This is a genomic window from Rhodococcus sp. APC 3903 (genome assembly GCF_030407755.1).
GTDB classification, from domain to species: domain Bacteria; phylum Actinomycetota; class Actinomycetes; order Mycobacteriales; family Mycobacteriaceae; genus Rhodococcus_F; species Rhodococcus_F erythropolis.
Genome location: NZ_JASDCV010000009.1, coordinates 171,495 through 262,889 on the forward strand (window position 1 = coordinate 171,495; position 91,395 = coordinate 262,889).

Here is a 91,395-nt window from a genome sequence, read left to right on the forward strand (position 1 = left end):
TCAGCTTGCTCGAGGACGGCGTCCCCGTTATCGGCGTCGTGAGCGCACCCGCCCTGAATCGGCGATGGTGGGCTGCAACAGGTTTGGGCGCACATACGTCCTTCGGGGACAGTGATGCGCGGGCGATCCAGGTATCCGCCGTCGATCGCAGCGAGTCAGCGAGCCTGAGCTTCTCGAGCCTCTCGGGGTGGAAGGACCGCGGAATTCGCGATCAGTTCGTCGAACTCACCGACCACGTATGGCGCGTGCGCGGTTACGGGGACTTCTTCTCCTACTGCCTAGTGGCCGAAGGCGCCGTCGACATTGCTGCCGAACCCGAGGTTTCCCTGTGGGATCTGGCAGCGCTCGACGTATTGGTCCGTGAGGCCGGCGGCGCGTTCACCGATCTGGACGGCGGCGCAGGTCCGCACGGCGGCAGCGCGGTCGCCACCAACGGACTGCTGCACGAAGACGTTCTGGCCCGCCTGCGGTAACCGCCCGGATACCAGAACATCCCACCCGCCGCAAGGGTCCGAGGGAGGAGTTCCGACAGGCCCGTCGGCAGGATTCGGCACGACATCTCGGCCCGTTGACTGGAAGTAGTTGATCACGCACTACTTCCAGGAGAACGATGAACCGGATTTCCAGGCGCACGATTCTGTTCGGTCTGGCCGCAGCGCCCCTCGGGCTCGCGGTGGGCTGCGGCGCCGACCCGGCAGCGAAGAGCGCCACGTTGGCGGTGGCCGGAACTTCGCGTCCGCTACCGATTCCGCCGCTTGCCGAATCCACCGTCGACGACGCAGGTGTTCGCCACTTCACACTTCGTGCCGGTGCCGGGACCACCGAGATCGTCGCGGGAAAACTCACCGACACTTGGGGTTTCAACGGATCCATTCTGGGGCCCACCGTCCGCGCCGAACGCGGAGAGTCTGTCGCATTCACGATCGAGAACACACTGGCAGAGGCCACGACCGTCCATTGGCACGGCATGCATCTGCCCGCAAGATACGACGGTGGCCCGCACCAGACCATCGAAGCCGGCGGACGCTGGGAACCGGCGTGGACGATCGGCCAGCCGGCGTCGACGCTGTGGTATCACCCACACCCGCACGGATCCACCGAACGGCACGTGCAGCGCGGTCTCGCCGGACTGTTCCTGATCGACGATGCCGACACGCGGGCGCTGGACATCCCCAAAACCTATGGTGTCGACGATGTTCCGCTGATAATCCAGGATCGTCGATTCCTCGCCGACGGCAGCTTCGACGAATCAGATCCGACCGACATCGGCCTGCTCGGCGACACGATCGTCACCAACGGCATCTCCGACGCCTACCTCGACGTCACCACCGGGGTCGTCCGGTTGCGCATCCTGAACGGCTCTTCCGGCCGTCTCTACAACCTGGGGTTCCCCGACGACCGCACGTTCGATCTGATTGCCACCGACGGCGGACTGCTCGAATCACCGATTGCGATCAAGCGGATTCAGCTCAGCCCCGGTGAACGAGCCGAGATCGTGGTTCGCGTCGACCCCGGTGCGACGACCACACTGGTGTCGTTCCCGATCGAGGACGGCGGTGGCGTGAGTTCCTCCGACGCCGAGAACTTCGGCATGAACGACCGCTTCGACATCATCGAACTGCGGGGGGTTGCCAGCCGCACGTCACGGTCGACTCTCCCGGCGCAGTTGGCCGTACTACCGCGTCTCGATCCGTCGAAGGCTAGCGTTTCCCGAACCTTCGATCTGCAGTGGTACATGATCAACGGGCAACGAATGGACATGAACCGCATCGACTTCGAGGCCGAGGTCGGCGCGACCGAGGTGTGGACGATCACCAACAAGGACAACTGGCCACACAATTTCCATGTCCACGACGTACAGTTCCAGATCCTCGACGTCGACGGTCGCACTCCCCCGCCGCACTTGCGCGGACTCAAGGACACCGTCTACACACCGCCGGGCAGCAGGGTTCGCGTCGCACTGCAGTGGTCCGAGTACACCGATCCCACGTTCCCGTACATGTTCCACTGCCACCTGCTGATGCACGAGGACCAAGGGATGATGGGCCAATTCCTCGTCCTCGAACCGGGACAGAAGGCGGCTCCGATGCAGATGGACATGCCGATGGACATACCGATGCCCGGTTCGCACTCCGGTCACTGAAAGTTCTGCAAGTAGTACACAGCGAGGCGAACCCGATTGTCGCAACCGGTCTTCGACATCAGGTTCGCCACGTGCGTCTTCACCGTGGTCACACCCAGATGCAGCGTGTCCGCGATCTCCTGATTGCTCTTCCCTTCTGCCACCAGTGCGAGGACCTGCGATTCGCGATCGGTCAGCGGAACCCTCTCTGTCACCGCAGTGTCTGCGACACCACCGATCACCGCGCGATCCACAACGCGGCGGAGAAGTTCCGGAGTGAACACCATCTCGCCCTCGGCGATCCGCCGAATGGCGCCGAGCAGCTCGGCGGGTTCGGTGTCCTTGACGAAGAACCCCGAAGCCCCCGCGGCGAGTGCGGGATACAGATGATCGTCGTCGTCGAAGGTGGTCAACACGAGAATGCGCGCTCGACGACCGGCCTTGACGATCTGCTGCGTGGCACCGATCCCGTCCAGCCCGGGCATTCTCAAGTCCATCAGAATCACGTCGGGGTCCAATTCGGCAGCGAGTGCCACCGCCTCGACGCCGTTCGACGCCTCACCGGCAACGGCCATGTCCTCGGCTGCCGCGCACAGCATCCGCAAACCGGCGCGCACCAGTCGCTGGTCGTCGACGATCAGCACGCTGATCACGAGACACCGCCCGAGACAACCAGTGGAATACTCACGTGCACTTCCCATTTCCCGTCACTGTTCGTGCCGGCGGTCATCTCGCCGCCGACCAACTCCGCGCGCTCCTGCATTCCCACCAGGCCATGACCTGCATTCCGGGGCGATCCCTCGACGTCGTTGACAACCCTGACATGGACCCGGTTGTCATCGCGACCGACCGAGACCGATACCAGCCCCTTTTTGTCGCCATGCTTCATGACGTTGGTCAGTGATTCCTGAATCACCCGCAACAGCGTCAGCCTGCCGATCGCATCGAGATCGGCTGCGCCTGACTCGGCATTCCCCTGCGTGTCGAAGACCGACTGCACCTCGAAACCCGCCGCACGCACACGATCTATCGCCGCCCCGATTTCCGCGTCGACGGCATCCGGCTCGACCAGAGCGACCTCACCGAGCGAAGGATCACGAAGTGCGACCAGAAGCCGACGGATATCGGCCAACGCATCCGACGCCGTCGCACGCACATCCGCGAGGACCTCACGCACGGCCTCATCCTGGGGCGCCAAGACATGTTGAGCCACGCCGATTCTCAGGACGATCGATGCCATGTGGTGTGCAACCAGGTCGTGCAGTTCGCGGGCGAGCGCACTGCGCTCCGCAGCGCGGGTCTGCGCAAGATTGTTCGCGGCCAATTCACGCTGCGAGCGCAGATACAGTCCGAGCAGCAGTGGCAACCCCACGTACGCAAGCACTTTCACAGCCGTGGTGACCGAGAAGAATGCTTCGTGAGATTCGAACCAGATCCCCGCGAGCACCGAACCGCACCATCCTGCTGCCGATACGGCAACCATTTCTCTGCGCTCGGCCCGCATCGTGACGTCGACGACGGCGACAGCCCCGAGATACGGAACAAGTTCGGACAGCCCCCAGGCGTCGGCGACGAACATCGGAACGGCGAGCGCCGAGATGGCCAGGGACGCGAAGACCGGCCATCGACGGCCGGCGACGAAGGCGAGCGCCGACAGCATCGACAGTATCCAGTAGGTGACGGGAACTCGATACTCCCCCGGATACGTGCTGGCGATCAACAGGCACGGGACCACCACCAACGGCGCGTAGCGCATATATCGCTGTATCCGATCTGGCACCTCTGTCCGGCTCACCCCTCGAGCCTATGACGCGCATCATTTCGCGGTTTCTCGACAACAGACCTTACTGATGAGTAAGATAAAAATCGTCCAACGCCCCAACACCGAGAAACAGCTGGTGATCATGACCAAGCAAGACAGTGTTGCCCCCGACAAGAGCGCTCAGCGCAGCGAATCGGGCGCGCAGCGCGGCGGCGCCAAGGGTGCGCCCCGCGACACGTCCGCCGTCGGCCTGAACCCGATCAAACGCGACGCCATGGGCGCAGCCATGCGTGTGCTTACCAAGATCACCGGTTCGGAACTGGCCGAGAAGTTCAATCTGCGTCAGACCATCGATCGCGTGACCTACGAGGGCACCAAGACGGGCTTCAAAACCCTGGGTGCCGCCACTCGAGGATTCCAGAAGGTTTCGGGCAACGGTGCACCCAAGCGCCTGCCCGACAACCCGAGCAAGAACGCCGACTACTTCGATCTCACCCCGGACGACGACCAGAAGATGATCGTCGAGACGGTGCGTGAGTTCGCGGCCGAAATCCTGCGTCCCGCGGCCTACGACGCCGACGGCGCAGCTCAGGCCCCCGCCGATCTCTCCAAGCGCGCGGCCGAGCTCGGTATCACGCTGATCAACGTTCCCGAAGAACTCGACGGAGCAGCCGCCGATCGCGGCGCAGTCACCAATTCTCTTGTTGCCGAGGCACTTGCGCACGGAGACATGGGACTTGCACTTCCGATCCTCGCACCGAGCGGTGTTGCAGTTGCACTGACGCAGTGGGGCACCGACGCGCAGCAGAAGACCTACCTTCCGGCCTTCACCGGCGAGCAGGTCCCCGGCGCAGCAGTGGTGGTCAACGAACCACGCGCACTGTTCGATCCGTTTGCCCTGCAGACCAAGGCAGTGCGCTCCCCCAGCGGCTACAAGCTCAACGGCGTCAAGAGCTTGGTGCCCGCCGCGGCTACGTCCGAACTCTTCGTCATCGCCGCGGAACTCGACGGCAAGCCGTCCTTCTTCATCGTCGAATCCGACACCAAGGGACTCGTCGTCGAAGCAGATCCCAGCATGGGTCTGCGCGCCGCCGGCCTGGGTCGCCTGATCCTCACCGACGTCGCTGTGTCGGAGTCCGCACTGCTCGGCGACGGTGACGCCGAGCAGCGTAAGGCCGAATACGCCGACGCGATTCGCCTGGCTCGCCTCGGTTGGGCGTCCATGGCCGTCGGCACCAGCCAGGCAGTTCTCGACTACGTGATTCCGTACGTCAACGAGCGCGAAGCGTTCGGCGAGCCGATCAGCCACCGCCAGGCGGTTGCCTTCATGGTCGCCAACATCGGCATCGAACTCGACGGACTGCGTCTGGTCACGCTTCGCGGCGCTTCACGCGCCGAGCAAGGCTTGTCCTTCGCTCGCGAATCCGCTCTGGCCCGGAAGCTGGCTTCCGAGAAGGGCATGCAGATCGGCCTCGACGGTGTACAACTCCTCGGTGGACACGGGTTCACCAAGGAACACCCGGTCGAGCGCTGGTACCGCGACCTCCGTGCCATCGGCGTTGCCGAGGGCATCGTCCTCATCTGACGCCGCTGAACTTCCAGGAGAACCACGATGATCAACCTCGAACTTCCCAAGAAGCTCAAAGCATCAGCGAACCAGGCACATCAGGTCGCGGCGCAGATCTTCCGACCCATTTCACGTAAGTACGATCTCGCTGAGCACGAGTACCCCGTCGAGCTCGACACCATGGCCGCCATGGTCGAAGGCCTCTCCGATTCCGGTGGAGACATCGGCGGTGCCAGCGGCGGACGGTCCGACGCGAGCGCCAAGGGTGGCAACGCCAACGGCGGCAACATGTCTGCGCTCCTCAACTCGCTCGAAACATCTTGGGGCGACGTCGGACTCATGCTCTCGATCCCCTACCAGGGGCTCGGCAACGCCGCGATCGCCGCAGTGTCCACCGACGAACAGCTCGAACGTTTCGGCAAGGTGTGGGCCTCGATGGCCATCACCGAACCGAGCTTCGGTTCCGACTCCGCCGCAGTGACCACCACCGCCGTTCTCGACGGCGACGAGTGGGTTCTCAACGGCGAGAAGATCTTCGTCACCGCCGGTGAGCGTTCGACGCACATCGTCGTGTGGGCGTCGGTCGACAAGTCGAAGGGCCGAGCGGCCATCAAGTCGTTCGTCGTTCCGCGTGACGCACCGGGCCTGAGCGTTGCTCGCCTCGAGCACAAGCTGGGCATCAAGGCCTCCGACACCGCAGTACTCCTGCTCCAGGATTGCCGCATTCCCGCGGACAACATCCTCGGCAGCCCGGAGGTCAACGTCGAGCAGGGCTTTGCCGGCGTCATGCAGACGTTCGACAACACCCGGCCCCTCGTTGCAGCCATGGCCGTCGGCGTCGGACGCGCGGCTCTCGAAGAACTGCGCGGCATCCTGACCGAAGCCGGTGTCGAGATCTCCTACGACACACCGGTCTACAACCAGCATGCAGCTGCAGCCGAGTTCATCCGTTTGGAAGCCGACTGGGAGGCCGCGTACCTGCTGTCTCTGCGCGCGGCGTGGATGGCGGACAACAAGAAGCCGAACTCGCTCGAAGCGTCCATGTCCAAGGCGAAGGCCGGCCGCACCGGCACCGACGTGACGCTCAAGGCAGTCGAGTTGGCCGGAACTTACGGCTACTCGCAGCGCCCGTTGCTCGAGAAGTGGGGCCGCGACTCGAAGATTCTCGACATCTTCGAGGGCACCCAGCAGATCCAGCAGCTGATCGTCGCACGCCGCCTGCTCGGAAAGTCGTCCGCCGAACTGAAGTGACGGTCGAACTGAAGTGACGGTCGCACAGACCCGATCCCGAAACACTCCGCCCCGCCACCTTTCGAGGTGGCGGGGCGGAGTGCTCGGTCGCCATCGTGAAACTTCACCACCGAAACCTGATTGCCCATTAGTGTGTAATCAGTCCTACAACGACGCTCGGAAGAGGTTCACGTATGCCCGGATTGGTCACCAAGGTCACTGACACCATCGGCGCGGCGGGGGTCATGTTCCGAGCCGGACTCGTCCCGTTCCCTCGCCTCGATCGCGGGCTCAAATCCATTGCAGCCGTGGACAAGTACGGACCCTTTGCCGGTCCGGTCCATGCACACGCCGAGAACGGCTACGACGCGGTGGCGATCATCGACGAGCGCGGACCCATCACCTATGCCGAGCTAGAGCGTCAGAGCAACGCGTTGGTCCGGGCGTGGCAGGCCGACGGCATCACGTCCGACTCCGTCATGGGTGCGATGTGCCGTAACCATCGAGGCTTGGTCCTGACCATGCTGGCGGCAGCGAAGAACGGAACGAAGCTCGTTCTCATGAACACGGGCTTCGCACGGCCCCAACTCGTGGACGTCGCAGCGCGTGAGAAGGTGGTCGCCTTCGTCTACGACGACGAGTTCGCTGACATCGCCGATGCCTTGCCGGACGACGTCGTCGTCTATCGTTCCTGGCCAGAGGGCACGGCCGCGGACGGTTCCACGGCAGCTACTCTCGACGAGGCCATCGCCGGACGCACCACGTCGTCGGTGCCGGCACCCGAGAAGAACGGTGGCTTCGTCCTCCTCACCAGCGGCACAACGGGAACTCCCAAGGGTGCGCCGCGTGGCCACACCTCCCCTCTCGCGTCGGCGCAGTTCCTCGACCGCGTGCCGTTGCGCCGCGGACAGACCATGATGATGGCGGCCCCTGCCTTCCACGGAACCGGCGTTTCGCAGTTCGCTCTCGCGTTGGCGCTCGGCCAGACCGTCGTCATGCATCGAGAGTTCGACCCGGAGAACACGATCAAACTTGTCGCACAATACAAGTGCGACAGTCTGGTCGTGGTCCCGACGATGCTCACTCGCATCATCGACCTCGGTCCCGACGTGCTGTCCAAGTACGACACGTCGAACCTGAAGATCATCTTCTCGGCAGGTTCGTCACTCTCACCCGATCTGTGCAAGCGAGTCACGGCCTCGTTCGGCTACGTCCTCTACAACCTGTACGGATCCACCGAGGTCGCGGTGGCAACAGTCGCGACTCCCGAGGATCTGACCATTGCGCCGGGAACCGCGGGCCGCGCGCCGGTGACCTGTCACGTCGAACTGTTCGACGAGAACAACAAGAAGATCACCACCCCACACACGATCGGCAGAATCTTCGTCGCCAGCGGGCTGAGCTTCGAGGGATACACCGACGGGCGTGACAAGGAACGTATCGACGGACTTCTCTCGACCGGCGACGTCGGACACTTCGACGCCAACGGCCTCCTCTTCGTCGACGGCCGCGACGACGACATGATCGTCTCCGGTGGCGAGAACGTCTACCCGCTCGAAGTCGAGAACCTGCTCGCCGATCGAGAGGACGTCTTGGAAGCGGCAGTCATCGGAGTCGAGGACGCCGACTTCGGGCACCGCCTGCGAGCGTTTATCGTCGTCGCCCACGGCGCCGACCAGAACTCCGACGAGCTGAAGGATCACGTCCGGTCGAATCTCGCGCGCTACAAGGTTCCCCGCGAGATCGTCTTCATCGACGAGCTTCCCCGCAACGCCACCGGAAAGCTGTTGCGCCGCGTCCTGATCGAGATGGAGATCAGCGAAGACTGAGCACAGTCACAAAGCGCTGAGCGTCCGGATCAATTCCGCCTCGTCGACGCGAGTTGAGTGCCCGTCGCGGAGCACGACCTCGCCCGCAACCAACACCGTGTCCACGATCTGACGACTGCCCGTCGTGAGAATGGACGCGCCCGGATCTCGCACCGGGAGGCAACCGAAGTCGCGTTCGAACCGAATCATGGTGAGGTCGGCGGGATCGCCCACGGAGATCCCGCCAGACCTGGCCGGCAGACCGAGTGCTGCGTTCGCACCGCCGGATGCGATGTCGATCATGGCTTCGAAGCCGAGCAGGTCGGCGCGGCCACGCGCGGCTCGCTGCACGTAGGCGCCGGTGCGCAGCGTCTCGAGCATGTCCTGAGTATCGTTGCTGGCTGCGCCGTCCACACCCAACCCCACCGCGATCCCCGCGTCGAGGAAACTCGGGACGGGCGCGATTCCGCTACCGAGGCGCATGTTGCTGACGGGGTTGTACGACACTCCGACGCCGCGCTCCGCCAGCACCTTCTGACCACGGTCGTCGAGTTCGACGCAGTGGACCGCCAGCACCCGGTCCCACAAGAACCCATGGGAATCGAGGTAGTCGACCGCGTTCATGCCCGCGTGTTCGGTACACATCGTGTTGTCGGTCTGCGTCTCGAGCAGGTGAATCGAGACCGTCAGGTCGCGAGCCTGCGCGAACGCACGCACTTCCGACATCCCGTCCGGGGTCAGCGAACGCGGGTTCGGTACCGCGACTGCCACGTCAATGCGGGAACCGCCGACGTCGCGCATCATCTGATCCGTATGTGCGAGAACATCTCCGAGTGGTTGCATGAGCCGCGGATCGAAGCCCCACTTCCTCGTCTTGTCCGCCCGGTCTGCGGTTCCGCGTCCCAGCACCGCACGAATCCCGGTGTCGTGCAACGCCCGGATCACAGCGTCGTGAACCTCGCTGGACGGGTGCGGCCACATGTGTTCGACCAGGGTCGTCGTACCGCTGCGCAATGCCTCCATCGAGGCTGCGACAGTGGCCGTGTATGCGCGCTCCGGCGTGATCTGAACCGACTCTTCTGCGACCGCGAGTAGCCATTCGAGAAGCGGTGTCCCTTCGGCGATCCCACGCATCAGTGACTGCTGAAGGTGCGTATGGGTGTTGACGAACCCAGGGATCAGATACGCCCCCGATCCGTCCACACTTCCAGGTGTGGCAGTGCCGGTCGACTTCTCGATCGATTCGACCACCCCATTCGAGACGACGACGTCGCGGCCGGTCAGCCATTGCCCGCCGCTGTACAACGTCACGTCCCGGATGATCGCGTCGGTCATGTTCTTGGGCGCGGTAGTCATCGCCAGTTCTCCTGAAAGTGTGTGACGGAACGGATACGGATCAACGCGCGAAGTTCGCGCGTACTCGCTGGTCGATGTAGTCCTCGGCAGTGATCGGCGGGTACTTGCCCGCCGGCCCCTCGATGGTCACGTCGCGGTTCGCCTGAGCGAAGAACGCGAGGCTGTAGCGGGCTCCCCGATAGTCGGTGACTCCGGGACTCTTGACTCGATGAAAATTCGACGGCAGGACGTCATCACTCCATCTCATCAGCATGTCGCCGATGTTGCAGGTGATCGCTTCCTCGGCCGGCACCACCGACGTCCATTCCTGGGTGTCCATCTCCTTGCCCGGGCACAGTTGCAACCCGCCCTGACCGTCACGCTGGAAAAGCAATGTCAGGCAATCGAAATCGGTGTGTGCTCCGGCACGCCACATCCCTTCGACATCTGCGTCGGCGGCAAGGGGGAAGTAGTGGAGTAGTCGCAGTGTGCTCTGGTAGGTGGCCACCGACGGGTCATGTGCCTTGGTGAAGAAGTCTCGTTCGAATCCCAGCTTCTCGGCGAAGCACGACAACAGGTCCATCGCAATGCCCCAGCACTTGGCTTCGAAGTCCAGGATCGTTTCGCGGAATCCGCCCAATTCGTCTGCAGTGGGCCACAGATCACCCATATGCGGGCGGGTCACCTGGTAGGACTCTTTCTGATCAGGTGTTCCGATGGAGGGACGCACTTGCGTCATGCTCTCCCAGCCGGAGTTGAAACCCTTCTTGAGCGGATACTGCGCTTTGACCTCAGTGGGCAGTGCAAAGAATCGCTCGGCCGCCGCGAAAGCCTCGCGGACCTGGTCCAGATCGATTCCGTGATTGACGATTTGGAAGAATCCGATGTCGGTCGCTGCCGACCACAACTCCTCGGCGATCTCGCTGCGCCGGTTCTCGAAATCCGAGAGATCGATTCTTCGGACCTCGCGGTCGGTGGTCTCCGTGCCCAGGCCACCCATGCGGGTCTCGCGGTTGAGTTCTGTCATGTCGTACGTCATTTGCTGTGAGCTCCTTCAGCGGATTCCGATGGACCGATCGGTGAATTTGTCGGTGTAGATCTCTTCTGCAGTCAATGACTGCGGTATCGCCGCACCCCCGGCGTTCAGGATGGGCTTCAGTTCTTCGACGGTGTGAGCGACTCGCGTCATGTCGAACGTGCCGACGGATCCGTCTGCCTCGTTCGCGATCAGGCCTTTCTCTTTCAGGAGCTGGGCACTGAACGCTGCTTCACCCTCGGTGTAGGGAGAGAACGACACGTCCTGCGAGACGACGTCGACAATGGCAGCATTCGCCGTATCCGGCGCAGTGATGTAGTCCGCGGTGGCCTGCTGAATGATCGGAACCAGCTTGCTCAAACACGGCGAGAGTGTCTCGACCTTGTCGGCACGAACGGAAACATTGGACGCGTAGATGTCGAAACCCGAATCTTTCAGCAGGTCATAGGAAACCGGCTTGTCCCACGCCGGCGTCTCCTTCTCGTACGTGTACGGTTCCGAATTCGCGAATCCTTGCTGAGCGATGGTCGGGTCACCGACAAATCGCGAGGGAGCTCCGTCGTAGCTCGTGTCGAGCTGAGACTGCTTCAGTAGTCCTTTCGCCACGAGCCACTGCGGAAAGAGTTGCTCCTTGGAAACGACGACACTCGCGTCGGACTTGCCGATATCGGCAACACTCGTCCAGTCCGGATGAGACTCTTTGTCCCACATGAGGATTGCCGGGCTGTATTTGAGCAATGGCGTGACGGCCACAACGGGCTGACTTGCCGCTGCCGCGATCACCTGATCCCCGTGCACCAAGCCGAGAGTGATGGAATCGTCGACGTACATCTGGGAGCTGACGGATTGGAACCCGATTGCCGGTCCCCCGGCCCGCAAGGTCAGGTCGACTCCGGTGTCCTTCCCTCCGGCGACAAGAGTCCCACTGACGGACTTGTCGTCGGTGTCGACCGAATAGCCGGGACCGAGCATCTCGAAGAGCGCTCCCATATCCGACTGTGGCTGCCATTGGAGTTGAACCACAACGTTTTCCGGACAGAGACCCGCAAGGTTCTGCGCCTCGGCAGCTGGTTCGAGAGATTCGGCTTTCGCCGTCTCAGCCTCACTGGAGCTGCACGCAGTCAATCCGATGGCTGCACACATGGCCAGTGCCGCGCCCGCCGCTCCCACACTTCTGCGATTGGAATGCACCTTGCGATTTGAATACACAGCGTCTCCTTCGTGAAAACAATTGGGATGTGGGCGAACCAAGAAGGGTGATCCGATGAGCACACTCTGCAGCACGTGGATTACATGCAATCGCCTCGTTGTTTCCATCAGGTAACGCGCGCCAGGATTCTCGCTTCACCTGCAATGTCACCTCACATTTACATTCAGCAATCTAAGCGACATACATGCAATTCAAGATAGTTCCTATATCTTGAAGAACTTTTGCATGCATTACCGAACCGGAGGCTCAGATGGAACTCGCGAACACGATGCAGGATGCCGACGCTCGCAAGCTCACCGCGCCGATGCAGATGGTCTTTTCCGATGTCGTCAAGAAGTTCGATACCGGCACTGTCGCGCTGGACGGCATCGATCTGGACGTGGAGCGAGGAGACTTCGTCGCCGTGGTCGGACCCTCAGGCTGTGGCAAGTCGACTTTGTTGCGCATGGCGGCCGGCCTCGAGCGACCGACCAGTGGTGCGGTTGCCCTCGACACCGAATCAGTTGGCTTCATCTTCCAGGAGCCGACTCTCCTCCCCTGGCGAACCGTGCAGGCCAACGTCGAATTATCGGCTGAACTCGGTGGCGGCGACAAAGCAGCGCGAAAGTTGCGCACCGACGAGGCAATCCGCGCAGTCGGCCTTGCGGACTTTGCGAAACAACTGCCCAATGCGTTGTCAGGCGGAATGAAGATGCGTGTCTCGTTGGCGCGTGCGCTCACCCTCGCACCCGCTGTGATGCTGCTCGACGAACCTTTTGGTGCGCTCGACGAGATGACACGACTGGAGATGCAGGTAGAGCTCCAGAGGCTCTACACCGACAAAGGGTTCACCTCGATGTTCATCACGCACTCGGTATCCGAGGCCGTGTACCTCGCAAACAAGGTGGTCGTCATGACCGCCAGGCCTGGACGAATACATTCGGTCGTGGACATCGATTTCCCGTACCCGCGTAGCCCGGAACTGCGCTACGACGCCCGATACACCGAACACGTCGCCGAGATCTCGGCCAGCCTCCATGGGAGCTCACGATGACCGAAGTCCTTGCAGTACAACAGGGCACCACCGTACGCAATACCGCCGTTCGTACTGATTCTGCGACCACGGCGCAAGCACAGGCACAGTCCGGACGGCCCTCTCGAATGAGAGCGCTCGGCACCTTCCTGCTCTATCCGCTGCTCTCACTTGCCGGCGCGGTCGCAGCGTGGTCGATCGTCAGCTACCTCGTTCTCTCCCCGGAACGTCGATTTCTCCTTCCGCCGCCGAGTCAAGTACTGACGAAGTCGCTACTCGACTGGAAACACCTCTCTCCCATGCTCGAAGCCCTCGCAGTGACGGCACAGGTTGCGCTGGTCGGCTTCGTCGTCGCGGTGGCAGTCGGCGTCGGAACCGGCGTGCTGATGAGCCAGGCCAAGTGGATCGAGCGGATCGTCTATCCATATGCCGTTGTGCTGCAGGTCATTCCCATCCTCGCCATCGTCCCCCTCATCGGGCTCTGGTTCGGCTACGGCATGACCGCGCGCACCCTGGTTTGCGTTCTCATCGCAGCCTTCCCGATCATCACCAACACACACTTCGGGTTGCAATCGGTCGATCGCGGACTGCACGAACTCTTCACCCTCGGCCGCGCCTCGCGTTGGGATCGACTGGTGAAACTCGAACTGCGAGCGGCAATGCCGGCCATTCTCACCGGCATCCGCACCGCCTCCGGCCTTGTTGTCGTCGGTGCCATCATCGGCGACATGTTCTTCGCCAAAGGACAACCCGGGATCGGGACCCTGCTCGACGTCTACCGAAGCCGCCTTCAGTCCGAGGATCTGATCGCCGCGATCGTGATCGCGTCGGTGTTCGGCGTCCTCGTCTTCTCTGCCTTTGGATTCCTCTCACGTGTGCTCGTCGGTAAGTGGCACACGTCCGGCCGCAAGGACTTTAAATGACCCACGAAATTCCCGCCTTCGAAATCCCTACGATCGATATCAGCCCGTACCTCACCGGCGAGGCATCGGCTGCAAACGCCACCAACAGCACTGCCTGTGCGGAAGTGGCAGCTCAACTCGATCGCGCGTGCCGGGAGGTCGGATTCATACAGATTGTCGGACACAGCATTCCACGATCGGCGACCGACGGACTGGCCGACGCTCTCGACGACTTCTTTGCTCTCCCACTGACGGTGAAAAACAACTATCGCCGTCCCTCGTCCGAGAACCGTGGCTACTCGCCACCGAAGTCGGAATCACTCAGCATGAGCCTGGGCGTCGCCGCTGCGAACCAGATGAACGATTTCTACGAAGCAATAGTCGTGGGCACAGAGGTGAGCGACTATCCGGGCGTCGACCTACCCGAGTCCAGCTACGCCGCCAACACTTGGCCTGAGGCCGCGCCCGGATTCCGACCGGCAATCGAAGAGTATTTCCGTCATGCCCAGGGCTTGGCACGAATCCTGATGTGCGCCTTTACCGACGCCCTCGGATTGCCGCCCGAGTACTTCGATTCGATGCTCGACCATTCGATCGACGCGATGAAGATGAACAACTACGCACTGCCTGAGGGCGAGATCCGCATCTCCGGCGACATGACGGGAATGGGCGCTCACACCGACTTCGGAATCTTGACCATCCTGTGGGCAGATCAAGTTCCGGGCCTTCAAGTTCTGAGTGCCGATGGCGTATGGCACGACGTCCAACCTGCCGACGGCGCACTCTTGATCAACCTCGGCGACGCAATGGCACGCTGGACGAACGACCGATGGCGCTCGACAGTGCACCGCGTCGACCCACCTATCGTCGATGGTCAGATCATCCGACGTCGCTCTGCCGCATTCTTTTTCGACGGAAACTACGACGCCGTCATCGAAGCACTGCCAGGGACTCTCGAACCGGGCGAGGTGGGATACCCGCCGATCACGATCGCCGAGAACATCGCGGCCAAAGTGGCCGGACTGAAAGGCGCGACGGCGCCCGACGTCGACAGTCGCAGCGCTGACCGGGTGCGCGCCGCCGGATAGCGCTCCCGGGTACCGTCGATATCGTGCAGGATCGAAGTGAGGACAAGATGACCACCACCGAACGAGCTTTGCTCACCGAGTCCGTGCACGAGACGCTTCGCGAACTGATCTTTTCGGGAGAGCTGGCGCCGGGGACACCACTGAGTGTTCCCGCGCTGGCGAGCAAGCTCAATGTCAGTCGAACGCCGGTCCGCGAGGCCGTGCAGCAGTTGATCTACGAGGGCATCGCGGTCCACACCCGAAATGCGGGTGCAAAAGTCGATTCGCTGGACGCAGAGTCTCTGCGCGCGGTCTTCGAGGTGCGTGAGGTACTCGACGGTCTCGCGGCGTTCAACGCGACGGCCAATGCCACGCATGAAACCGTGTCACAGCTGAACAAGATGGTGCAGGTGCAACGCGAACTTCTCGAGAGCCCGCCGGATCAGCGTCGCGATTCGACTCTGGACCTCGAGTTCCACACCTTGATTCGTGAGACTGCATGCAATCACCCGCTCAGTGAAGCCCTACATCGTCTCGACGGACAGTCACATCTCTACCGTTCGGACATGTGGAGCCTCGAGCTCAATCGGCGGATCGCCGTCACCGAGCACGCTCGTATAGTCGCGGCCATCGAATCGGGTGACGCCTTGGGAGCGAGAACTGCCGCGAGCGCGCACGTGGCCGGTCTACTCGTCCGAACAACCCGGACCTGAAGCTTTACCGAAATGACGGGAACAACGTGTCAGGCCAGGTGATGTCGCCGTCGTTCTCGTCCACGAACGTACCGACACAGTCGCGCCCCAAAGAGCTGATCGCTCCCGAGATGACCTCTGGATGCTCGAGCTCGGTGAGATGGTCTGCTCCGGTTCCGGCCCCGGCAACGCCATCGATGTACACCCGGCACTGGCCCCCGTCCAACCGACCGTCCGCCCACTCGCCTGAGCTCTGCACCACCGAATAGTAGGCAGATCCAGGAGTGTCCTCACCGGCATTGAGCTTGGTGAGAACTTCGGAGAACATGCAGGTGTCGTAACCGTCGGCAGGGCCTTGTACGCAGCCACCGGGGCTACCGTACTGCGGAGCACCGATGGCGACGAATGAATCCACTACTTCGGAGCCACCGAGGAACTTCGCGTAGTACCGGGAGCTCAGTCCACCCGCACTGTGCGCGATCACCCCGACGGAGTCAGCGCCGGCAGCGTAGGAGCGAATCGAATCGGCAATCAGCTCGGCGTCGGCCGCAATCATCTTGCCGGGTGCGTCGACGAAATGTGTCTCGTAGCCCGCAGCGCTCAGTGCCTCGTCGAGGGCGCGGTAGGTCGCCTGGTGCGTTTCTCCCGAGTTGTAGAGCTGCTGCCCTGGAACGATGAAGACCACGCGCTTCGCATCGGTGATCCGCCCACCGGCGGCAGCGCTTCCTGCCGAGAACGCCAGAGCGGTGGCCACCAGCGAAGTAGTCACCGCCATCGCCAAAAGAATCTTCGAGAGTCGCACGTCGCCACCCTACGACGGCTGCGCACAAAAAAGGACCGCCGCACTGGAATCCAGTGCGGCGGTCCTTTTTCTAGTAGCGGGGACAGGATTTGAACCTGCGACCTCTGGGTTATGAGCCCAGCGAGCTACCGAGCTGCTCCACCCCGCGATGCATTGACAAAGTTACACGAGCAGATGAACGGAACGCAAATCGCCTGCGCTGGAGCGAAATACACGCCTGAAAGTCGAAGAATCGGGTGACTGGGTTCACAAAATGCCCGTGAGCATCAACACATAACAAGCATGTAACGAACGTACCTCGAAACGGCATCGGAAAGGCTCTACCAGCACAAACGCCGAAAATCCTGGATGGGAGAAGACCAGGTGGTCCGGAAAATCGCGAATCGACCCTCGTTCAGCGCTCCCGTACGGTCGGTCCCGGCCCGAATCAACCGGGCGAACGCCGACCCGCCGCTGCTCCACTCTGCCCCGCGGGATCGGAACCCCCGAAACCTTCGAGGGGCAGAGACACGGAGAGACAAGCGCCCGGGAAAGTCAGCATCATCGCCGACCCGCAGGCCCGCCGATGTCAGCAAGCGCGGAGAGGATTTACCCCGACATGACGTACACCAGCATCAGCAAGCGTGCATTCGGCACATTGGCAGTAGCCGGCGCACTTGTCGCAGTGCCCCTCACCATGAGCACCGGCACCGCTTCCGCAGCCACCCACAACTGGGACGGCGTCGCACAGTGCGAGAGCGGTGGCGACTGGAACATCAACACCGGAAACGGCTACTACGGCGGCCTGCAGTTCTCGCAGAGCACCTGGACCGCCAACGGTGGCACCGGCTCGCCCGCCAACGCTTCCAAGGAAGAGCAGATCCGCGTCGCCGAGAACACCCTGCAGAGCCAGGGCCCCGGCGCATGGCCCGTCTGCGGCCAGCGTCTGACCGTCGCAAGCGAGCCGGCAGTCGAAGAGGCTCCCGCCGCAGCACCGGCTCCCGTCGCCGAGGCACCCGCAGTTGCTCCCGCCGTCGAAATCCCGGCCGAGCTCAAGCCCGCCGCACAGCAGGCTTACGACACCGCTCGTGACCTCGCCGGCCAGTACGGATTCGCCGCACAGTTCCAGCAGCTCTCCGATGCCAACGCACCGATCGTTGCAGCACTGCGCTGATTCAGCTCATACAGCTTCACCTGAGCACACAAGAAGGCCCACCATCCAATCGGATGGTGGGCCTTCTGCTGTTCATGAACTGACGCCGCTTACCTCGGCAGCGCCTGGTACGCGTCAACAGCCTTCTGCAGGCGGTCGAGCGCAGCACCGTAGCTGGTGAAGTCACCGCTCTGTTGCGCCGACTTCAATGCCGCCATTGCCGAATTGACCTCGGCCAGCGCCTTCGTGACGTCATCCGAAGAAGCCGGCGGGGCCGGTGCCGTCGGAGTTGTCGGCGTTTCCGGTTGCGCTCCGGTATCCGGATCGGGTGCCGGCTGGGTGACCGTCGCTGCCGAACCTGCGCCCGGCCAAATCTGACTGATCGCCTCGGAGACGGTCGGTGCATAGCCGATCCGAATGCCGTTGGTGTCGCTGAAGCTCACCAGTACACGCGCCAACTGAGGGAACGCGTTCTGCGAGTTTCGCTGCGAGTACAAAGGCTCGACATAGAGGATTCCACCCTCGGCAATCGGCAGAGTCAGCAAGTTTCCGTACTGAATCTTGTTCGACTGCTTGAGCAGTGACACTTCCGAAGCAACACGCGAATCCGACGTCATCGCAGACTGAGCCTGCTGTGGACCCTGAGTCTGCGTATCGGTCGGCAACTGCAGCACCGTGAACTTGCCGTAGTTCTCCTTGTCGTTCGCCACCGAGATGTAGGCCGACAGCAACTCACGACTGAACCCGACCATCGGACTGGTCAGACGGAAATCCGCCTTCGCGGTGTCCTTGTCGCCCACCAGCACGTAGTACGGCGGCTGGTTGGCCGACGTGTCGATCGTCGGATCACTCGGAACTGACCAGAACGCGTTGTTGGTGAAGAACTCACTCGGATCGTCGACGTGGTACTTCGCCAGCATCTCTCGCTGAACCTTGAACATGTCTTCCGGGTAGCGGAAGTGCGCCTGCAGGTCGTCCGAGATTTCGCTCTTCGGCTTCACCGTGTTCGGGAAGACACCCATCCACGCCTTCAGAACCGGATCCTGCTCGTCGACCTGGTACAGCGTGACCGTGCCGTCGTACGCATCGACCGTGGCCTTCACGGAGTTACGGATGTAGGAGAACTCCTGACGCGGAATGAGGCGCCCGGTCGTCTGGTCGATACTGTCCTCGACCAACCCGTCGAGCGAACTGCGCTGCGCGTACGGGTAGTCCTGGGCGGTGGTGTAGCCGTCGATGATCCACTGCATCTTGCCGTCGACCACTGCGGGGTAGGCAGCGCCGTCGGTCGTCAGCCAAGGCGCGACCTCCTCGACCCTTTCCTTCGGATCACGCTTGAAGATGATCTTCGAGTTCGAGCCGATTGCACTCGAGAACAAGATGTTGCGCTCGGTGTACTTCGCCGCGAATGCAAGACGGTTGAACCAGTTGCCGATCGAGACACCACCCGAACCGGTGTAGGTGTACTTCGAGGTGTCGGTGTCGTACTCACGAGGTCCCTCGCCGTCGACGGAACCGACGATCGAGTAATCGGCGTCCGACTGGCTGATCACCTCGCCGTAGTACGACCGGGGATTGTCCACCTTGAGGTTCTCGTTCTCGGGCGTGGTCGTCAGGTCGCTGACCGAGTAGATCGGGTAACCACCGGTGTTGTTCTGACTGTCGCCCTGCACGGCCGTGACTTCGTTCGCCTGGGCCGCAACGAAACCGTTGCCGTGCGTGTAGACCGTGTGCTTGTTGATCCAGTCCGTCTGGTTCCCGGAAAGGTTGTTCGGCGACAGCTCACGCGCTGCGACAACGAAGTCGCGCAACTGGCCGTCCTGTTCGTAGCGGTCGACGTTGAGCGTCTGCGGGAACCCGTAGAAGTTCTTGAGCTGACGCTGAGCGGTGAACGTCGGCGACAGGATCGTCGGATCCAGCAGTCGGGTGTTCGCGATCGTGGTCCGGTCGGCCGGAACGTCCTGGGGCTGCTTGGTGCCAACTCCCGGATAGTCGACGTAGTCGACGTTTTCTTCCGTGATCCCGTACGCCTGACGGGTCGCTTCGATGTTTCGTTCGATGTACGTGCTCTCCTTCTGCGCCGCATTGGGCTTGACGGAGAACTGCTCGACGATCATCGGGTAGACCGCCCCGACGAGCACCGACGAAAGAACCAGTAGAGCGACTGCCATGGCCGGTATCCGAAGATCCCGCGTGAAGATGGAGGCGAAGAACGCCAACGCGCAGATGACCGCGATGGACAACAGAATCAGCTTCGCCGGCAGAACCGCATTGATGTCGGTGAAGCCCGGACCTGTGAACGTCGGTTCCTTACGACTACTCGACATCAACGAGTACCGATCGAACCAGTACGCCACCGCCTTGAGGAGCACGAAGGTGCCGGCGATGACAGCCAGTTGAACACGTGCGGCAGTCGTGAATGTCCCAGCGCGCCCGGCCAACTTGATCCCACCGAAAACGTAGTGGGTGACCAGGTTTGCCACGAAGGCGAGCAGAATCGAGACGAACAACCAATTCAGAACGAAGCGGTAGAACGGCAGATCGAACGTGTAGAAGCCGACGTCCAAGTTGAACTGAGGATCGGTGATGCCGAACGGCTGACCGTTGAGGAACAACTGGATCGTGACCCAGTTGGCCTGCGCGATGAGACCGGAGAGAATGCCGATCGCGACCGGAATGATCACGCCGAACAGACGAAGTCGCGACATGACGGTCGTGCGGTAGCGCGCGATCGGATCGTTGGGTCCGGAGACCGGAACGAACACCGGACGTGCGCGGTACGCGAGAAGCATCGCGAGCCACACGATGGCTCCGACGACAATTCCGACCACGAGGAAGAGCACGAATCGCGTCAGCAGAACCTTGGTGAAGACACCGCGGTAGCCGACTTCTCCGAACCACAACCAGTCCGTGTACATGCCGATCAGTCGCGGCCCCACGAGCAGCAAGGCCGCCACTACGACAGCCACCACCAACAAGATTCGACTGCGTCTGGACAGAGAGGGTAAACCTGCGGGGGGCCGCATGCCCACGTGCCACGCTCCAAGATTTGGCGACGCCGTGGCGTCGCAACCGATTGCATCGATCACTGCGGCCACGCCCGAGTGGACTTGGCCGTTTCCGACCACTCTACGTAACAACGGTCACGGGTTGACAACACGGAGAGCAGGGAGCCGGACAGAAGGTGGGAGGATGAACGTGTGAGTGAAGAGAATATGAGCAGATCACCGAGTGCCCTCGCCCGGTGCGTTCATGAAGTTGTCGACCACATCGACGCCGAAGGCTGGGATCAACCGCCGAAGCTGTACGCGTTGGTGCCTACCGAAATGCTCGCCGCGGCCGAACCCGGACTGCTCGACCAACTCGCCGAGGGCGCCGAATACACACCGATCGAACAGGAATCGCTTCCCGAGGACATCATCGGCGGTTCACGGGCACTCGACGAGTTCCTGGCAACGACGCATTGGCCCGAGTCGGTGCAGGGTTGCATCCTGGTTCAGGAGATCGTCGTCCTGCCGCCCGAGGCGGAATCGGATCTCGATCACGCCACGGCGCCGGTATTGACCGATCAGCATGCTGCGGACGAGGTCGCGCGACTGACGGCCAACGCACATCCCGATCGACGCGAGGCTCGACTGTTCGTCGGCGTGCTCCGTGACGGTCCTTCGCTGTCGCTTCTGCAGATGCGTCCCGACGACGATGCGGATCCGTACGGCGACCTGGAACTGCTCACCTACGACGGTCTTGCACCTCACCTGGTTCACGCGTTGTACGCGACGCTCGACGAGGTCGAAGAAGACTGAAAGAAGAAGACTCACCGAGCCTGTCTTCGGCAAGGCAGGTTTCAGCAGCGGGGTGCGTCGCCGCCCGTGTTGAGGCTTTCGAGTGAGTCCACTGCGCCGGGCAGGTTGTCGACCTTGACGAGTCGAAGCCCGTCCGGCGCATTCTGTTTCGCCTCGTCACAGTTCTGGGCCGGCACGAGGAAGGTCTCAGCACCGGCTTCGGAGGCGGCGATCAACTTGTACCTGATACCGCCGATCGGACCGACCTCGCCGTCGGAGTCGATGGTGCCCGTTCCGGCCACGAACTTTCCGCCGTTGAGCTCCCCCGGAGTCAGCTTGTCCACCAAGGCCAGTGTGAACATCAGTCCGGCAGAAGGACCGCCGATGTCGGCAAGGTTGAACTGTACGGTGAAGGGAACGTCCGGGACCTCGTTGGGCGTGACGCCGAGGTAACCCGATTCGGGCTTGTTGGGCCGCGCCCCGACGGTGACCGGCACAACGGTCTCCACACCCTCGCGAATGACGGTGACGTCGATCGCGGTGCCGGGCGCGATCGCACCGACCGTGTCCTGAACGCCGGTGATGGTGGTTACCGGAGTGTCGCCGATCTTGACCAGGACGTCGCCCTCTTGCAGGGCACCCGCGGCAGGGCCGTCCGGGGTCACCTTCGAGACAGTGAGTGCCACCGGCTTGCCGAGAAAGTGCAGTGCAGCCAACTCGGCACTGTCCTCGGACTGCTGGAAGTCGGCGGTGTTGGCCTGCTGAATCTCTTCCTTCGACTTCTCGGGCGGATAGATCTCCGAGCGAGGGACGAGTCCGTTGCTGCCACTCGCCCACAGTCCGAACGCTTCGAAAATGTTGAGGCCGTCGCGAACCGACACCGTTGTCATGTTGAGGTTGCCGTCGGTGGGATCGATCTCGGTCCCCTGGATGTCGACGACGGGCTTGCCGTCGACGTCGCCGAGGGTGTTGAAGGTGGGGCCAGGACCGAGTGCGACATAAGGAACAGTGACCATTGTTCCGACGACTCCCAACACGACGATGGGTGCGAGTGCGGCCAAGAGCGTCACTATCCGTCGATTCACCTGATCCAGAGTAAAGCGCGAAGGCGCCGGAGCACCGATCGCACCGCCTGAGCGCCGTGCGTGTTCGCCGTCAGCGTGACTCGGAGGGCGACTCCGACCGCTCGAGCCTTGTACCGTTGAGGTATGAGCAATATGCCGTTCGGCTTCTCCAACTCCGACGACGATCCCGATCGCGACAAGAACGCGGCGGGTGGCAATCCGTTCGGGGGTGGTGACACGCCGTTCGGGTTCGGCGCGGGCGGTGAGGGATTCGATCCGGCTCAGCTCGGCCAGATGCTCACCCAGTTCGGTCAGATGCTGAGCGGGATGGGCTCGTCGATGGGCCAGGGCGGTACTTCCGGCCCGGTGAACTACGACATCGCCAAGAAGCTGGCACGCCAACAGATCGGATCGGTTACACCGATCACCGAGGGCAATGTCAAGGCGATCGCCGACGCCGCACATCTGGCCGAGATGTGGCTGGACGCCGCAACGACGCTTCCGGCCGGAGCGAGCCGCACTCTCGCCTGGACTCCGAACGACTGGCTCGACAACACGATCGACACGTGGAAGCGACTCTGTGATCCGGTGGCCGAGAAGGTGGCGGGCATGTGGGTCCAGGGACTTCCCGCCGAAGCACAGCAGATGGCGGGCCCGATGCTGGGCATGCTCGGCCAGATGGGTGGACTCGCGTTCGGCTCGCAATTGGGCCAGGCACTCGGCCAACTGTCCACCGAGGTGCTCTCCTCCACCGACATCGGCTTGCCCCTCGGACCAGAGGGCACCGCGGCCCTTCTCCCCGCTGCGGTTCAGGCGTTCAGCGAGGGTCTCGAACAGCCGCATCAGGAAGTTCTGGTGTTCCTCGCCGCGCGGGAAGCAGCTCATCAGCGCCTTTACAGTCACGTTCCGTGGCTGCGACAGCGTGTTCTCGCCACAGTCGAGGAATACGCCCGCGGGATCACGATGGACTTTTCGGCGATGGAAGAATTTGCCAAGGACCTCGACCCGTCCGCTCTCACCGATCCGAGCAAGCTCGAAGCACTGATGCAGCAGGGCACGTTCGAGCCGCAGAACACCCCGGAGCAGAAAGCCGCTCTCGAACGGCTCGAGACTCTGCTTGCGCTGGTCGAGGGTTGGGTGGAGACGGTCGTCACCGCCGCACTCGGCGAGCGACTGCCTGGTGTTGCCGCGATGAGCGAGACGTTGCGGCGTCGCCGTGCCACCGGCGGCCCCGCCGAACAGACCTTTGCGACGCTGGTCGGACTCGAACTTCGTCCTCGCAAGGTCCGTGAAGCGGCCGGGTTGTGGCAGAAGCTCACCGCGGAAGCCGGTATGGACACTCGTGACGGCGTCTGGTCACATCCCGACCTCATGCCCGATTCGAGCGATCTCGACGCACCGGACGGATTTGTCGCCCGGGTCCTCGGCGGCGGCGAAGCCGGCAATTTCGACGACCCGATCGCCCAGCTCGAAGCCGTCGAGGCAAAAGAGCGTGCGGCCGAGGCAGCGATGGACAAGACCCGCGAGGACGACGAAGAGAAGTAATTCCTTCTCGACACATTTTCGCAGTTCAGCCATGCTGACGTCCTGTGGATAACCGTCACTGACGCGGACTCGCCGGCGGCCCGCCGTGCCAGCATCGAACGATGACCGGTGACACGCAAGACGACACCACACAGAACAGCACTTCACAGCGATCCGCGGGACCCCGATGGGACCCGCGGATCGCTGTTCTGTCGCGCCCGGACGGTCGGCTGCAGCTGGGATGGACACCCGGACGTGCCGTCCTGCTGACGCTGCCTGTCGGGGTCGATGCGCGCGCGGTGAAGTCGATCCTCCGCAAAATGGACGGCTCCAGATCCCGCGCGACCATCCTGTGGGAAGCATCGACGCGCGGGATTTCGACGTCGGTGACGGAGAAGTTGCTCGAGCAACTCACCGATTCCGGATTCGTCCACACTGCCGCCAGGAGGATCGTGTCCGTCAGGATCCACGGTGTCGGTCCGCTCTCGGACGCCGTCGAGCGCGCCCTGGTCACCGGCGGGGTAAGCACGCGTCGCTCGCGCGGGTATCGCAACACCGACGTCGTGCGCACGTGGAACGAACAACTGGTGGTCCTGGCCGACGACGTTGTCACTGATCCTCGCCTGGTCAGCGATCTCGTTCGCTGCGGACTCCCCCACCTTTCCGTCCGCATCCGCGACGGCAACGGTGTGATCGGTCCTCTTGTCGTGCCGGGCCAGTCGAGTTGCCTGCGATGCGCCGACATCATCCGATCCGAACTCGACCCTCATTGGCTTCATCTGTCCGCGCAGCTACTCGGCAGCGCAGGCCACGCGGAATCGGCGATGATCCATGCAAGTGTCGCGCTGGCCCTGGCCGAGATCGACTCCGCATTATCCGAGACAACGGCGACGCATGCGGCGAGTCTGTCGTCGACGCTCGAGATCGCGCTCCGTCCGTATCGGATCACAACCAGGCGCTGGCCTCGGCAAATATCTTGCAGTTGCCAATACCTGGCACCTGTTTCGGGCAAAGGACGCCCCAGTCAGACATGATGGTGTGGTGTCCGAGATCCCACGCAAGAGTTCTGCCCGTACTGCCAAACTCGCGAGCATCCCCCTGGGGATGGCCGGTCGCGCCGCCATGGGCTTCGGACGCAAGCTCGCCGGCGGCGACAAAGGCGAGATCGACGCGCAGTTGAGCGCGAAGGCCGCCGAGCAACTGTTCGCGGTGCTGGGCGAACTCAAGGGCGGCGCGATGAAGCTGGGCCAAGCGCTCAGCGTCATGGAGGCGGCGATTCCGGAGGAATTCGCGGAGCCGTACCGCGAGTCGCTGAACAAGCTCCAAGCCGCCGCCCCGCCGCTGCCGACCAAGCAAGTACACAAGATGCTCGATCAGCAACTCGGAACCAAATGGCGCGACCGATTCCAGTCGTTCGACGACGAACCGACCGCGTCGGCAAGCATCGGGCAGGTTCACCGTGCGGTCTGGGCGGACGGCCGCGACGTGGCCGTGAAAGTTCAGTACCCCGGCGCCGACGAAGCTCTACGCGCCGACCTCAAGACCTTGGGCAGATTTGCCGGTCTCTTCGGTTCTGTCATGCCCGGTGTCGATGTGCGCCCCGTGATCGAGGAGTTCACCGCGCGCACCGAAGAAGAACTCGACTATCGGATCGAGGCGAACAATCAGCGAGCTTTTGCAAAAGAATTCGACGGCGATCCCCAATTCGTGATCCCGCACGTCGTGGCGAGCGCGCCGAAAGTGGTCGTGACCGAATGGATGACGGCAACCCCGTTGACCAGAATCATCGAAAGTGGAACGCCGGAGCAGCGCAATGCTGCCGGTGCACTACTCGCCGAATTCCACTTCGCGTCTCCGGCCCGTGTCGGCTTGCTCCACTGCGACCCGCACCCCGGCAATTTCATGCTTCTCGAGGACGGCCGACTCGGCGTCATCGACTTCGGTGCGGCTGCGCCGTTCCCGAACGGACTGCCACGGGTTCTCGGCACGATGGTGCGCTTGGCTGTCGAGGAACAATTCGACGAATTGACGGAGTTGTTGCGCGCCAACGGTTTCGTGATTCCCGGACGCACGGTGACCGACAAGGAGATCGCGGATTACCTGCGACCCTTCACCGACCCGATCCAGACCGAGTCATTTCACTTCACTCGGTCGTGGCTGCAAAAGGCCGCCGGAACCGCCACTGACTTCAACAGTGCGCAGTTCCGAACGGCCCGTGCACTCAACCTTCCGGCCGAGTATTTGATGATCTTCCGAGTTCTTCTCGGTTCGGTCGGCATATGCGCCCAGTTGGACGCATATGCCCCGTACATGGAAATCCTGACTCGTTGGTTGCCAGGGTTCGCGGAGCCGGTTCTGGATGACACCGGCTCCGCCGACTATGACACCGGCTCCGCCGAATAGGGCTCTCACGCGCACACGAGTTGCTTGCGTGGGCGCCCCCTCGGTCTCTTGCGCGCTATGACGGCCCCCTGATCGAGGATCTCGCCTCCCCACACCCCCCACGGCTCGGCGCGGTCGAGAGCCGCACTGAGACAACGGGAACGGATGGGGCACTGCGCGCACAGTGCCTTCGCCTGCTCGAGTTCGGCCGGAGCTTCGGCGAACCAGAGATCGGGGTTGGATGCCCGGCACGGCAGGTCGCGGCGGGTGGACGCGACCTCGATGAACGTGACTGCAGCCGAAGTGACGTCGGTGGAAGTTACTGCAGTGGTGGAGTTTTCGGATTCCACGCGGATTGTCTGGGCAGACAACTCGGTCTCCTAGTGCTCGGATGCGAAACTGTGTCGCACGATATGGGTTCGATGGGTGCGAACCTGAGCCGAGTCGGAAACCGGATAAAGAGGGGTATCCAACACAAAGGCCACGGTCCGCAGGGGCTGCGGGTCCGTGGCCGTAAGTGAACGGATGTGTCCTACCGAGAAATACCTCGATGGCTTAAGAACACGGACTCGACAGCTGCTTTCTTTGCTGCTGCTTGAGGGCGCAGGCGGAACGCATGCTGCGCCCATCCCGCTGCACGCGGCAGCATGGGGGCGGCAACAGCGAACTTTGCGCATGCGCACGCTTCATACGAGATCAAGTTCGTCATTTATTTGCCACCTCCATTTCGTGTCGGTCCGGATAGTTTCTGCGCACAGGTTGCCCCGTAACACTGAAAACCAGAGTAGAGAATCCGTCGAATCTGCACAACCTATTTTTGACCTGCGGTTATGTAACTCACCGTTGTCGATTCGGATGCATTTCAGATATCGAGTGTTGCCGCACGCAGTTCGCCGCGAATGACAGCTAGTACGTCTTCCCCGAAGTTGTCGAGTTTCTTCGGCCCGATTCCAGGGATCGAAACCAGTCCACGATTGTCTTGTGGTCGTTGTTCGGCAATAGCCATCAGTGTGTTGTCGCTGAAGACGACATAGGCCGGAACTTTGAGTTCTCGGGACTTGTCCAGCCGCCAGGCCTTGAGGTGCTCGAGCAATTCCAGGTCGACATTGGACGGGCATTTTTCGCAGCGCCCGAGCATTGTCGCCGACGTCCCGATCAACGGTTTGCCGCAGACGCGGCAGCGCGGACGCTTCTTGTTCCCCGACGACGGCGCGGCAACCCGCGAAGCCGGTGAGTCCTCGGGGATGAGCCCGTTGAGGAACCTCGACCGGCGACGGGACTTGCGTCCACCCTCATTGCGAGCCAATGCCCAAGACAGCTGCAGATGCTCGCGGGCGCGGGTAACACCCACGTACAGAAGCCGACGCTCCTCCTCCACCGCGACGTCGTCGGCGCCCGAATTGGCGTCGCCGAGAACGTGTTGGATCGGCAGGGTGCCGTCGTTGAGGCCGACCAGGAACACCGCATCCCATTCGAGCCCCTTGGCCGCGTGAAGCGAAGCCAACGTCACGCCCTGCACGGTCGGTGGGTGCCGCGCCTCGGCTCGGGCTGTGAGCTCCTGTAGCAGCCCGGTGAGCGACAGTTCGGGTTCGTGGACGAGTTGTTCTTCGGTCAGCGCCACGAGAGCCGAGAGCGACGCCCAGCGCTCGCGGGCCTGCGTGCCCGAAGGTTCTTCGTTGGTCAGACCGAGTGGCGCGAGTACAGCGCGAACCAGTGAAACCAGCGCTTCGCCGTTGTCTGCGCCTTCGGGAAGGTCGTCTCGTCCGGCGGCCTGACGCAGCGCCGCCACTGCCTGACGGACCTCGGTGCGGGTGAAGAAGCCCTCTCCACCACGCACCTGGAACGGAATGCCGAGCTTGGTGAGTGCCTGCTCGTGCGCCTCCGACTGAGCATTGATCCGATACAGAACAGCGATCTCGGCCGCTGGAGTGCCTGCCGCGATCAGCCGTTTGATCGCCCGCGCAACGCCGAGCGCTTCGGCAGGCTCGTCGTCGAACTCCATGAACTCCGGCTCAGGCCCCGGAGCGCGTTGCCCGATCAACTGAAGACGCGTCCCGGCGATCCGTCCGCGCGCTGCACCGATCACGCGGTTCGCCAACGACACGACCTCAGGGGTGGAGCGGTAGTCCCGTTCGAGCCGGACGACGGTCGCTTCGGGGAATTTCCGCGAGAAGTCCAACAGATAGTTCGGGGTGGCGCCGGTGAAGGAGTAGATGGTCTGATTCGCATCGCCCACCACGGTCAGGTCGTCGCGGTCGCCGAGCCAGGCGTCGAGCACACGCTGTTGCAGCGGGGTGACGTCCTGATACTCGTCGACCACGAAGCAGCGGTACCGCTCGCGGAACTCGTCGGCAACCGTCGAATGCTCTTCGAGCGCAGCCGCGGTGTGAAGTAGGAGATCGTCGAAATCGAGGAGCATGCCGTCCTGGCCACGTGCCTTCAGCTCTTCGTATGCCGCGTAGACCTGCGCAACCTTGGTGGCATCGACCGGCGCCTCGCGACGAATCTTGGCTATCGCGCGTGGGTAGTCCTCGGGCGCGATCAGTGAGGCCTTGGACCACTCGATTTCGCTGGCGAGGTCGCGCACGCTTTCCGTACTGGTGGACAACCCGACACGAGCGGCGGCACTGCTGACAACCGCGAACTTTCGATCGAGCAGACGCCACGGCGTGTCACCGATCACCTGCGGCCAGAAGTACTTGAGTTGACGAAGAGCGGCGGCGTGGAAGGTGCGAGCCTGTACCTGCGGCCCACTTCCACCAACCCCCAGCTCACGAAGCCGTCCACGCATTTCGCCGGCCGCTCGCGCTGTGAATGTCACGGCAAGCACCTGGCCGGCGGAGACATGACCGTCGGCAACCAGATGCGCGATCCGGCGGGTAATGGTGCGGGTTTTGCCTGTTCCAGCGCCCGCGAGGACACATACCGGGCCGCGTGGCGCGAGCACGGCGGCCGATTGTTCTGGATCCAGTCCGGTGTCCGCAGGCATGGGGACCATCATGGCAGGACGTTCCGACACGCCATTCGCCGCGCCCGACGGTATGTGGGCAAGAGAACACGGGCCGATACGGAACAACGCTCTCGGTCGTGGTGTTATATCGGCCGTGACTTCTACCGAAAATGCGCCTGCCCTGACCATCTACTCGACCACGTGGTGTGGCTACTGCCGCCGCCTCAAGACGCAGCTCAACGCGTCGGGGATCGAGTACACCGAGATCGACATCGAGAACGATCCGGCAGCAGCCGATTTCGTCGGCAGCGTCAACGGTGGAAATCACGTCGTTCCGACCGTGAAGTACGGCGACGGCAGCGTCGCGACCAACCCGTCGCTCAACCAGGTCAAGCAGGCCCTGGGTCTGTAGAGCCTTTCAGGCTGCTGTCTGACCCAGCTCTTATTTGACCCAGCTCTCGAGCATTCCGCGAGCGATGGAGATCGAGCCGGGCAGCAGCAGTGGCGCGTCCGCTTCCGAACCCCAGTCGCCGAGTTCGAGAGCGGCACGCACCTCGTCCTTCGTGAACCATGTGCCCTCGGCGATCTCGCCGTCCGCGAACAGAAGCGGAGCGGCGGGGTCGCCGATTGCGGCGAAGCCCAACATCACCGAGCGCGGGAACGGCCAAGGCTGGCTCCCGAGGTATCGAACGCTGTGCACGTCGATGCCGACTTCTTCCTTGATCTCGCGGACAACGCACGTTTCGAGTGACTCCCCGGCCTCGACGAATCCCGCGAGAATCGAGAAACGTCGCTGCGGCCAGGTCGGCTGACGAGCGAGTAGAACTCGATCGCCGCCGTCGTGCACCAGGCAGATGACCGCCGGATCCGTTCGGGGAAACTCCTCGTGGCCGGTGGACGTGGAAATGCGTGACCAGCCGGACATGGTGGGTTCACTCGGCGCGCCGTCGATAGCGCTGAATCCGGCACTGTCGTGCCAGTTGAGAATTGCGACGGCACCGGTCAACAAACCGGCGTCCGCGTCGTCGAGTGTTCCGCCGAGCATGCGCAACTCGGACAACGTGCCCGCCAGCAGCGACACCCGCACCGCCCAGACGTGGCGATTCTCCCGAATTCCCAGGAACACTGCACCGCGCACCGGCTCCGGACCCAGTTCGGTTGCCTCGGCGAAGACCAACTGACCTTCCGGCGAGACTTTGACCTGACCCCGTGAATTCACACGGAGGAGCAGCGCGTCCGCCCAACCCGTGGTCAGTGCGGCGGCATCCGACCGCAATTCCTCGGCGCGGCCGACGCTCGAGCGTGAGAGCAGCGGTGTTTCGGTCAGCTGGAAGTCGTTCACGCTCACGACATTACTGCGCGCACGAAGCTCGGCAGCACTCAGTTCGTGACGCGGCGGATGTAGAGCAGGCGATCGTTCTCCTCAACGGCGTCCACCTCGGGCGAACCGACGCGAACCAGACGGCCGTCGCGAACTACCCCGAGCACGATGTCGGAGAGATGACGCGGAGAGCCGCCGACCTCGTCACGTTCGACTGCGCGCTCGGCGATCGCGAATCCGGCTTCCGGGGTCAGAAGGTCTTCGATCATCTCCACGACAGTCGGCGTTGTGGTCGCGATGCCGAGGAGTCGACCTGCCGTCTCCGAGGACACGACCACCGAGTCTGCGCCGGACTGACGCAGAAGATGCGCGTTGTCGGCTTCACGGATGGCTGCGGCGATCTTGGCTTCCGGCGCGATTTCGCGGGCTGTCAGCGTCACGAGCACTGCGGTGTCGTCACGATTCGTGGCGACGATGATCGACGACGCATTCTGCGCACCTGCCAACCGGAGTACGTCCGATTTCGTCGCCGAACCGAACACCGTCACCAGGCCCTTACTCGCCGCGGAGTCGAGGACTGTCTGATCGGTATCGACGACCACGATCTCCGACGCCGGTACACCGTCACCGAGCATTGCTTCGATTGCCGTCCGCCCCTTGGTCCCGTATCCGACGACGACGGTGTGATTACGCACGTGCTGCCTCCAACGCTGAATTTTGAACGCCTGACGCGAACTCTCGGTCAGAGCTGAAAGTGTGGTTCCGACCAACACGATCAAGAAGAAGATTCGAAGTGGCGTGATCAACAGGACGTTGACCAGGCGCGCCGACGGAGTGAACGGAGTGATATCGCCGTAGCCGGTGGTCGAGAGCGAAACCGTCGCATAGTAGATGCAGTCGAGCAGCGACAGCTCGTTGTCCTGTGCGTCTCGGTATCCGGCGCGATCGATGTAGACGATCAACACGGCTGCGCCGAGAGCACCCAACGCGATGAGAACTCGCTTGTAGATGGCCCGCGCCGGACTTGTCTGTAGCTGGGGAATGCGCAGCACCCCGACAAGGGCGAAGTCAGGCTGATCGGTCAATGCTTCCGACCTGGTCAAACGCGCCCGGAGCTTACCGGCCATACATCGACTCTCTCACTCGAACTTACGAAATACCTACACGGACATCGGCAGGCAGCGTAACCCTCGAAGATCGACTTCGGAACTCGGGCGCCGAATAGCGCGCGGGTCGTGGCGCCGGTAGTGGCAAGAAGGTCCACCGTGAGGCAGGCTGGGCAAATGCCTTTCACCGGTTCGACGTCCACTCCCAGCCAAGCGGCCGCTCTTCGTTTGTCGGCCCTCCTTCTCGGCGCCGGCACCATGCATTTTGCAGCGCCCTCGTTCTTCGACAGCACCGTTCCCCGCCAGCTTCCCGGACAGGCCCGCACCTACACCCAGGTGTCCGGCGTCGCGGAACTGGCGATCGGCGCTGCCTTGGCCGTGCCGAAGACCCGCAAGCTCGGCGCGGGCCTTGCCGCCGCGCTCTTTGTTGCCGTGTTCCCCGCCAACATCCAGATGGCGATCGACTGGTGCCGAAGCCCGAAGACGTCCACACCGCAGAAGATCGGTTCGATCGCACGTCTCCCCCTGCAGGTCCCGCTGGTGACCGAAGCACTCAAGGCTCGTCGAAACGCAAGCTAATCTTGCGCGCCTGCCGTTCGGATGAGGCGAGCGAGAGCCTCACCGTCCGGCAGGTTCTCGGGTGCGATGGTGCGACCCGATCGAACGTAGTGAAACGCCGCCCTCACCTTGTCGGCCGGAAACTGTTCGTTGCGCCCCGCCGAACGAGCTCTGGCTGACATCAATTCGGCCCAGGCCACCCGATACGCGGCCAACTGCATCACAACAGCGTCCTCGTTGGCGGCCGACGGTTCGGCACCGGTCTTCCAGTCGATCACCGTCCATCCGCCGTCGGGATCGGCGAACACAGCGTCGATCCGACCTCGCAAAACCGTTCCGGCAATGGATGTTTCGAAAGGAACTTCCACTTCGATCGGGCTGCGATTGGCCCACGGGGACCGCAAGAACGCATCCTGAAGTTTCACCAGGTCGGTCTCGGGACCCGCGCCGGTATCCGCGGCGCCGGGTAGCTCGTCGAGATCCAACAGCCGAGTCGCACCGAACCTTCGCTCGATCCAGGCGTGAAAAGCGGTTCCGCGACGAGCCAACGGGTTGGGCGGATACGGCAACGGACGACGTAGGCGAGCCGCCAGTTCGTCCGGATCTGCCTTGAGGTCGACGAGCTGAGTCACCGAAAGCTGCGCCGGGAGAATCACTTCGGCCCGCGCGTTTGCGCGGGCCTCGCGCTCGGCCAGGAGAACGTCGACGTCCGAGGCCCAGTTCTCCGGATCGTCCTCCGGTTCTTCCGCCTCTTCGCTGTCTTGCGGCAGCGAAGCGAGTGCGGACAGGACGCTCGCGGCTCCGGCCTCGACGGCGCCGCGCCGCGCACCCAGCGGATCCGGCGGCCACTGCGCCGTACGGGGAGTGGCGGCCAACGGGTTCTCGGTATCGGGTTCCGGTGCCGGCGCCCATTCCTCCACGACGCCGATCGCACCGCGTGAGTCTTCCTCATCGGCATCGTTGTCGGCCGTGACCATCTGATGCAGCTCGTCCAGGAACTCCGAAGGCCCCTTCGGTTCCGCACCGGATTCCGCCCAGTGATGCGCCGAGATGAACAGCGCCCGTTCGGTTCTGGTCAGCGCGACGTAGAACAACCGCCGGTCCTCGTCCAGTCGACGGTTGGACAAGGCCTTCTTGTGCGCCGTTATCGCGTTCTCGAGGTCCTTGCGGTTGTACAGCTCCTCGAGGTCGAGCACCGGAACTCCGTCGGCCGAATCCGCGTCGACCGCCCGGTCACCACGCAACGACGGTGGCAGTTCGGCGAGCGCCCCGAGCCACGATCCGGACGCGGTGGACGAGGGGAACACCCCGCCGCTGACATGCGGGATCGCCACTACTTCCCATTCGAGCCCCTTCGCCGAGTGCACGGTCAGGATCTGGACCCGATCCGGCGCCACCTCCACTTCGCCTGGCGTGAGGCCCTTTTCGATCTGTTCGGCTGCCGCGAAGAAAGCCAGCATCCCGGTCAGATTGGCAGTTGGACGCGTCGCGTAGTTGGCGACGACGTCGGCGAAGGCGTCGAGATGCTCGCGGCCCGCGGTCCCGACGACACCGACTCGGGTCCGTGCGCCCGCCTCGATTCCGATCCCGAGCACCCGCTCGACCTCCGCCACCAATTCGGTGAGCGGCTGGCCGATACGTTCGCGCAACGACGCCAACTCTGCCGCTATCGCGTTGATGCGTGTGTACCCGAGAGCCGAATAGCGTTCTGCCGGGCCTGGATCGGAGATCGAGTCGACCAATCCTGCTTGCTCGGCGTTCTCCCCGGGCAGAGCATCGTGGACCGCCGAGGTAAGCGCCTCGGCGTCGGTGACCGCACCCGCCGTTCCGTATCCCGCGGAGATGGCAAGTTCGCGGGAGCGTTGAGAGAGTGCGGCGAGATCCTTCGCGCCGATCTGCCATCGCGCGCCGGTGAGCAGCCGAACGGCAGCGCTTCCTGCAAGCGGATCGGCGACCACCCGGAGCATGGCGATCACGTCAGCCACCTCGGGTGTGTGCAGGAGCCCACCGAGCCCGACAACTTCGACCGGCAGACCTTTGGACCGCAAGGCCTCGGCCAGCGGAGCGGCATCGGCGTTCCTGCGGATCAACACCGCTGCCGTGGGCGTCGGGCGGTCTTCGGCACGTGCCGCCTCGTATTCTCCGGCGATCTTCTCCGCCACCCACTGACGTTCCTGTTCGACGTCGCCCAGCAACGCCAGTCGAACGTCTCCGGCGACGGCTCCCGGCCGCGCACGAAGGGTGCTGACCGCCACACCGCGTCGACGCAACGGTGCCGACGACAGGTTAGCCAGCTCGAGAGCCTCCGGCGGGTTACGCCAACTGGTGAGCAGTTCGAGCGTCGGAGCCGGTTTTCCGTTGGCAAGCGGGAAGTCGGTTGCAAACCGGGGCAGGTTGGCCGCCGACGCGCCGCGCCAACCGTAGATCGACTGCATCGGATCGCCGACGGCCGTCAGCGCCAAACGGCCGTCGGCTCCCCCACCGAACAACGAGGACAACAACACTCGCTGAGCGTGACCGGTGTCCTGGTACTCGTCGAGAAGAACCACCCGAAAGCGCTCACGCTCGGTCTGCCCGACCTCGGGATGCTCGGCGGCGACCCGGGCAGACAGCGACATCTGGCTGCCGAAATCCAATGCGCCTTCACGCCGCAGCGTCTCACCCAGCCGGGCGACGAGAGGCAACAGTTCGATGCGCTTATGTTGCACATCAAGGTAATTCAACAGCTCCTTGCTCGGTCCACCCCGCTGTTTCGGGCCGGCGGGCAGAGTGTGAATCAGCTTGTCCAGCTCGGTGTGTGCCTCGAGCAACTGCTCGGGATCGACCAGGTGCTCCGCCAACTGACCGGCAAGAGCCAGAACGGTCTCGGTGATCGAACCCGGATTCTTGTCGGTGTCCAGATCGCTGTCCCAGCCGCTCACGACGCGGTGCGCAACCTGCCACAGTTCGGTCTCGGACAACAGCGTCGCCGAGGGTTCGATGGGCAACAGCAGCCCGTGTTCGGAGAGCAACCGTCCCGCGTAAGCATGGTAGGTACTGACTTCGGGTTCGCCGGCCAGAATCCGGGAACGCACTCCGCCGGTCGGGTCGAGTGCCCGCAGAACGTCCGAACCCGCCAGCCGCGCCAACCGCTTGCGGATTCGCGACGTGAGTTGTTGCGCCGCTTTGCGCGTGAAGGTCAGGCCGAGAACCGCCTCGGGATCGACGAAGCCGTTGGCAACCAGCCACACGACGCGAGCAGCCATCGTCTCGGTCTTTCCGGCACCGGCGCCGGCGACCACCAATGTCGGACCGAGCGGTGCGGCGATCACTGCTGCCTGCTCGGGCGTCGGAGGGTGCTGACCGAGCGCGACCGCCAGGTCGACAGGGTCGATCTTCGGTCGGCGTGCCTTCGGCGTCGCGGCAGCCACTTAGTTACTCACCTGTCGTCCCTCGTCGTGTGCCGGGCAACTCGAACGCACCGGGCAATGTCTACATCCATCGTTGACCCTGGCCAGGTACTGCGGTCCTTGGGTCGCTGCCGCAGCGTTGTGAATGACGTCTCGCCACATCTCGACGGCTTCGGCCGTCAGCGGCGGCTGAACTCGCTGCGCCGCACCGTCCTTCTTGTTGGACTTGGCCACGAATACCAGGCGTGCACCGCCGGGTTGTGTGGCCGGTTCGCCGGCAATCGCACCTTCGGCCGCTGCGACCTGGTACGCCGCCAACTGCGCATGAGATTGCGCGGCCTCGTTGCTGACGGGGTTTCGCGCAGTCTTGACGTCGACAACCACTGGACGACCTTCGGTGTCGCGCTCGAGCCGGTCGATCCGGCCACGTAGCTTGACCGCAGGCGCTCCTTCTTCGCGCGGTTCGAGGACCCCCTCGACCGCGACCTCGACGCCGACTTCGGTCAGCTCACCGCGAGTTGCGTTCATCCAGGCGGTGAACGTCGCCAGCATCTCCCGAGTTCGATTGAGTTCACGGCGCGAGTACCACTGCGATCCCAGATCGATGGATTCCCAGGCATTTTCGAGTGCCTTCTCGACCTGATCCGGTGGAATCCGGCCGGCCAGTGCCTGCACCAAGGTATGGACCAGCGTACCGGCGATCGCATGAGTGTTGTCTCCGTCGCTGCCACCGTGACGCTCGAACACCCATCGGAGAGGACATGTTTCGAGAAGCTCGATGGTGGACGGGGACAGTGAAACCGGTCCGTCCTCGGGTTGCCACATGGGAGCAGCGGTACTCGGCTCGGCTGTGCCGTACCACTGATCCGGATGCGCGCCTCGTACTCCGGCCGCAGCCAGACGCGCCAACTGGCGAGCAGCCCGAGAATGCTTCTCGGGGTCGAAATGCGCGATGTCGGGATCACACACCACGCTGCGAAGCTGTGCGACCAGTGCAGGCAGCGACAGAACCCGGGTATCCCCGGTCTCGGGTGCAACGACGTCGAGATCGGAGGACGGGTCGTCCGAGTACGCGTCACCACGGATCAATTCGTCCACGAACCGCGAAGGCACCAAGTCGGTGTCCCCCGAAGCCGATTCGACTGCGGTGATCAGCAGACGGCGACGAGCACGGCTACAGGCGACCAGGAACAACCTGCGTTCTTCGGCCAGAAGCGGCGCGGTTCGCGAGAGTCGTTCGGCGGCCGAGTCACTGCCGTCGGAGACTCCGTTGACCAGGTCGATAAGTGCTTCGGTACGCAGTAGCGAGCCGCGTGCCCGCAAACTCGGCCAGAGCCCCTCCTGCACACCCGCCACCGCCACCACCGCCCATTCGCGCCCCGCCGCGGCGTGAGCGCTGACCACGGTGACGGCGTCGGGAGCGATGACCGATCGGCTCCGCGAGTCGGTCGGTATCTCCTGGCTGGTCAAGTAGTCGACAAAACCGGAGAGTTGCGAACGCGGCAACCGGTCGACGTAGTTGGCAGCCGCGTCGAAGAGTGCGACTACGGCATCGAGGTCTCGATCGGCTTGTGAGCCGATCGGTCCGCCGCGCGCCGACGCGGCCGCCCAGCGCCGTTCCAGCCCCGTCGCCTGCCAGGCCGCCCACAGAACTTCTTCGACCCCGAGACCACGCTCGAGAGGCACTCGGGCCTTGCGAAGGACCGACAGCACGCGATTGAGGGCCGCAGCTTCGACGTCTGTCAGCTTGCCCATCAGGCGCTTGGACTGCGCACGATCCTCGTCGATCAGTATGAGCCGCAACAACTCCGAGGAGTCCCGATCACTTCCCGATGCCAACTCGACTCGGCGCAGGCCACGACGCAACCGGCGCAGGGTGACCGGTTCGGCGCCGCCGATGGGACCGGCCATCAGGGCAAGCGCGTCGTCGCCGGTGAACTGATCGCCGCCGAGCGCCCGGAGGACCAGCAGCAGGCCGGACACTCCGTGTTGCCGCGCGAGCGGCAATTCGGTGGCCGCGGTCGTGACGGGCACCCCCGCCGCGAGCAGGGCTCGCCGGAGAGGGGCGAGAGTGCGCGGGACCGACCGCACGATGACGGCCATGTCGGACCACGCAATCCCGTCCAGCAGATGCGCCCGCCGCAAGGTATCTGCGACGACTGCCGCTTCTTTGGCCGTCGTACCGAGAACCCGCACCGACGCCCGTCCCGGATTCTCATCGGTGAGATCGGATGGAACCGCGATGCGATGAGCAAGGTTGCCGGGCAGCCGCGCAGCGATCTTGGCCGCGATCGACGCGACGTCGGCGTTGTTGCGATACATGACGGGCAGAACGATCTGGCGCTCGTCTCCGCGCTCGGCCAGTCCGAGCAGGAACGCCGAATCCGCACCGCGGAATCCGAAGACGGACTGATCGGGATCACCGGCGATGACCGTGCCCGCAGTTCCGGTTCCGATCAACCGAACCAGTTGCGCCGCCTGCGGATCCAGATGTTGTGCGTCGTCGACAAGGAGGTGCCGGATCCGAGCGCGCTCGGAGCGAAGCAATTCGGGATCGGTGGCGAACGCGGTCAAGGCCGCACCGATCAACTCGGCCGCGTCGAGTGCCGGCGCCGTCGCCTCCGGAGCCTCGACACCGACACTGCCGCGCAGCAGCACGCCTTGCTCGTAGGCCTCGGCGAACCGCCCGGCCGCCACCCACTCCGGACGGCCACGCTTCTTGCCGAGCTTGACCAGATCTTCGGGGCCGAGCCCGCGCTCGTTGGCTCGCAGCATCAGATCTCGCAGTTCGACGGCAAATCCGTTCAAACCCAATGCGGGTCGCAGGCGCTCCGGCCACCGGAGCGCACCGTCTTCGATGTCGCCGCGCAACATCTCGCGGAGCACCGAGTCCTGCTCGGCGCCGGTGATCAGGCGTGGCGGCGCGTTGCCGTGTGCTGCGGCTTGAAGCCGGAGAACGGCAAAGGCGTAAGAGTGAACGGTGCGTACCAGCGGCTCACGGGTTGCCTGCGGTCCGCGTTCCTGTTCGTACCCGAGCAACCCAGCGGTGATCTGCTCGCGGACCTGCGTCGCGGCTCGGCGTGACTGGGTGAGCACCAGGACCGATTCAGGATCTTCGCCACCCGAGATCTTCTGCACTGCCAGATCCACGAGAAGGGACGTCTTGCCGGTTCCGGGACTGCCGAGTACCTGCCAGGGATTCCAAGCCGCTGCCGAACCGAAAGAAACAGGGCCGAACGCGAGCTGGAACGGATCCTCGGACGGCGGCGCGAAGAGCCGCGTCGTCCCTTCATCCCACGTTCGGGGTATCGGAGACGGCGCAGTTCGGTGCACCAACCGCGCCCGCGGAATGGTGACCTTGCTGCGTGTTGCCGTCTCACTCACCCAGGCATTCCACCAGAGCGCACCGACAACTCACACATCGCCTGCATCCGGCATGATTGACCTCGTGTCTGCACTCCATACGTATCTCTACGGACCCGTCGGGGCGCCGGAGATCCTTTCGCTGCACGGTCTGACCGGTCACGGCCGCCGTTGGCAGTCGATGGCCGAGAACCAACTGCCCCAAGCGCGCTGGATCTCGCCCGATCTGCGCGGTCACGGGCGCTCGACCTGGGCTCCCCCGTGGAACATCGAATCCCACGTGGAGAGCCTGCTCGAGACACTGGACGAACATGCAAACGGACCGGTGGTGATCGTCGCGCATTCGTTCGGCGGAATGCTGGCGCTTCACCTCGCGGCCACCGCGCCGGAACGCGTTCGTGGGCTCGTTCTGCTCGATCCAGCGATCAGCTTGGATCCGACTTTCATGCAGGAAGTGGCCGAACTCACAATCGGCTCACCGGATTACACCGATGCGGCCGAGGCGTACTCCGAGAAGATTCACGGCTCGTGGGGTGAGGTTCCCACCCAGGACCTCGACGTCGAGATGGCCGAGCACCTGATTCAACTGGGCAACGGGCGCGTCAACTGGCGCCTGTCCACGCCTGCGATCGTGACCGGGTGGGGCGAACTCGCTCGCCCGATCGTGCTGCCACCGCCTTCCATGCCGACCGTGCTGGTTCAAGCAATGAAAGTCCAGCCTCCGTACGTCACCGACGAGTTCCGGGCAGCGCTCACCGAGCACCTCGGTGAAAATCTGACCAGCGTCGAATTCGACTGTGACCACATGGTCCCGCACGTGCGGGCCGACGAAGTCGCCGCCCTCGTTCGCAGCATGCTCTGAAGGAACCGACATGGCAGCCACCACCGAAGAGCAGATCGAAGAGGTACGGCGACTCATCGCGTCGATTCCGGCCGGTTTCGTGGCGACGTACGGCGATATCGCTGATGCTGCAGGACTTTCCAGTGCTCGCACGGTCGGTTGGATCATGCGGACGGACTCTGCCGACCTGCCGTGGCATCGGGTTCTCGGCGCCTCCGGCAAACCGTCGGCGCACCTGGCTCATCGTCAGATCGCCAAGCTCGAACTCGAAGGGGTACCGATCAAGGAGGGTCGGATCGACCTGAAGAAGGCACGGTTTCACTTCTGATCCCGTGTCACCGGTCGTCCTCACCCCGGCGATGGGGCAGCATGGAGGCATGACCACCACGCCGCCGACTGCCGCCGTCATTCTGGCGGGTGGTCGCGGGACCAGAATGGGTGGTGTCGACAAACCTGGCCTTCTCGTACGCGGTCGCAGGCTCCTCGACATCGCGCTTTCAGCAACGTCGCATCTCGACGCCGTCATCGTGGTCGGCCCGCATCGACCTGAACTTGATCTTGGAATCACCCAAACCCAGGAATCTCCGGCCGGAGCCGGCCCTGTCGAGGCGATCTGGGCCGGGTTGTCTGCGACCCGGTTACCCGATAACGCCGTGGTGGTGGTGCTGGCGTCCGACCTGCCGCACATCGAGGCCGAATCAGTCGACGCCTTGATCGCTGCCACGTCGACGGACAATCCGGTGACGTGTGCCGTGGACGAGAACAACCGAACCCAATTCCTGTTCTCCGCATGGACATTTCGCGAACTCTGGCAACGTCTGTCCACGTTACGGGAGAGTTCGGGGCTGGAGAACCAACCTATGAAAGCGATTGTCACCGAGCCGTTCTCGACGCTGAGTGTCGCTGGTACGACCGACTGCGACACACCGGAAGACATCGATCGCGCGCGAAGCCATCCGCGGCTGACGATCGATCAAGCCCGCGCCGCCGTCAGGAATTCACTGACAGCATTGCCGCCGCACCGTGCCGATCTCGCCGACAGCCTCGGAGCAACACTCGCGCAGCCTCTGGTCGCCCTGGGTGATCTTCCTCGATCCGATGTCTCGGCGATGGACGGGTACGCCGTCTCCGGCGAGGGTCCGTGGCGAATCCGCACCGAGATCCGCATCGCGGGCGCCGACGGGCAACTCGAACTCGGCGAAGGTGAAGCGATTCGCATTGCCACGGGAGCACACCTGCCCCTCGGCGCCACCTCGGTAATTCGTGACGAGTATCTGTCCGTCGACGAGCCATCTCGGATGGTACGGAGACTGCCGGATGCGCCGCACCGCAACGACGCTCGACCACGAGGGGAAGATTGGACCACCGGATTCACGATCGCCCCGACAGGTACCGCGGTGACTCCGGCGGTGATCTCCGCAGGTGCCAGCGGTGAAGTGTTCGACGCCCTCGTCCGTGGTCCGGTACGGGCACGCCTGATAGTCACCGGCGACGAGATCCGGCGGACCGGTCCACTGCGTGAAGGTCAGACTCGCGACTCCGTCGGCGGGATTCTCCCCTACCTACTGGAAAGCAACGGCGTACGGTGCGTGGCGAATTCGCACCTGCGAGACACTGCGGACAGTTTCGAGCGGGTGCTCGCAGACGGAGTCGACCAGGAAGCCGATCTACTCGTCGTCATCGGTGCGACGGGAGGCGGCGCTGCCGACGAAATGCGCAGTGCGCTCGATCGACTCGGCGCTCGCACGATCGTCGGGCGAGTCGCCTCGCGCCCCGGCGGATCTCAGATAACGGCAGTCCTGCCCAGTGGCCTGGTGGTTCTCGGCCTCCCCGGCAATCCGTATGCCGCCGTGACCACCCTGTTGACGATGCTGCCAACCGTCGTGGCCGCCTTGACCGGAAGCGACACGCCGCCGCCACTACTCGGCATCATCGAGAACGCCGCTGCGGTGAGTTCCGATGCGGTACGCCTGTTGCCGGTGACACAATCCGAAGACGGTCGCTGGCGCGCCGATCCGTCTGTACGTACCGCGCACCTTGCGGGGTTGATCGAACGCTCGGCGTTTGCACTCGTACCGGCACACTCCGACGACGGCGCCGTCGCCGAATTGGTCGTCCTCCCACGCTGATAGGGTCAGCGGTTTCGGCGCCCGCGCCGGCCGACGTCCGCCAGCACGATCACGCCGACCACGATCGCGAGCACCAGCGAATACACGCCCCACAGCACCAAGAACGGCAGCGGCCAGCCGGCATCAACGGTCTGACCGCGCGGTCCGACGCAGTACAGCGTGAAATTGGTGGACGTACCGTCGCCGTCGGTAAAGGAATCCGAGACGACCATCGCGCTCGATGTCGGTTCTTCACAGAAGATCGGCGCCAAGTGCGCGACCTGGCCGGGCCAGATCACCGAAGACAGCAGTGCGGCAAAGATTCCCACGACCACGATCACCGCTACCGAGATCAGTAACGGAGCGATTCGGCGCCTCACAGCGGCTGCACCAGAAAGGGAGTTCCGTCAGGCTCGAAGACCACAAGTACTCGCGAGCGTGGGGATTCCACCATCACGGAGGCGTGTATCGACTCGGTTCGACTGACCGAGATCCCGGTGACTTCGCCGTCGTCGACTCCGCTGCTAGCCAGCGCGTCATCGACCAACTTCTCGACATTCGCCAATGCCGGCACTTGATCCAGCGTGAACGATCGCGCATCGAGATCGTCGGTGACACTGACTTGCACGGGGATGGGCTCGCCGAGAATGACGCCGTCGAAAGAGAATCTGTCGAGCTGTGACGGCTTCCCGGGGTCACGAACGGTGACGCCGAGCGTCTCGATCGGGCTGATGTCGATGCTGGTCACCGATATCGCGTCGACGCCGTATCTATGTGCGAGGCTGTCGAACCCGCCTCGCACCAACTCCGACGTCATCCCACCGCCACGTTCGCGCATCTGGTTGTCGAAATCCATCCGATCGACGGCACCGATGCATCCGCTCAGACCCGTGGCCGTCAAGGCGATGGCTACCGTCCACAGCGCCGGCCGCACCTGCGAGGACGCCAATTTCATGAGCGGAGCGTACCGCGAGTGTCCGGTTCCATCTCGGTGACCTGCGCGTCGGACGAATTCCTGTCGGCGACTCGTGGGATCATCGCGCCATGAATCGTGTCGACGAAGGATTCGAACCGCCGGACGCATTGGTCGAGTGGTGCCGCTCCCGCACCTTTCCACTGCACGTCCTCGACGACGAAGCGACCGTCGACCTGGATTGGTGGAACGCGCACCTGAAGGACGCCGGCCACACCATCAGCCTGCGCGGGCGTGATCTCGACGGCAAAGTGATCACCGAAGGCCGAGCCATCGTTCAACGCAACGACCTTCGCCCGTCGAGCGACCTCGTTGTCGCCCAGCACGACGGCCTCGGACTGCTCTTTCTCTGCGCGGCCTGGCAGGGCTCGCACGAAAGCAGACGGTTCACGCGGCGGTTCCCCAACGTCTTCAATCCGCATCACCGCGAAGACGAGGATCCGCTGACCCAGATCACAGCCATTCTCGATCACTGTTCGAAAAACAAGTCGATGCCGGTCGTGCGGCGCGACACCTGGTCCGGGTGGCCACTCACGCCCGGCGTGGGGGTATCACTCATGGCCGCTTTCATGTGGGCGGTGGGCGTACAGGACGAAGGCCGACGCGCTCAGATGATCGATCAGTACGGCGTCTCGACACTCATCCACGAGGGCTGGCTCGAGGATCCTTCCGTCACGGGCTTCACGACGCGTCGCTACCGCCGGTACTGCGAACTGCTCGACAGTTGGGCCTATGCCGCCGGCACCCAACCCGAGATCGTCGAGATGTGGTTGGTGAAACGGTGGAGTGCGCGGTTGGCCCAAGCACGCAACGACGTCAGCGCCCCCACCCTGTTCTAATCCTCAAAACGGCTGCATCTCGGAAAGGTCGTGTCTCAGAAAGGCCAGGCAGGGAGGGTAGGCAGCCCCACCCTCGTCGGCCTCCCGACCAACCAGGCCAAGGTCTCCGCATCCGACAGCGAAGGAACACGTACACCCGGGACCGCTGTCTCCAGTGCGCCCAACTGACGGGCGAGAGTGAATTCCACGAACTCGGCAGGCCAGTCGTGGCAGGTGTAGCCGATGTCGAGGTCCATCAGGTGAATCTCGATCTCGTTCCAGCGCAGGATCGGTAGATCGAATGCCGTCACAGGTTTGCGCCACGGCACCGGCGTGTCCAGTCGATCTGCCTGGATCTCGCACAACGCGTCGACCAGTCTCGTTCCCGAGAAGCGGTAGTCGAGAGCCAACAACTCAGCCGGGCGATCTGCACCTTCCTCGATTGCAGCATTGCGCGCGTCCGGTCCCCCGGGATACATCTCCCCCGATTCGCCGCCCTGTACTCCGGCAACAAATCTGCCCAGCGCGTCGGCGTTGCGCGACATGTGCGTCACGACGTGTCCCCGGCTCCACCCGGGGAGCCCGGAGGGCTCCCGCGCCTGCTCTTCGGTCAGTCCGCCGATGAGAGCCTGTGCCTTGACGTCGGATTCACGAACTGCGGCGACCAGGTCGGCATACGTCGGCGTTACGGAGTGAGACGTCATGCAGCGATACTAGTTCCCTTCGCGCACTCTCATACCGATTCACGACAAGGTCCACCACTCCCGGATCGACGCCGAGCGGTTCGGTCACACCATCGGCTCCTGCAGCGTGCAATCTTTCGTGAAACAGTCCGTGTGCGAGGAGGTACGAGGCAACGAACACTCGCTTCGCGCCGCGAACGCGTGCTGCTGCAACGACATCGGCTACCTTCGGTTGCCCGGTCGCGATGTATCCGATGTCCACCCGGATCCCCGCCGCTTCGGCGAGCATCAGCGCGGCACGCTCGACGTCTCGCAGCGCCCGCGCATCGGAGGACCCGGCGGCAGCAAGCACTATCGCGTCGCCTGGACTCCACCCCGCTTCGGTCAAGCGTCGGAGCAGCACGCGCGCAAGCGCCGGATCGGGTCCGAGTGCGGGCGTCACAGTCACAGCCGAGTGCTCACTGATCGCCACTTCGCGGCGAACATCGGTGTGAACGTGGTAGCCGGACGCCAGGAAGGCCGGTACGAGAATCGCTCGCCCCGGAGTGTCCCGGAGGACTTCAGAAGGTGACGGACCGAGCACATCGACGAAGGCAACGCGCGTGCGCCCGACGCGCGTGCCGACGGCTTCGGCCAGGGCAGCAACCATTTCCACGCCACGTGGGCTACGCGTGCCGTGAGCTACCAGTACGAGTACATCGTCATCGCGTTGCATAGTCACCTGGATTCTGTACGTAGTCGCCGGGGTCGAGGGCAAGTCGATAGCCCCGCTTGACCACGGTCTGAACGGCTTTGGGCGCACCGAGGCACGCGCGCAATCGGGCGACTGCGGTCTCGACGGCATGGGTGTCGCCGCCGCCACCGGGAAGAGAAGCCAGAAGTTCGTCGCGGGAGACGACTCGGCCGGGGCTGGCACCGAGAGTGCGGATCAACGACATCGCAGCCGGCGGCAATTGCTTCACTTCACCGTCCACGACAACGCAACCGCCGCGGATGCTGATTTCGTGTTCACCGGCTTGAATCTTGTTGGCTCGCTGCGGGAGTTCGTCGACGATGTGTCGCGCGAGCGCCCCGAGACGTGCCCGCGCCGGGGCTGTGGTCGGTACATTCAAGGCTTCGAGCGGCGCCGAGGTGACCGGGCCGACGCACATTGCCGCCACCGGACCCCGCATCGCGTCGAGGATGTCGCCGAGATCCCCGGTCTTGTCGGCGCGCATCAACATCGACGCAACGGCCGGTGCACTGGTGAAGCTGACGGCGTCGATTCCAGCTGAAGCGATGGCGTCGATCATCCGGTCGAGCAGCGTCGGATCCTCCGGCGGTTCCCATCGATAGACTGGAACCGCGATGACCTCGGCGCCCGCGTCGCGCAGCACCTGACAGAAATCGGGAATCGGCTCCCATTCGGTAGTGGCGCCGTGCAGTTGAACGGCGATTCGTTTTCCCGAGACACCCTCTGCAAGAAGATGTTCGAGCACTTCGGCGGAAGACTCGGATGCCGGAGACCATTCTTCACGAAGGTCGGCCGCGCGGATTGCCCCTTTGGCCTTGGGTCCGCGCGCGAGCAGACGAGCCGAGCCCAACGCGGATCCGAGATTTTCCGCCTCACCCCACCCGTCGGCTGCTTCCAGCCAACCCCGGAATCCGATCCCGGTGGTGGCGACAACCACCTCGGGAGGATCCGAGATGATCTGCTGTGTCACCCTTTCGAGCTCGCGGTCGTCGGCGAGAGGGATGATCCGAATCGCCGGAGCGTGAACGACGTCCGCTCCCCGACGAGTCAGCAACGTCGCGAATTCCTCGGCGCGGCGCGAAGCGGTGATACCTACCGTGAATCCAGCCAACGGCATGTCGTCACTCACGAGACTGCATCGGCGACAGTCGAGCGAACGCCCTGCATCTGAAGGCTGTGTACCTGAACGACGCCTGCCCACACGCGAACTCCGTATACCGGCAGCGCGACCGCGGAGTCGTCCAGCGCTCGGCCGTCGACCAGCGAGAACGCCTGCTTGAGCAGCGGCGAGACCACGATCGGTTCACCGTCCCGGTCGCCGACGAGTCCGCGTGACATCACCGCGGCGCGGCCGTACGGATCGAAGTTGCTGACAGCCCGCAGTGTGCCGTCCTCTAGCAGGAACAGCGCCACCTGCTCGCCGCCGCGAAGAAGCACGGCGACCCCGCGTCCAGGGATCAGATGGCTCAGCGGGCAGGCCGACGTCCATTCGAGTCGATCCGAATCCAGCTTGGCGATCTGCGCATCGATGACACTCATCGAAGTCCTCCTGTCGATCCGGCGACAACGTCGCGCGGGTTCTTGTCTACGTTTCTACGGACCCCGTGTTTCCCACGGGTTACGCGACTATTACCGGCGCGTAGGGATGCTCGGCATACCCATCAGGACCGGAACCTTGCGCACTCCGGTCTCGTCGAACACAACCGTCGGGTCGGCTTCTTCCGGTGCGTTGACGAACGAGACAAACCTCGACAACTTCTCCGGATCACCCAGCACACCAGCCCATTCGTCCTGGTAGCCCTCGACGTGCTTGGCCATCAGAGCCTCGAGTTCTTCGCCGATTCCCAGGCTGTCTTCACAAATAACGGCCTTGAGGTGATCGAGTCCGCCTTCGAGTGATTCGACCCACGGCGCCGTGCGCTGGAGGCGATCGGCGGTGCGGATGTAGAACATGAGGTAGCGGTCGATGTACTTGACCAAGGTTGCGTCGTCGAGGCCTCCGGCAAGCAGCTGAGCGTGTTTGGGCGACTGTCCGCCGTTGCCGCCCACATACAGATTCCAACCGTTCTCCGTCGCGATGACGCCGACGTCCTTGCCACGCGCTTCGGCGCATTCACGAGCACATCCCGAGACGCCGAACTTGATCTTGTGCGGCGAACGCAGGCCGCGGTAGCGGTTCTCGAGGTCGACGGCCATTCCCACCGAGTCCTGAACGCCGTAGCGGCACCAGCTCGAACCGACGCAGCTCTTGACCGTCCGCAGGGACTTGCCGTACGCCTGACCCGATTCCATCCCGGCGTCGACGAGACGCTTCCAGATCGCGGGCAACTGTTCGACACGAGCCCCGAACAAGTCGATGCGCTGACCGCCGGTCACCTTCGTGTACAAGCCGAAGTCACGCGCCACCTCACCGATGACGATGAGCTGCTCACCCGTGACCTCGCCGCCAGGCATACGAGGTACCACGGAGTACGTACCGTTCTTCTGGATGTTCGCGAGGAAGTGATCGTTGGTGTCCTGCAACGACGCCTGCTGGCGGTGCAGGATGTGATCGGAGTCCGTCGATGCCAGAATCGAAGCGACTACGGGCTTGCAGATGTCGCAACCGGCGCCCTTGCCGTACTTGGCGATCAGCGCCGAGAAGGTTCTGGTCTGCGTCGACTGGACGATCTGGAACAACTCGGCCCGCGATTGAGCGAAGTGCTCGCACAGTGCCTTCGACATCACGACGCCGGAATCGGCCAGCAGCTGCTTCACAGTGGGAAGGCAACCGCCACAGGTGGTTCCGGCGCTGGTGCACGCCTTCACCGAAGCAATGTCGCATGCGCCTGCCGCGATTGCGCCGCAGATGGCTCCCTTGGTCACCGCGTTGCACGAGCACACCTCGGCGTCGTCGGGCAGCGAGCCTGCACCCGGCTTCTCCCCCGCCGGCGAGATCAATGTCGCCGGGTCACCGGGTAGTTCGCGACCGACCAGCGGGCGCAGCGACGCGTAGGCCGATGCGTCACCGACAAGAATGCCGCCGAGCAGGATCTTCGCGTCATCTGAGACCACGAGCTTCGCGTACGTCCCCTTGGACGCGTCGCTGAGGACAACTTCGAGAGCGCCCGGTGAGGTCGCCATCGCGTCACCGAAACTGGCGACGTCGACGCCCATGAGCTTGAGCTTGGTGGACATGTCGGCGCCCGGGAAATCCGCGGCGCCGCCGAGCAGACGATCGGCCACGATCTCGGCCGTCGTGTAGCCGGGAGCAACCAGACCGTAGCAACGGCCTTCCACCGCAGCACATTCTCCGACGGCATAGATGTTCTCGTCCGAAGTCACGCAGCCGAGGTCGGTCAGGATGCCGCCGCGCTCCCCCACTGCGATGCCGGCGTCGCGGGCCAGCTGATCACGCGGACGAACTCCGGCGGAGAAGACGAGCAGCGACGCGTCGATGGTGGAGCCGTCGGAGAGTTCGACCACAATTCCGTTGTCGGCCTGCGAGATTCCCGCCGTCCCGACTCCGGTGTGAACGGTGAGACCGAGTTCGGTGACGAGGCGAGCGAGCAGTGCGCCGCCGCCCTCGTCGACCTGCATCGGCATCAATCGCGCATTGTGTTCGACGACATGTGCCGTCATTCCCATGAGCGAGAGAGCATTTGCCGCCTCGAGTCCGAGAAGACCGCCGCCCACCACGACGCCGACAGCGCCAGGACCCGCCTTCTCGGCGGCGGCCCGGATACCGTCGAGGTCGTCGAGGGTGCGGTAGACAAAACATCCGTCGCCGTCGTGCCCCGGTACGGGAGGCACGAACGGATACGAACCGGTCGCCATCACCAGAGCGTCGTAGGAGATCGTCTCGCCGGTTGTCGTCGCGACCGTGCGTGCATCTTTGTCGATCGAGAGCGCGCCTTCCCCCACTCGGAGGTCGACCAGGCTGTCGCCGACGTAATCGTTGCCGGCCAGTGCCAATTCCTTGGGGTCCCACGCTCCGACGTACGAGGACAGCCCGACTCGGTCGTACGCTGCGTACTGCTCGTCGCAGAGTACGGTCACCGACCAGTTGTTCGCTTCGTCGCGCGAACGCAGTGCCTCGACGAATCGGTGTCCGACCATTCCGTGTCCGATGACAACAACCGACTTGCTCATGACGCCTACTTCCTGAGGTACGAGATAGTTCTGAGATTCTGCGGACCGCTCACGCCGTGACTGCGACCTTCGCCTCGTCGACGTCTGTGGTCAGCGTCGACGGCTTGCGCAGGAAGACGAACCAGGTGACTGCGATGCAGGCGATGTAGAAGGCCAGGAACACCCAGAAGGCCATGGTCGCCGACTTGGCGGGGCTGCTGTACGACGCGCGCAGCACCAGGTTGATGCCTACGCCGCCCAAACCGCCTACCGCACCGGCAAATCCGATGAGAGCACCGGAGATACTGCGCGACCACGTTGCCTTCTCGCTTCGATCCATGTGGTCGAAGCTCTGAGCCTTCGCCTCGAAGATCGCCGGGATCATCTTGTAAACGGATCCGTTTCCGATGCCGGAGAGCAGGAACAGGGCGATGAATCCGAGAACGAATGTCACCATGATTCCGGCGCTGGCGACGCCCGCGGTGTTGTCGTCCATCGTTCCGGCCGTCACGAGGATCGATGCAGCGAATGCCATGGCGACAAACGTCCACATGGTGATCTTGCCGCCGCCGATCCGGTCGGCCAGTTTGCCGCCGAGGGGGCGAGCGATCGAACCGAGGAGAGGACCGATGAAGGCGATCTGTGCTGCATGCAGCGCGGCCGCGGCCGGAGTGGCACCGCCGGCGAGGAAGTTGATCTGCAGAACCTGACCGAAGGCGAAGCTGAATCCGATGAAGGAACCGAACGTACCGATGTACAGGAAGCTGATCACCCACGACTCGGAGAACTTGAGCGCCTTGGCCATCGAGCGCAGGTCCGACTTCTGGTTGCCCAGGTTGTCCATGAACAGCGCGGCACCGACGGCAGCAGCGGCAATGAACACGAGATAGACAGCGCACACGATCCACGGAGCACGGTTACCGACGGTGGCGATCACCAGCAGACCGATCAGCTGGATCATCGGCACACCGATGTTGCCGCCGCCGGCATTGAGACCGAGCGCCCACCCCTTGAGGCGTTGCGGGTAGAAGGCATTGATGTTGGTCATCGACGACGCGAAGTTGCCGCCGCCGATACCTGCAGTGGCCGCTACCAACATGAACGTGGTGTACGACGCACCCGGATTCATCATCAGGTAGAGCGTGAGAAGTGTTGGTACGAAGAGGAACAGCGCACTCATGACGGTCCAGTTGCGACCACCGAACCGTGCGGTGGCAACCGTGTATGGAATGCGGAGGACCGACCCGACAAGTGTGGGCACTGCGACGAGGAAGAACTTTCCGGCCGCGTCGATGCCGTAGATATCCGTCGGCATGAACAACACCATCACGGACCAGATCGACCAGATCGAGAAGCCGACGTGTTCGGCTACCACTGACCAGATCAGGTTCCGCTTCGCGATGTCCTTGCCGCCGGATTCCCAGGCGTCGACGTCCTCTGCATCCCAATGCTCGATGTAATGACTCACCAGGGCCTCCTGAATATGTTGGAGACCCAAAGGTAGAAAACGGTTATTGCGCCGGTGCTGCGTGCGATGACCGCGAAGTCAATTGATCCTCACCCGGTAACAAGACCGGGTGTGAGCTAGTTTTTCGCAGGTGCGTGCCAGGAATCCTCGAGCATCCGAGGCTTGCATGCCTGGTAGGCGCCCAGGAGCACCACGATCACAGCGACGACGAGCAGACCGAACGGCGCAGCGTATCCACCGGACACGTCGTGGAAAACGCCGAACAGGAGCGGACCGAGGCAGGCAACGGAGTAGCCGATGCCCTGGGTGAAGCCGGACAGTGCCGAGGAACCGATGTGCGAACGAGTACGCAGGTTGATCAGCGTGAGCGACATCGGGAACGTGCTCGGACCGAGGCCAAGGACGACAACCCACACGACCGGCGCCGCCATCGGGGCAAAGTACAGCCCGCCCATGCCAACCAGGTAGCAGACGGCACACGCGATCACGACAGGGAAGGGATTGGCCATGCGGGCGCACAGGGTCGGCGCACCGAACGCTGCGACGAGCCCGATCACCGAGAACATTCCGACCATCGTTCCGCCGAAGGCATCACTGGCTCCGGCGTCACGAAGGATCGAGGGAATCCACGTGAACATCGAATACGTGATCAGTGAGGTCATGCCGAACATGCCGGCCATCCCCCAGGCCACGGGAGAACGCCAGACCTGACCGCGTGGCTGTTCTGCCACTGCCGCAACCGAATCCGATGCATTCTCGACGGACCCGGCTGCGTTCGCGCGAGCCTTGCGCGAGCGAGCGAGGGTGATCAACCACGGCACTGCTGCGGCGAAGCCGAAGGCGGACCACCAGCCGATCGAGAACCGCCACCCGAAGGCGTCGGCAACCGGGACTGCGACGAACGCCGGAACGATGGTGCCGATCTGCACGGCCACGATGTAGACCGAACTCATGGTGGCGAGGCGATCCGAGAAGTACCGCTTGACCAACGGCGGGATCACGACATTGCCGATTCCCATGCCTGCCAGTGCCAAAGCCGAGAGGGCCAGCAACGACCATGTCTGAGACATCATGGCGCGCAACAGCATTCCGACGCCGGCCATGAGCATCGCGACGAGGGCCGTTCGCTCGAGCCCGATACGTTTCGCGATGGCGGGAGTGATGAGACCGAAGATGGCGAACATTGCGGTCGGAACCATGCCGAAGACACCGACGATCGAGGCGGAGAAGCCGATCTCGTCGCGAATCTCGGCCGCCAAGGGCGAGAACGAGGTCACCGCAAGTCGAAGTACGAGCGCAGACATCGCAATCGCTGCGAAGACGAGCACACGGCCTTGTATCAACGAGCGGGTTTCGGTTCTCTCCAGTTGAGCAGTCACCGGCAAATCATAGGATGACCGGACGAACTCGCACAAGCGCGGTAATCTAACGTCACATTCACACCACTTACCCGGACCCGAGGAAACAACCACGTGCAACCCGTTCGACGCGCAAGTCTCATCTCGCAGGTCACCGAACAACTCCGCAACGAGATCCGGAGCGGGACCTGGCCGATCGGTTCCAAAATCCCCACCGAACCGGAACTGTCGGAGCTGACCGGGACCGGTCGCAATACCGTGCGCGAGGCGGTCCAGGCGCTTGTTCACGCCGGAATGCTGGAACGTCGTCAGGGATCGGGTACCTACGTCGTTGCTGTCTCCGACCTCGGTGGCACTCTCGGCAACTACTTTGCCGGTGCCCACCAACGGGACGTACTCGAACTTCGGCGCGCACTCGACATCACTGCAGCCACCCTCGCCGCCGCACGGCGAACCGAAGACGACATCGCCGAACTGACGCGACTACTCGAGCTTCGCACCGCGTCATGGGAGGGTCAGGACATCGACGCTGCCACCACCGCGGACGTCGCCCTGCACCGAGCAATCGTCGCGGCCAGCCACAACGAGGTCTACCTGGAGTTCTACGACTCCCTGCTCCCGGTCATCGAGACCACGATCCAACAGCACATCGATGCAACCGGCGAAGGATTCCACTCGCAGCACGCGAACCTCGTCAACGCTGTCGTCGACGGAAACACCGTGGCCGCCTCGAACGCCGCACGCGAGCTGTTCGAGGGCCTGGTCTCGGACTTCGGTACCGGCGCCCCGATCTAGAGCAGCAAGCGCACGATGTCGGAAGTACGGGCCAACCCCGGGAACGCGTCCGCCGTCGAGCGCGGATGCAGAACATGAACTGCCAAGCGGAACATCACCGCACGTAGAAGCATCTGCGGCCACTCGGGAAGGTCTTCCCACCGGCCGACCAGTGCCTCGTCGGCACCGCCCCACGAGATCGCGTCGACCACAGCGACGGCAGCGGCCCACGCAGCCGGTCGCCAATACGGCGTGATGTCGGTGATTCCGGGGGCCATACTGCCCGAGAACAGCACCGTCCCGAACAGATCGCCGTGCACGAGCTGGTCCGGGCTCTGCACCGGCTTCCGCAAAGTAGCGAGCCCGGCAATCAGTTCCAGACTTTTGCGACCGTCCGGAGTGGGCGTCTCGAGTTGCTCGACGCCCTTCGCGATCCTCAGCGGAACCGTTTCCCATGCCGCGCGATCAGCGGCGACGAAGACGTCGACCTCGGCCCACGGCGGCACCGGCGGTTGTGCAAGGAAGCGCGGGCGCTCGAGCGAGGCCGTCGCCGCATGCAGTCGGCAGGACATCGAGACCACTTCGTCGTGACGTGGTTCCGGCGATCCGACGATGAATGTGTCAGCGCGCCAGCCCGAGACGACGTAACGACCGTCAGTCGAACGCACCGGTCGAGCCAGCCGAACGCCGTCGACTTCGAGGTTCTCTCGCACCTTCGCCGACCACGCTGCGCGGGCATGATCCGCGACTGCTGAAAGGACGACGTCTCCACACAGCCACCCGCCGTCCCAATCCGCACCGAGTGGGATGGGATCGACTTCACGGAGGCCGAAGGTGGAGCACACGTGCTGGGGAGGTTGGCCTGTGCTCACACCCCAACGCTACCGGTGCGCGGCGCCGCCTCCCGCGAGGCGCGCCTAGTAGACCGGCAGACTCGCATCCACCTGGTTCGCCCAGGCGATCGCGCCGCCTTGAACGTGAACTGCGTCGGAGAAACCGGCGTTCTTGAGAAAGGCCAGTGCCTCGGCCGAACGAATGCCGGTTTTGCAGTACAGAACTATCTGCTTGTTCTGCGGCAACGTCGCCAGAGCTTCACCGGAAAGGATGCGGTCCTTCGGGATCAGCACCGCCCCCGGCAGATGCATGATGTCCCATTCAACCGGTTCTCGTACGTCTACCAGCTCGATCGATCGTCCCTCGCCGATCATGGCCTCCAACTCCGGCGCCGTGATCGTCGAGCCGACAGCAGCAGCGCTCGCCTCTTCGGACACGACACCGCAGAACGCGTCGTAGTCGATCAAGGCGGTGACCGGCACGCGGGTCGGATCACGCTGAAGGCGGATCGTCCGGAACGTCATCGCAAGAGCGTCGTAGATCATCAGGCGCCCGAGAAGCGGTTCGCCGATCCCCGTGATGAGCTTGACCGCCTCGGTCGCCATGATCGAACCGACGGTCGCAGGCAGGACTCCGAGCACACCACCCTCGGCGCACGAGGGGACCATGCCGGGCGGCGGCGCCTCCGGGTAAAGATCGCGATAATTCAGTCCCGCGCCGTCCGGGGCGTCTTCCCAGAAGACCGAGACCTGCCCTTCGAAGCGGTAGATCGAGCCCCACACGTACGGCTTTCCGGCGATGACGGCGGCATCGTTGACGAGGTACCGCGTCGCGAAGTTGTCCGTACCGTCCAGGATCAGGTCGTACTCCGAGAACAGTTCGACCGCGTTGGAGTTGTCCAGGCGGAATTCGTGCAACCGGACGTCGACGTGCTCGTTTATCTCGAGAATCGACTCCTTCGCGCTGACCGCCTTCGGGCGTCCGACGTCGGAGCGTCCGTGAATCACCTGACGCTGCAGGTTCGACATGTCGACCTCGTCGAACTCGACGATCCCGATGGTGCCCACTCCTGCGGCCGCGAGATAGAGCAGTGCAGGCGAACCCAATCCACCGGCGCCGATGAACAGGACTCGCGCATTCTTGAGCCGCTTCTGGCCGGTCATGCCTACGTTCGGGATGATCAGGTGCCGGCTGTATCTGGCAACTTCCTCCCGGCTCAACTCGGCTGCCGGCTCCACCAGTGGTGGCAATACGACGGGTGTTGCAGACACCGCGAAACACTCCTAGTTCAAGACGAGATCTGGGATTCTCGATCCGGTCACGCTCGGGGGTACGGCCACGGATTGAAGCGGCACGTGAGTCCGTTCATCGGAACGACGCCCTCGGGATCAAGCCTAGCGATGTCGTTGTTCGCGGTTCCGAAGGTCTGCTGCATCATGATCGGTGCGAGTCCACCTTCGGTCTCGCACGGCTGATGGGCGGCGTATCCGATGGCATGGCCGACCTCGTGATTGATCTGATACTGCCGATACGAGCCGATGTCACCCTGGAACGAAATGGCGCCTCGCACCCAGCGCGGTTCGTTGAGCAGGACTCGGTCCATGCTCGGGTTGTAGCAGGATCCTTCGAGTTCGATCTCGTATCCGCAGCCTTCACGGATAGTCATCTGCGAGGTCAAGGAGATCCGGAAGTCCGGCTCGCCTGCGTCGACGCGCCGGAACGCGACCTTGGGGTCATTGGTCCAACTCTTCGGGTTGGCCAGTGTCTGATCGACCATGCGTCCGTACGATTCGTCACCGCCGAAACCGGTCGTGTCGACGCCGTCCTCGATCTCGACCGTGTACGTGAACTCGCGTTCGGTTCCCTGTCCGACCTTGCCCGTCGTGCCCGGTACGACGTGCCACGTTCCGCCGCCCGCGACGGTGAACGGACCACCGTCGGGGAGAGCGCCGGACGGTATCGACGACGCAAAGGTTCCGTCTCCGGCCGGCGGCGCACCGATGACGTCGGTTCCGTCGGTGCTGTGGGCGAGGTCGGCAGTGGCCGACGTCTTGCTCGCGGTGTCCGTGGCGTCCGGACGTACTGCGTCGACGATCACAAGGATGGTGAGCACCACGAGAACCGGAATCGCGTAGGCCCGCCAACCGTAGGTCGAGACGAAGCGCCCGAGCTTGCTCTGCTTTCGCGCTGCCCGGTCGGGCCGCGGATTACGCGGGGTTCGGCCCACTTCTCGTTTGGTCGGATCCCACTGGGCACGCAAGGGCTGATGGGAGGAAATGCCGCGATAGTCGCGTTCGCCGTAGGCACGATCATCCGGCACCTCTGGCCGACGTTCGTCGCGGGGCGCTCCAGTTCCGCTACGCATTCGACGTTCCTCACGTTCAGGGTTCTGCGTAGTTCGTCCACGCATGCGCGGTCCCCCTGGGTCAGTCACGTCGTCCAGAATCTCACACACGGCAAGTCGCTCGCCCGGGCTGACCGAAACATGCTGGTCCTGGCGTGTCATGGCAACCCGTCATGTAACGAGAAAGACCGCTGGTCTCGCTCACCGAGGCACGCGCGACTCGCCCGGGCGACACACGGTATCGTTCATTCGGCTACGACCGGTGTGACGGAGGATACTGGCGGGTACGCACACGCGACTCGCGGATCCGCGCGCCGACCGAATTTACTTTTGCTCAGATTGGAAGCGACATGACAGAACTCGCGGATCGGACAGACTCCGATCGCGGTACAACGGCTGGCAAGCCTGCCGGAACACGTCGCAGCACCCGACTCCCCCGCGATGCGCGCCGCCTCCAGCTCCTCGCAGCTGCAAGTGAGGTATTCGTCGCGAACGGGTACCACTCGGCCGGTATGGACGAGATCGCCGAGTGTGCCGGTGTCAGCAAGCCAGTCCTGTACCAACACTTTCCAGGCAAGCTCGAATTGTATGTCGCAGTCCTGCAGAGTTATGTCGACAGCCTCATCTCGGGCGTACGCCAAGCCCTGCGATCGACGACGGACAACAAACAGCGTGTCCGCGCCGCAGTCCAGGCGTTCTTCGACTTCGTCGACAACGACTCGCAGGGCTTCCGCCTGGTGTTCGAGTCCGACATCATGGGCGAACCTCAGGTCCAGACACGCGTGGAACAAGCCACCGAAGCCTGCGTCGACGCCGTGTTCGACCTGGTCAGTCAGGATTCCGGACTCGATCCGTATCGCGCGCGCATTCTTGCGGTCGGTCTAGTCGGTGCCAGCCAGTTCACGGCGCGGTACTGGCTCGAAGCCGCGCGGCCGATCCCCAAGGAAGAGGCCGTGGAAATCACCGTGACACTGGCGTGGGGCGGTCTCTCACACGTGCCGCTGCAGGCCGAAACCAAGTAACCGGAACCCGAACGAGAATGGGCGGGCAGTCTCACGACTGCCCGCCCATTCTGCTGTTACAGCTACGCGTCAGACAGTAGGCGCGAATCCGACCTTGCGGATATCGGACGGACCGATCTCCACGTACGCCACACGAGAAGCCTGCACCAGGAACTTGCGGCCCTTGTCGTCGACGAGAGCCAGAACCGGCTCGCGGCCACCGAGGACAGCCGCGACCAGTGTCTCGACCTCGTCAGGGGTCTGTTCGCTGTTGACGATGAGCTCACGCGGGCTGTCGATTACACCGATCTTGACCTCCACGGTCAACCTCCGAACTGTTCGTGAATTACATCCGTTGTCGACGCAAGGCTAATGCAGCAGCGACCGCCCACGCTCCTCTGCACGCTGTGCCCAGAGCGAACAGGCACCTAGACGAGTCCGAGAATCGCCATCCGCTCGGCGTGCTTTGCCTGCATACCGTCGAACAACGCGACAACTCCGTTGAGGTCACCCGAGGCCGAGATCACCAGATCCGTGAGGTCCTCACGCTGCGCCAGCACGAACTGCGCCTGCGTGATTGCTTCACCCAGAAGACGGCGTCCCCACAACATCAGCCGGTCCTTGGCGCGGGTGCTGGCCTCCACTGCTGCCTTCACCTCGAGCACCACGAACTCCGAGTGGCCCGTCTGGGACAGCACGTCCTCGACGATCTCGGCGACATCCGCCGGGAGGGAGTGCCCGATCTCGCGGTAGAAATCGGCAGCGATTCCGTCGCCGACGTACGCCTTCACGAGCGATTCCAGCCACGTCGACGGTGTCGTCGACGCGTGATAATTGTCGAGAGCACGAACGAACGGGTCCATGACGGCAAAGATCTCGTGGCCACGTTCCGTCAGCGCCGTTTCCAGAGTCTCGAAGTGGTCCATCTCGGCGGCGGCCATGCTGGCGAACGCCACCTTGCCTCGCAGGTCCGGTGCCATTTGTGCGTCCTCCGCCAACCGGTAGAACGCCGAAATCTCGCCGTAGGCGAGAACGGCAAACAAATCGATCACGCCGGGGTGATCGGAAGCGACTCGGCCTCCGGTTCCAGCGTCCGTCGAAGCATCAAGATCGTGTGCGCCCATGACTACGAACTGTAGTGCTTCGACGGCCGACGCGACCGCCAAGGACCGCATGTCCGATTCGGTGATCTTCGACATGTCATCGCGAGGGGCGGACAACGTGCAGCTACAATGGTCTTGGGAGTTCGCCAGTTCCCCCGGCTCTTATGGTTAGCCGGGACGGCTGCTTTAGGTCAGCCGACACGACTGTGCTCACGCGGACCCCACCGATAATGTGCGCGCACCTGCATCGACGGTTGTTGCCCGCTTCGCCGAGATCTCCGGACGGTTCGAATTCGTCCGAGTGGAATTCAGTGCTGAGGCGTAGGCATGACCGAAGAAAAAGAGGGCATCGACATCGGCCGATTTACGGCCTGGCCCCTTACCTTGTGCGTGCGTACCGCCACGAGGAAAGGCTAGTCCCCTGAGCAAGATCACTGTCGACCACGAAGACGAAGCAACCGAGAACACCGTTTCCGTCCAGCTCGACGACACCCATGTACCCCCGAGCTTCGCCGAACTCGGTGTCCGCGACGAAATCGTCCGCGCACTGAACGAGATCGGCATCGAGCGCACCTTCGCCATCCAGGAACTCACCCTTCCGTTGGCTCTCGCCGGTGACGACCTCATCGGTCAGGCCCGCACCGGAATGGGCAAGACCTTCGGTTTCGGCGTCCCGCTCCTGCATCGCATCGTCACCGCCGAGAACGGCACGGCTGTCCTCGACGGCACGCCTCGCGCTCTGATCATCGTTCCCACCCGCGAGCTGTGCATCCAAGTCGCTCGCGACCTCGAGAACGCCAGCAAGTACCTCCGAGTCGGCGACCGAGGTCTCCAGGTTCTGCCCATCTACGGCGGTCGGCCGTACGAGGCGCAGATCTCGGCACTGCAGAAGGGCGTCGACGTTGTCGTCGGCACCCCGGGTCGCCTGCTCGACCTCGCCAACCAGTCACACCTGATCCTGGGCAAAGTGGGCGTTCTCGTCCTCGACGAGGCCGACGAAATGCTCGACCTCGGATTCCTCCCCGACATCGAACGCCTCATGGGCATGGTCCCCGACAAGCGTCAGACGATGCTCTTCTCCGCCACGATGCCCGGCCCGATCATCACCCTGGCTCGCACCTTCCTGACGCAGCCGACGCACATCCGCGCCGAGGAAGCCGAATCCTCCGCCGTGCACGACCGCACGAGCCAGCACATCTACCGTGCGCACGCTCTCGACAAGGCCGAGATGGTCGCCCGTGTTCTGCAGGCCGAAGGCCGCGGCGCGACGATGATCTTCACCCGCACCAAGCGCACAGCCCAGAAAGTCGCCGACGATCTCGCCGAGCGCGGCTTCTCCGTCGGTGCCGTCCACGGTGACCTCGGACAGATTGCCCGCGAGAAGGCCCTGAAGGGCTTCCGCAACGGCAAGGTCGACGTGTTGGTCGCTACCGACGTCGCCGCACGCGGCATCGACATCGACGACGTCACCCACGTCATCAACTACCAGTGCCCCGAGGACGAGAAGACCTACGTCCACCGCATCGGTCGCACCGGCCGCGCCGGACGCACCGGTATCGCCGTCACGCTGGTCGACTGGGACGACATTCCTCGCTGGCAGCTCATCGACAAGGCACTGAGCCTCGGAATCCCCGATCCGGTCGAGACGTACTCGAGCTCGCCGCACCTCTACGAAGAGCTGTCGATTCCGGCCGACGCCAAGGGCACTGTTCGCAGGGCCAAGCCCGCCCCTGAGAAGGCTGCAACCGACAAGGCGGCAACGGACAAAGCAGACGCGCCGAAGACGGCCGACGCCGACGGCAACGAAGAGAAGGCCGCGCCTCGTCGCAACCGGACTCGCCGCCGTACCCGCGCCGGTGCTTCGACCGACGCCGCGACGTCCACCACCGCCGGCGCCACCACAGCTCCCCCTTCGGCACCGGCTGCAACCGCTACCGAGAACTCGGACGAAGACGGAGCGGCCAAGCCGCGTCGCCGTCGGCGTCGTCGCCCCGCGGCTTCCGCGACGGCAGGCGCCGCAGAGTAAGCTGCCGATGTGCTGGCTCCCGAAAGGCGTACTCGCTCAGATGTGATCGGTGCGCTGGCAATCGCGCTGGCAGTAATCGTGGCGGTGACTGTGGTGTGGTTGCGCAGTGATGCGCGCGGAACCACCTCGGTCACCGCCGAATCTCCACTCCCACCTCTGTCGACGTCGGTGTTGTTACCCGACATCCTGAAGCAGACGTGGGAATCTCCCAGTGCCGACTCGACGGCACCGATCACCGTCGGAAATGCCGTCGTCACCGCCGACGGTTCCGACGTGATCGGCCGCGACCCGGCAACAGGCGAAGAAGTGTGGCGATACGCGCGCAACATTCCCCTGTGCGGTGCGATCGGTTCGTGGGATCGCGTCGTCAGCGTCTATCAGGACAATCGCGGTTGCTCTCAGGTCACGTCACTGGTCGCCGACACCGGCGCCCGAAAGGACCAGCGCAACAGCGACGCCGATTCCGCGGTCACCTTGTCGGCGGACGGCACCTATCTGATCTCACGCGGCAGTGAGCGAATGGAACTGTGGCGCTCGGACCTCGTCCGAACTCTCGAGTACGGCAGGGTCGACGCGAAGGTCAATCCCAACAAGCAACCCCGCACCGGATGCACGCTGCTCGACGCTGCGTCGAGCGCAAACCGAGTCTCGGTACTCGAGCGTTGCCCGGGTGAAGCCTCCAACAGGTTGACGGTGATGAACCCCGCACCGAAGGACGCCCAGGAACCCGAAGAATACGGATCATCGATTCTCCTCGGCTCCGAAGGCGCCCGCCTTCTTGCCGTGGCCGGCGAGAAGACGGCGGTCTACCTCCCTGCCGCCAACGGAACCGCTTCTCGCATCACCATTTTCGACGGAACCGGCAATCCGATCGTCGACTATCCGATCGAGGGAGCGGTGACCGAAGGGGCCCGCACCCACGCCGACAAGGCTTCGATCACGTGGTGGACCGGCTCTCAGACGGTCAACCTCCGCCTGAGCGATCTGGCTCCGACGTGGATCGTCAACGGAACGTCAGGGCCCGGAAGCATGGTCGCCGGTCAGATGCTCATCCCTGTTCCGGGCGGCATTGCAGCCGTCAGCCCGTCGGACGGAGCGGTGCAGCGCATGATCGCAGTCGACCGCGGTGAGACGACGACGCCGATCGTGCTCGCCAGTGCGGGCGAGACGATTCTGGAACAGCGCGGCGATACCTTGTTTGCGCTGCGCTAGAAGCTCTCGCCTTCCTCAGAGCGCCAGTTCCGGCGCGAAAGTCACGACTTCATTTCCAGCCCAGTGCTTTACGAGATTGTCGGCGAGTTCTCGATAGGCATCCGCGCCCTTGTTCTTTCGCCCGGCAAGGACCGTCGCGCCGGAAGCAGAGGCCTCGGCGAACTTGACGGTGCGTGGAATCGGAGGCGCCAGAACGGCGAGGGAGTAGCGGTCACTGACGTCAGCGAGTACGTCGCGACTGTGCGTGGTTCGAGCGTCGTACAGAGTCGGAAGTGCGCCGAGCAGAACAAGATCCGGGTTGGTGATGGCTTGGACTTCACGAACCGTACGCAGCAACTGTCCGACGCCGCGGTGTGCGAGGGTTTCGCATTGCAGTGGAACCAGAACCGACTGCGCCGCAGTCAATCCGTTGAGTGTGAGCACACCCAACGACGGTGGGCAGTCGATGATGATGACGTCGTAAGAACCCAGGAGCGGAGACAGCGCCCGCTTGAGCGCGAACTCTCGACCGGGTCGCATCAGGAGCAGCGCTTCGGCGCCCGCGAGATCGATGGTGGCCGGCAGGAGATCCATACCGTCGTCCGTTTTCAGCACGGCGTCGACCGCGTCGAGATCACCCGCCAGGACCTCGTTGACCGAACGCTCGAGGCGATCCGGGTTGTGTCCGAGCGAGAACGTCAGGCAGCCCTGCGGGTCGAGATCCACCACCAGAACTCGTTGTCCGAGCGCGGACAAAGCCGCACCGAGAGAAGCGACGGTAGTGGTTTTAGCCACGCCGCCCTTTTGATTCGCCACTGCGAGAACCGTCGTCACACGTAGATCCTTGCGCACTTCGCGCCAGGAGGCGAGCTACACACGCGAGGCAGCCTGCAATGATGGTCGACATGACCTCCCAGTCCGCCCCCTCGTCGATCCCCCTCGGTGCTCGCGTCGTACTCATGCGCCACGGTGAAACCGAGTGGGCACGCACCGGGAAACACACGGGCCGGACCGAGGTTCCGCTGACTCCGCTCGGCGAGATGCAGGCAACCGCGACCGGAAATCGCTTGCGAACCCTCGACCTCCGGAACCCCATGATTCTGACGAGTCCGCGGCTGCGCGCACAGTTGACGGGTGATCTCGCCGGCCTGCCGGAAGAGCGAACCTGGGATGCACTTTCCGAATGGGACTACGGCGACTACGAAGGCCTCACGACGCCCGAGATCCGCGCAACGGTGCCCGATTGGACCGTCTGGACACACCCGTGCCCCGGCGGCGAGCAGACCGATCAGATCCATGCCCGCACCGACATGGTGCTGTCGATGGTGCGTTCGCAGCTACCCGAGCGGGACGTGATCCTGATCGGGCACGGCCACTTCTCCCGCGCGCTCATCGCCCGCTGGCTCGAGCTCCCGGTCACCGAAGGAAAGCGTTTCGCGTTGTTCCCGGGCGCTTACACGGTTCTCGGTTACGAGCACGGCGCCAGCCACCTCGTCCATCACAACGTGCCGCCGCTCGTGGAGGCTTGAGGCTTAAGATTCTCCCCATGATCCGACGCGCCACGCCCGCAGACGTCCAGCCGATGACCGACATGATCTACGAGTTGGCGGACTACCAGAAGGCCCTCGACGAGTGCACCGTGAAGGCGGAACAGATCGGCGAGGCATTGTTCGGGCCGGCCGCGACGGCCTTCGCGCACGTCGCTGTGAATTCGGCTGACGACGTCGTCGGCATGGCGCTGTGGTTCCGCAATTTCTCCACGTGGGACGGCGCCCACGGCATCTACCTCGAAGACCTGTACGTCAAGCCCAGCCAGCGCGGATCAGGCCACGGAAAGGCTCTTCTGGCCGCGCTCGCCAAGGAGTGCACCGACAACGACTACACCCGGCTGTCCTGGTCGGTGCTCAACTGGAACACGCCCTCGATCAAGTTCTACGAGTCACTCGGTGCCGACGCGAAGACGGAGTGGACCACGTATCGCCTGACCGGCACCCACCTCGGAGCTCTTGCCGCCGAAGCTGAGTAGGACTGAAGCGGGGTAGGCGTTCCGTCCTACTTGTCCCGCGGCTCTTCGGTCTCGTCCGGGTGTCCCTCTTCCGGCGACACCTCGTCTGCGTACGCTCCGTACTCCGCTGCCATCCATCGAGACGTCGGAGCCGAGAACAGGCAGCCCAGAGCGCCGAGAACGACGACACCCAGAACGATGCCGAGCGGCACCTGATGCGAATCGGTCAGGAGCGACCAGGCGACCGGTAGGAGCAGCAACTGCGCGACGACGGCGATTGCCCGGCCCCACCGGCGACCCGTCAGCAAGGCGATACCGGCTGCCAACACCGCGCCGCCGAGGATCGCGACCCACGCGGCAAATCCGTATCCGTTGGTGACGCTCTGATCGTGGCCGGTCGCGCCGCGAATCACTGCGACGATCGCGAACCCGGCGGCAACCAGCCCTTGCAGCGTCACGAGGGCACCTGCCCATGTGACTGTCTTGGGCAGGGCGTTCGGACTGGCGGTATTCGGCACGAGGCCAGCCTAGAACACGACACCGGATAGGCTCATGCCCCGTGCGCGCACTGCTGATCGTCAACCCCAATGCCACCTCCACCACCGCTGCCGGTCGTGACCTGTTGGCACACGCCCTCGAGAGTCGGGTGCGACTTACTGTGGCGCACACCACACATCGGGGACACGCTGCCGAACTGGCGCGCCAAGCCCACGAAGACGGCTTCGGCTCGGTGATCGTCCACGGCGGCGACGGAACGGTCAACGAAGTGGTCAACGGACTGCTCGGGTCACCGCATCCCGCGTCGATGAAATCGGTTCCGGTCGGTCCGATCCCGACGATCGCTGTCGTCCCGGGAGGCTCGGCAAACGTTTTCGCGCGCTCACTCGGTATTGCCGCCGACCCGATCGACGCCACAAACCAACTCGTCGATCTACTCTCGGAACGAACGAGACGCCGAATCGGGCTCGCACACTGCGACAACCGTTGGTTCACGTTCAACGCCGGAATGGGCCTCGACGCCGATGTATGCGAGGCCGTCGACGCCAGCCGTAAGAACGGTGACGCCGCCACACCCGCCCGGTATGTCCGAACCGCAATCGCGGCGTTCTTCCGTGCCAAGCGAGCCGAGCCCGCCCTGACAGTCCACCTCCCCGATCAGGATCCCGTCTCCGGAGTCCACTACGCGTTCGTGTCGAACTCGAGCCCGTGGACATATCTGGAAGAGCGTCCCGTACACACCAATCCGGGAACGACCTTCGACAGTGGACTCGGCATCTTCGCTATGACGAGCACCAAAGTCCTACCGTCTCTGCGGGTTGTGCGACAGCTCCTCGCACGCGGCGCAGAACCGAAATCGAAGGTCCTTCTACGCACCGACGACGTCCCGACAATCACCATCGAATCGTCGCGACCGATCGGACTGCAGATGGACGGCGACTACATCGGACTTCGCGAAAAAGTCGAATTCACCTCGGTCCCGGATGCACTGGAAGTGTTCGCACCGATTCCGACGTGAGTCAGGCAACACGTTTGACCTGCAAAAACTCTGGTGCCGAATAGTCGAAATCGGGTAAAATGCCGGTGACGCCCAGGTGGCCGTCAGGTGTGTCACAAATTAGTGAGTTGGCCCACGAACCCGTTCAAACCTATTGACATACCGCGAGTTCGTGAAAGCATTCACAAGTAACAGTGCGGAAACATTGATGACGCACACACAAACTCATTGGTACCAAATGGTGTGAATACACACCCAATTAAGGAGCGAAAAAAGATGGACTGGCGCCACAACGCAATCTGTCGCGACGAGGATCCCGAACTGTTCTTCCCGGTGGGAAACAGTGGACCGGCCCTCGCTCAGATCGCTGATGCCAAGGTTGTCTGCAACCGCTGCCCCGTCACCGCCGAGTGCCTGTCCTGGGCTCTCGAGTCCGGTCAGGATGCAGGCGTCTGGGGCGGAATGAGCGAAGACGAGCGCCGCGCACTCAAGCGTCGTAACGCACGTACCCGTGCACGCACTTCCGTCTAGGTAGAACCGAGACGTTCGACTCGCGGCGGAGAACAGCCCCTCCGCACAGTCGAAGACGACAGCCCGACACCACATGGTGTCGGGCTTTTTGTCTGCTCGAATCGCTAACGCTGCTCGAATCAGTAACGCGCAGTGCGTCTACCGAGCGGCACGCGCAGAACCGCGTCGGTGCCGCCACCGCTTCCCGGGTGCAGTCCGAGCGAGCCACCGAGTTCGGCGCCCAGCAAAGTCCGCACGATCTGGAGTCCGAGCCGATCGGACTTCTCGAGGTCGAAGTTCTCCGGCAGGCCGCGCCCGTTGTCGTGGATGATCACGTCCAACCAGCGCGCAGAACGCTCGGCGCTGAGTGTGACCGTGCCGGTCACTCCCAGATCGAAAGCGTGCTCGATCGCGTTCTGCACCAACTCCGTCAGCACCATGACCAGCGGGGTGGCGCGCTCGGCGGAGAACACTCCGAAACTGCCCTCACGCCGAATCGCCACCGGCACACCCACTCCCGCGACATCGGAGAGCATGGGAACCAACCGGTCGATCACCTCGTCGAGATCCACCTCTTCGTCCACCGACATCGACAAGGTGTCGTGAACGAGAGCGATGGACGTCACGCGCCTCACCGACTCTGTCAACGCCTGTCGCGCTTCGTCGTTGCCGGTTCGCCTGGCCTGTAGACGCAGAAGCGCCGCGACGGTTTGCAGGTTGTTCTTCACTCGATGGTGAATCTCGCGGATGGTTGCGTCCTTGCTCAGGAGAGCGCGATCACGACGCTTGACCTCGGTGACGTCGCGGACGACGACCGCCGCACCGACATGCCGGCCGCCCGGCTTGAGAACCAGGGCTCGCAGCAGAACGGTCGCCCCGCGCGCCTCGATCTCCATACGGCGACCGGGCTTGTCCGCCAACGTATCTCGGATGTATCCCGCAGCTTCCTGAGACTCGAACGGGTCGGTGACCAACGAACGGGTCAACGCCGCGAGGTCTTGGCCCACCAAATCCGAACTCAGACCCATCCGGTGATAGGCCGAGAGCGCGTTCGGGCTGGCATAGACGACGGTGCCTTCGGTATCGAGACGGATGAAGCCGTCGCCCGCACGTGGGCTCGAGTTCGTGTCGGAGCGCGATTCTCGGATCGGGAAGGTTCCGTCGCTGATCATCTGACACAGGTCTTCGGCGCAATCGAGATACGCGAGCTCGAGCGGACTCTGCGCTCGCTGGTGCGACAGGTTGGTGTCGCGGCTCAGAACCGCGATGACTCGCCCGTCCAGACGCACCGGAACGGCTTCCCGACGCGGCGGCATTCCTTCACGCCACGTCTCGTCTTCCCCGCGCACGACGCGGCCCTCGACGAGAGCGCGAAGAACCTGCGGGTGCTCGGACTCGGAAACGACCGTTCCGACTGCGTCCTCCGGAAAAGCCGTCGATGCCGTTGTCGGCCGGCAATGCGCGACGCAGATGACCGTCCCCTCGGATCGGTTCTTCTCCGATTCGGTGCCCACCCACAGGAGAACGTCGGCAAAGGAGAGGTCGGCGAGCAGTTGCCACTCCCCCACGACGCGCTGGAGATGGTCGACCGCCGCACCGGGAAGATCGGTGTGTTCGGCGAGGAGGTCACTGAGAGTGGACATCGTCCGGCTTAGGAGATCACGGCGATCAGATCGCCTTGCTGAATCACGTCGCCGACCTTGACGCCCACCGTCGTCACCGTTCCCGGAACTTCGGCCAGGACGGGAATCTCCATCTTCATGGATTCGAGGATGACCAGGGTGTCGCCGTCCGCAACGACGTCTCCCTCGCTCACGACGACCTGGTAGACCGTCGAAACCATCTCGGCGCGCACGTCTTCTGCCATCGTGAACCTCACTTCTGTCGGAACTGCACTCTGACCACGAAAATACGTCGACGGATCACTCGATCGACCTGCCAATGGAACCACACCGGCATCGGCGTGAAAGAATGACGCGAAAGAAACAGAAGGGAGACCAATCATGGGTAAGCGTGGTCGTAAGAAGCGCAGCCGTAAGGGCAACGCCGCTAACCATGGCAAGCGTCCAAACGCCTGACATGTAGCGCAACAAAACGTCCGAGGGGCGGGGAAGCATTGCTTCCCCGCCCCTCGGCGTTACTGCCTTCCGACTGCTGCCGCTCAGATCTTCGCTGACGGGCTAGCTGTCGGTTTCGGTAGTCGTTATGACGATGGTCCGACGCAACTCGACGGTGAGCCGCTGACGCAGGCTTTCCGGCGCGTGGTCTCCACCGCACTTACGGTTGATCAGGCTCTTGACCTTCTCCTCGATCCCGTAGGCCTCGAGGCACGATCCACAATCGTCGATATGACGCTGCAGGCGAGCACGACTTGAATCGTCGCATTCACCGTCGAGCATCAACCAGACGTCGGCGATGACTGCCGAGCAGTCGAGCCTTTCGAATTCGTCCTGCTCACTCATCGTGTGACACCTTCCGTCTCGGTGGCTGCGACTGTGGCTGTGTCGACCGCGCCGTCCCGATTGAATCCCCGGTCTTTTGCGACATCGGCCAAAAGACCACGCAATTGCTTGCGACCACGGTGCAGTCGCGACATCACCGTTCCGATGGGTGTGCCCATGATCTCCGCGATCTCCTTGTACGGGAATCCTTCGACATCGGCGTAGTACACGGCCATACGGAATTCCTCGGGAAGCGACTGCAGCGCCGCCTTGATGTCATCGTCAGGCAACGCGTCGAGCGCCTCCACCTCGGCCGATCGCAGCCCCGTCGAGGTGTGCTCGGCGGTGGCGGCCAACTGCCAGTCGGTGATCTCGTCCGTCGGATACTGCGCGGGTTGGCGCTGCTTCTTGCGGTACGAGTTGATGTAGGTGTTCGTGAGAATCCGGTACAGCCAGGCTTTCAGGTTGGTACCGGCACGGAACGAACGGAAAGCGGTGTACGCCTTGACGTACGTCTCCTGCACGAGATCCTCGGCATCAGCCGGATTCCGCGTCATGCGCAGGGCAGCGCCGTACAACTGGTCGAGCAGCGGGAGCGCGTCGCGCTCGAACCGGGCAATCAACTCATCCGCAGTTTCGGGCGTTTCGGACACAGCGCCGTCGATAGGTTCAGTTACCCCTGACGGTTCGTCCTTGGGCCGGTCGTGTTCCAGCACTCTGATCCCTTCACTAGCCGTAGGGATCAAGGTTACCGCCAACTGAAGATCCGACCCACGGGCCGGTGGTGGCTCACACACAGCCAGCACGGTCGCTCCTTCGCTTCTCGGGACAAGTTTCATCAACTGGTACCAACACGGGAGTCTGCGACTCTGTTCCCGGCCTGGTCGGATGTACCTGTCGGCGATCCACATAGGGTGCTCCTCATGGCCGGAACAGCGACCCCCGCGACCGCACTTCTCGACAAGTCGAAGACACCGCACCGCGTTCACAGCTACGACCACGATCCTCGCGCCGAATCGTTCGGCGACGAGGCGGTCACTGCGTTGGCCGAGTCGACAGGCGTCGAGGCTGCCCAGATCTTCAAGACCTTGGTCGTCAAACTCGACACCGGCAAGCTCGCCGTCGCGGTCCTGCCGGTCCCGAACAAGCTCTCGCTCAAAGCCGCAGCCGCTGCCCTCGGTGCAAGCAAAGCCGTCATGGCCGATCGCGCCGAAGCCGAGCGCTCGAGCGGCTACGTCTTCGGCGGTATCTCACCGCTCGGCCAACGCAAGAAACTGCCGACCGTGATCGATGCGTCGGCGCTCGACTGGGACCGCATTCTCTGCAGCGCCGGTCGACGCGGGCTCGAGATCGAGCTGGCTCCGACGGACCTCGCGCAGTTGAGTGGCGCGGTCACGGCGCAAATCACGGCGGGCTGAGTATCCGGTCGCTACGGTCTCACCATGCGACCACACCTGAAAACTCTTGCACTGACCGCTGCAGCGGCAGCTCTCACCGTCTCGCTGACGGCCTGCGGGAGTTCGGACAATGCCGCCAAGGAAGTCACGGTAGTCGGATCAGGGCAGGTCCGCGGGGCGCCGGACATCCTCAATGCCGACATCGGCATCGAGGTGGTTGCCCCGGATGTATCGGGAGCGGTCTCGGAGTCGAATGACAAGGCCCGTCAGATGATCGACGCGATAGTCGCCGCCGGTGTGGCCCCCGAGGACGTACAGACAAGCGATCTGTCCGTCCAGCCGCAGTACGACGCCAGCGGTGGACCGTTCGTCGGCGGCAACGTGACCGGCTACCGGGCAACCAACTCGGTACGAATCGTCGTGCGCGATCTCGACAAGGCCTCTTCTGTCCTGGACGCCGGCATCGCGGCGGGTGGAAACGCGGCACGGCTCGGTAACGTCGCCTTCGCCATCGACGACGACTCTCAGCTTCTGGCCGACGCTCGCACCCGGGCCTTCGAGGACGCGAAGAACCGTGCCGAGCAGTACGCGGATCTGTCCGGCACGTCGCTCGAGAACGTCGTGACCATCACCGAGGCACACGACACGAGTGGCGGTCAGACCATGCGCGCTCCCGACGCCTCGATGTCCGACATGGTTCTCGCCCCGGGAACCCAGCAGGTCTCGTTCGAGGTGACCGTTACCTGGGCTCTCGGCTGACCACTAGAGCAGGCTGATCTGCTCGCCGGCACGGTCGACGTCCGGCTCGATCAACTCGTGCCCGTTGTTCTTGACACTGTTGACCAGCGGCCGGACTCGATCGACGTCGATCCGCTCGAAGAGGTCCGGTACCGGTTCGAGCAGAGCCGAATCGACGGTGTTGTCGGGGTCGAGCCACGCCTCCCAGCGGTCACGAGGCAGGGCGAGGGGCATGCGGTCGTGAACCTGCTCGAGGTGACCGAGAGAGTCGACTGTGACGATCGAGCAGCTCAGGACGGGGCTCGTGTTCTCGACCCTCGGGTCCCGCCAGGCAGACCACACGCCCGCCATGAACAGCCGTGATCCGTCGTCGGGGTGCATGTAGTAAGGAATCTTCGCTGCCTTTTTCCCGCCGGTGGCCTCGGTCTGCCACTCGTACCACCCGTCCATGGGGACCAGGCAACGCTTGAACTTGAAGGCGGTCCGAAACGCCGGCTTCTCCGCCAGCGAGTCGGCGCGGGCGTTGAACAGGACCGGGCCTTTGCCCAGCTCCTTGGTCCACGACGGCACCAATCCCCACCGCATCCGCCGAATCCTCTTGGTCGGATCGCTGTCGGGGTTCTCCCGATCGTGGCGTTCGACGACGGTCAACACCTCGGTCGTGGGGGCCACGTTGTAGTCGGCTTCGACGGGCGCCGAGTGGTCCGTCTCGTCGAGCGCATCGAGTTCCACCGCCAGGGTGGCCGGGTCCGCTGTGGTCGCATACCTTCCGCACATGACACCCAGGGTGGCACGGTTTCGACCATTCCCCCACCGATGAGAGAAGATGGACCATGTGAGTCTGAGTCTGTGGAGCGCCCCGAGGGCCCAAGCACCCGTCGATGCAGTGGTGACGCTGCCCGGATCCAAGTCCATCACCAATCGAGCTCTGATTCTTGCCGCACTTGCGGATGGCCCGTCCACGATTACCGGTGCACTTCGCAGCCGTGACGCCGACCTGATGATCGCAGCTCTGCGTGACCTCGGCATCGGCGTCGAGGAAGCCGGCGATCCGACCACGCTTCGCATCACCCCTGGGCCCCTGCGCGGCGGCGAGGTCGACTGCGGCCTGGCCGGCACCGTGATGCGCTTCCTGCCGCCGCTCGCCGCGATGGCCGACGGCAGCGTCCGCTTCGACGGCGACGAGCAAGCACGCACCCGCCCCCTCGGCACCATCTTGGAGGCACTGCGCGGTCTCGGCGCTCGGATCGAAGGTGACGCACTCCCGTTCACCGTCACCGGAACCGGATCCCTACGCGGAGGAACGGTCACCATCGACGCATCCGGCTCGTCGCAGTTCGTCTCCGGTCTCCTGCTCTCGGCTGCTGCCTTCGAAGAGGGTGTCACCGTTCACCACGACGGCAAGCCCGTCCCGTCCATGCCACACATCGACATGACCGTCGAGATGCTCCGCCAATCCGGAGTTTCCGTGACGACACCAGCCACGGGCGGAGACGCAGACACGTGGCGAGTGGCACCGGGGCCGGTGCGCGCCGTGGACTGGGCGATCGAACCCGATCTCTCCAACGCCACACCGTTCCTGGCCGCAGCCGCTGTTACCGGCGGAACCGTCAGCATCCCGATGTGGCCGTCGTCGACGACGCAGCCCGGCGACGCGATCCGCGGGATCCTCGCCTCGATGGGCGCCGACGTCACTCTTGCCGACGGCGTGCTGACCGTTCGCGGCCCGGAGAAACTGCGTGGCATCGACATCGACCTCCACGACGTGGGAGAGCTGACCCCCACCGTCGCGGCCCTGGCCGCTCTCGCCGAGGGCACCTCGCATCTGCGAGGTATTGCACACCTGCGCGGGCACGAGACCGACCGTCTGGCCGCCCTCGCCGACGAGATCAACAAGCTCGGCGGTTCCGTCACCGAAACCGACGACGGCCTGACGATCGTTCCCGCGGAACTCCACGGCGGACAATGGCTCTCGTATGCCGACCACCGGATGGCAACAGCCGGCGCCATCATCGGCCTGGTCGTCGACGGCGTCGACGTCGACGATGTCGGAACCACAGCCAAGACACTGCCCGGCTTCGAGAACATGTGGATCGACATGCTCGAGAGTTCGCCGGCGACACCGAAGGCAAGCTTCTGAGTCCGCGGCAGTACGACGAGTCCGACGTCCGGGTACGTCCCGGCCGCGGATCCCGCCCCCGTACGAAGACTCGGCCCGAACATCTCTCGGCCGAATCGGGGATGGTGGTGTCGAAGGATCGTGGCCGTTGGGGTTGCGTCCTCGGCGGCGATCCCGACCGACTGATCGTCACGATGCGCGCCCGCGAACTTGGCCGAACCCCCATCGTCGTCGGCGATCAGGTGGACATCGTCGGCGATCTGTCCGGCAAAACCGACACCCTCGCCCGCATTGTCCGGGTCTCCGAGCGTTCAACGGTTCTGCGACGGACGGCCGACGACACTGATCCCTTCGAACGCATCGTCGTCGCGAACGCGGAGCAGTTGCTCATCGTCGTGGCACTCGCCGATCCCCCACCGCGCACCGGTTTTGTCGAGCGCGCACTGGTCGCCGCCTACGTGGGTGGCCTGACACCGATCGTCTGCCTGACCAAGAGCGACCTCGAACCACCCGAGGAATTCGCGAGCACTTTCGCCGACCTCGACATCCAAGTGGTCGTCGCCGGTCGCGACGATCCCCTGGACGAACTGACGCAGATCCTCGAGCACAAGTTGACCGCCCTGATCGGACATTCCGGCGTCGGAAAATCGACATTGGTCAATCGCCTTGTCCCCGATGCCAATCGAGCGGTCGGCATCGTATCCGGCGTCGGCAAGGGCCGGCACACATCGACGCAATCGGTGGCACTCCCCCTCGCCGGTGGCGGCTGGGTGATCGACACCCCGGGCATCCGTTCGTTCGGTCTGGCGCACATCTCGCCCGAGAACGTGGTGGCTGCATTCTCGGATCTCGCTGCGGCGATCGAGGATTGCCCGCGCGGATGCACGCACCTCGGGCCGCCGGCAGACCCCGAATGCAAGCTCGACCTGCTGGAGGGCAAATCCGCTCGACGCGTCGTCGCTGTGCGACAACTGCTGGAAGCGATCAAGTCCAACGATCAGTACTGAGCGACACCCCTTGGCTAGAACAGCAAAGCGGCCCGGCACCATGTCGAATGGTGTCGGGCCGCTTGTTGCGTCTGGTCAGCGCAGGCGGGAAATCAGCGCAGGCCGAGGAGGCTGCGCAGCTTTCCACTCTTGCGCTTACGTGCGATGGCGCTCTTGAGACCGTTACGACGCCCGGTCACGGGATCGACAGTCGACGTCAGTTCGCCGTCGAACATCCGCTCCGACGCCGTCTCGGGCGCATTGTCGACGGTGTCCTTGAGGTACTTGTTGGGCAGCGACAGCTTGGCGATGGTGCGCCAGGACTTGGCGTACTGCACGGCAAGTGGGCCCGTCGTGTACGGCAGGTCGTACTTGTCTGCGAGCTGACGCACCGTGACCGCGATGTCCTTGTAGCGGTTGCTGGGCAGATCGGGGAACAGGTGATGCTCGATCTGGTAGCTCAGGTTGCCCGTCATGAAGTCCATGAGCGCGCTGCCCTCGATGTTGGCGCTGCCGAGCATCTGACGCAGGTACCACTGGGCCTGCGTTTCCTTGTCGATGTCTTCCTTGGTGAACTTCTCGGCACCGTCCGGGAAGTGACCGCAGAAGATGACCGCGTTGGTCCACACGTTCCGCAGGGTGTTGGCGGTGAAGTTGGCCGACAACGTGCTCTTCCACGCCGGGCCGGTGATGGCCGGGTAGATGACGTAGTCGCGCAGGACCTGCTTGCCGATCTTCTCGCCGACCTCGCGGAGCTTGCGCTGGGTCTCTTCCTTGTCGGCGCGGCCCTTGGCCACCTTGCCGAGCTCGAGGTGCTGTGCGGCGATGCCGTACTCGAAGAACAGCGCAAGCAGCGTGTTGTAGACCAGATTGCCGGCGTTGAAGGGCTTCCATCGCTGATCGCGGGTGACGCGCAGGAGTCCGTATCCGACGTCGTCGTCCATTCCGAGGACGTTGGTGTACTTGTGATGCAGGTAGTTGTGGGTCTGCTTCCAGTGCGCAGACGGACCGGTGACGTCCCACTCCCACGAGGTGGAGTGGATCTCCGGGTCGTTCATCCAGTCCCACTGACCGTGCATCACGTTGTGCCCGAGTTCCATGTTCTCGATGATCTTCGAGAGCGTCAGCAGGCCAACTCCGGCGAGCCACGCCGGACGGCGACGGCTGGCGAAAAGCACTGCGCGGCCGCCAATTTCGAGTGAACGCTGCAGGCGAATGACGTTGCGCACGTAGCGCGCGTCCTTCTCTCCGCGCGACTCCTCGATGTCGCGACGAATCGCGTCGAGTTCGCGGCCGAGCGCCTCGATGTCGGCGTCCGTGAGATGTGCATATTCCTTGACATCTGCAATCGCCATGGAAAGCCTCCTAGCAGTGAGTTAGGCGCAAAGTAGTAAGTGCAGAACGATCATGACTTCGAATCGTTCAGATCAACTGCACCTACTGTAGCGTAACTTACGGCACCGTAGGTTAGGTTTTTCCCGATGTAACCTATATCACTTCCGGCGCTTCGGCATGCGAGAACGCGCCTGCGACTTGAGTGCGGTCAACAATCCGAGGCGCTTGCCGGTGACCGGATCGGTACGCAGGTCCTCGACCATCGCCATGGCTGCGTCCCGGAACCCTGAGTCGCGGAACCGTAGTTCCGAGGACGTTTCCGGAGCATTGTCCGAGGTCGCAGTCAGCCACTTGTCCGGCAAGGCCAGCTTGTGGATCGTGCGCAGCGCCAGGAGATACTGCTTGAAGAGCGAACCGGTCGTGTACGGGAGATCGAACTTCTCGCACAATGCACGCATCTTCACGGCAATTTCGGGGTAGCGGTTGCTCGGCAGATCAGGGAAGACGTGGTGCTCGATCTGGTAGCTCAGGTTGCCACTCATGAGTCCCATGAGCTTGCCCGAATTGAAGTTCGCGCTACCGAGCATCTGGCGCAGGTACCACTCGTGACGAGTCTCCTGCTCGAATTCGGCAACGGTGAACTTCTCGGCGCCGTCCGGGAAGTGACCACAGAAGATGACGACGTACGCCCACAGGTTGCGCACGAGATTCGCGGTGGCATTGGCCGTCATGGTCGACTTCCACGCCGGCCCCGTCAGCGCGGGGAACAAGATGAAGTCCTTGCCCACCTGACGAAAGATCTTGCGCGCGAAGTCTTTGTTCGCCTGCGAGTTCAGTTGCCCCTTTTCCGCGCCCTCCAACTCGGCTGCCGCCGTGAGGTCGTGCAGCGCGATGCCCCACTCGAACGTGGCCGCCAAGATCACGTTGGCGATCGGCTGGAAGAGGTTGATCGGCTTCCACGGCTCGTCGCGCGTCATACGCAGGATCCCGAAACCGAGGTCCTCGTCCATCCCGACGACGTTGGTGTACGTGTGGTGCTGGTAGTTGTGGGCACGCTTCCAGTGCTCGGAAGGACCGGTCTGATCCCACTCCCACGAAACGGAGTGAATCTCGGGATCGTTCATCCAGTCCCATTGCCCGTGCATGACGTTATGCCCGAGCTCCATGTTCTCGATGATCTTCGACAGGCTCAGCAGGCTCGTGCCGACCAGCCATGCCGGTCGGTACCGACTGCCGAACAGCGCGATACGCCCACCGAGTTCCAACGCCCGCTGGACGCGAATGACGCGACGAATGTAGCGGGCGTCCCGGATTCCACGAGAGTCTTCGATGTCTAGTCGAATCTGATCGAGTTCACGTCCGAGAGCTTCGACATCGGCCTCGGTGAGGTGCGAAAACTCTTTGATATCGGTGATGGCCACCGTGGTCCTCCGTGTGCCTAGAAGCTATGCGTCCAGCGTACAGTCGCCGGCGGCAGCGGAGATGCACGTCTGAATCCGCTCGCCCTCCGCGTGCTGTTTTCCCGAGCGTAGGTCGATTGCGTGGCCGGCAACGAGAGGCACGACACACGTCTGGCAGATGCCCATGCGGCAACCGAAGGGCATCAAGGCGCCGGACTGCTCGCCGGCTTCCAGAAGCGTCGTCGCGCCGTCGACGGTGATCGTCTTACCCGACTTCTCGAACGTGACCGTGCCGCCGTCCGCCGAGGCGTCGATGCGTGAAACCGCGAATCGCTCCATGTGGAGTCGATCCTCGATGCCTTCCGCCTTCCAGACGTCTTCGAGCTCGTCGAGCAACGGAAGGGGTCCGCACGCCCAGGTGTGGCGCTCACGCCAGTCGGGGCAGACCGTGTCGAGGGAACTGAGTTTGAATTTTCCGTCGCGGCGCGTGAGCTGAACGTGACTCACGAAGTCCTCGTGCTCGGCGTGCAGTGCCGTGAGTTCGTCGGCGAACATCACGTCGGATTCCGTCGGAGCCGAGTGGATGTGCATGACGTCGGGCAATTGACCGCGCCGGTTCATCGTCCGCAGCATGCCCATGACCGGAGTGATGCCACTGCCGGCGGTGATGAACAGGATCTTCTCCGGCGGCGGATCCGGCAACGCGAAGTTACCCGAAGGCGTGGCCAGTCGAACGATGGTTCCCGACGGCACGGCCCCGCTGACGAGGTGGCTCGAGAGAAAGCCCTCGGGCATGGCCTTGACCGCGATGGAAATGCGCTTGTTCTCCCAGTTGGGAGGCGAAGTAAGTGAGTACGACCGCCAATGCCAGCGTCCGTCGATATGCAGACCGATGCCGATGTACTGCCCCGGCTGGTAATTGAAGTCGAATCCCCACCCCGGCTTGATGACGATGGTCGCCGAATCCGTGGTCTCAGGCCGGACTTCGACGATCTGACCACGCAGCTCGCGGGCGGACCACAACGGATTTGCGAGGTGCAGATAGTCGTCGGGAAGCAATGGTGTGGTCAGCCGAGCCGCCGCACCACGAAGCAGATTGAGCTTCGACCGCGCTGCCGGAACTACCGACGCTGCCGGTGCCTCGATCCAGTCCTTCAGACCCATCAGACCTCCACCTCTCACCTTCCGAACCCACTGCCTACGGTACCGTAGGTTATCAGGTTACGGTACCGTAGGTTACTTCACGGTAAGCACATTCACAGCAGGTCGAGCAAGAACGGCAACTCCTGCGCGGCGTACCACGCCAACTCGTGGTCCTCCGCGTCGCCGAGCGTGAACTCGGCATCGGCGTCACCGAGATCCGCCGCGTCGACTATGCCAGCAGCGCGCTCGATGTCCGATTCTGCCTGTTCGAGGTCGACATGCACAGATGCAACCTGAGCCATCGTCACAGGACCCGCCAATCGAACTACAGAATCGTCGAGATCGGGACGCAACTTCACATCTGCATCGTCGACGTCGGCGGCAACGACAGCACGCCGGAAGGTGACGTCACCCTCCGTTCCGGCGATCAGCCGCAGCGACGCACGCGCAGCCTCACCCATGGCGACCTCGGCCAACTCGTCGTCATCGCCCGCCGCGTACGACTCACGCAGAGTCGGGGTGACCGCAAAAGCCGTCCGGCTCATCGGGTCGAACTCCTGATCTGCGACCAACTTCTGCAAAATCTCGACCGTCGCCGGTACGTACACCCTCATGAGACCACCTTCATGCTCGTTCGTCACCGACTCGCATCCGTCAATTCCTCGAGTGACTCGAAGATCAGCGAACGAACGACGTCGACGTCCGACATCGCGTCACGGTCGGCATTCAAACCGTAGTAGACATTTCCGTCGTACGACGTCAGGGCGATGCTGAGTGTCTGATTCTTGAGCAGTGGCGACACCGGATACATCTCCAGCATCCGAGCCCCACCGAGGTAGAGCGGGAACTGTGGCCCTGGCGCATTGGTGATCATCAAGTTGAACATTCGCTGCGACAGACTACTGGCCGCACGGGAGCTCATCGCATGCAGCGTCGCCGGCGCAAACCCGGACATTCGCACCATCGTCTGCGCGGTGACCCGCCGACCCTGACGCGCGAATGCCTCCGTCGCATGCGCCACGTGAGAGAGCCGAACAACCGCGTTGGGTTCACCGACAGGCAGGTCGATGAGGAACGACGAAACATGCCCCGGCGCCTGCGGATCGTCGACGTCGGGACTCTCGGGGCCGTCCGTGTACACCGACATGGGCACCATCGCCCGCACGATGGTCGCCTCGGTCACCGGCTCACCACGCGAGAGCAGCCAGTTCCGCATCGCACCTGCGATGACGGTGAGAATCACGTCATTGATCTCGCACCCGTACCGCGCGCGAATACGTCGATAGTCCTCGAGAGACGTCTTGGCCACCGCAAGGCGTCGATTGCGCGAGATGGTGGCGTTGAGCGGGCTCGACGGGGCCACCTGGGTCGCCGTTCGAACCACTTCCGCGAGTTTCCCGAGTGCACTCACAGCCTCGGTGACGGATGTGGTCACGTCGTTGAACGCTGCACGCGCCCGCGCGATCCCCTCCCCCGGGCTCGTCACGAGATCTGCCATTGCACTGACCAACAAGCTGGTATCGCTCGGTGGCCTGGCGGGCATCCACAATTCTTCGGGGCCTGGCGCTCGATTCTTCTCCGGATCGAAGATCACCTGACTGATCTCTGGAGCCGCCTCGCCGTCCACCAACGACGAATGAGACTTCGTGAAGATGGCGAATCTGTTTCTGGTCAGCCCCTCGACCAGGTACATCTCCCACAACGGCCTCGTGCTGTCGAGTGGTCTCGACGTCAGCCGCGCGATCAGATCCATCAGCTGTTCGTCGGAACCTGGTTTGGGCAGAGCCGATCGGCGTACGTGATAGGTGATGTCGAAATCCGAGTCGTCCACCCACACGGGGCGGGCCAGGCCGAACGCCACCTCACGCACTCGCTGGCGGTAACGCGGAACCGATCCGAGCCGCTCTTCGACCAGACGAAGCAATTCCTCGTGATCGATCCCGTTTCGCAGTTGCCGGAAGATCCCCAACGAGCCGACATGCATCGGCGTCGTCCCGGCTTCGAGGAAGTAGAAAGCAGCATCCTGAGTCGTCAGTCTGTTCACCATGGCTTCGTGTCCCCTCCGTCGCCGAGATCGAACAGAATCGACAACTCCTCGATGGTCGATTCCGAGCCGACGTGGTGGACCCCGACCATCCCGACTGCCACCGCCGCCCGGACGTTGATTTCGAGATCATCCACGAAAACGAAGTCCTCCGGCTCGACGCCCAAACGACTCGCCGCCAACAGATAGATCTCGGCGTCGGGCTTCGCCATCTCGACATCACCGGACAAGATCACGTCGTCGACCAAGACCCCGTCTCCGAGGTCCCGCAACCACTGAGCATTGGCACCGCCGGGATCGTTGCTGACGATTCCCGTCACGATTCCGCGGGCCTTCACCGCGCGCACGACCTCGCTCAAGCCGTCGAGATCCGACCCCGGACCGAACAGCACGCCACCGACATCCAACAGAAGTCCCCGCACGCCATCACCCTAAGTCGCGATGGTGATCACGGCGACATCTCGAGCGTTTCGTGTCATGCTTCTCACCATCGCTCGGGGGAGCGAAGTCCGAGACGACCATCTCGGACGCACGATCATCCGGGGGATGCCATGGAGCAGGACTGCACAATCATTCTCGAGCCGGCACCACAATTCGAGCCTCACGCGCATACCGTCGCGCTTACGCGGCCGCAGTGCCGACCCGACCGAGCGCAGTGCCGAACAGACCGAATGCTGCGTCGCCCACGAAAGTCGCCACACAACGGAACGTCGCCCAGTGCCGGTTTCACTCACGTGCTGGAACCGCAGTTGGCGGGTGCCGACATCTTCTGGAACCGATCGCTTCGCCTGGTTCTCGAAACCGTCGACCGGCGACGAAATCCGCGGCAACTCAAGGGCGTATTGACGCCGTCCGTCCTGGAAGTTGTTGCGCGACTTTATACTTCGGAATTTTCGGCCCGGAAGCTGGGCGGCGCGGCCGTTCACCGCACCCACGTTCAAGCAGTGTCGAAGAGTACCGCCGAAGTCTGTGCGACGTACACACGAGGCACGCAGACATTTGCCGTCGCGGGTCGGATCGACCATACAGACGGAACAGGCTGGACGGTCACCGCACTACACGTGGTGTGACCGTCCAGCCTGCTGAGTACTAACTGCGCTGGTAGCTCAGCTGTACTGAACCTCAGCGCTTGCGCTTGGACTTCGGAGCTCGATTGCTCTTCGACTGCGTCCGTGCTGCTTCACGACGTTCGCGGCGCGAGGCCGCCCCGTCACCGGAGTCGGCGGCCGAGTCACGCGTTGCCTTCGCCTTGCCGTCCTCGTCCGGGCCGGTGTACGTCAATCGCGACGGACCTTCGTCGTCAAGTCCCTTGGCGCGCAACGCCGTCGGGGCAGCAGTTCCGGTTGTCCTGGCTGCGGCTTCCTGCGTCGGGAGCGGCTTGGGCGCCGTGGCGGACGCCGCAGCGGCCGAGCCGGCCGTGACGGAGATTCCGCTCGCGGGCTGCGCCGGAGCTGCCTCGACCTGCAGGTTGAAGAGGAATCCGACGGACTCTTCCTTCAATCCGTCGAGCATGCCGATGAACATGTCGTAACCCTCGCGCTGGTACTCGACCAGCGGATCGCGCTGGGCCATCGCACGCAGACCGATTCCCTCCTTGAGGTAATCCATCTCGTAGAGATGCTCTCGCCACTTGCGGTCCAGGACCGAGAGGAAGACACGACGCTCGAGTTCACGCATACCGTTTTCGCCGGCGATCGCATCGATCTCGGCTTCGCGCTTCTTGTACGCCGCGTGGGCGTCTTCGAGCAAAGCGGTTCGCAGGTCGTCACGGCTCAGGTCACTGTTGATGCCTGCGCCGTCCTCCCCTGCCAACGTCTTGTGATCGATGCCGACCGGGTAGAGCGTCTTGAGCGCGGTCCACAGCTGCTCGAGATCCCAGTCCTCGACGTATCCCTCGGCGGTCGCACCGTCGACGTAGGCGGTGACCACGTCAGTGATCATCTGCTCGACCTGGCCCTCCATGTCCTCACCCTCGAGGATCTGGCGGCGCTCCTTGTAGATGACCGTTCGCTGCTGGTTCATGACCTCGTCGTACTTGAGGACATTCTTGCGAATTTCGAAGTTCTGCTGCTCGACCTGAGTCTGAGCGCTCTTGATGGCCTTCGAGACCATCTTGGCTTCGATCGGTACGTCGTCGGGAAGGTTGAGGCGCGTCATGATCGACTCGAGGGCCGAACCGTTGAAGCGACGCATGAGCTCGTCACCGAGCGAAAGGTAGAACCGCGATTCGCCGGGATCACCCTGACGTCCGGAACGACCGCGCAACTGGTTGTCGATACGACGCGATTCGTGACGCTCGGTGCCCAGAACGTACAGGCCGCCGGCGTCGCGGACCTTCTCCGCGTCTGCCTTGACCTCAGCCTTGACCTCGTCCAGGACTGCGTCCCAGGCTGCTTCGTACTCGTCCGGCGTCGTGACCGGATCGAGGCCCTTCTTGCGCAGCGCGATGTCCGCGATGATGTCCGGGTTACCACCGAGAACGACGTCGGTACCACGGCCGGCCATGTTGGTCGCGACGGTGACCGCACCGGAGCGACCGGCCTCGGCGATGATGGTCGCTTCCTTCTCGTGGAACTTCGCATTGAGGACGTTGTGTGCAACGCCGCGCTTGGTGAACTGCTTGGACAGGTACTCCGAGCGCTCGACGCTGGTGGTACCGATCAGGACGGGCTGGCCGTTCTCGTGGCGCTCGACGACATCGTCGACCACCGCGTCGAACTTGGCTTCCTCTGTCTTGTAGATGAGGTCGCCGTTGTCGACTCGGACCATCGGACGGTTGGTCGGGATCGGGATCACACCGAGGGTGTAAGTCTGGTGAAGCTCGGCAGCTTCCGTCTCGGCGGTACCCGTCATGCCGGACAACTTGTCGTACAGACGGAAGTAGTTCTGCAGGGTGATGGTGGCGAGAGTCTGATTCTCCGCCTTGATCTCCACCTTCTCCTTGGCCTCGATCGCCTGGTGCATGCCCTCGTTGTAGCGGCGGCCGACCAGCACGCGGCCGGTGAACTCGTCGACGATGATGACCTCACCGTCGCGGACGATGTAGTCCTTGTCCTTGGTGTAGAGCTCTTTGGCCTTGATCGCGTTGTTCAAGTAGCTCACCAGCGGAGAATTCGCGGCTTCGTACAGGTTGTCGATACCGAGCTGGTCCTCGACCAGTTCGACGCCCGCCTCGTGCACACCGATGGTGCGCTTGCGGATGTCGACCTCGTAGTGGACGTCCTTCTTCAGCAGCGGCGCGATGCGAGCGAACTCGCTGTACCACTTGCTGGAGCCGTCGGCCGGGCCCGAGATGATGAGCGGGGTTCGGGCTTCGTCGATGAGGATCGAGTCGACCTCGTCCACGATGGCAAACGCGTGGCCACGCTGGACCAGGTCGTCCAGCGAATGCGTCATGTTGTCGCGCAGGTAGTCGAAGCCGAACTCGTTGTTGGTGCCGTACGTGATGTCGGCTGCGTAGGCGACGCGGCGCTCGGCCGGCGTCATGCCCGACAGGATCACACTGGTCTCGAGGCCGAGGGCGCGGTGAACGCGACCCATCCACTCGGAGTCACGCTTGGCGAGGTAGTCGTTGGTCGTGACCACATGGACGCCGTCACCGGCGATCGCGTTGAGATAAGCCGGAAGAACCGACGTCAGAGTCTTGCCCTCACCGGTCTTCATCTCGGCGACGTTGCCGAAGTGCAGGGCCGCGCCACCCATGATCTGCACGTGGAAGTGCTTCTGGTTGATCACGCGCCACGACGTCTCACGGGCCACGGAGAATGCCTCGGGCAGCAACTCGTCGAGAGTTTCCCCGGCGGCATAGCGCTCACGGAACTCGGTGGTCTTGGCTTTGAGTTGCTCGTCTGTCAGGCCTTCGACATCGGGCGACAGAGATTCCACATGCTCGGCGATGTGCTTGAGCCGCTTGACCATGCGACCTTCACCAACACGGAGCAGCTTCGATAGCGACAGCGACGGCACAGTCTTCTTCGTCCTCAATCTTCGGCGACAGGGGTCACACACTGAAAATCCGGCCGGGGTCCGAAAACTCCGGCCGGATTCCATGGTAGGCGCTACCGGCGGCGAGCGAGCAAACCCACCACCGATTGGGTCATGTCAGGCGGATCAATCCGTAGTCGAAAGCGTGACGACGGTAGACGACGGACGGCTTGTCCGACTCCTTGTCATGGAAGAGAAAGAAGTCGTGTCCGACCAGTTCCATCTCGTACAGAGCGTCGTCGATGGTCATCGGCTCGGCCGGGTGATCCTTCGTGCGGACCACGCGTCCCGGGCCGTCGTACTCGTCCGGCTCTTGGCCGTTCAGCGAAATGTCCGGTGTGACTCCGAGCGAGTCTGCGTCGACGAGGGAGGCGGTTGCCTCCGCGACGGACACCGGTCGCTTGTCGCCGTAATGGACCTTCTTGCGGTCCTTGGTTCGACGGAGCCGGCTTTCGAGCTTGTCGATCACCGATTCGAAGGCGGCGTAGAAGCTGTCTGCGGACGCTTCGGCTCGGGCCACCGGGCCTTTACCTCGAGCGGTGATCTCGACGCGCTGGCAACTCTTGGCCTGTCGTCGGTTGCGTTCATGTTGAAGTTCCACGTCGAAGTGGAATATGGAGGGGTCGAAGTGTTCGAGTCGCGCCAGCTTTTCCGAAACGTAGATTCGGAAGTGATCGGGGATCTCGACATTTCGTCCCTTGACTACGACGTCGGATCTCGGAGCTGCGGCATTCTCGGAACGCTCGATGGTGGCGTCCTCGATGAAAAACGAGGCTTGCGAAGGGGTCGTCACTCGTACCTCCCAATTACGGCCCCGCCCCACGGTGGGCGGCGGCAAATTCTGCAAGTACCGAGAGGGGATCCGCCCGGCACCAGTATCGAAGTACCACCTCCTACCAGTATTTTCGGGTGTGCCGCCGACGCTAGTACGTAACGCGCGCGAGTGCCACTGTTCCAACGAAATTCATCTAAGCCCCTGCAAGAACAAGCACGAGAGTTGTCCGAATCCCACTGAGCGTGAGAGCCCGAACCGACTCTGCCGCAGTCACTCCCGTGGTCAGGACGTCGTCGAGCAGGACGATGTCGCCGTCCCCGACAATCGAAGAGACTGCAGTGGTGTCGAGAGACACATGACCGTTCACATTGGTCACCCGGTCGGCCGCGGACAGTCCGACCGAGTCACGTACGCCTCGCGTCATCCGGAGAATCGGACAGACACGTACCGGACGCCCCTCGACGGAACCAACTTCCCGCTTTTCGCGCACACTCTCGGCTATCCGGCGAACCGGATCACCCCCGCGAGAACGCGCCGCTCGGGCGCGTGTGGGAGCCGGCACCAGCACGATCGGATTGCGACTCACGACGCCGACCTCGCCCCACCGTTCCAGAGTGGCCAATGCGCCGGCCACAGCGATCCCCAGAGGCATCGCGAGGTCCCGACGACCCCGTTCCTTCATCTCGATCACACTGCGCCGCCTTGGGCCGTCGTAGCGGCCGAGTGCCCAGACCGGCACGCCCGGGTCTACGCGCGGACTCAATTGAACCGGATGGTCACGCAGCAGTTCCGCGCACTCACCGCACCACAGCGTCCCCGTGCGGCCACACCCACCACACTCGCGTGGCAACAGCAGATCGAGCAATCCGGCACCGAATTTCTTGTCCCCCATGGCCGAATCATGAATCAGAGCACCGACATGCATCAGAGCACAGACATGCATCAGAGCACAGACATGCACCAGAGCACAGAGACGTCAGCCAGGTAGAACCGGAATCGCCTTCTGTCCGGTCAGCACAGTCACTTCACGCCAGCGTCGATCCCCGGCGGGGTCGTTGTTGTTCAGTTGGAACACCGCACGCGCGTCGGCGACGTACTCGGTGGTCGGCGACGCATCCACGGAGGTGACGGGAGCGGTCAGGTTTCCACTCGGCAGCGCGTCCATTCGTGAACCGTCTATGGCGACCTGGACGACCGGTATGTCGGCTCCACTGCGCGCGATCACGATGGTGTCGCTGTTGCTCCAGTCGAGTGAGAGCGCGGTACTGCCCAAGCCGGACGCCACCGCACGCGGACTCGTCAGGGCGTAGACCCCGCTGGGTGTGCGCACGACCACGGCCAGGTAGACCTTGCCGTCGATGATCATCGCGGCTCGCACGCCGTCGCGAGAGAGACGCAATTCCGAGATCGTGGAGCCGACCGACGTCAACGCCCCGACATCGACGTTGGTGACCGACACCCGACCGGTTCCTGGTTCGCGGACGACCCGAACGACGGTATTGCCGTTCACGGCCGCCCAGACCGCGTTGTTGTCCAGCTCCCACGAAGGTCGGGTGATGGCGCTGCCTTCGAGCACCGGAGCGGAACCATCGCCGTATGTACCGAGCGACAAGTCGAACCGGGTGGCTGGATCCGGCCGAGCCGTGTCTGCGACGGCTGCGACCAACTTGCCGTCCCGCGAGAGAGCAGCCGCCGTGAGGTTGCCCGCATTGCCCGCGAAACCGGGCACCGGAGTCGCCTCCTGCTCGCTGACGCTCACCAGTGAACCGTTGCGCAGTGCGTGCAGTCCGACGGTCGCACTCGTGGTGGCCAGCGGGTTGGTCGACGCGACGTCGGCGGTGGTCCAGCCTTCCGCATGAGCCGCGTCCAGCGGTTCGCCGTCGATCTCCAGAACGTACGGTCCCGCGACATCGGCATTGGCGAGCGTCCAGATGACTTGCGCTGCAAACAAACCGCGCGTCGCAGCATCCATCGGATTGTCCAGACGGAAGTTGATGCGCACACCGCCGAGACCGACCCCGACCTGTCCCGGCTTGCCGTCGGCCTTGGTGATCGGACCGATCACCGACACGCCATTGCCGAGTTCGTTTCGTACAGCCGGCGCCAGCGCTGCCTTCGGTCCGTCGATCATCAGGCCGATCAGCTGAGCTGCCACCTGGTCCTGTCCGCCGGAGATCCAGCGAAGGTCGGGGACGACTGTCTGGCTGGTCGGGTCGAGGAAGAACAACGACTTCCGCTGATATGCGCCGAGGAACTGCGGGCGCTCCATGATCACACCGGGTGGCAGATCGCTGATACGCCATTCGCCATCGGTCAACGTCAGCGTCATCTTCGCTTCGAAGCTGCCCTCTTCGGGGACGTACAGCCCGCCGGGGTCGAGGCGACCGACCTTGTTCACACGAATCGTGTACACCGCTTCGGAACTGGTTCGCGACGCCGACAGGGTGTCGATCTTGTCGACGATGACGGCACTGGCCGCGTCGTCCCAGCGCGCCGAGGCGTCTTTGGTGAGGTACTGACGGGCTGCGGCATGCCGGTTGGACGGATCGGTACTTGCCTTGACGAAGTCACGTACCAGCAAGTCCGGTTCTCGCCCCGATGCCGGTGATTCGACGGAGGTTCCGGGCACAGCTGTTGCCAGAGTTCCGATTGCCTGCGGCGAGGAGGATTCCGGCAAACTCGCGCACGCGCCGGTCAGCAACAGCACGCTGAGCGTTGTTGCGAGAAGTGCCAGACGGCGGCGGGTTTCGATCATGATCGATCCCCACCGTTGGACTCGTTCCGCGAGTCCGATTCGCGCGGAGTCGGCAGGGACGACGTGACCTCGCCGACGGTATCGGCGACGATGTCGGCTTCGCTCGGCGTGCGGACGAACTTTGTGGTCGTCGGTTTGAGAGGCAGTGGGCTCGACACGACTTTCTTGCCACGGGTGCGCGAGAGCGTCAGCCGGAAGCAGGCGCCGACTCCCGGTTCGCCCCAGGCCTCGAGCTTGCCGTCGTGCAGATTCGCGTCCTCGACGCTGATCGCGAGGCCGAGTCCGGTGCCGCCACTGCGGCGCACGCGGGACGGGTCCGATCGCCAGAACCGGTTGAAGACCAACTTCTCCTCGCCCGGACGCAACCCGACGCCACTGTCGCGGACGATGAAGGCGAGGGCATTGTCGTCGGCGCGAAGGCGAAGCAGAATCGGCTTCCCCTCACCGTGGTCGATGGCGTTGGCCAGGAGATTTCGCAGGATGCGTTCGACGCGGCGCGGATCGACATCTGCCATGACGGGCTCGTCGGGCATGTCCACGATCAGTTCGGTGCCGGATTCGCGGGCGAGATGGCGAACCGTGGAAACGGCCGCTCGCGCACACATACGCACGTCGAGTTGTTCGGATGCGAGTTCCGCGACACCGGCGTCGTGGCGGGAGATCTCGAGGAGGTCCGCCAGAAGCCCCTCGAACCTGTCCAGCTCGGCGACAAGCAGTTCCGACGACCGACGCAGCATCGGATCGAGGTTCTCGCTGCCGTCGTAGATCAGGTCGGCGGCCATGCGGACCGTGGTCAGAGGTGTGCGGAGTTCATGGCTGACATCGGAGGTGAAGCGTTTCTGGAGACTGCCGAACTCCTCCAACTGGGTGATCTGTTTGGACAGACTCTCGGCCATCTCGTTGAAGGACATGGCCAAGCGCGCCATGTCGTCCTCGCCGCGGACCGGCATTCGTTCCTTGAGTCGGCCGTCTGCGAAACGCACCGCGATTCGTGAGGCCGATCGGATGGGAAGCACGACCTGCCTGGCAACCAACAGCGAAATCGCAGCCAGGAGCACCAGCAACACGGCTCCACCGATCAGCAGGGTGCTTCGAACAAGCGACAGACTCCGGTCTTCGCTTGCGAGCGGGAAGATCAGGTACAGCTCGAGTCCCGATATCGACGACGCGGTGGGGCTACCGATGATCAGCGCGGGACCGGAGTAACCGTTCGGGTTGGACACCGTCGCGAATTGGTAGCTGATCTGGCCGCGTTTGACGAACTCGCGCAGGTTGTCGGGGATCTGATCGACCGGTCCCGAACTCGTCGGCTGGCGCGGCCCGTCCCCAGGCACGATGAGCACCGGGTCGAAGGTGCCGGCCGACCCGGAGGCCTGGCCCGAGGTCTGGTTGCGACGGCTTGTCAGTCCGGATGCAGCGCTTTCCAATTGAACGTTGAGCGCCGTCGAATCGTCGACGCCCGCGAGTTGGTCTTCGACGATGCCGCGGGCACGGTCCATTTCCTCGGTTGCCGCGGTGATCTTCGTTTCCAACAGTCGATCGGTGATCTGGCTGGTCAGCACGACACCGAGAATGACGATGACGATCAAGGACAACGTCAAAGTCGAGACGACCACTCGCAACTGGAGCGAGCGTCGCCACGTGTGCGCGAGGGTGTTGCTCATCGAGTGACACCACCGCAGAAATGGCGTCAGCCGTCGATTGAGACGACGACGCCACCTGGAAACTCCGCTCACGGCGGTCCGGCCTTGTAGCCGACCCCCCTGACCGTCAGAACCACTTCGGGATTCTCGGGATCAGTTTCGACCTTGGCGCGCAAACGCTGAACGTGCACGTTCACCAGACGGGTATCGGCGGCGTGGCGGTATCCCCACACCTGCTCGAGAAGGACTTCACGGGTGAACACCTGGCGCGGCTTGCGCGCCAATGCGACCAGCAGGTCGAATTCGAGTGGTGTGAGCGAGATCTGCTCGCTGCCGCGGCTGACCTTGTGCGCCGGAACGTCGATCACGATGTCGGCGATGCTCAGCAGCTCGGCCGGTTCCTCTTCGGTGCGGCGCAGGCGAGCGCGAACTCGCGCCACCAATTCCTTCGGCTTGAACGGCTTCATGATGTAGTCGTCCGCACCGGATTCGAGGCCGAGCACGACGTCGACGGTGTCGGTCTTGGCCGTCAACATCACGATGGGCACACCGGAATCCGCACGCAGAACCCGGCATACGTCGATCCCGTTCATTCCGGGAAGCATGAGATCGAGCAGGACGAGATCGGGGCGCGTCTCACGCACTGCCGCGAGCGCCAGGGTTCCGTCGCCTACCACGTAGGGATCAAAACCCTCACCACGCAGCACGATCGTGAGCATCTCGGCGAGTGCCGTGTCGTCGTCGACAACCAGAATCCTTGGTTTCATATCCCTATCGTTGCATCTCGGAGCGATGAATCAGACCGTTACGAGGCCGTGCGGCGTGCCGCGTCTTTCCCTCTACTGTGCCGGAAAGTTCGAATCCCGGCTGCCAGGGTGACCGATCACGCGAAATCCGCGAGCCTGCGTGCCAGATCTGCCGGGTCCGTCTCCGGCCCCACGATCCACCAGGGTGAGGCCCAGTTCGTCGCTGCCAACTGCTTGTAGAGCTCACCGGTTCTGGCCTGCAGACCGCCGTCGCGCTCGTAGGCGTCGAGCTGACGCGACGCGTCCTGGGCCTCACGGGAGCGGGCGCGCTGCTCGGCCAGGGCTACCGGCACGTCGAGGTACAGCTGCAGATCGGGAGCGGGGAGAGCGAGTCGACCCAACTCCAATTCACGGATCCAGGCGACCATCTCGCCGTCCACGCCCTGATGCACGCGCGCCGCGTTGTAGGCAGCGTTGGAGGCAACGTAGCGGTCGAGGAGAACAATGTCGTTGGCGGACAACAGTTCCGAGATCCGATCCGCAGCACCGGCGCGGTCCAAGGCGAACAGGACTGCCATCGCGTTCACGGATTCAGCCAGGTCTCCGTGTGATCCTTTGAGCGCCTCGGCAGCAAGATCCGCGTGGATCGACTTTCCGTACCGCGGAAAATCCAGAGTCGCGATCGACGTGCCGCCGCGGCGGAGTTCGGTCTCCACTTTGCCGATCAACGTTCGCTTTCCAGCTCCGTCGAGGCCTTCCAATGCCACCAGTGTTCCCACGGCGGACAAGCCTATCCCCCGGCCTGCTTGCGCAGACCGGGGGACGGCGGGCACTACATTCTCAGCGACGAATCGCCGGGTCAGTAGCGGTAGTGCTCCGGCTTGTACGGGCCTTCGACGTCGACGCCGATGTACTCAGCCTGATCTTTCGTGAGCTTGGTCAGCGTGCCACCGAGTGCCTCGACGTGGATCTTGGCGACCTTCTCGTCGAGGTGCTTCGGGAGGCGGTAGACCTCGTTGTCGTACTCGTCCGGCTTCGTCCACAGTTCGATCTGTGCGATGACCTGGTTGGAGAAGCTGTTGCTCATCACGAACGACGGGTGGCCCGTCGCGTTGCCGAGGTTGAGCAGGCGGCCTTCGGACAGCACGATGATCGAGTGGCCGTCGGCGAAGGTGAACTCGTCGACCTGCGGCTTGATGTTGATCCGCGTGACGTCGCCGGACTTCTCGAGGCCTGCCATGTCGATCTCGTTGTCGAAGTGACCGATGTTGCCCAGGATGGCCTGGTGCTTCATGGCCTTCATGTGCTCGAACGTGATGATGTCCTTGTTACCGGTGGACGTGATCACGATGTCGGCCCAGCCGATGGCCTGCTCGACTGTCTTGACCTCGAAGCCGTCCATGAGCGCCTGAAGGGCGTTGATGGGGTCGACCTCGGTGACCGCGACGCGAGCGCCCTGGCCACGAAGTGCCTCGGCACAACCCTTGCCGACGTCTCCGTAACCACAGACCAGCGCAGCCTTGCCGCCGATCAGAACGTCGGTGCCGCGGTTGATGCCGTCGAGCAGCGAGTGGCGTGTGCCGTACTTGTTGTCGAACTTGCTCTTGGTGACCGAGTCGTTGACGTTGATCGCGGGGAACGTGAGTTCGCCGGCAGCGGCAACCTGGTACAGACGAAGAACGCCCGTGGTGGTCTCCTCGGTGACACCCTGGACGGACTCGGCGATCGCAGTCCACTTGCCCTTGTCAGCGGCGAGCGACTGACGCAGAAGCGCAAGGAAGACCTTGTACTCGTCGGAATCCTGGTCGTCGTCCGTCGGCGGCACGACGCCGGCCTTCTCGAACTGTGCGCCCTTGAGCACCAGCATGGTCGCGTCGCCGCCATCGTCGAGAATCATGTTGGCGGGCTCGCCCGGCCAGGTCAGCATCTGCTCCGCTGCCCACCAGTACTCTTCGAGGGTTTCACCCTTCCAGGCGAAAACCGGAACGCCCTTGGGCTCTTCCGGGGTGCCGTGCGGACCGACGACGATGGCGGCGGCAGCATGATCCTGCGTGGAGAAGATGTTGCACGAAGCCCAGCGGACCTCGGCGCCGAGCGCCGTCAGCGTCTCGATCAGAACCGCGGTCTGAATGGTCATGTGCAGCGAGCCGGAAACGCGAGCGCCCTTGAGCGGCAACACCTCTGCGTATTCGCGACGAAGCGCCATGAGGCCGGGCATCTCGTGCTCTGCCAGACGGATTTCCTTGCGACCGAACTCCGCGAGCGAAAGATCTGCAACTTTGAAGTCGATGCCGTTACGGCTCTCGGCCACGGGCGTTGTTGAAACTGAGGTCGTCATCTGCCTCTCCTGGTTGACGTGCAAACTATGCACAAGCCTATCGGTGTACCAGGCTATCGG

At 63.4% G+C, this 91,395-nt stretch carries 82 protein-coding genes and 1 tRNA gene (1 of these 83 cut by a window edge); 33 read left to right on the forward strand and 50 right to left on the reverse strand.

Annotation, left to right across the window (positions count from 1 at the left end):
- Both hisN and QMA15_RS15200 read left to right on the forward strand, forming a co-directional pair.
- A protein-coding gene (gene hisN, locus QMA15_RS15195) for a histidinol-phosphatase (RefSeq protein ID WP_019747847.1) crosses the window boundary here: on the forward strand, positions 1-473 show its 3' portion. It extends 310 nt beyond the left edge of the window; 473 of the gene's 783 nt are visible here — the last part of the coding sequence; the start codon falls outside the window, past its left edge; it ends in the stop codon at positions 471-473.
- A 137-nt stretch (positions 474-610) separates the two neighbouring features.
- Positions 611-2,143: a multicopper oxidase domain-containing protein gene (locus tag QMA15_RS15200; RefSeq protein WP_279163769.1), complete on the forward strand. Its 1,533-nt coding sequence runs from the start codon at positions 611-613 to the stop codon at positions 2,141-2,143.
- On the opposite strand, the gene QMA15_RS15205 is transcribed toward QMA15_RS15200, so the two are convergent.
- Both QMA15_RS15205 and QMA15_RS15210 read right to left on the reverse strand, forming a co-directional pair.
- Entirely contained in the window at positions 2,137-2,775 is a 639-nt protein-coding gene (locus QMA15_RS15205; RefSeq protein ID WP_046378358.1) for a response regulator transcription factor, read from the reverse strand. The two genes, QMA15_RS15200 and QMA15_RS15205, sit on opposite strands and share 7 nt — an antisense overlap.
- Positions 2,772-3,878, reverse strand: coding sequence for a histidine kinase (locus tag QMA15_RS15210; protein WP_046378357.1), 1,107 nt, complete (start codon positions 3,876-3,878; stop codon positions 2,772-2,774). The genes QMA15_RS15205 and QMA15_RS15210 overlap by 4 nt, the downstream gene beginning before the upstream one ends.
- A gap of 142 nt (positions 3,879-4,020) precedes the next feature.
- Here QMA15_RS15210 and QMA15_RS15215 point away from each other — a divergent pair, with 142 nt between their 5' ends.
- The 3 genes from QMA15_RS15215 to QMA15_RS15225 all read left to right on the forward strand — a co-directional run bounded on the left by QMA15_RS15215 (position 4,021) and on the right by QMA15_RS15225 (position 8,510).
- Entirely contained in the window at positions 4,021-5,469 is a 1,449-nt protein-coding gene (locus tag QMA15_RS15215; RefSeq protein WP_029255064.1) for an acyl-CoA dehydrogenase family protein, read from the forward strand.
- A 27-nt stretch (positions 5,470-5,496) separates the two neighbouring features.
- A complete protein-coding gene (locus tag QMA15_RS15220; RefSeq protein ID WP_003942363.1) occupies positions 5,497-6,702 on the forward strand; it encodes an acyl-CoA dehydrogenase family protein in 1,206 nt (401 codons plus the stop codon).
- A gap of 173 nt (positions 6,703-6,875) precedes the next feature.
- Entirely contained in the window at positions 6,876-8,510 is a 1,635-nt protein-coding gene (locus QMA15_RS15225) for an acyl-CoA synthetase (RefSeq protein ID WP_279163768.1), read from the forward strand.
- Positions 8,511-8,516: 6 nt separating this feature from the next.
- Here QMA15_RS15225 and QMA15_RS15230 read toward each other — a convergent pair whose 3' ends face one another.
- The 3 genes from QMA15_RS15230 to QMA15_RS15240 are packed head-to-tail and all read right to left on the reverse strand — an operon-like array spanning position 8,517 to position 12,069.
- The gene (locus QMA15_RS15230; protein ID WP_279163767.1) at positions 8,517-9,845 is read right to left on the reverse strand and encodes an amidohydrolase family protein; all 1,329 of its coding nucleotides are present in this window, start codon (positions 9,843-9,845) and stop codon (positions 8,517-8,519) included.
- A gap of 40 nt (positions 9,846-9,885) precedes the next feature.
- A complete protein-coding gene (locus QMA15_RS15235; RefSeq protein ID WP_021334331.1) occupies positions 9,886-10,863 on the reverse strand; it encodes a 2-oxoglutarate and iron-dependent oxygenase domain-containing protein in 978 nt (325 codons plus the stop codon).
- Between the two features lie 15 nt (positions 10,864-10,878).
- Positions 10,879-12,069: a nitrate ABC transporter substrate-binding protein gene (locus QMA15_RS15240; protein WP_230091129.1), complete on the reverse strand. Its 1,191-nt coding sequence runs from the start codon at positions 12,067-12,069 to the stop codon at positions 10,879-10,881.
- A 251-nt stretch (positions 12,070-12,320) separates the two neighbouring features.
- On the opposite strand from QMA15_RS15240, the gene QMA15_RS15245 reads away from it, so the two are divergent.
- Genes QMA15_RS15245 through QMA15_RS15260 form a run of 4 tightly spaced genes read left to right on the forward strand, consistent with a single transcriptional unit; the run spans position 12,321 to position 15,764 of the window.
- Positions 12,321-13,103 carry an ABC transporter ATP-binding protein gene (locus QMA15_RS15245; RefSeq protein WP_279163766.1) on the forward strand — a complete coding sequence of 261 codons (783 nt, stop codon included), beginning with the start codon at positions 12,321-12,323 and terminating at the stop codon, positions 13,101-13,103.
- A complete protein-coding gene (locus QMA15_RS15250) occupies positions 13,100-14,005 on the forward strand; it encodes an ABC transporter permease (protein ID WP_020969249.1) in 906 nt (301 codons plus the stop codon). Before QMA15_RS15245 ends, QMA15_RS15250 begins: the two co-directional genes overlap by 4 nt.
- A complete protein-coding gene (locus QMA15_RS15255; protein ID WP_279163765.1) occupies positions 14,002-15,072 on the forward strand; it encodes a 2-oxoglutarate and iron-dependent oxygenase domain-containing protein in 1,071 nt (356 codons plus the stop codon). Before QMA15_RS15250 ends, QMA15_RS15255 begins: the two co-directional genes overlap by 4 nt.
- Positions 15,073-15,119: 47 nt before the next feature.
- A complete protein-coding gene (locus tag QMA15_RS15260) occupies positions 15,120-15,764 on the forward strand; it encodes a GntR family transcriptional regulator (protein WP_020907137.1) in 645 nt (214 codons plus the stop codon).
- A gap of 4 nt (positions 15,765-15,768) precedes the next feature.
- Here the strand turns inward: QMA15_RS15260 and QMA15_RS15265 are convergent, their stop codons facing one another.
- Together QMA15_RS15265 and QMA15_RS15270 are read right to left on the reverse strand one after the other, a co-directional pair.
- Positions 15,769-16,545, reverse strand: coding sequence for a lipase (locus tag QMA15_RS15265; RefSeq protein WP_279163764.1), 777 nt, complete (start codon positions 16,543-16,545; stop codon positions 15,769-15,771).
- A gap of 74 nt (positions 16,546-16,619) precedes the next feature.
- Positions 16,620-16,693, reverse strand: a tRNA-Met gene (locus QMA15_RS15270).
- A gap of 450 nt (positions 16,694-17,143) precedes the next feature.
- On the opposite strand from QMA15_RS15270, the gene QMA15_RS15275 reads away from it, so the two are divergent.
- A complete protein-coding gene (locus tag QMA15_RS15275; protein ID WP_019747833.1) occupies positions 17,144-17,698 on the forward strand; it encodes a transglycosylase family protein in 555 nt (184 codons plus the stop codon).
- Between the two features lie 89 nt (positions 17,699-17,787).
- Here the strand turns inward: QMA15_RS15275 and QMA15_RS15280 are convergent, their stop codons facing one another.
- Positions 17,788-20,709, reverse strand: a complete 2,922-nt coding sequence (locus QMA15_RS15280) for a UPF0182 family protein (RefSeq protein ID WP_020969246.1) — start codon at positions 20,707-20,709, stop codon at positions 17,788-17,790.
- A gap of 183 nt (positions 20,710-20,892) precedes the next feature.
- On the opposite strand from QMA15_RS15280, the gene QMA15_RS15285 reads away from it, so the two are divergent.
- Positions 20,893-21,480, forward strand: a complete 588-nt coding sequence (locus QMA15_RS15285; RefSeq protein ID WP_279163784.1) for a PPA1309 family protein — start codon at positions 20,893-20,895, stop codon at positions 21,478-21,480.
- A gap of 41 nt (positions 21,481-21,521) precedes the next feature.
- On the opposite strand, the gene QMA15_RS15290 is transcribed toward QMA15_RS15285, so the two are convergent.
- Entirely contained in the window at positions 21,522-22,544 is a 1,023-nt protein-coding gene (locus QMA15_RS15290; protein WP_279163763.1) for a PDZ domain-containing protein, read from the reverse strand.
- Positions 22,545-22,667: 123 nt separating this feature from the next.
- Between QMA15_RS15290 and QMA15_RS15295 the strand changes: the two genes are divergently transcribed.
- The 3 genes from QMA15_RS15295 (at position 22,668) to QMA15_RS15305 (ending at position 26,450) form a co-directional block, all read left to right on the forward strand.
- A complete protein-coding gene (locus QMA15_RS15295; protein WP_024487215.1) occupies positions 22,668-24,068 on the forward strand; it encodes a zinc-dependent metalloprotease in 1,401 nt (466 codons plus the stop codon).
- A gap of 101 nt (positions 24,069-24,169) precedes the next feature.
- Positions 24,170-25,081 carry a hypothetical protein gene (locus QMA15_RS15300; RefSeq protein ID WP_279163762.1) on the forward strand — a complete coding sequence of 304 codons (912 nt, stop codon included), beginning with the start codon at positions 24,170-24,172 and terminating at the stop codon, positions 25,079-25,081.
- 4 nt (positions 25,082-25,085) lie between these two features.
- On the forward strand, positions 25,086-26,450 hold the full coding sequence (locus QMA15_RS15305) for an AarF/UbiB family protein (protein ID WP_192804599.1): 1,365 nt from the start codon (positions 25,086-25,088) through the stop codon (positions 26,448-26,450).
- A 5-nt stretch (positions 26,451-26,455) separates the two neighbouring features.
- On the opposite strand, the gene QMA15_RS15310 is transcribed toward QMA15_RS15305, so the two are convergent.
- On the reverse strand, positions 26,456-26,779 hold the full coding sequence (locus tag QMA15_RS15310) for a WhiB family transcriptional regulator (RefSeq protein WP_003942321.1): 324 nt from the start codon (positions 26,777-26,779) through the stop codon (positions 26,456-26,458).
- A gap of 512 nt (positions 26,780-27,291) precedes the next feature.
- Positions 27,292-29,430 carry an ATP-dependent DNA helicase UvrD2 gene (locus tag QMA15_RS15315; RefSeq protein ID WP_029537946.1) on the reverse strand — a complete coding sequence of 713 codons (2,139 nt, stop codon included), beginning with the start codon at positions 29,428-29,430 and terminating at the stop codon, positions 27,292-27,294.
- Between the two features lie 103 nt (positions 29,431-29,533).
- Between QMA15_RS15315 and QMA15_RS15320 the strand changes: the two genes are divergently transcribed.
- Positions 29,534-29,791 (forward strand): mycoredoxin, encoded by a 258-nt coding sequence (locus QMA15_RS15320; RefSeq protein ID WP_003942350.1) that lies wholly within the window; start codon positions 29,534-29,536, stop codon positions 29,789-29,791.
- A 30-nt stretch (positions 29,792-29,821) separates the two neighbouring features.
- On the opposite strand, the gene nudC is transcribed toward QMA15_RS15320, so the two are convergent.
- Positions 29,822-30,721: an NAD(+) diphosphatase gene (gene nudC / locus QMA15_RS15325; protein ID WP_007731249.1), complete on the reverse strand. Its 900-nt coding sequence runs from the start codon at positions 30,719-30,721 to the stop codon at positions 29,822-29,824.
- Positions 30,722-30,759: 38 nt separating this feature from the next.
- On the reverse strand, positions 30,760-31,827 hold the full coding sequence (locus QMA15_RS15330) for a potassium channel family protein (protein ID WP_279163761.1): 1,068 nt from the start codon (positions 31,825-31,827) through the stop codon (positions 30,760-30,762).
- A gap of 156 nt (positions 31,828-31,983) precedes the next feature.
- Here QMA15_RS15330 and QMA15_RS15335 point away from each other — a divergent pair, with 156 nt between their 5' ends.
- Positions 31,984-32,385, forward strand: a complete 402-nt coding sequence (locus QMA15_RS15335; RefSeq protein ID WP_019747824.1) for a membrane protein — start codon at positions 31,984-31,986, stop codon at positions 32,383-32,385.
- On the opposite strand, the gene QMA15_RS15340 is transcribed toward QMA15_RS15335, so the two are convergent.
- Positions 32,382-35,774: an ATP-dependent DNA helicase gene (locus tag QMA15_RS15340; protein ID WP_279163760.1), complete on the reverse strand. Its 3,393-nt coding sequence runs from the start codon at positions 35,772-35,774 to the stop codon at positions 32,382-32,384. The two genes, QMA15_RS15335 and QMA15_RS15340, sit on opposite strands and share 4 nt — an antisense overlap.
- A complete protein-coding gene (locus tag QMA15_RS15345) occupies positions 35,775-39,137 on the reverse strand; it encodes an ATP-dependent DNA helicase (RefSeq protein WP_279163759.1) in 3,363 nt (1,120 codons plus the stop codon).
- Between the two features lie 52 nt (positions 39,138-39,189).
- Between QMA15_RS15345 and QMA15_RS15350 the strand changes: the two genes are divergently transcribed.
- From QMA15_RS15350 to QMA15_RS15360, 3 genes are read left to right on the forward strand one after another with little or no spacing between them, the layout of a single operon-like run.
- On the forward strand, positions 39,190-39,978 hold the full coding sequence (locus tag QMA15_RS15350; RefSeq protein ID WP_070386896.1) for an alpha/beta hydrolase: 789 nt from the start codon (positions 39,190-39,192) through the stop codon (positions 39,976-39,978).
- Between the two features lie 10 nt (positions 39,979-39,988).
- Positions 39,989-40,285: an MGMT family protein gene (locus QMA15_RS15355; RefSeq protein ID WP_019747820.1), complete on the forward strand. Its 297-nt coding sequence runs from the start codon at positions 39,989-39,991 to the stop codon at positions 40,283-40,285.
- Between the two features lie 49 nt (positions 40,286-40,334).
- Positions 40,335-42,086: an NTP transferase domain-containing protein gene (locus QMA15_RS15360; protein ID WP_133728457.1), complete on the forward strand. Its 1,752-nt coding sequence runs from the start codon at positions 40,335-40,337 to the stop codon at positions 42,084-42,086.
- Between the two features lie 5 nt (positions 42,087-42,091).
- Here QMA15_RS15360 and QMA15_RS15365 read toward each other — a convergent pair whose 3' ends face one another.
- On the reverse strand, positions 42,092-42,445 hold the full coding sequence (locus QMA15_RS15365; protein WP_279163758.1) for a hypothetical protein: 354 nt from the start codon (positions 42,443-42,445) through the stop codon (positions 42,092-42,094).
- Positions 42,442-43,020: a hypothetical protein gene (locus tag QMA15_RS15370; protein WP_020969236.1), complete on the reverse strand. Its 579-nt coding sequence runs from the start codon at positions 43,018-43,020 to the stop codon at positions 42,442-42,444. Before QMA15_RS15370 ends, QMA15_RS15365 begins: the two co-directional genes overlap by 4 nt.
- An 89-nt stretch (positions 43,021-43,109) precedes the next feature.
- Between QMA15_RS15370 and QMA15_RS15375 the strand changes: the two genes are divergently transcribed.
- Positions 43,110-43,877, forward strand: coding sequence for a hypothetical protein (locus tag QMA15_RS15375; RefSeq protein ID WP_003942311.1), 768 nt, complete (start codon positions 43,110-43,112; stop codon positions 43,875-43,877).
- A gap of 35 nt (positions 43,878-43,912) precedes the next feature.
- Here the strand turns inward: QMA15_RS15375 and QMA15_RS15380 are convergent, their stop codons facing one another.
- The 7 genes from QMA15_RS15380 to QMA15_RS15410 form a co-directional block, all read right to left on the reverse strand.
- Positions 43,913-44,560, reverse strand: coding sequence for a maleylpyruvate isomerase family mycothiol-dependent enzyme (locus QMA15_RS15380; RefSeq protein WP_020907123.1), 648 nt, complete (start codon positions 44,558-44,560; stop codon positions 43,913-43,915).
- Positions 44,505-45,254, reverse strand: coding sequence for a sirohydrochlorin chelatase (locus QMA15_RS15385; protein WP_046378346.1), 750 nt, complete (start codon positions 45,252-45,254; stop codon positions 44,505-44,507). Before QMA15_RS15385 ends, QMA15_RS15380 begins: the two co-directional genes overlap by 56 nt.
- The gene (locus QMA15_RS15390) at positions 45,241-46,401 is read right to left on the reverse strand and encodes a uroporphyrinogen-III synthase (protein WP_019747814.1); all 1,161 of its coding nucleotides are present in this window, start codon (positions 46,399-46,401) and stop codon (positions 45,241-45,243) included. Before QMA15_RS15390 ends, QMA15_RS15385 begins: the two co-directional genes overlap by 14 nt.
- Positions 46,398-46,811 (reverse strand): nitrite reductase small subunit NirD, encoded by a 414-nt coding sequence (gene nirD / locus QMA15_RS15395; RefSeq protein ID WP_019747813.1) that lies wholly within the window; start codon positions 46,809-46,811, stop codon positions 46,398-46,400. The genes QMA15_RS15390 and nirD overlap by 4 nt, the downstream gene beginning before the upstream one ends.
- 90 nt (positions 46,812-46,901) lie before the next feature.
- The gene (nirB, locus tag QMA15_RS15400; RefSeq protein ID WP_069145898.1) at positions 46,902-49,403 is read right to left on the reverse strand and encodes a nitrite reductase large subunit NirB; all 2,502 of its coding nucleotides are present in this window, start codon (positions 49,401-49,403) and stop codon (positions 46,902-46,904) included.
- 49 nt (positions 49,404-49,452) lie between these two features.
- Positions 49,453-50,853, reverse strand: coding sequence for a nitrate/nitrite transporter (locus QMA15_RS15405; RefSeq protein WP_085989607.1), 1,401 nt, complete (start codon positions 50,851-50,853; stop codon positions 49,453-49,455).
- A 113-nt stretch (positions 50,854-50,966) separates the two neighbouring features.
- Positions 50,967-52,229, reverse strand: a complete 1,263-nt coding sequence (locus tag QMA15_RS15410) for an MFS transporter (RefSeq protein ID WP_070796175.1) — start codon at positions 52,227-52,229, stop codon at positions 50,967-50,969.
- Positions 52,230-52,322: 93 nt separating this feature from the next.
- Between QMA15_RS15410 and QMA15_RS15415 the strand changes: the two genes are divergently transcribed.
- Positions 52,323-53,003, forward strand: coding sequence for a FadR/GntR family transcriptional regulator (locus tag QMA15_RS15415; protein ID WP_020907120.1), 681 nt, complete (start codon positions 52,323-52,325; stop codon positions 53,001-53,003).
- Here the strand turns inward: QMA15_RS15415 and QMA15_RS15420 are convergent.
- From QMA15_RS15420 to QMA15_RS15430, 3 genes are read right to left on the reverse strand one after another with little or no spacing between them, the layout of a single operon-like run.
- Positions 53,000-53,854, reverse strand: a complete 855-nt coding sequence (locus QMA15_RS15420; protein WP_007731227.1) for a TIGR02569 family protein — start codon at positions 53,852-53,854, stop codon at positions 53,000-53,002. The genes QMA15_RS15415 and QMA15_RS15420 overlap by 4 nt on opposite strands.
- A 45-nt stretch (positions 53,855-53,899) precedes the next feature.
- Complete coding sequence (moeZ, locus tag QMA15_RS15425) at positions 53,900-55,087, reverse strand: adenylyltransferase/sulfurtransferase MoeZ (RefSeq protein ID WP_019747808.1); 1,188 nt, start codon at positions 55,085-55,087, stop codon at positions 53,900-53,902.
- 47 nt (positions 55,088-55,134) lie between these two features.
- Complete coding sequence (locus QMA15_RS15430) at positions 55,135-56,181, reverse strand: DUF3152 domain-containing protein (RefSeq protein ID WP_153212496.1); 1,047 nt, start codon at positions 56,179-56,181, stop codon at positions 55,135-55,137.
- A gap of 329 nt (positions 56,182-56,510) precedes the next feature.
- Between QMA15_RS15430 and QMA15_RS15435 the strand changes: the two genes are divergently transcribed.
- On the forward strand, positions 56,511-57,182 hold the full coding sequence (locus QMA15_RS15435; protein ID WP_003942309.1) for a TetR/AcrR family transcriptional regulator: 672 nt from the start codon (positions 56,511-56,513) through the stop codon (positions 57,180-57,182).
- Positions 57,183-57,251: 69 nt separating this feature from the next.
- On the opposite strand, the gene QMA15_RS15440 is transcribed toward QMA15_RS15435, so the two are convergent.
- Both QMA15_RS15440 and QMA15_RS15445 read right to left on the reverse strand, forming a co-directional pair.
- The gene (locus QMA15_RS15440; protein ID WP_003942312.1) at positions 57,252-57,482 is read right to left on the reverse strand and encodes a DUF3107 domain-containing protein; all 231 of its coding nucleotides are present in this window, start codon (positions 57,480-57,482) and stop codon (positions 57,252-57,254) included.
- Between the two features lie 107 nt (positions 57,483-57,589).
- Positions 57,590-58,285: a ferritin-like fold-containing protein gene (locus QMA15_RS15445; RefSeq protein WP_029255047.1), complete on the reverse strand. Its 696-nt coding sequence runs from the start codon at positions 58,283-58,285 to the stop codon at positions 57,590-57,592.
- Between the two features lie 400 nt (positions 58,286-58,685).
- Between QMA15_RS15445 and QMA15_RS15450 the strand changes: the two genes are divergently transcribed.
- Together QMA15_RS15450 and QMA15_RS15455 are read left to right on the forward strand one after the other, a co-directional pair.
- On the forward strand, positions 58,686-60,290 hold the full coding sequence (locus tag QMA15_RS15450; protein WP_243617270.1) for a DEAD/DEAH box helicase: 1,605 nt from the start codon (positions 58,686-58,688) through the stop codon (positions 60,288-60,290).
- Positions 60,291-60,299: 9 nt separating this feature from the next.
- Positions 60,300-61,502, forward strand: coding sequence for a PQQ-binding-like beta-propeller repeat protein (locus QMA15_RS15455; protein WP_070796174.1), 1,203 nt, complete (start codon positions 60,300-60,302; stop codon positions 61,500-61,502).
- A gap of 15 nt (positions 61,503-61,517) precedes the next feature.
- On the opposite strand, the gene QMA15_RS15460 is transcribed toward QMA15_RS15455, so the two are convergent.
- Entirely contained in the window at positions 61,518-62,315 is a 798-nt protein-coding gene (locus tag QMA15_RS15460) for an AAA family ATPase (RefSeq protein ID WP_003940948.1), read from the reverse strand.
- A 71-nt stretch (positions 62,316-62,386) separates the two neighbouring features.
- On the opposite strand from QMA15_RS15460, the gene QMA15_RS15465 reads away from it, so the two are divergent.
- Positions 62,387-63,010 (forward strand): acid phosphatase, encoded by a 624-nt coding sequence (locus QMA15_RS15465; RefSeq protein WP_019747801.1) that lies wholly within the window; start codon positions 62,387-62,389, stop codon positions 63,008-63,010.
- A gap of 17 nt (positions 63,011-63,027) precedes the next feature.
- Positions 63,028-63,507 (forward strand): GNAT family N-acetyltransferase, encoded by a 480-nt coding sequence (locus QMA15_RS15470; RefSeq protein ID WP_269577732.1) that lies wholly within the window; start codon positions 63,028-63,030, stop codon positions 63,505-63,507.
- A gap of 26 nt (positions 63,508-63,533) precedes the next feature.
- On the opposite strand, the gene QMA15_RS15475 is transcribed toward QMA15_RS15470, so the two are convergent.
- Positions 63,534-64,004: a hypothetical protein gene (locus QMA15_RS15475; protein WP_020907115.1), complete on the reverse strand. Its 471-nt coding sequence runs from the start codon at positions 64,002-64,004 to the stop codon at positions 63,534-63,536.
- Positions 64,005-64,045: 41 nt separating this feature from the next.
- Between QMA15_RS15475 and QMA15_RS15480 the strand changes: the two genes are divergently transcribed.
- Both QMA15_RS15480 and QMA15_RS15485 read left to right on the forward strand, forming a co-directional pair.
- Entirely contained in the window at positions 64,046-65,002 is a 957-nt protein-coding gene (locus tag QMA15_RS15480) for a diacylglycerol kinase family protein (RefSeq protein WP_020969228.1), read from the forward strand.
- Between the two features lie 255 nt (positions 65,003-65,257).
- Positions 65,258-65,512, forward strand: coding sequence for a WhiB family transcriptional regulator (locus QMA15_RS15485; RefSeq protein WP_003940950.1), 255 nt, complete (start codon positions 65,258-65,260; stop codon positions 65,510-65,512).
- 119 nt (positions 65,513-65,631) lie between these two features.
- Here the strand turns inward: QMA15_RS15485 and QMA15_RS15490 are convergent, their stop codons facing one another.
- The 4 genes from QMA15_RS15490 to QMA15_RS15505 form a co-directional block, all read right to left on the reverse strand.
- Positions 65,632-67,134 carry a histidine kinase N-terminal domain-containing protein gene (locus QMA15_RS15490; protein WP_279163757.1) on the reverse strand — a complete coding sequence of 501 codons (1,503 nt, stop codon included), beginning with the start codon at positions 67,132-67,134 and terminating at the stop codon, positions 65,632-65,634.
- Between the two features lie 8 nt (positions 67,135-67,142).
- Positions 67,143-67,358 (reverse strand): biotin/lipoyl-binding carrier protein, encoded by a 216-nt coding sequence (locus QMA15_RS15495; RefSeq protein WP_007731208.1) that lies wholly within the window; start codon positions 67,356-67,358, stop codon positions 67,143-67,145.
- 313 nt (positions 67,359-67,671) lie between these two features.
- Positions 67,672-67,953, reverse strand: a complete 282-nt coding sequence (gene rsrA / locus QMA15_RS15500) for a mycothiol system anti-sigma-R factor (RefSeq protein ID WP_003940722.1) — start codon at positions 67,951-67,953, stop codon at positions 67,672-67,674.
- Entirely contained in the window at positions 67,950-68,597 is a 648-nt protein-coding gene (locus tag QMA15_RS15505) for a sigma-70 family RNA polymerase sigma factor (RefSeq protein WP_085989606.1), read from the reverse strand. The genes rsrA and QMA15_RS15505 overlap by 4 nt, the downstream gene beginning before the upstream one ends.
- A gap of 258 nt (positions 68,598-68,855) precedes the next feature.
- Between QMA15_RS15505 and ybaK the strand changes: the two genes are divergently transcribed.
- Together ybaK and QMA15_RS15515 are read left to right on the forward strand one after the other, a co-directional pair.
- The gene (ybaK, locus tag QMA15_RS15510) at positions 68,856-69,350 is read left to right on the forward strand and encodes a Cys-tRNA(Pro) deacylase (RefSeq protein WP_029255044.1); all 495 of its coding nucleotides are present in this window, start codon (positions 68,856-68,858) and stop codon (positions 69,348-69,350) included.
- A 24-nt stretch (positions 69,351-69,374) separates the two neighbouring features.
- The gene (locus QMA15_RS15515; RefSeq protein WP_019747793.1) at positions 69,375-70,088 is read left to right on the forward strand and encodes an SIMPL domain-containing protein; all 714 of its coding nucleotides are present in this window, start codon (positions 69,375-69,377) and stop codon (positions 70,086-70,088) included.
- 3 nt (positions 70,089-70,091) lie between these two features.
- Here QMA15_RS15515 and QMA15_RS15520 read toward each other — a convergent pair whose 3' ends face one another.
- The gene (locus QMA15_RS15520) at positions 70,092-70,844 is read right to left on the reverse strand and encodes an SOS response-associated peptidase (protein WP_070386889.1); all 753 of its coding nucleotides are present in this window, start codon (positions 70,842-70,844) and stop codon (positions 70,092-70,094) included.
- Positions 70,845-70,893: 49 nt separating this feature from the next.
- Here QMA15_RS15520 and aroA point away from each other — a divergent pair, with 49 nt between their 5' ends.
- Together aroA and rsgA are read left to right on the forward strand one after the other, a co-directional pair.
- Positions 70,894-72,207 (forward strand): 3-phosphoshikimate 1-carboxyvinyltransferase, encoded by a 1,314-nt coding sequence (gene aroA / locus QMA15_RS15525; protein WP_047889470.1) that lies wholly within the window; start codon positions 70,894-70,896, stop codon positions 72,205-72,207.
- The gene (gene rsgA / locus QMA15_RS15530) at positions 72,156-73,193 is read left to right on the forward strand and encodes a ribosome small subunit-dependent GTPase A (RefSeq protein ID WP_007731200.1); all 1,038 of its coding nucleotides are present in this window, start codon (positions 72,156-72,158) and stop codon (positions 73,191-73,193) included. The genes aroA and rsgA overlap by 52 nt, the downstream gene beginning before the upstream one ends.
- 92 nt (positions 73,194-73,285) lie before the next feature.
- Here the strand turns inward: rsgA and QMA15_RS15535 are convergent, their stop codons facing one another.
- From QMA15_RS15535 to QMA15_RS15560, 6 genes are all read right to left on the reverse strand, one after another.
- Positions 73,286-74,527, reverse strand: coding sequence for a fatty acid desaturase (locus tag QMA15_RS15535; RefSeq protein ID WP_019747790.1), 1,242 nt, complete (start codon positions 74,525-74,527; stop codon positions 73,286-73,288).
- A 138-nt stretch (positions 74,528-74,665) separates the two neighbouring features.
- Complete coding sequence (locus QMA15_RS15540) at positions 74,666-75,928, reverse strand: acyl-CoA desaturase (RefSeq protein WP_279163756.1); 1,263 nt, start codon at positions 75,926-75,928, stop codon at positions 74,666-74,668.
- Between the two features lie 24 nt (positions 75,929-75,952).
- A complete protein-coding gene (locus QMA15_RS15545) occupies positions 75,953-77,071 on the reverse strand; it encodes a ferredoxin reductase (protein ID WP_003940928.1) in 1,119 nt (372 codons plus the stop codon).
- Between the two features lie 92 nt (positions 77,072-77,163).
- Positions 77,164-77,664 carry a hypothetical protein gene (locus QMA15_RS15550; RefSeq protein ID WP_020969223.1) on the reverse strand — a complete coding sequence of 167 codons (501 nt, stop codon included), beginning with the start codon at positions 77,662-77,664 and terminating at the stop codon, positions 77,164-77,166.
- A 23-nt stretch (positions 77,665-77,687) separates the two neighbouring features.
- Entirely contained in the window at positions 77,688-79,097 is a 1,410-nt protein-coding gene (locus QMA15_RS15555; RefSeq protein ID WP_003940935.1) for a wax ester/triacylglycerol synthase family O-acyltransferase, read from the reverse strand.
- Positions 79,091-79,516, reverse strand: coding sequence for an HAD-IA family hydrolase (locus tag QMA15_RS15560; protein WP_021332567.1), 426 nt, complete (start codon positions 79,514-79,516; stop codon positions 79,091-79,093). The genes QMA15_RS15555 and QMA15_RS15560 overlap by 7 nt, the downstream gene beginning before the upstream one ends.
- Before the next feature lie 312 nt (positions 79,517-79,828).
- Here QMA15_RS15560 and QMA15_RS15565 point away from each other — a divergent pair, with 312 nt between their 5' ends.
- Positions 79,829-80,164, forward strand: coding sequence for an Rv3235 family protein (locus tag QMA15_RS15565; RefSeq protein ID WP_243617116.1), 336 nt, complete (start codon positions 79,829-79,831; stop codon positions 80,162-80,164).
- 52 nt (positions 80,165-80,216) lie between these two features.
- Here the strand turns inward: QMA15_RS15565 and secA are convergent, their stop codons facing one another.
- The 8 genes from secA to ahcY form a co-directional block, all read right to left on the reverse strand.
- The gene (gene secA, locus QMA15_RS15570) at positions 80,217-83,060 is read right to left on the reverse strand and encodes a preprotein translocase subunit SecA (protein ID WP_046378336.1); all 2,844 of its coding nucleotides are present in this window, start codon (positions 83,058-83,060) and stop codon (positions 80,217-80,219) included.
- Positions 83,061-83,190: 130 nt separating this feature from the next.
- Positions 83,191-83,871, reverse strand: coding sequence for a ribosome-associated translation inhibitor RaiA (raiA, locus tag QMA15_RS15575; RefSeq protein ID WP_003940893.1), 681 nt, complete (start codon positions 83,869-83,871; stop codon positions 83,191-83,193).
- 175 nt (positions 83,872-84,046) lie between these two features.
- On the reverse strand, positions 84,047-84,778 hold the full coding sequence (locus tag QMA15_RS15580; RefSeq protein ID WP_279163755.1) for a ComF family protein: 732 nt from the start codon (positions 84,776-84,778) through the stop codon (positions 84,047-84,049).
- A 51-nt stretch (positions 84,779-84,829) separates the two neighbouring features.
- Complete coding sequence (gene lpqB / locus QMA15_RS15585; RefSeq protein ID WP_019747782.1) at positions 84,830-86,608, reverse strand: MtrAB system accessory lipoprotein LpqB; 1,779 nt, start codon at positions 86,606-86,608, stop codon at positions 84,830-84,832.
- Positions 86,605-88,344 (reverse strand): MtrAB system histidine kinase MtrB, encoded by a 1,740-nt coding sequence (gene mtrB, locus QMA15_RS15590; protein WP_019747781.1) that lies wholly within the window; start codon positions 88,342-88,344, stop codon positions 86,605-86,607. The genes lpqB and mtrB overlap by 4 nt, the downstream gene beginning before the upstream one ends.
- The gene (mtrA, locus tag QMA15_RS15595) at positions 88,341-89,018 is read right to left on the reverse strand and encodes an MtrAB system response regulator MtrA (protein WP_003941013.1); all 678 of its coding nucleotides are present in this window, start codon (positions 89,016-89,018) and stop codon (positions 88,341-88,343) included. Before mtrA ends, mtrB begins: the two co-directional genes overlap by 4 nt.
- A gap of 116 nt (positions 89,019-89,134) precedes the next feature.
- Positions 89,135-89,776, reverse strand: coding sequence for a dTMP kinase (locus QMA15_RS15600; protein ID WP_020907105.1), 642 nt, complete (start codon positions 89,774-89,776; stop codon positions 89,135-89,137).
- Between the two features lie 80 nt (positions 89,777-89,856).
- Positions 89,857-91,335, reverse strand: coding sequence for an adenosylhomocysteinase (ahcY, locus tag QMA15_RS15605; protein WP_021332564.1), 1,479 nt, complete (start codon positions 91,333-91,335; stop codon positions 89,857-89,859).
- Between the last annotated feature and the right edge of the window lie 60 nt (positions 91,336-91,395).

Coding starts and splice junctions, on each gene's coding strand:
- QMA15_RS15515 (WP_019747793.1), top strand. CDS start 69,375: ATGCGACCACACCTGAAAACTCTTGCACTGACCGCTGCAGCGGCAGCT.
- QMA15_RS15470 (WP_269577732.1), top strand. CDS start 63,028: ATGATCCGACGCGCCACGCCCGCAGACGTCCAGCCGATGACCGACATG.
- QMA15_RS15535 (WP_019747790.1), bottom strand. CDS start 74,527: ATGGCGATTGCAGATGTCAAGGAATATGCACATCTCACGGACGCCGAC.
- QMA15_RS15295 (WP_024487215.1), top strand. CDS start 22,668: ATGAGCAATATGCCGTTCGGCTTCTCCAACTCCGACGACGATCCCGAT.
- QMA15_RS15580 (WP_279163755.1), bottom strand. CDS start 84,778: ATGCATGTCGGTGCTCTGATTCATGATTCGGCCATGGGGGACAAGAAA.
- QMA15_RS15220 (WP_003942363.1), top strand. CDS start 5,497: ATGATCAACCTCGAACTTCCCAAGAAGCTCAAAGCATCAGCGAACCAG.
- QMA15_RS15285 (WP_279163784.1), top strand. CDS start 20,893: ATGAGCAGATCACCGAGTGCCCTCGCCCGGTGCGTTCATGAAGTTGTC.
- QMA15_RS15225 (WP_279163768.1), top strand. CDS start 6,876: ATGCCCGGATTGGTCACCAAGGTCACTGACACCATCGGCGCGGCGGGG.
- QMA15_RS15235 (WP_021334331.1), bottom strand. CDS start 10,863: ATGACGTACGACATGACAGAACTCAACCGCGAGACCCGCATGGGTGGC.
- QMA15_RS15370 (WP_020969236.1), bottom strand. CDS start 43,020: ATGAAATTGGCGTCCTCGCAGGTGCGGCCGGCGCTGTGGACGGTAGCC.
- QMA15_RS15490 (WP_279163757.1), bottom strand. CDS start 67,134: ATGTCCACTCTCAGTGACCTCCTCGCCGAACACACCGATCTTCCCGGT.
- QMA15_RS15380 (WP_020907123.1), bottom strand. CDS start 44,560: ATGACGTCTCACTCCGTAACGCCGACGTATGCCGACCTGGTCGCCGCA.
- QMA15_RS15230 (WP_279163767.1), bottom strand. CDS start 9,845: ATGACTACCGCGCCCAAGAACATGACCGACGCGATCATCCGGGACGTG.
- QMA15_RS15550 (WP_020969223.1), bottom strand. CDS start 77,664: ATGAGGGTGTACGTACCGGCGACGGTCGAGATTTTGCAGAAGTTGGTC.
- QMA15_RS15385 (WP_046378346.1), bottom strand. CDS start 45,254: ATGCAACGCGATGACGATGTACTCGTACTGGTAGCTCACGGCACGCGT.
- QMA15_RS15355 (WP_019747820.1), top strand. CDS start 39,989: ATGGCAGCCACCACCGAAGAGCAGATCGAAGAGGTACGGCGACTCATC.
- QMA15_RS15200 (WP_279163769.1), top strand. CDS start 611: ATGAACCGGATTTCCAGGCGCACGATTCTGTTCGGTCTGGCCGCAGCG.
- lpqB (WP_019747782.1), bottom strand. CDS start 86,608: ATGATCGAAACCCGCCGCCGTCTGGCACTTCTCGCAACAACGCTCAGC.
- QMA15_RS15210 (WP_046378357.1), bottom strand. CDS start 3,878: ATGCGCTACGCGCCGTTGGTGGTGGTCCCGTGCCTGTTGATCGCCAGC.
- QMA15_RS15465 (WP_019747801.1), top strand. CDS start 62,387: ATGACCTCCCAGTCCGCCCCCTCGTCGATCCCCCTCGGTGCTCGCGTC.
- QMA15_RS15495 (WP_007731208.1), bottom strand. CDS start 67,358: ATGGCAGAAGACGTGCGCGCCGAGATGGTTTCGACGGTCTACCAGGTC.
- QMA15_RS15520 (WP_070386889.1), bottom strand. CDS start 70,844: ATGTGCGGAAGGTATGCGACCACAGCGGACCCGGCCACCCTGGCGGTG.
- QMA15_RS15250 (WP_020969249.1), top strand. CDS start 13,100: ATGACCGAAGTCCTTGCAGTACAACAGGGCACCACCGTACGCAATACC.
- QMA15_RS15330 (WP_279163761.1), bottom strand. CDS start 31,827: ATGGCCGGTAAGCTCCGGGCGCGTTTGACCAGGTCGGAAGCATTGACC.
- QMA15_RS15445 (WP_029255047.1), bottom strand. CDS start 58,285: ATGGGCGCACACGATCTTGATGCTTCGACGGACGCTGGAACCGGAGGC.
- mtrA (WP_003941013.1), bottom strand. CDS start 89,018: ATGAAACCAAGGATTCTGGTTGTCGACGACGACACGGCACTCGCCGAG.
- ybaK (WP_029255044.1), top strand. CDS start 68,856: ATGGCCGGAACAGCGACCCCCGCGACCGCACTTCTCGACAAGTCGAAG.
- aroA (WP_047889470.1), top strand. CDS start 70,894: ATGGACCATGTGAGTCTGAGTCTGTGGAGCGCCCCGAGGGCCCAAGCA.
- nirD (WP_019747813.1), bottom strand. CDS start 46,811: ATGAGTGTCATCGATGCGCAGATCGCCAAGCTGGATTCGGATCGACTC.
- QMA15_RS15275 (WP_019747833.1), top strand. CDS start 17,144: ATGACGTACACCAGCATCAGCAAGCGTGCATTCGGCACATTGGCAGTA.
- QMA15_RS15300 (WP_279163762.1), top strand. CDS start 24,170: ATGACCGGTGACACGCAAGACGACACCACACAGAACAGCACTTCACAG.
- rsrA (WP_003940722.1), bottom strand. CDS start 67,953: ATGAGTGAGCAGGACGAATTCGAAAGGCTCGACTGCTCGGCAGTCATC.
- QMA15_RS15260 (WP_020907137.1), top strand. CDS start 15,120: ATGACCACCACCGAACGAGCTTTGCTCACCGAGTCCGTGCACGAGACG.
- QMA15_RS15555 (WP_003940935.1), bottom strand. CDS start 79,097: ATGGTGAACAGACTGACGACTCAGGATGCTGCTTTCTACTTCCTCGAA.
- QMA15_RS15430 (WP_153212496.1), bottom strand. CDS start 56,181: ATGCGTAGCGGAACTGGAGCGCCCCGCGACGAACGTCGGCCAGAGGTG.
- QMA15_RS15255 (WP_279163765.1), top strand. CDS start 14,002: ATGACCCACGAAATTCCCGCCTTCGAAATCCCTACGATCGATATCAGC.
- QMA15_RS15350 (WP_070386896.1), top strand. CDS start 39,190: ATGATTGACCTCGTGTCTGCACTCCATACGTATCTCTACGGACCCGTC.
- QMA15_RS15435 (WP_003942309.1), top strand. CDS start 56,511: ATGACAGAACTCGCGGATCGGACAGACTCCGATCGCGGTACAACGGCT.
- QMA15_RS15335 (WP_019747824.1), top strand. CDS start 31,984: ATGCCTTTCACCGGTTCGACGTCCACTCCCAGCCAAGCGGCCGCTCTT.
- ahcY (WP_021332564.1), bottom strand. CDS start 91,335: ATGACGACCTCAGTTTCAACAACGCCCGTGGCCGAGAGCCGTAACGGC.
- QMA15_RS15375 (WP_003942311.1), top strand. CDS start 43,110: ATGAATCGTGTCGACGAAGGATTCGAACCGCCGGACGCATTGGTCGAG.
- QMA15_RS15545 (WP_003940928.1), bottom strand. CDS start 77,071: ATGGGTCTGAAGGACTGGATCGAGGCACCGGCAGCGTCGGTAGTTCCG.
- QMA15_RS15315 (WP_029537946.1), bottom strand. CDS start 29,430: ATGATGGTCCCCATGCCTGCGGACACCGGACTGGATCCAGAACAATCG.
- QMA15_RS15245 (WP_279163766.1), top strand. CDS start 12,321: ATGGAACTCGCGAACACGATGCAGGATGCCGACGCTCGCAAGCTCACC.
- QMA15_RS15360 (WP_133728457.1), top strand. CDS start 40,335: ATGACCACCACGCCGCCGACTGCCGCCGTCATTCTGGCGGGTGGTCGC.
- nirB (WP_069145898.1), bottom strand. CDS start 49,403: ATGAGCAAGTCGGTTGTTGTCATCGGACACGGAATGGTCGGACACCGA.
- QMA15_RS15485 (WP_003940950.1), top strand. CDS start 65,258: ATGGACTGGCGCCACAACGCAATCTGTCGCGACGAGGATCCCGAACTG.